This is a genomic window from Microbacterium sp. UNCCL10 (assembly GCF_000746195.1).
In the GTDB taxonomy this organism is placed as follows: Bacteria; Actinomycetota; Actinomycetes; order Actinomycetales; family Microbacteriaceae; genus Microbacterium; species Microbacterium saccharophilum.
In genome coordinates this window covers 1-115343 of record NZ_JQKT01000008.1, presented here as the reverse complement: position 1 = coordinate 115343, position 115343 = coordinate 1, and the positions used below count along the sequence as shown (strand labels likewise).

Below are 115343 nucleotides of genomic sequence, written 5' to 3'. Positions count from 1 at the left end.
CCTCGTGCCGCGGGCCGACGCCCCGGCCGCGATCGCCGCGCTGCGGGCGCTCGCGCCACGCATCGCACCCCTCCTGCAGGTGTGCGAGGTCCGCACGATCGCGGCCGATCGACTGTGGCTGAGCCCCGCGTACGAGGCGGACTCCCTCGCGCTGCACTTCACGTGGCTGCTCGACGAGCCGGGGGTGACCGCCCTCCTGCCCGAGCTCGAAGCCGCCCTGCCGCGCACGGCGCGACCGCACTGGGGCAAGGTGTTCACGATGCCCGGCGCCGAGATCGCCGCCCGCTACCCGCGCTGGGGTGACTTCTCCGGACTCCGGGACCGGCTCGACCCGCAGCGGCGCTTCGGGAACGCGTTCCTCGACGATCTGGGACTCGGTTAGAGAAACAACTTATCTTTCTGGACCGCGGGTACATGCCCTGCGGAGTATGGACGATGGAGCGCCACTGGGGGGTGCTCCACAGAGGCCATTCCAGCTCGGCGAAAGCCGATGGCCGAACCACCGACACGCCGGGGGGAGTGTCGCTCCGGGGTCGAGATCACCGTGTCTCGGTCCCGGAGACCCCGCCGTCAGGCGTCGCCCGGCGCCGCGTCGGCTGCGACCATGAACTCGTTGACGAGTGCGCGCATCCCGAGCGCGAACAGCGTCCAACGTCCCGTCGGCGCCTCGTCCTCAGGAGTGAAGTCGAACGTCGGATGATCGATGCCCTCGATCGCGCGCACCGCGAAGCCTTCGCCCATCGCGCCCATGGCCTCCGCGAAATCGCGGACGGACAGGCCGGTCTTCATCCGCATCCCGTAGGCCTCCATGAGCGAGCCGACGAAATCGGCGAACGCCGCCATCGACTCGCGATGCCGTTCCCGCCCGGCCTCCTTGAGCTGAGGCCACGTGTCCGCCGTCGTGCGCAGAGCGAGCGCGATCAGGAACGACTGCGCTTCCCGCGCCTCGGCCTCATCGTGCGTGTCGAACGTCGTGCTCCGCACGTGTGACAGGGCTGCCGCCCGGATGATGTCATCGCCCGGCGCGCCTTCCCGGACGAGATCCTCCACCGCCGCGCGCACGAAATCGGTCGGCCCGGCGACCCGCATCCGCACCATCGCCACCGCGAGGTCGCGCTGGTAGTCGGTCTGATCGCCCCACAGGCGGTAGGCGGCACCGGTCGTGAGGCCCGCGCGACGCAGCACGTCCTGCAGGCGGATGTGCTGGACGCCGGCGCTCACGCCCCGCTCCAGCAGCATCTGCATCCCGACGCGCAGCAGCAGAGACTTCGTCTCTTCTCCCGTGCGGCGGCTCACGAGAATAAATCTACTCACATCGATCCGGGCCGCCGGGAGGCGCGTCTGGCACAATGGATGCCGGCGTGCCCGAGTCGTCGGCTTCCCACAGCTCCGCCGGGCCTCTGGACAGCGTCCGCCGCCCCTTCCGACGAGGAGCGAGATGTCCACGCAGAACCCCGCCGCCGCAACCACGGCCGCCCCCGCCCGCATCCAACAGCGCCGCCGGTATCTCATGTGCCGTCCCGAGCACTTCACGGTGAGCTACCGCATCAACCCGTGGATGGAGCCGGCGAAGCCCACCGACACCGCCAAGGCCGTCGCGCAGTGGCAGACGCTCCACGACGCCTACGTCGCGCTCGGGCACGACGTCGAGCTCATCGACCCCGTGCCGGGACTTCCCGACATGGTCTACACCGCCAACGGCGGGTTCATCATCGACGGCCGCGCCCTGGGCGTGAAGTTCCGCGTCGATGAGCGCCGCGGGGAGGAGCAGCCCTTCATGGACTGGTTCGCCGCGAACGGCTTCGAGGTCATCCAGCCCGTCGAGGTGCAGGAGGGCGAGGGCGACTTCCTGCTCGTCGGCGACGTGATCCTCGCCGGCACCGGATTCCGCTCGGTCGGCGACAGCCACCGGGAGATCGGCGCCGTGTTCGGCAAGGAGGTCGTCTCGCTGCGGCTCATCGACCCGCGTTTCTACCACCTCGACACCGCGATCGCCGTGCTGGACCCCGTCGAGGGCTCCGGCGGCGCGGAGCGCGCGAACATCGCCTACCTCCCGTCCGCGTTCGACGAGGAGTCCCAGCGGATCCTCGCCCAGCGCTACCCCGACGCCATCCGCGTCTCGGACGAGGACGGCGCCGTCTTCGGCCTGAACTCCGCCAGCGACGGCCTGAACGTCTTCATCTCGCCGCGCGCGAAGGGCTTCGAAGCCCAGCTGCGCGAGCGAGGGTACAACCCGGTCCTCATCGACCTGTCCGAGCTCCTGCTCGGCGGCGGCGGGATCAAGTGCTGCACGCTCGAACTGCGAGGTAACCGATGACCGCTCCGCTCCTGGATGCCGCCAGCGCCGGCATCATCGCCGCCGAAGAGACGCACGTCGCCCACAACTACCACCCCCTCCCCGTCGTCATCGCACGCGGCGAGGGCTCGTGGGTCACCGATGTCGAGGGCAGGCGGTACCTCGACCTGCTCTCGGCGTACTCCGCCCTCAACTTCGGCCACCGGCATCCCGCCCTCGTCGCCGCCGCGACCGCGCAGCTCGGACGCCTCACACTCACGAGCCGCGCCTTCCACAACGACCAGCTCGGCGCCTTCGCCGCCGCGCTCGCCGACCTGTGCGGCAAAGACCTCGTGCTGCCGATGAACACCGGGGCCGAAGCCGTCGAGACCGGCATCAAGGTCGCCCGCGCGTGGGCCTACCGCGTCAAGGGCGTGAGGCCGGATGCCGCCACGATCGTCGTCGCGAACGGCAACTTCCACGGCCGCACCACGACGATCGTCGGCTTCAGCGACGACCCGAGCGCCCGCGACGACTTCGGCCCCTACGCCGCCGGCTTCGTATCGGTCGCTTTCGGCGACGCCGCCGCGGTCGAGGCCGCGATCGACGAGAACACCGCCGCTGTCCTCGTCGAGCCCATTCAGGGCGAGGCGGGCGTCGTGATCCCGCCGGAGGGGTACCTGCGGGCCGTCCGGGAGATCTGCGACCGCCACAACGTCCTGTTCGTCGCGGATGAGATCCAGTCCGGCCTCGCCCGCGTCGGCACGACCTTCGCGTGCGACCGGGAGGGAGTCGTCCCCGACGTCTACCTGCTCGGCAAGGCGCTCGGCGGTGGCATCCTGCCCCTGTCGGCGGTCGTGGCGAACGAGGACGTCCTCGGCGTCATCCGCCCCGGCGAGCACGGCTCGACCTTCGGCGGCAACCCGCTCGCCGCGGCCGTCGGCCTGCAGGTCGTGGAGATGCTGGCCTCCGGCGAGTTCCAGACCCGCGCGCAGGCGCTCGGCGACCACCTCGCCGTCAAGCTCCGCGAGCTCATCGGCCACGGCGTGACCGAGGTCCGCGCCGCGGGCCTCTGGGCGGGGGTCGACATCGACCCTGCCATGGGCACCGGCCGGGAGATCGCGGAACGGCTGCTGGCCCGCGGCGTGCTCGTCAAGGACACGCACGGGCACACCATCCGCATCGCGCCGCCACTCGTCATCCGCGGCACGGAGCTGGACTGGGCGGTCGAGCAGCTGCGGGTCGTCCTCGAGGGCTGAACCGCGCCCCGCGGCCCCGCCCGAGCCGGAGTGCACCGAAACACTCCGGCAACACGCTCCCGGCTAGGCTCGACGGCATGGGCGACCTGTTCGACGGATACGGCTCCACACTGGCGCCGCGCAAGACCTCATCCGGCGTGCCGGCGTTCGACGAGATGTTCGGGGCACCCGCCTATCCGGGTGCCGCGGCCGAGTCGCGCGACGCGTACCGCGAGCTCTACCAGGCGCTCGCGCAGATGACGCAGGAGGAGCTCCGCGGCCGCACCGAGTCGCTCGCGAGCTCCTATCTCGCGCAGGGCGTGACGTTCGACTTCGCCGGCGAAGAGCGCCCCTTCCCGCTGGATGCCGTGCCCCGCGTCATCGAGTACGACGAGTGGTCGCGGGTGGAGAAGGGCGTGCAGCAGCGCGTCCGGGCGCTCGAGGCGTTCCTCGACGACGCGTACGGGCACCAGCACTGCGTGCGCGACGGGGTGCTGCCGGCCAAGCTCATCGCGTCGTCGCAGTACTTCTACCGGCAGGCCGCCGGCATCCGCTCCGCCAACGGCGTGCGCATCCAGGTCGCCGGGATCGACCTCATCCGCGACGAGCACGGCGAGATGCGTGTGCTCGAGGACAACGTGCGGGTGCCCTCCGGCGTCAGCTACGTCATCTCGAACCGCCGGGTCATGGCCCAGACCCTGCCGGAGCTGTTCGTCTCCATGCGGGTGCGCCCCGTCGGCGACTACCCCAACAAGCTGCTGCAGGCGCTGCGCGCGTCGGCTCCTCCCGGCGTCGACGACCCCAACGTCGTCGTGCTGACGCCGGGTGTCTACAACTCGGCGTACTTCGAGCACACGCTGCTCGCCCGGCTCATGGGCGTGGAGCTCGTCGAGGGCCGTGATCTGCAGTGCGTGGGTGGGAAGGTCTTCATGCGCACGACCCGCGGGCCGCAGCGCGTCGACGTCATCTACCGCCGGGTGGACGACGACTTCCTCGACCCGCTGCAGTTCCGTGCCGAATCGATGCTCGGCGCGCCGGGACTCATGCTCGCGGCGCGCCTCGGCAACGTCACGATCGCCAACGCCGTGGGCAACGGCGTCGCCGACGACAAGCTCCTGTACACCTACGTCCCCGACCTCATCCGGTACTACCTGGCCGAAGAGCCCATCCTCAAGAACGTCGACACGTGGCGGCTCGAGGACCCGGGTGCGCTCGAGGAGGTGCTCGACCGGCTCGACGAGCTCGTCGTGAAGCCGGTCGACGGGTCCGGTGGCAAGGGCCTCGTCGTCGGTCCGGACGCCTCACGGGCCGAGCTCGACCAGCTCCGCACCCGGCTGCGCGCCGACCCGCGCGGCTGGATCGCGCAGCCCGTCGTCATGCTCTCCACGATCCCCACCCTCGTCGAGGACGGGATGCGCCCCCGGCACGCCGACCTCCGCCCGTTCGCCGTCAACAACGGCGACGAGGTCTGGGTGCTCCCCGGTGGCCTGACCCGGGTCGCGCTGCCCGAAGGCCAGCTCGTGGTCAACTCCAGCCAGGGCGGCGGCTCCAAGGACACGTGGATCGTGGGCGGCGCGGCGCCCCGGCATGTCGAGTACGGCCAGGGCGACGGACTTCCCGGCCTCGTCGCCGATCAGGCATCCGTCACGGGCACCATCTCTGTCGTCTACGACCCGCAGCACGAGCCCGACCATTCGCCGCAGGATCACCCGCGCCCGCACACCGAGCAGCAGGAGCAGCAGCAGCAGACCCGGGACGAGGCGGCATCATGCTGAGCCGCATCGCCGAATCGCTGTTCTGGATCGGGCGCTACATCGAGCGCGCCGACGGCACCGCCCGCATCCTCGACGTGCACCTGCAGCTGCTGCTGGAGGACCCGTGGATCGATGAGGACACCGCCTGCCGCTCCCTCATGGGCGTCATGGGGTCCTTCCCCTCCGACGACGAGCTCGCCCGCGTCACCCGCGGTGACGTGCTCAAGCGCCTCGCCGTGGACCGGACGAATCCGTCGAGCATCGCGTACGCCCTGCAGTCGGCGCGGGAGAACGCCCGCCGTGCCCGGGAGATCGTCTCCACCGAGCTGTGGGAGACGTTGAACACCACCTACTCCCGGATGCCGCGCCGGCTCAACGACGAGAAGGTCCACGAGTTCTTCCAGTGGGTGCGGGAGCGCTCCGCCCTCGCGATCGGCATCACCGACTCGACGACCAGCCGCGACGAGTCGTGGCAGTTCTTCACGCTGGGCCGCTCCATCGAGCGCACCGACATGACGGCGCGCCTGCTCGCCACCCGGTCGCTGACCGAGGCGTCCGGTCCGTCCTGGACCACCATCCTGCGCTCCTGCGGCGCGTACGAGGCGTACCTGCGCACCTACCGGGGGATGCCGAGCGCCCGCAACGCCGCCGAGTTCCTGCTCCTGGACCGCCTGTTCCCGCGCTCGATCATCCACTCCATCCAGCGCGCGGAGGAGTGCATGAGCGCGATCGACCCCGTGGCCGACCGCGTCGGCCACTCCAACGCCGTGCTGCGGGCCCTCGGCCGCATCCGCAACGACCTGGAGTACCGCCCGATCACCGAGATCATCTCCGAGCTGCCCGAGCACATGGAGCAGGTCCAGAAGGTCACTCGCGAGGCGTCGGAGGCGATCCGCGGCCGGTTCTTCCCCACGCACGCCGAGCCGAGCTGGATCGGAGAGACCTCATGAAGCGCCTGCGGATCGAGCACGCCACCGGGTTCGCCTACCAGGGCGACGTGGGCGCGTCGTACAACGAAGCGCGGATGCTGCCGAGTTCGACGGACAGTCAGTTCGTGCTCAGCTCGCAGCTCGACATCGAGCCGTCCACGAGCGTCAACCAGTACCTCGACTACTTCGGCACGCGCGTCGCCGCGTTCGACGTCATGGCCGGACACTCCGCGCTGAACATCACGGCGCGGTCGCTCGTCGAGGTGCGCCCGCGTCCGCTCGCCCACGGGGACATGAGCTGGGACGGTCTCGCGCGGGAAGCCGAGCGCTCGATCTCGACCGTGGAGATGATGACCCAGACGCCGCGCACGGGGGTGCACCCCGAGGTCGCGGAGCTCGCCCGGTCGATCGCTGCCGAGCATGACACCCCGAGCCGCGCCGCCCTCGCGATCGCGTCCGCGATCGGCGAGGCCGTCGAGTACATGCACGGGATCACCGGCGTGCATTCCACGGCCAGCGAGGCGTGGGAGGAGCGCAAGGGCGTCTGCCAGGACATGGCGCACATCACCCTGTCGGCGCTCCGGTCCGTCGGCATCCCGGCCCGCTACGTCTCCGGGTACCTGCACCCGCAGGCCGACGCCGAGGTCGGCGTCCCGGTGTCCGGGGAGTCGCACGCCTGGGTCGAATGGTTCGCGGGCGACTGGCAGGGCTTCGACCCGACGAACGGCACCGAGATCGGCGATCGGCACGTCATGGTCGGCCGGGGCCGCGACTACAACGACGTCCCGCCGCTGCGCGGCGTGTACGCCGGCCCGTTCAAGAGCAACCTGCACGTGAAGGTGACGATCACCCGCGAGGCGTGAGAGCGGCGCGGCTGCGGCTGCGGCGTCGTCCCGCGGCGCTGCCTCGCGGCGCTGAGAAACCACATCCAGCGTGAGAAACCACGCCACGAGGTGTTTCTCATGCTCGATGTGGTTTCTCACCGCGTCGGCAGCCCCGCGGCGAGCTCGGCGAACACCTCGGCGGCGTCATCGGACCGCGTCAGCGCGGCGGCCTGCCCCGCCCAGAGCGACTGCAGGTCGCCGTCCCCGCGGCGGTTCGCCTCCGCCCGCAGCGCGCCGACGACCCAGCTCTGGGCGGGGAACGGGGCGATCGCGCCGGCCGACTCGACCTGCTCGATGAGGCGATTGCGGATGCCGCGGGCCAGGCGCCCCGTCACGGCACGGGTCAGCACGGTGTCGTCGGCGGCGAGACGGGCGAGCGCAGCGCGGTGAGCCGCGCTGGCGGCGGATTGCCGGGTGCGCAGGAACGCCGTCCCCACCTGGATGCCGGATGCCCCGAGCGCGAAGGCTGCCGTGACGCCCCGCCGATCGGCGATGCCGCCGGCAGCAATGACCGGGATGTCGACGGCGTCGACGATCTGCGGGACGAGGGCGAACGTGCCGACGAGCGACCGCTCCGCCGGCTTCAGGAAGCTGACGCGGTGCCCGCCGGCCTCGAAACCGCTGGCGACGACGGCGTCGGCGCCGGCCTCCGCGACGGCCACCGCTTCGGCCGGCGTCGTCGCCGCCCCGACGACGCGGATGCCGCGCGCCTGGGCCTCCGCGACGACACTGGCGGGAGGCATCCCGAACACGCAGCTGAGCACGGCGGGCCGGGCCGCGAGGACGGCATCCAGCTGTTCCTCGATGGTGGGCAGGAAGCGGCCGGGCGTCCCGGTGGGCGCCTCGATGCCGAGCTCCTCGTACAGCGGCGCGACGGCGCGCAGTGCGGGGCTCAGGTCCACATCGCCGGGTTCCGCCTCATCGCCCGTCGGCATCCAGAGGTTCAGCGCGAACGGTCGGTCGCTCACGGCCCGCAGCTGCCGGGCCGTGTCGGCGATCCGCTCGGCGGAGTAGCCGTAGAGTCCGTAGGAGCCGAGCCCTCCGGCGTCGCTCACGGCGGCCGTGAGCTCGATCGAGCTCATCCCGCCGAAGGGGCCCAGGACGATCGGGACGTCGAGTCCGAGAAGTGCCATGCCACCAGCATCCCGCGTCGGCCACGGTCCGTGCGGACACGCGCCGCCACTTTCGCGCCAGCTCGCGCTCCGGCGGTGTCAGACCGAAGCGCGCGGCGCCGCCGTCGAGCGACGCACTTCCAGCCGCGGCTGGAAGACGACGTCGTGGTCGGGGGTGCGCCCCTCGATGAGCGCGTGCATCCGGGCCCACGCGAGCGTCCCGAGTGCCGCGTGCGGCACGGACGCGGTCGTCAGCGACGGGGACATGAACTTCGCGAACGGGATGTCGTCGAACCCCGTGACGGAGATGTCGTCGGGCACGCGGACGCCGCGCTCGACGAGCCCGTGCACCATGCCGATCGCGACGAGGTCGTTGAAAGCGAGCGCGGCGGTCGCCCCGGAGTCGATGACCGCGGGGACCGCCGCGAGCCCCTCCTCGCTGCCCCGGCCGCCCGGGATCGAGACGAGCTCCACGTCGGGCGCGTCGGCGAGGAAGTCGGCGAGTCCTCGGCGGCGGTTCTCGTTCGCGACGCCCTCCGGGCCTTCGACGTACGCGAGCCGCCGGTGCCCGAGCGCGTACAGGTGCTGCGCGAGCGAGGCGATGCCCGAGCGGGAGTCCACGGCGAGGGTGGGCGCCGTGACGCGTGTGCTCTGCCGGTTCATCAGGACGACGGGGCCGAGGGATGCCGTGGCCTGCGCCAGGTCGTCCTCGCTCATGCGCGGTGCGCAGAGGACGAGGGCGTCGCACCGACGCCGGACCTCGGCCGCGAGGATCGGCTCGTCCGCCGCGGATTCCGCGGAGTCCGCGACGAGCACACGATACCCGGACGCCGCGGCGGCGGCGCTCAGCCCCGTCAGGACAGCCTGGAAGGCCGGGTTGGCGAGGTCGGGGACGAGGAACGCGATCGCATTGGTCTGACCGAGCGCGAAGCTGCGGGCCAGGTGGTTGGGGGAGTAGGACAGCTCGAGTGCGGAGGCGCGCACCCGCTCGGCGATGCCGGGCTCGCCGAGGAAGCGGCCGTTCATGACGCGCGACACCGTCGCGGGGGACACTCCGGCGTGCGCCGCCACTTCGGCGATCGTCGTCGCGCGGGATCGTGCCACGGGGCTCCTTCCGAGCCATCGCACCCCCAGGGGGCGGGGGAGGCGAGGACCATCCTAAGTGAAACCGCTTTCAGGAGCGGGGTGGGGTGAATCCCGGTCGGGTGAGAGTGCCGGGACCGTCGCCGGTGATCTCGACCCGGTCGTTGGGAGACAGGGCGAGGTCGACGGCGGTGCCTTCCCCGCGCAGCGTGCCCGCGACCGCACCCGCGGCGAGACAGGTCACCGCGGCGACCTGTCCGTCGGCGGAGACCTCCACGCGCCAGCCGCGCGGGAAGCGCACCCGCTCGGCGCCGTCGCGGTGCACGACGACCGTCTCGTCGTCGCCGGCCAGCTCCCAGTGCACGCCGTGCACGGTACGCGAGGCCGCCGTCGCGGTCGGCGCCCGACCGTGATCGAGACGGGTGGGGATCAGGCCGCTCAGCCACACGCGCCCGTCCGGGAGCGGAAGGATCCCGGCGTCGCGTTCGAGCGTGTCGAGCAGCCAGAGGATCGACGGCGAGTACGCCTCCGTGTAGCCGGCGTCGGCCGACCACGGGTCGTAGCACTGCGCGAAACGGCCATGGCCGGCCATCGCGGTGAGCAGGCCGGCATGCGACAGGGCGAGCTCCGCGACGCGGCCGTGCCGCTCGAACGCGTGCGCAGCGCGGATCAAGGTCAGCGCGTTGACGGGACCGGCCCACGAGTTGCGGGTGTGATCGCCGTCGAAGCGGGGATCGTCCATCGCGACGGAGGTGAACCCCGCCGCGGACAGGAACCGCCGGGTGTGCATGAGATGGTCCTCGAGGGATGCCGTGAACAGCGCGTCATCCGCGATCTCGCACGCGAGCACCCGCAGCAGCACGTCCGACGCGACCCGGACGTGCGTGCCGTCCGCGGCGCGGTCGTAGAACATGCCGTCCCGCTCGTCGTGGCACTGTGCGAACAACGCCGCCCGCGAGGCGTCGGCCTTCTCCCGCCACGGCTCCGGCGCCTCGCCGAGCTCGGCGGCGATCAGGGCGAGGTACGCCCGCTGGCACGCGACGTTCGCCGTCAGATCGGGAGCGACGAAGGGGAGGAGCGGCACGCCGGGGTCGTAGCGGGCGGCGTCCCCGTGGTGGCACCGATCCGGCACCTGCCAGAACCGGGGCGACAGGTCGTGCCCCGTGTCGAACGTGCAGAACGCCTCCACCCCACCGGTGCCGCGCGTGTCGCGGTGCGCCGCGACCCATGCGTCGTTGCGCGCCATCGCGGTGTACATCGTGGTGAGGTACGCGCGGTCGCGGCCGGTCCGCAGGTAGTGGGTCCACACGCCGCGGGCGAGCGGGGAGACGGTCTGGATCTGGGTGAACGCCGGACCGTCGCCGGTGATCTTGTACGGCAGCAGCCCGTCGTCCCGCTGCGCCGCGGCGAACGCGAGATGCGTCGCGCGGGTGACGTCCGGGGCGAAGCGGTCGAGGATCTCGGCGTTGATCGTCGCGGTGCTCTCCAGCCACGCACCCCGGTACACCCCGCCCTCATGGAGGAGCTGCGCCCCGCCGGTCGGCGCGATGCAGGTGTCGAGCTCGGCGACGGCGCGATGCCAGCGGTCCTCGAGCGCGCCGCCGTGTTCGCCGCCGACGGCCGCGAAACCCAGCCGCGCGGCACGGATCCCCGCGCCGAGTGGGCCGTCCGCGGCGATGCCGGCGCGGGCGACGGCATCCGCTGCGCGCAGTCTGGTCAGCGCTTCGTCGATGGCTGTCATCAGGTCTCCTGGGAAACGGAGCGCCCGCCGCAGGCGACTCCCGGAGGAGTCTCCCACGGCGGGCGCTCGGGGATCAGTCGCCGGCGACGGATGCCGACAGCTCGTCGACCCACTGCTGTGCGCCGTCTGCCACCGAGGTGTTCCCGAACAGGATGTCGGATTCGATGCGCTGCGACAGCTCGTTGAGGATGGCGCCGCCCGCGGGCTGCGGCGGTGCGACGACGCCGACCTCGAGGACCGTGCCGAGGTACTCGGCCGCCTGCGCGTCGGCGGGGGCCAGGAGCGGTTCGACCACGGCGAGGGTGTCGGGGTTGAACGGCAGACCGCGGTTGGCGAGGATGATCTCCGCCGCCGCGGGCTGGTTCAGGAGCCAGTCCACGAGCAGCGCCGCGGCCTCCGGGTGCTTCGTGCCGGACGCGATGGCCCAGTACTGCGACGGCAGCACCGCGACGCCGGAGACGCCCGTGCTCGAGGGCGGGGTGAGGATCTCCACCTCGGAACCCGCGCCGGCCTGGTAGGTGGCGATCTGGTTGCTGTAGGCGAAGGTCATCCCCGCCTTGCCGGTGCCGAAGAGGGTCAGGTCGGGCGTGACGTTCCAGTGCTCGACGATGACGGACGGGTCGGGCAGGGCGCCGGACTCCACCATCTGCTGCTCCATGGCATACCAGTCCTCCACGACGTCGGCGCCGACGGCCACCTCGCCGTCCCAGTCGTAGATGCCGGTGTCGGTGTACTGCGCGACGTACGTGCCCATGGCATCCTGCACGCGCAGGTCGAGGCCGACGATGCCGTCGCCCGCGTTGGCGGAGATCTGCTCCGCGACGTCGGCGAAGTCCTCCCACGTCCACGACGCGTCCGGCAGCTCGACGCCGGCCTTCTCGAAGATGGCCGGGTTCACGAGCACGCCGATGGCGTTGCCGCCGGTGGGCAGGCCGTACAGCGTCTCGTCGACGATCGCGTTCGTGAGGGTGAAGTCCTCGTACTTATCGGTGGGGAGCTGTTCGCTCACGGTCGCGAGATCGAGCAGGGCGCCGGCGGCGCCGTACTCCTGCGGCTTCGCGCCGCCGAGGGCGAAGACGTCGGGCGCCGTGCCGGAGGCGAAGTCCGTCGCGAGGCGGTTGAAGAGGTCGTCGGGGGCGCCGACGGGCTCCTCCACCACCGTGATGCTGGGGTACTCCTCCTCGAAGAGGTCGATCGCCTCGGCCATGATGGCCGCGCGCTCGTCGTTGCCCCACCAGGCGATGTGGAGCTCGACCTCCTCCTCGGGGTCGAAGCCGCTCGGCGAGGCGGCCGGTTGGGCGGCGCCGGAGCAGCCCGCGAGGGCCAGCGCGGCGATGAGGATCGTCCCGGCACCTGCGCGTGCCGTGCGGGACCGTGATGTACGCGTCATTGCGCCTCTTTCGTCATGTACCGATGTCGCCCACCCGGCGACGCGGACCCGGCGGCAGGACGTCGCCGGTCGGGAGCGGCTCAGAAACCGCTTTCACGGAAAGTAGCAGGGCGGGGGGAGGGTGTCAATTGTTGTTGCCCCCTCGTTATCGACAGGGTTGACGGTCGTCCGTCCGAGGGATGCGGGAAATCAACGAGAAGGACGTGTTTGACGCCCGGGCGCGTGTCGGTCATACTGAACCGGCATCCGTGAAAGCGGTTTCTCCCCGATGGAGTCACGGCATGCGAGAACGAAGACGAGGAGGTCTCCGTGAGCAGCATCGGAGAGTTGCGCCAGATGGCGCTCCGGCCCCGCGGCGACGCGAAGGCCGCCGGGCGCACCCGCTATCCCGACAACAGGGCCGGCTACCTATTCCTGGCCCCGTGGCTGATCGGCCTGCTCGTCTTCACGATCGGGCCCATGCTGGCATCCCTGTTCCTGTCCTTCACCGACTACAACCTGCTGCAGCCGCCGTCCTGGTCGGGGTTCGACAACATCGTCGAGATGGCCGGCGACGCGCGGCTGTGGAACTCGCTGCGGGTCACCCTCATCTACGTGTTCGTGTCGGTGCCGCTGCAGCTGGCGCTCGCTCTCGCCGTCGCGATGCTGCTCGATCGCGGCATGCGCGGCCTCGCCTTCTACCGCTCGGTGTTCTACCTGCCGAGCCTGCTCGGCGGATCCGTCGCGATCGCCATCCTGTGGCGGCAGGTATTCGGCAAGGAGGGGATCGTCAACTCGTTCCTCGCCTGGTTCGGCATCGAGGGGCCGGGCTGGATCTCGCACCCCGACTACGCGCTCGCGACGATCATCATCCTGCACGTATGGACTTTCGGGTCCCCGATGGTCATCTTCCTCGCCGGTCTCCGGCAGATCCCGGAGATGTACTACGAGGCCGCGCAGATGGACGGCGCCGGGCGGTTCCGCCGCTTCTTCTCCATCACGTTCCCGCTGCTGACGCCCATCATCTTCTTCAACCTGGTGCTGCAGATCATCTTCGCGTTCCAGTCCTTCACGCAGGCCTACATCGTGTCCGGGGGGACCGGCGGGCCGTCGGACTCGACCATGTTCTTCACGCTCTACCTCTACAAGGAGGCCTTCACCGAGCTGAACATGGGCTACGCCTCGGCCATGGCGTGGCTGCTGCTGCTCATCATCGCCGCGTTCACCGCCGTCAACTTCTGGCTGTCGAAGTTCTGGGTCTTCTATGACGACTGATCTGACACCCCGCACCCCGCGCCGACGCCGCCCCGAGGAGACCGACATGACCAGCACCGCAGACGACACGTTCGCCGTCGTCCTGCCCGGAAGGGACGACGAGACACGCAGGCGTCTCCGTCGGCGCAGCACCACCCGCTCGGTGTTCAAGCACATCGGGCTGATCATCCTGTCGGTGATCATGATCTACCCGCTGATCTGGCTCGTGGTCTCGTCGCTGAAACCCAACGACGCGATCTTCTCCGACCTCGGGATCTTCACGACCGACCTGACCTTCGACAACTACATCTACGGGTGGACGTCGCAGCAGCTGCCGTTCAGCCACTTCCTCGCGAACTCGACGATCCTCGTGGTCGGTGCGATCCTCGGGAATCTCGTGTCGTGCTCCCTCGCCGCGTACGCGTTCGCGCGGCTGCGTTTTCGCGGCCGGAACCTGTACTTCGCGATCATGCTCGGCACGATCATGCTGCCGTTCCACGTCGTGCTCGTGCCGCAGTTCATCATCTTCCGCCAGCTCGGCTGGCTGGAGACATTCCTGCCGCTCATCGTCCCGAAGTTCCTCGCGATGGACGCCTTCTTCATCTTCCTCATGGTGCAGTTCATCCGCGGACTGCCGAAGGAGATCTTCGAGGCGGCGCGCATCGACGGCGCGGGGCACGGCCGGATCTTCGCGCAGGTGACGCTGCCGCTCATGGTCCCCGCCCTCGCGACGACGACCATCTTCACCTTCATCTGGACGTGGGGCGATTTCTTCGGACCCCTCATCTACCTCCGGACCCGGGAGAACTTCCCCGTCTCGGTTGCGCTGAAGGGCTTCATCGATGCGCAGTCGTCGTCGAACTACGGGGCGATGTTCGCGATGTCGGTCGTCTCGCTCATCCCCCTGTTCCTCGCCTTCCTGCTGGGCCAGCGCTACCTGGTCAAGGGCATCGCGACGACGGGGATCAAGTGAGGTCCGCCACCGTGGCATCCCCGCTTCGCTATGCGCTCGTCGGCGCCGGTTCCCGCGCCCAGATGTACGTCGACGCGATCACCGGCCCGCACGCCGACGTCGCCGAGCTCGTCGCCTGGGCCGATCCGAACCCGGGCCGGCTGGACTGGCATGAGGCGCGGGTGCGGGCGTCCGGTGCCCAGGCGCCGGCGCGGTTCGACCCCGCGGACCTCGCCGCCGCGGTCGCGGCGCACGGCATCGACCGGGTCATCGTGACCTCGCCCGACGCGACGCACGCCGAGCTCGTCGCGGTCGCGCTGGAGGCCGGCGCGGACGCGATCGTGGAGAAGCCGCTGACGACGAGCGAGGCCGGCGTCCGCCGGATCGCGGATGCGGTGGCGGCGACCGGGCGGTCGGTCACTGTGACGTTCAACTACCGCTACTCGCCGCGCAACACCGCTCTGCGCGAGGTCATCGCCTCGGGGCGGGTCGGCGAGGTGACCTCGGTGCACTTCGAATGGGTGCTCGACACGGCGCACGGCGCCGACTACTTCCGTCGCTGGCACCGCGACAAGCAGACCTCCGGCGGCCTCCTCATCCACAAGTCCTCGCACCACTTCGACCTCGTGAACTGGTGGCTGGATGACGCGCCGACGCGCGTGTTCGCGAGCGGCGGCCTGCGGTTCTACGGCGCCGAGAACGCCGCACGGCGGGGCCTCGGCGACCGGCCGGCGCGCGGCAGCGTGGACTCCCCGCTCCGGGACGCGTTCAGCCTCGACCTGCGGGCCGATCCGGACCTGCGCGGGCTCTACTTCGATCAGGAGCGGTACGACGGCTACCTCCGCGACCGCGACGTGTTCGACCCGGGCATCACGATCGAGGACAACCTGTCACTCGTCGTCGACTACGCCCGCGGCGCGACGATGTCGTACTCGCTGAATGCGCACTCCCCGTGGGAGGGCTACACGGTGGCCGTCAACGGCACGCGCGGTCGCGCTGAGCTCTCGGTCGTGGAGCGCGGCGCCGTGCTGCTGGGCGCAGACGGCGTCGTGGATCCGAGTGCCCGACCGGATGCCGTGGCCGGCGACGACCGCCGTCCGGTGTCGGAGACGCTGGTCGTGCAGGAGCACTTCGCGGTCGCCGACGTCGTGCCCATCCCGGAGGCGGTGGGCGGTCACGGCGGCGGAGATGCGCAGCTGCTGCGTGAGGTGTTCGCGGGAGCGGGGGACGACCCGCTCGCTCGCGCGGCGTCGTGGCGGGACGGTGTGCGCTCCGTCGCCGTCGGCCTTGCCGGCAACCGCTCCCTCCAGACTGGTCAGGCCGTGCGCGTCGCGGAACTCGGTCTCGGGGCGGCCGCGGACGCGTTCGGCCGCTGACGGCTCAGGCGCTGACGTTCAGGCGGGCGGCGCGTCGGGGTGGAGCGTCGCGATCATGTCCTCCTCGACGTCGTTGTCGGCCTCGAGCTCGTCCTCGGTGCCTTCATCGCCGCCGAGCGGCTTGTCCGAGGCGGCGAGGGCTTCGCTCTGCGAATCGTCGTCGCCGGTCAGCGGGCCGGAGGAGTCGTGCGTCTGATCGCTCATGGCCCCACGCTACGCGCGGCGGCGCCGGCGCGACAGCATCAGGCCTGCGGCTCGTAGCGGCGGGGGGCATGCGTGCGTGCGACCAGGTCACGCAGCGCCTCGAGCGACCCGTTGACGAGACCGGCCGCGCGCGCCTGGACGAGGATGTTGCCGAGCGCCGTCGCCTCGACCGGTCCGGCGAGCACGGGCATCCCAGCGCGGTCCGCGGTGCGCTGGCAGAGGAGTTCGTTGAGCGCCCCGCCCCCGACGATGTGGATGGTGCGCACGTCCACGCCGCCGATCCGGCCCGCGTCGCGCGCGGAGACCGCGAACGCCTCCGCGAGCGACTCGACGATGGAGCGCGTGTACTCGGCGCGCGTGCGCGGCGCGGCGACGCCGTGCTCGGCGCACCAGGCGTCGATCCGGCCCGGCACGTCGCCCGGAGCGAGGAAGCGCGGGTCGTCGACGTCGAACACCGGCACCGTGTGGGGCGGCACCTCGGCCGCCGCGTCGAGCAGCGTCGGAAGGTCGATCCGGTGCCCCTGGCGCTCCCAGCCGCGCACGGCTTCGCTGAGGACCCACAGGCCCATCACGTTGTGCAGCAGGCGCACCCGGCGGTCGACGCCCCCCTCGTTCGTGAAGTTGGCGCGCAGCGCGGCGGGGGTCAGCACGAGGCGCTCGACCTCCACGCCGACGAGGCCCCACGTGCCGCAGGAGATGTAGGCGGCGGCATCCGCCTGCATCGGCACGGCCACGACGGCGGATGCCGTGTCGTGCGAGCCGACCGCCGTGACGCCGGCGGCCGCCCCCGCACCGAGGGACGCCGCGACATCGGGGGTGAGCGTGCCGAGGCGCTCGCCGGGGGCGATGAGGGCGGGCAGGAGGTCGCGGGGGAGGCCCAGGGCGGCGATGAGCTCATCGTCCCACGTCCCGTCGAGCACACGTAGGAGGCCCGTGGTCGACGCGTTGGTCAGCTCGGCGCGGGCGGATCCGGTCAGCCAGAACCCGAGGAGGTCGGGGATGAGGAGGGCGGAGTCGGCCAGCGCGAGCACGGCGGGGTCCTCGGCGGCGAACTGGTAGAGCGTGTTGAACGGGAGGAACTGCAGCCCGTTGCGCTCGAACAGCTCGGCGTGCGGCATCCGTGCGTGCACCGACTCGACACCGCGCCCCGTCCGCTCGTCGCGGTAGTGGAAGGGGTTGCCGAGCAGCCGCTCGCCGCGGAGCAGCCCGTAGTCGACGGCCCACGAGTCGATGCCGATGCTCGTGATGCCCGGCTCCTGCCGGAACGCTTCGCGGAGACCCCCGAGCGCGGCGCCGTACAGCCCCAGGATGTCCCAGTGCAGGCCGTCGCCGGCGTGCACCGGGTCGTTGGGGAACCGTGCGACGGCGGTCGCCTCGAGCGTGTCGGGGCCGACGTGGCCGACGATCACCCGTCCGCTCGTCGCGCCGAGGTCGACGGCGGCGACGGAGCCCGTCATCGCAGGAAGGCGGCCGCGACGCCGGAGTCGACCGGGATGTGCAGGCCGGTCGTGCGGCTCAGCTCGGGGCCGGTGAGGACGTACACGGCGTCGGCGACGTTCTCCGGGACGACCTCCCGCTTGAGGATCGTGCGGTTCGCGTAGAACTGGCCGAGGTCCTCCTCCTTGACTCCGTACGTCGCGGCGCGGTTGGCGCCCCACCCGGAGGCGAAGATGCCGGAGCCCCGGACCACCCCGTCGGGGTTGATGCCGTTGACGCGGACGCCGTGCTCGCCGAGTTCGACGGCGAGGAGGCGCACCTGGTGGGCCTGGTCGGCCTTCGTCGCCGAGTACGCGATGTTGTTGGGGCCGGCGAAGACGGAGTTCTTCGAGGAGATGTAGATGATGTCGCCGCCCATGCGCTGCGCGATGAGGGCGTGCGCCGCGGCCTTGCTGACGAGGAACGAGCCCTTCGCCATGACGTCGTGCTGCAGATCCCAGTCCTTCTCGGTGGTCTCCAGCAGCGGCTTGGACAGCGACAGCCCGGCATTGTTGACGACGAGGTCGATGCCGCCGAAGGCGAGGAGCGTCGCGTCGATGGCGGCCTGCACGCCGGCGGCGTCGGCGACGTTCGCCGCGACGCCGATCGCGACGTCGGTGCCGCCGAGCTCGGCGGCGGCGGCCTGCGCCTTCTCGAGGTCGAGGTCGGCGACGACGACGCACGCGCCCTCCGCGGCCAGTCGCGCCGCGATGGCCTTGCCGATGCCGCTCGCGGCGCCGGTCACGAACGCGATGCGTCCCTGGTGCGACTTCGGCTTCGGCATCCGCTGCAGCTTCGCCTCTTCGAGCGCCCAGTACTCGATGCGGAACTTCTCGGCATCCGAGATGGGGGAGTAGGTCGAGAGCGCCTCGGCGCCGCGCATGACGTTGATCGCGTTGACGTAGAACTCGCCGGCGACGCGCGCCGTCTGCTTGTTCGCACCGTAGCTGAACATGCCGACGCCCGGTACGAGGACGATGAGCGGATCGGCGCCGCGGATCGCGGGGCTCTCCTCGGTGGCGTGCGCGTCGTAGTAGGCCTGGTAGTCGGCGCGGTACTCCTGGTGCAGCTCCTGCAGGCGGGCGATCGCGTCGTCGACGGAGGCGCCGGCCGGCAGGTCGAGGATGAGCGGCTTGACCTTGGTGCGCAGGAAGTGGTCGGGGCAGCTCGTGCCGAGGGCGGCGAGGTCAGGGGCCTTCTCGGATGCCAGGAAGTCGAGCACGACGTCGCTGTCGGTGAAGTGCCCCACCATCGGCTTGTCGGTGGACGCGAGGCCGCGGATGGTCGGAGCCAGCGCCGCGGCGCGGGCGCGCCGCTCCGCCTCGGGGAGCGCCTCGAACCCGGCGCGGACGGCGCCGAACGGGTCGGCCTTGCCGTGCTCGGCGATGTGCGCGGCGGCGGTGTCGATGATCCACAGGCTGTTGCGCTCGGACTCCTCCGACGTGTCGCCCCACGCCGTGATCCCGTGCCCGCCGAGGATGCAGCCGACGGCCTGCGGGTTCGCCGCCTTGATCGCTGCGATGTCGAGGCCGAGCTGGAAGCCGGGGCGACGCCACGGCACCCAGACGACCTTCTCGCCGAAGATCCGCGTCGTGAGCTCTTCCCCGTCGGCGGCGGTCGCGATCGCGATGCCGGCGTCGGGGTGGAGGTGGTCGACGTGCGCGGCATCCACGAGCCCGTGCATCGCCGTGTCGATCGACGGCGCCGCGCCGCCCTTGCCGTGCAGGCAGTAGTCGAACGCGGCGACCATCTCGTCCTCGCGCTCGACGCCCGGGTAGACGTCGACGAGCGCGCGCATGCGGTCCAGGCGGAGCACCGCGAGACCCTCGGGCTTCAGCGTGCCGAGGTCACCGCCGGATCCCTTGACCCAGAGCAGCTCGACCGGCTCTCCCGTGACGGGGTCGGTCTCGGTGCCCTTGGCCGACGTGTTGCCGCCGGCGTAGTTGGTGTTCTTCGGGTCGGCACCCAGGCGGTTGCTGCGGGCGATGAGCGCCTGGGCGGTCTCGTTGGTCATTGTGGGTCGGTTCGCTTTCGTCGGTGTCCGGACACTCGGGAAGGGAGTCGGGGGAGGGTGGTCAGGCGCCCCAGCCCGCCTGGGTGCCGCCGACGCGGTCGGCGGCGATGCGCTGCTGGTACCCGGAGGCGGCGTACGCGGCCATCGGGTCGGCGGGCAGGCCCCGCGACTCGCGCCACTGCGCCAGCTGGGGGCGGACGTCGGTGTAGAACGCATCCATCAGCACGGCGTTCGCGGCCAGGACGTCGTTCGCGTTCTGGGCCGCGTCCAGCGCGTCGCGGTCGACCAGCAGGGCGCGGGCGGTCATCTCCTGCACGTTGAGCACCGAGCGGATCTGACCGGGGATCTTGTCCTCGATGTTGTGGCACTGGTCGAGCATGAACGCGACGTCGGGGTTGTTGAGGCCCCCGCCGCGGATCACCTCGAGGATGATGCGGAACAGCTGGAACGGGTCGGCCGCCCCGACGATGAGGTCGTCGTCGGCGTAGAAGCGCGAGTTGAAGTCGAACGAGCCGAGCTTCCCGAGGCGCAGCAGCTGCATGACGATGAACTCGATGTTGGTGCCGGGCGCGTGGTGCCCGGTGTCCAGGCACACGAGGGCACGGTCGCCGAGGGCCGCCACCTGCGCGTAGGAGGTCCCCCAGTCCGGGACGTCGGTGTGGTAGAACGACGGCTCGAAGAACTTGTACTCCAGCACGAGGCGCTGCTCGCCGGACAGGCGGGCGTAGATCTGCTGCAGGGAGTCCTGCAGGCGGTCCTGGCGCGCGCGCATGTCGTTCTGGCCGGGGTAGTTCGACCCCTCGGCGAGCCAGATCTTCAGGTCGCGGGAGCCGGTGGCATCCATGATGTCGATGCACTCGAGGTGGTGGTCGATCGCCTTCCGGCGGATGCGCTCCTCATGGTGCGTGAGGGCGCCGAACTTGTAGTCCTCGTCCTGGAAGGTGTTCGAGTTGATCGTGCCGAGGGCGACGCCGAGGTCTTCCGCGTGGCGGCGGAGCGCCGCGTAGTCGTCGACCGTGTCCCACGGGATGTGCAGGGCGACCGACGGGGCGAGCGCCGTGTGCCGGTTGACCTCGGCGGCGTCGGCGATCTTCTCGAACGGGTCGCGGGGTGTGCCGGCGGTCGGGAAGACGCGGAACCGGGTGCCGGAGTTGCCGAACGCCCAGCTGGGCAGCTCGATGCCCTGCTGCGCGAGGGTGGCGAGGTGGTCGGAGGTGAGGGTGCTCACGATGCGTCGCTTTCGTGGTCGGTGACGGATGCCGTCAGCTGGTCGTGCAGGTGGAAGATCTCGGTCAGGGTGGTCGCGGCCTGGTCGGGACGCCCGTCGAGGTCGACGAAGAAGGGGGCCATCTCGGCTTCCCACCGCGTCGCGACCTCGGATGCGGCGAGGTAGGCCTGTGCCGCGGCGTCGTCGTCGGTCTCGTAGTAGCCGATGAGGCGCCCGCCCTCGCCGAGGAAGAGGGAGTAGTTGCGGCGACCGGATGCCGCGATCTCCGCGAGCATCTCGGCGCGCACCGGGGTGTGCCGGGCGAGGTACTCGCCGAGCATCTCGGGCTTCACCCGCAGCTCGAAACAGACCCGCTGCGGGGCGGTGGGGCTCGTCATCGAGGACTCCTGGAGGGGTATGAATCGTTTCAGTGAGCCTACGACAGATCGGGTCCGGACGCAAAGGGGCGCGATGACGCGGGCGCGCGCGTGGACGACCGCCGGCGGGCGGCATGGCTAGGATCGGGCGAGCGAGCTGATCGAGAGGAGACCCCGTGGCCGCCAGCATCCGTGACGTCGCCGCCGCGGCCTCCGTCTCCGTCGGCACGGTCTCCAACGTCCTGAACCGGCCGGCCAAGGTGGCCCCGGAGACGGTCGCGCGCGTCCTCGCCGCGATCGCCGACCTGGGGTTCGTCCGCAACGATGCCGCCCGCCAGCTGCGCGTGGGCCGCAGCCGCAGCATCGGTCTCGTCGTCCTCGATGCCGGGAACCCGTTCTTCGCCGACGTCGCGCGCGGTGCGGAGAACCGTGCCGACGAGGCCGATATGGCCGTCCTCCTGGGCAACGCCGACGAAGACCCGTCCCGCGAGGCCCGCTACCTCGACCTGTTCCTCGAGCAGCGCGTCAACGGCGTGCTCATCACCCCCACGACCGACGACGTCCCGCGGCTGAAGCGGGTGCAGGATGCCGGGTCACCGGTGATCCTCGTCGACCGGGAGATCGAGGGCTCGGGCTTCTGCTCCGTCGCCGTCGACGACGTGGAGGGAGGTCATCTCGCGGCATCCCATCTGCTGGCCGCCGGCCGCCGACGGCTGATGTTCCTCGGCGGGCCGCAATCGATCCGCCAGGTCGCCGACCGCCTCGAGGGGGCGCGCCGGGCCGTGGACGCCGTCGCGGGCGCGACGCTGGAGACCGTCGAGATGCCCGCGCTCAGCGTCCTCCACGGCCGTGCGGCCGCGCTCGCGATGCTGGAGAAGCCCGCCGGTCGTCGCCCCGACGCGATCTTCGCCGCCAACGACCTGCTCGCCGTCGGGGCCATCCAGGCTCTCGCGATCATGTCGGGCGTCCGGATCCCCGACGACATCGCACTCATCGGCTACGACGACATCGACTTCGCGGCGGCCACCGTCGTGCCCCTTTCCTCGATCCGGCAGCCGGCATCCCTCATCGGGTACACGGCCGTCGACCTGCTGCTGAAGGAGCTCGCCGAGCCCGGCGGAGCGCACGAGCGGAATGTGCGCTTCCGGCCGGAGCTGGTCGTGCGCGAGTCGACGACGGGCTGAGCCCGGACGCGCCTCAGCCCCGGCGAGCGTCCGCGGGGAGCTTGATCGGAGTCGTCCCGGCGACCTCGTCACTGAACTCCGCAGGCGCCACGACGGGGAGCGGGCGCGTCTCGTCGAGCTGCAGCGCGAACCGGCGTGATTCGTGGCGATGCAGTCGACCGGAGATCAGCAGCCAGGCGAGGCCGATGGCGAAGGCGACGAACGCCGCGCTCGCGCCGACGAGGATCGCGGCGCGGGGACCCCACTCGGCGGCGACCCACCCGACGATGGGCGCGCCGATGGGCGTGCCACCCATGAGGATTGCCATGTACAGGGCGAGCACGCGCCCGCGGAGCGCCGGATCCGTCGTCGTCTGGACATAGCCGTTCGCGGTCGTCAGCGTGGTGACGACGGCGAAGCCCGTGAGCATGAGCGTTGCGGCATATGTCCAGTACGTCGGCATCGCGGCAGACAGGAACGCGGCGGCGGCGAACATCCCGGCGCCCACGATGACGAGGCGGATGCGGGCGCGGTCGCGGCGGGCGGCCAGCAGCGCACCGGCGAGGGACCCCACGGCGAGGATCGAGCTCAGCAGTCCGTACCCGTCGGCCTGCTGGCCGAACTCGAGCGCCATCGTCGAGGCGAAGATCGGGAAGTTCATGCCGAACGCGCCGAGCAGGAACACCATGACGAACGTGACGACGAGGTCGGGGCGGCCCTTCACGTAGCGGAACCCGTCGGCCAGCCGGGAGGCGCCGGCGTGCCGGACGCGCGGGATGAGGTCATCCGTGCGGATGAGCATCAGGGCGACGAGCATCGCGAGGAACGTGACGCCGTTGATGAAGAAGACCCAGCCCGTGCCCACCGCGACGATCACGATGCCCGCGACGGCGGGACCGATCATGCGGGCGCCGTTGAACGACGCGGCGTTCAGCGCGACGGCATTGGAGGCGTTCTCGCGCGACACGAGGTCGGAGACGAAGGCCTGGCGGCTCGGGTTGTCGAAGGCCGACACGACACCGAGCGCGAGGGCGAAGGTGTACATGAGCGGCAGGGTCATGACACCGGCGAGCAGGAGCGCCCCGATCGCGAGCCCGAGCAGGAGCAGCAGGCTCTGCGTGACGAACAGGAGCTTGCGCCGGTCGAAGCGGTCGGCCACCCATCCGGTCACGCTCACCAGGAGCAGCGGGGGAGCGAACTGCAGCGCCATCGTGACGCCCATGGCGCCGGCGTCGTTGTTGGTCAGCTCGGTCAGGACGACCCAGCTGAGGGCCGTGGCCTGCATCCACGCGCCGACGTTGGAGACGAGGGCGCCGATGAACCAGACGCGGTAGTTGAAGACGGAGAAGGAGCGGAACATGGCGCTCATCGCCTCGCCACCTCCCGCATGATCTCGGCGGCACGCGCCAGCGTCGCGCGCTGCTCGTTGTCGAGGGTGCTGAACGCGGACTCGAGCCACAGATCGCGTCGGCGCACCGTCTCCTCGACGACGGCGCGGCCGGCGTCGGTGAGATCGATGTTCACCTTGCGGCGGTCGCTCTCGTCGGGCGTGCGCGTGATGTACCCGGACTCCTCCAGGCAGTTCACGGTGCGGTTCATCGACGGCGACGAGACGCGCTCGCGGTCCGCGAGTTCGCCGAGGGTGTGGCCGCCGTGCATGGACAGGGCGGCGAGCACGGCGAACTGACCGTCGCTCATCGAGTCGACGGCGCGGTGCGCGCGCAGGCGACGGGCGAGCCGGAACGTCGCCATGCGGAAGTCAGCGGCTTCGTGGGCGAGGTCGCCGGAGGTTTCTGAGGAGAGAGCTGGAGAGGTCATGTAATGCTTAGCATAACTCATTAGTCGTGCTAAGTAAAGTGCGAGCCGGATCGGCGGACCCCATTGACACGATTCAGCGGACACGCTTAGGCTCGGCGGTGGCGACTGGGGAAAGCGCATTCCGATTCCGCGATTCAAAGGTGAAGCGAATGAGAACCCCCGTCCGAACGACCCTCGCCGCGGCTGTCGCAGCCGTGGCCCTCGTCCTCCCGGCGCAGGCCGCTGTGGGCGCACCCCCTGCCGTGACCGCGGGCGGGGACCGCCCGCCCGCCGCCACCACCGGCATCCAGCTGGAGTCCCTCGATCGCGGGCTCGTCGCCCTGTCGACGACCGGCGGCATCCACCTCTCCTGGCGCCTGCTCAAGAGCGAGGCGTACGGCGCGGCCGCCACCGGGCTCACCGGCGCCGACTTCGCCGTCTATCGGGACGGCGCCAGGATCGCGCTCGTTACCGACAGCACGACCTTCGTGGATGCCGCCGGCACGGGCCGGTCGTCTTATCGGGTGGCGCCCGTCCTCGCCGGACGCGAGGGCGAGCCGAGCCCGGCGGTCACCCCCTCCGCGCAACCCGCCATCGACATCCCGCTGACCGTGCCCGCCGGGGGGACGACCCCGGCCGGAGAGGCGTACACCTACTCGGCGAACGACGTCTCGGTGGGCGACGTCGACGGCGACGGCGCCTACGAGTACGTCGTGAAGTGGGACCCGTCCAACTCCAAGGACGTCTCCCAGGTCGGGTACACCGGCCCCGTCTTCATCGATACCTACGAGCTCGACGGGACGCTCCTGAACCGCATCGAGCTGGGCGTCAACATCCGCGCCGGCGCCCATTACACGCAGTTCCTCGTCTACGACTTCGACGGCGACGGGAAGAGCGAGACCATCCTCAAGACCGCGCCCGGCACGAAGTCGGTGCAGTACCGTGCCGACGGCACCGTCGCACGGGAGAAGTTCATCACGATGCCGCGCGAGGACCGCCGTGCCGGGTTCTCCCACGACGATGACTATCGGATGAGCGCGCCCGACTACCGCGACCACCTCATCGAGGTGTTCCGGGGCTGGTCCGAGCGCGCGGAGGTCGTCTCGGGGCAGTGGCCCGCGACCCTCGAGGAGGCGTTCGGGGCCCCGGTCACGCACGACTACCCGCTCTCGCCGGAGAGCGCCGCGGAGCTCGTGGACTACTTCATCGACGTGTACGCGCCGTCGCGGTCGGCACGCAACGTGCTGCGCGCCTTCGAGGGCTTCATCGTCGACGGGCCCGAGTACCTGACGGTGTTCGATGGCGCCACGGGAGCCGAGCTCGAAACCGTGCGCTACGAACCGGGGCGGGGCGACGACGGCCTGCTGTGGGGCGACTACGCGATGGCGCGCATCGAACCGGGCAACCGTGTCGACCGCTTCCTCTCCGGCGTCGCGTACCTCGACGGGACGCACCCTTCCGCGATCTTCGCCCGCGGCTATTACACGCGGTCCACGGTCGCGACGTACGACTGGGACGGCCGCCACCTCACCCAGCGCTGGCTCGTCGACAGCGGCCACGTGCCGATGACGAACCCGTTCAACGACGGCCCGCACGGACGCGACGGGACCGACCCGGAGTACGGCACGCTCACGACCCAGGGCTTCCACAGCCTGAGCGCCGCCGACGTCGACGGAGACGGGCGGCAGGAGATCGTCTACGGATCCGCGACGCTCGACGACGACGGCGGACTGCTCTACTCGTCCTTCGACCAGCTGCCCGCCGGGAGCACCGCGCCGGGCGCACAGGCGCGGCTGGGTCACGGGGACGCGATGCACGTCGCCGACATCGACCCCGCCCGTCCGGGCCTGGAGATCTTCACGGTGCACGAGGGCGCCATGAGCGCGCCCTACGGCACCGCACTGCGCGACGCCGCGACCGGGGAGGTGCTGTTCGGCGCCTACTCGGGACGCGACACCGGTCGCGGCATGATCGGCGACGTGCGGACCGACGTGCCCGGCATGGAGGTCTGGTCCAGCATGCCCGCCGGCACGGAGGCCTCCGGGTTGCTCTCCGCGACCGGGGACGTGCTGTCACCGGCGAACCCCGGCACGAACATGTCCATCCGCTGGGCCGGCGATCTCACGACGCAGATCGTGAACGGCGCTCAAGCCGTCACGCCGACGATCGACGACTGGACGCGCGGCACACTGCTGACGGCATCCGGCACCCTCACGAACAACGGCACGAAGGGCAACCCCGCTCTCGTCGCCGACGTGCTGGGAGACTGGCGCGAGGAGCTGCTCGTCCGGACGGCGGACTCGACGGCGCTGCGGATGTACCTGTCGAGCGAGCCGACGACGCACAAGCTGTACACGCTCATGCACGACCCGCAGTACCGGGTCGAGACGGCGCGGCAGCAGACGACGTACAACCAGCCGGCGTACACGAGCTTCCACCTCGCGTCCGGGATGGACTTCTCGCGCGTGCCGCTGCACGCCGCTCCGTTGCCGGTCGCGGCGCCCGGCATCCGCTCGGACCGCACGGGCGTCACGGTGACGTGGCAGCCGCCCGCCGAGCCGGGGACCGAGGAGCTCACCGGGTACGTCGTCACCCTCACGCCGGAACGCGGCAAGAGCGCCGGCAAGGGGAACGGCCACGGACCGAAGCCGCTCGTGACGACCGCCGCCGCGGACGCACGCTCGGTGACCTTCACGTCGGTTCCGGCGGGACGGTGGTCGGCGACCGTCGTCGCGGTGAGCGGCGCCGGCTCGTCGGCCGCGTCGGATCCGTCGGCCACCGTGGTCGTCACGAAGTCCCGCGGATGACGTGAGCGGGGGCGGGGAGAGCAGATGCCGCCTCCCCGCCCCTATGCTCTGTCCATGCCCGAGTTCATCGATGCGCACGGTGTCGCCATCGTCTACGACGTCCATCCCGCCGAGACGACGCCGCGGGCGGTCGTCCAGCTTCTGCACGGCGTCGGCGAGCACGCGGGACGCTACGCGGCCCTGATCACGGCGCTCACCGCGGCCGGGTACACGGTCTACGCGGACGATCACCGCGGCCACGGCCGCACCGGGATGACGCAGCACGGCGGCGACGCGGCGCGGCTCGGCCGGCTCGGCGTCGGAGGGCTGCGTGCGGCGATCGCGGCGTGCCGGCAGTTCACCCACCTCATCCGCGACGAGAACCCCGGACTGCCGCTCATCCTCCTGGGACACTCGTGGGGGTCGCTTCTCGCGCAGAAGATGTTCAACGACGAGCCCGACGCGTACGACGCTGTCGTCCTTTCCGGATCGGCGCTGCGCCGGTTCGGGTCGATGAGCAGCGGTCCGTACAACCGGAAGTGGCACGCCAAGGGCGCTCTCGGCACCGAATGGCTCTCCAGCGATCCTGCGGTCGGGCAAGCCTTCCTGGATGACCCTCTGACGACGACGGTGCCGCTCATCAAGCTCTTCGGGATCATCGACTCCCTGCGGCTGCTGGGACTCCCGCGCCGCGATCTCGGCGTCGACGTCCCGGTGCTGCTCATGGTGGGTCGCGACGACCCGGTCGGCGGACCGCGAAGCGTGCACCGGCTCGCCGACGCGTACCGCACGCGGTCGGGTCTCTCGGATGTCACGACGCTCGTCTATCCCGACGCCCGCCACGAGATCTTCAACGAGGTGAGTCAGGCCGAGGTGCGCGCTGACCTGCTGGCCTGGCTCGACCGCCGCGTCCCGGCTCGCACCTGACGGCGCCGCGGGCGGTGGCCCCGCCGTAGGCTGGGAGGATGCACGGCGAGTACAAGGTCCCAGGCGGCAAGCTCGTCGTGGTCGACCTCGAGGTCAGGGACGGCCGGATCGCGGACTTCCACCTGGCCGGGGACTTCTTCCTCGAGCCCGACGACGCGCTCGCCGACATCGACGCGGCGGTGACGGGCCTTCCCGTCGAAGCGGATGTCGCGACGATCGCGGCCGCCGTGCGCGGCGCGCTGCCGGAGGGCGCGCAGCTTCTCGGCTTCACCCCCGAGGCGGTGGGCACCGCGGTACGCCGCGCGCTCGTCACGGCCCCCGGCTGGCGCGACTTCGAGTGGGAGATCGTCCACGAGAAGGCCGTGTCGCCGCGGATGAACCTCGCGCTCGACGAGGTCCTCACGGCGCGGGTGGGCGATGACCGCCGCCGCCCGACCCTCCGCATCTGGGAGTGGGACGAGTCCGCCGTCGTCATCGGCTCGTTCCAGTCGTACCGCAACGAGGTCGATCCCGACGGAGCCGCTGCGCACGGGTTCGACGTCGTCCGGCGGATCTCCGGCGGAGGGGCCATGCTCATGGCCGCCGGCGCCATCGTCACGTATTCGCTGTACGTCCCGGCATCCCTGGTCGCTGGCATGACCTTCGCGGACTCGTACGCCTTCCTCGACGACTGGGTGCTGCAGGCCCTGCGCTCGCTCGGGATCGAGGCGACCTACCAGCCGCTCAACGACATCGCGTCGCCGCAGGGCAAGATCGGCGGTGCGGCGCAGAAGCGGCTCGCCAACGGCGGCGTGCTGCATCACGCGACCCTCAGCTACGACATGGACGGCCAGGTGCTCACCGATGTCCTGCGCATCGGGCGGGAGAAGCTCAGCGACAAGGGCACCGTGTCGGCGGCCAAGCGCGTCGATCCGCTCCGCAGCCAGACCGGACTGCCGCGCGAGGCGATCATCGAGCGGCTCATCGAGACCTTCACGACGCTCTACGGGGCGCAGCCCGGGCATATCACCGACGAGGAATACGCCGAGGCGGAGGCGCTCGTAACGTCGAAGTTCGCGACCGACGCGTGGCTGCACCGGGTCCCGTGACGGCGCCCCGCGCCGATGCGACTCCGGGGGCCGTCGAGATCCGCCAGGGCGACAACCTGGAGATCGCGCGCTCTCTGGAGAGCGGCTCGTTCGCGCTGGTTTACCTCGACCCGCCGTTCAACACGGGCCGCTCGCAAGGGCGCACCGTCGAACAGGCGGTCGTGAGCGGGGCCGACGACCCGGTCGGGACGACGCTGTCCCCGGTCAAGCGGGGATTCCGCGGCACCAGCTATGCGCGCCTGCGCGGCGACCTGCGTGCCTACGACGACCGGTTCGACGACTACTGGGACTTCCTCGAGCCCCGCCTCGCGGAGGCGTGGCGTCTCCTCAGCCCCGAGGGCACGCTCTACCTGCACCTGGACTACCGGGAGGCGCACTACGCGAAGGTGCTGCTCGACGCGCTGTTCGGTCGCGCCTGTTTCCTCAACGAGCTCATCTGGGCCTACGACTACGGCGCGAAGTCGCGGCGGCGCTGGCCCACCAAGCACGACACGATCCTCGTCTACGTGAAGGACCCGGAGCGCTACCACTTCGACTCGGAGTCCGTCGACCGGGAGCCGTACATGGCGCCGGGCCTCGTCACACCGGAGAAGGCGGCCCGCGGGAAGCTGCCGACCGACGTCTGGTGGCACACGATCGTGCCGACGTCCGGCCGTGAGAAGACGGGCTACCCGACGCAGAAGCCCGAGGGCATCCTTCGCCGGATCGTCCAGGCGTCCAGCCGCCCCGGCGATCGCGTGCTCGACCTGTTCGCCGGGAGCGGCACGACCGGCGCCGTCGCATCCGCCCTCGGCCGCGACGCCGTGCTCGTCGACGACAACCCGGCGGCCATCGCCGTCATGCAGGCGCGCATGCCGCACGCCGTCCTCGCCGCCGCGGACTGACGCCCGGCTGCGAGGCGATGCCCGAGGCGATCTGCAGGATCGGCCGTGACGGATGTGCCCTGTGGGGCTCAGCCGTCACTCTGGTCACACCCGGTCCTGCAGTTTGCGCCGCAACGGCGGCGGTTGCGGCGGCAGCGGCGGCGGCGGCCGACCGGCGTCAGGATGCCAGGAAGGCCAGCAGCGCCTCGTTGACCTCGTCCCCGTGGGTCCAGAGCATCCCGTGCGGGGCGCCGTCGATCTCGACGTAGGTCGCCTGCGGCAGCAGGTCCTTGAAGAGCCGGCCGGTGCTGTCGATCGGCAGGATGTTGTCGGCCGTGCCGTGCACGATGAGCGCCGGCACCGTCACCGAGGGGATGTCGGCGCGGAAGTCGGTCGGCCAGGTCAGCGGCGCCGCGGCGATCGCGGTGTTGCCGGCCTGGTTCGCGACGGCGATGCTCGCACCGAGCGCCTCCTGCGAGATCCGGCTCCCGAGGTTCTCGTCGAGGTTGTAGAAGTCGCGGAAGAACCCGGCGATGAAGGCGTACCGGTCGGCGCGGACCGCGGCGGCCATGCCGTCGAAGAACGCCGGGTCGCCGGCGCCGCCCGGGTTGTCGTCGGTGATGAGGAGGAAGGGCTCGAGCGATCCGAGGAACGCCGCCTTCGCCACGCGGCCGCTGCCGTAGCGGGCGAGGTAACGGGCGACCTCACCGGTGCCCATCGAGAATCCCACGAGCACGGCCTCGTCGAGGTCGAGGTCCTCCATGAGGGCGTGCAGGTCGGCTGCGAAGGTGTCGTAGTCGTACCCGCTCCCCGTTTTCGACGAGGCGCCGAATCCGCGGCGGTCGTAGGCGATCACGCGGTAGCCGGCATCCAGCAGCGCGGCCTGCTGCTTGCCCCACGATTCGCCGTTCAGGGGGAAGCCGTGGATCAGCACGACAGGCTGACCGGATCCCTGATCGGTGTAGTAGATGTCGACGTCGGCCGAGTTCTCGGTCGCCACGGTGATGTACGCCACGATGTCTCCTCCCGGGCCGCGACGGCCGTCGCGGCCCGGGCGCCATGCTATTGCGGCGCCGCGGCCGGAGGCCAGGGGGTCACCGAGTCGTCATCGGCCGGTCATCCGACGGTCGCGACGATCGGATGCCGATCAGTCGGCGGCGCGCAGGCGACGCAGCACGGCGTCGAGGGCGCCGGCTGCCGCGGCGAGAGCGTCGACGTCCGCCGCGTCGAGGTCGGCCATGGCCGCGTGCACGGGCGTCGCCCACGCGGTGGAGATCTCCTGGTGCTCGGCGACGCCCGCATCCGTCACGAAGATCGACGCGATCCGCCGGTCGGAGGGCGACTGGTGCCGCTCGACGAGCCCACGCCCGAGCAGGGCCCGCAGCGCGGCGCTGACGTTGGGCTGACGGAGTCCGAGTCCCTGAGCGAGTTCGCCGACGGTGGCGCCCGGGTGGTCGATGATCTGCTTGAGCAGCGCGATCTCGGTGGTGGGGATCGGCCCGACGCCGGCGCGGTCCGGCGCCTTCCGGTGGATCGTCCAGGCGAGCTCGCGGAGGGTGACCGCCAGGTCCTGGCGCACCGCGTCCCGCTCGTCGTCAGCCATCGGATCGCAGTCTATCCGCGGGCGGACGTGCGCCTGCCGGCCACGCGAGGATGCGCTGCCGGCCCCGCGAGGAGGAGGCGCCGCGCGGCGCCACTCCTCGCGGGACTCGGCGCTCAGCCGTCGCGGCGTGCGCCGTCCGAGGGATGCACCGTGAAGATGTGCGGCGCCGCGAACCCGGCATCCGCGAATGCCGTCTCGACGGCGGCGGTGACGGATGCCACGTGACCGTGGTCGACGAGCGCGATCGCCGCGCCGCCGAATCCGCCGCCGGTCATCCGCGCGCCGATCGCTCCCGCCGCGCGTGCGGTGTCCACGGCGAGGTCGAGCTCGGGCACCGAGATCTCGAAGTCGTCCCGCATCGAGACGTGCGAGGCATCCAGGAGCGCGCCGATCGCGCGCGGCCCCTCCGCGCGCAGCGTCTGCACGGCGTCGAGCACGCGCTGGTCCTCGGTCACGACGTGCCGGACGCGCCGGAAGGTCACGTCGTCCATGAGCTCCTCCGCGCGTGGGAGGTCGGCGACGGCGAGGTCGCGGAGGGCCGGGACGCCCATGATCTCGGCGCCCCGCTCGCAGGCGGCGCGGCGCTCGCCGTACCCGCCGGTGGAGTGCGCGTGCTTCACGCCGGTGTCCATGACCAGGAGCTCGAGACCCGCTGCGGCGAAGCCGAGGTCGACGACGTCCGCCTCGAGCGAGCGGCAGTCCAGGAAGATGCCCGCATCCGCCCGTCCCAGCATGGATGCCATCTGGTCCATGATGCCGGTGGGGGCGCCGACGGCCTCGTTCTCCGCCGTCCGCCCCGCCTGCGCGAGTGCGACGTGGTCGAGGCCGAGACCCCACACGTCGTCGAGGGTGGCGGCGGTCGCGCCCTCGATCGCCGCGGAGGACGACAGGCCCGCGCCGACCGGCACGTCCGAGGCGATCGCGAGGTCGACGCCGGTTACGCCGGTGGCGCCCGTTGCGCGCAGCAACGCCCAGGCGACGCCCAGCGGGTACCGCGCCCATTCCGCGATCTCGTCGCGCCGTTCGGGGAACACGTCGTCGAGCTCGTCGATGCCGATCTCGACGGCATCCGGGTCGAAGGTGGAGGTCACGCGGATGCGACCGTCGCTGCGTCGGCCGAGGGCGACGTACGTTCGGTGGTCGATCGCGAACGGGAAGACGAAGCCGTCGTTGTAGTCGGTGTGCTCCCCGATGAGGTTGACGCGGCCGGGGGCGGACCAGAGGCCGGTCGGCTCGACGCCGGTGAGCTGCATGAAGAGGCCGTGGGCCTCGCCCGCGGCGGTCACAGGGACACCCCCTCGATCGCGGCGCGCAGCCGGTCTGCGGCGGCCTCCGGCGGGACGTCGCCGATCCACGCGCCCATCGCGGCCTCGGAGCCGGCGAGGAACTTGAGCTTGTCGGCGGCGCGGCGGGGGCTTGTCAGCTGCAGGTTGAGTCGCACGGTGTCGCGGCCGACGTTGACGGGCGCCTGATGCCACGCTGCGATGTAAGGCGTCGGGCTGTCGTAGAGCGCGTCGACGCCGCGGAGGAGTCGCAGATAGAGGGGGGCGAGCTCGTCGCGCTCCTCCGCCGACAGGGCGGCGAAGTCGGGCACGTGGCGGTGCGGCAGCAGGTGGATCTCGAGGGGCCAGCGCGCGGCGAACGGCACGAACGCGGTCCAGTGCTCGCCGCGCAGCAGCACGCGCGGGCCGGCCTGTTCGAACTCCAGGATGCGCTGGAACAGGTCGGGTGCCGTCCGGTCGATCGAGTCGAGGAGGCGGGTCGTCCGCGGCGTGACGTACGGGTAGGCGTAGATCTGACCGTGCGGGTGGTGCAGCGTGACACCGATGGCCTCGCCGCGGTTCTCGAACGGGAAGACCTGCTCGATGCCCGGGAGGGCGGAGAGGGCGGCCGTGCGGTCGGCCCACGCCTCGATGACCGTGCGGGCGCGGGTGACGGTCTGGGTGCCGAACGAGCCGGTGCGTTCGGGGGAGAAGCAGACGACCTCGCAACGGCCGACGCTCGTGCGGGTGCGGCCGAGACCGAGGTGCTCGAGGTCGGCGATTCCGCGGGGCGGGTCGGCGGCCTCCGGGGCGTCGCCGACGGCGGCGGCGAGGGCCGGGCCGAACGAGGGCGACTTGTTCTCGAAGACGGCCACGTCGTAGAGCGAGGGGATCTCGGACGGGTTCGTCGCCGACTGCGGCGCGAGCGGGTCGAGCTCGGCCGGGGGCAGGAAGGCCCGGTTCTGCCGGGCGGCGGCGACGGAGACCCAGTCGCCGGTGAGGATGTCCTGGCGCATCGTCGCGGTGGCGGGACGCGGGTCGAGGTCGCGCGCGTCGACGGCGCGGTCGGGGCCGAGGGTCGTGGCGGGGTCGTCGTAGTAGATGAGCTCGCGGCCGTCGGCGAGACGCGTGGGTCGCTTCAGGACGCCGGCGCCCAACTCCGTTGCGGCGGGAGTGTCAGTCGGGATGTTCACGTCAACACGGTACTCCACTGCTATGTTATCGTCAACATCGGCCGATCCGGATGGCCGGGCGGGCAAGGAGGAGTCGTGGAGCGACGCGTGTCGATGGCGGATGTCGCCGCGATCGCCGGCGTCTCCGGACAGACCGTCTCGCGCGTCGTGAACGGCAGCCCGCGCGTCGACCCCGCGACGAGGCGGCGCGTGGAACGTGCCATGGTCGAGCTCGACTACCGCCCGCACCGCGCGGCGCGCGCGCTGCGCACGGGCCGCACCGACACGATCGGGCTCGTCGTCTCGACCCTCGCCACGGTCGGCAACTCGCGGATGCTGCAGGCCATCGCCGCTGCCGCCGCCGAACGCGGCTTCGCGCTCACCGTCGTGACGGCATCGGGTCGGGATGCCGTCGCCCAGGGCTTCGCCCGTCTCCACGAGCAGGGCGTCGACGGGGCGATCGTGCTCAATGAGGCGACAGCGCTGGCCCGCGGCGTCGAGGTGCCGCGCTCCCTGGCCCTCGTCGTCGTCGATTCCCCGCCGGACGACCGATACGTCGTCGTGCAGACCGACCACGCCGCCGGCGCGCGCGCCGCGACCGCGCACCTGCTGGCACTCGGGCACGCCGCGGTGCACCACCTCGCCGGCCCCGCCGGCTCGTTCGCCGCCGCCGAGCGCGAGCGCGGCTGGCGCGACGCGCTGGCCGCGGCCGGGATCGCGGCCCCGGAGCCGCTGCGCGGCGACTGGTCGTCGGCATCCGGTCACGCCGTCACCGCCGCGCTGCCCGCCGACGCGACGGCGCTCTTCGCGGCCAACGATCAGATGGCACTCGGGGCGCTGCGCGCGCTCGCCGACACCGGCCGGGACGTACCCGGCGACGTCAGCGTCGTCGGCTTCGACGACGTCGCCGACGCGGCCCAGTATCTGCCGCCCCTGACGACGGTGCGCCAGGACTTCGACGCCCTCGGCGCCGCCGCCGTCGCCGCGCTCGTCGCCGCGATCGGCGGGGGCCACGGCGAGCCTCTCGCGCTCACGCCGGTACTCGTCGAGCGCGCGAGCACGGCGCCGCCGCCGGTCTGAGCCGAGCGCCGCGTCGATCCGGGTGCCCGGCGGCGGATCCTGTGCGCCGATCGGACTCAACGGCGGATTCCGTGCATCGTCCGGATACCCAACGGCGGATTCCGTGCCGGGACGGCTCACCCTTGCAGGCGCTCGGTGCACCGAGGCGACGATCTCCGCCGTTGGGTCGCGTAGCTGGCCCGACCCCGTCACCGGGGGGGCCGCGCGCGAGCACGGCGCCGCCGCGCGCCTGGCCTCAGCCGGCGTTGCGCCGCGCGTCCCAGCCCGAGCGGACCATCTCGTCGACGGTGTACCGGTTCTGCCAGTCCAGGTCGCGGGCGGCCAGCTCGCCCGTTGCGACGATGCGGTCCGGGTCGCCGGGGCGACGGGCCGCGATCACCGGAGTGAAGTCGATCCCGGTGACGCGGGCCATGGCATCCATGATCTCCCGCACGGACAGGCCGTTGCGGGAGCCGAGGTTGTACGCGGCCTCGACGGGTTCGCCCGCCATCAGGCGCTGCGCCGCGACGACGTGAGCCGCGGCGATGTCGGCGACGTGGACGTAGTCGCGGACGTTCGTGCCGTCCGGGGTGTCGTAGTCGGCGCCGTTGATCTGCGGGGTCTCACCGGCCAGCAGCTTCTCGAACACGATGGGGAAGAGGTTGTGCGGGCTCGTGTCGTAGACGCTCGGGTCGCCCGAGCCGACGACGTTGAAGTACCGCAGCGATGTGTGCCGCAGGGGGCGGTCGTCCGCGGCCGTGGCGACGGCCTGGTCGCGCAGGAGCCATTCCCCGATGAGCTTGGATTCGCCGTAGGGAGATGCGGGGCGCTTGGGCAGGTCCTCGGTCACGAGCGGCACGTCCGGCGTGCCGTAGACGGCGGCGCTGGAGGAGAAGACGATGTTCGACACGCCGGCATCCGCCATCGCGGCGAGCACGGCGCGCGTGCCCTCGACGTTCTGCGCGTACGTGTGCAGCGGGCGCGTGACGGAGACGCCCGCGTACTTGAAGCCGGCGACGTGGATGACGCCCTCGACGGCGTGCTCGCGGAGCGTCCGGGTGACGAAGGCCTCGTCGAGGATCGTCCCCTGCGCGAAGGGCACACCCTCGGGCACGAAGGCGGCGTGGCCGCTGGAGAGATCGTCGATGACGACGGGCTCGATGCCCGCCGCGGCGAGGGCACGGACGACGTGCGCCCCGATGTATCCGGCACCACCGGTGACCAGCCAGCTCATTGCGCTCCCGTCGAACGATGTGTTTACGTCAACATGCTAGCGCACCGGGCCACACCGGGCCACGCCCCCGCTCGGGTGCGGGCGGCGGCTACGCGCCGGCGAGTCGCCGCGCGAAGCGCGCGAGGGTGACGGATGCCGCCGGCTCGTGCGGCCGGTTCAGGTGGCCGTGCTGCGTCCCGGTCTCCGTGACGACCTCGATGTCGCAGCCCGCGGCGCGGAGCGCCGCGGCGTACACCTCGCCGGAGACGCGGAGTTCGTCGACCTCCCCGTTGACCATGAGCGTCGGCGGATGACCGGCGAGCTGCTCCGGGCGCGCCGTCCCGGGCACCGCCGGCACCGGAGCACCGTCGACGGGGCCGCCGAGGAACCGCTCGTACATGCCGCGGACGGCGTCCGGTCCGAAGCGATCGGCGTCCGGGGCGGCGTCGAGCGCGGCGCGCAGTTCCCGCCCGGGGGGCGGCTGCACCGCGAGCAGCGTCGGATACGCGAGCAGCACGAGGTCGGGGAGTTCCCCGGCGCCGTCCGCCAGCATCCGCAGCACCGCGCCCGCGGCGAGGTTGCCGCCGGCGCTCGCCCCGCCGATCGCCGTCCGCGTGATCCCCAGGTCGGACCGCCGCGCGAGCATCCAGTCCCACGCGGCGAGGACGTCGTCGGACGGCGCCGGGTACCGGCATCCCTCGCCCACCAGCCGGTAGTCGACGCTCACGACCGTCGTGCCGCCGGCGGCGAGGGTCCGTGCGACATGATCGGCCTCCGGCATGTCGAGGTCGCCGGCCGCGAAGCCGCCGCCGTGCATCCAGAGCAGTCCGCTGCCGTCGCCTGGGGATGCCGGGTACACCCGCACGAGCCCGTCGGCCGCGGTGTACGGCGCGCTCACGCGGGCACCTCGGTCCAGTCGCCGCGCGAGCGCACCGTGACGGCGTCCACCGACACGAGCGGAGCGCTCGCGGTCGAGAGGCGGGCGGCGGCGCCGGCGGGGAGCGCGATCGTCGTCTCCGGGGCCAGGGGCAGCACGTGCAGCGTGAGCTCCGCATCCGGTTCGATGCCGGCGTCGCTCAGCGCAACGCTCCACCGCGTGCCGTCCCAGAACCGGTCGTCGACGGGGATGCCGTCGCACCGCAGCTGACCGACGTCGCCCGCCCAGTCGATGTCCAGGACCGCGTCGCCGTCGAACGCCTCGGGCGGCACGGTCAGCGCGAACACGGCGGCGTGCGCGTCGAACGTCTCGGCGTCGGGGGCGCTGTGCCGCCGCTCCGCGAACCCGTAGTCGGCCGGTCCCGGCACCGCATCCTGCACCGGCTCGACCGTCACGGTCCGTCCGAGGATGCCGCCCGCACCGGCGTCGATCCGCCGCCATGCGCGTGACGGCGGGTCGTACTCTCGCACGCCGGCGCCGCCCGGCCGCGCGTGCACCGTCCCGTCGCCGCCCCACGCGAGTTCCGCCTCGCTGAGGAGCAGGCGCCGCCGGCCGGACGGCAGGTCCGGCACCCACGGGTGCTCGCCGGCAGGCAGGACGAGAAGATCGAATCCGCCCACCCGCACCGGTTCGACCCCGGGGATGACGTCCATCACGGCCCCGTCCACCGCCACCTCGACGGGGATGCCGGCGTCCGCGACGAGGACGAGGGTCGGCACGCCGCCGGGCAGCAGCGTCACGGCGGAGGCCGTCGCCCAGTCCAGGCGCGAGCCGCCGAGCGTGAGGCCCACGGGCCATCGCGCCAGGGTGCCGGCCGGGATGTCGACGGGACGCGAGGGCAGCACCGTCGTCCCGGCATCCGTCACGATCCGCAGCTGCACGCCGAGCGCGTCCGCGACGGGCTCGTGCGGCTGATGGTGCGAGATGACGACGAACCCGGCGTCGCCGTCGCAGCGCAGCGCCCACCGCAGGGTCGTCCGGTCATCGAGGCCCGTCGGCGGATCGTCGGGCAGGGACGAGGTCATCCCGCCGAGCAGATGTCCGAACGCGGCGAGGAACGAGTGCTGGTCCCGCAGCAGCGGGTACGCGTCGGCCGGGTCTCCGGACTGCCCGATCGGCGCGTGGAAGTCATAGCCGAGCTCGGGCATGTCGTTGGGGTAGCCGGTGGCCTGCGTCTCCTGCATCCCCGGGCCCGGGTTGCGGCCACCGGCGTACATGAAGTACCCCTGCCACGCGGAGCCGTTGCCGATCTTCACATGCGCGAGCGCCGCGATGTCGCGCCCGGTCAGCACGGGGCGGCGGTGGTAGGCGGTGGCCATGCCGCTGCCGAGCTCGCAGGTCGCCGGCGGGAAGCCGTGCAGATCGGCGGTCGCGCTCGCCGCCGCGAACCCCTGCGCGTCGCGGACATCGGCTCCCACGCCCGGGTCGTCCCAGTCGTGGGACGGGAAGAAGTGGGCGCGGAACGTCGGATGCCACGGCTCGCCGGGGTCGACCCAGAACCCGTCGGCGTACCCGCCGAACAGCGGCAGCACCTCGCCGGCCGGCAGCTGCGCGCCGCCCCACGCGGTCGCCGTCCACAGCGGCGCGGCGATCCCGGCCTCGCGGGCGAGGCGCTTGAGCGTGCGGAGGTGCTCCGGCCGGTCGTACAGCTCGTTCTCCAGCTGCACCGCGATGACGGGCCCGCCCGGCTGCGCGCGGCCGCCCAGCGCGTCGGCGAGCTGCCCGAACCACTCGCGGACGAGGTCGAGGTACCGCGGATCGTCGGAGCGATGACGCACATCGAGGTTCTGGACCCAGTCCGGGAAGCCCCCGTTGCGCGCCTCGCCGTGCACCCACGGTCCGATCCGCAGGGCGACCTCGAGGCCGGCATCCGCACACTCGTCCAGGAAAGCGCCGACGTCGAGGTTCCCGTCGAACCGTGCGACGCCCGGGGCGGGGGAATGGTGCAGCCAGAAGACGTAGGTCGAGGCGACGGTCACGCCGCCGGCGCGCAGCTGACGCAACCGCTCGCGCCATCGGGCGCGGGGAAGCCGGCTGTAATGGATCTCGCCGGAGACGGGCACCCACGGCACCCCGTCGCGGAGGACGGCGCGATCGGTGACCGCGAGTCCCCGCGCCGCCTCGGCCGGTGCGGGTAGCGGTGTCGGAGCGGGCGGCCCAGCCCATCCGCGGTGGTGCACGGTCCGCATCACAGCGCTCCGATGATCGCGTTGTCGATGGCGTCCGCGTCGACGGAGGCGTGGTCGGCCCGGTTGGTCAGCAGCACCCAGGCCACCCCTGCGGTGGGGTGCACCCAGAACTGCGTGCCCGCCCACCCGCCGTGGCCGTACACGTCGCGGTCGATGAGTCCGGGGGCACGGGAGCGCAGGTTCCAGGTGAACCCCCAGTCCTGGCCGCGTTCGGCCGGGTACGGCTCCAGGCGCGGGATGGCGCCGGTGAGAGGACGCAGCATCATCGCGAGGGTGGCGGGCGAGAGGATGCCGCCGCGCTCGCCGCCGCCGATCCGCAGCAGCGCCGAGCCGAGCCGGAGCAGGTCGTCGGCCCGCCCGGCGAGGCCGGCGCCGGGGTTGCGCAGCGCCGCGAACCGCGCCATGTCGAGTCCGGCCGCTGCCGCGTCGGCGATGAGGTGCGCGTCGCTGAGGTCGAGACTCAGGCCGTCTGCGCCGATCTCGGCGGCCCAGGCGGACACCTCGGCATCCCATGCCCGCCCCGTGGCGTGCTCGACGAGCGCCGCGATGCCCTCGAATGCGAGCGTCGAGTAGCGCGAGGCGGTGCCCGCGACGAAGTCGCGCCCGCGGCTGAGCAGCTCCGTCCGCAGCGGAACCGCCGTGTCGAGGGGCGGTTCCGCGATGCCCGAGGTGTGGCTCGCGAGGTGCCGGAGCCGCACGACGTCGTCGCGTCGCGCGCCGAACTCCGGCAGCGCGGTGGTGAGCGGGGTCTCCGGCGTCAGCTGGCCACGGGCGATCGCGCGGGCGGCGGCGATGCCGAGGAGCGGCTTGGTGATGGAGAAGAGCGGATACCGGTCCTCGGCGGACGCCGGGCCGAAGGCCTCCAGCGCGACCGTGCCGTCGGCGCTGGCGACGCCGAGGACGGCGGTCGGCAGCCGGTCGTCCGCGACGTGCCGGCGGACGAGGTCGAAGGCGGTGGAGAAGGTCATCGGATCAGGATGCCAGTGCTCAGGATGCCGCAGGTCCGGGCGGCAGGGTCAGCACGCCGTTCCGCCGGTGCGGCAGGCGCGCGAGCGCCCCGTCGCCGAGCACATCGGGCAGCAGGCGCTCCGGGGCGTCCTGGTAGGCGACGGGCCGCAGGAATCGCCGGATCGCGGTCGCCCCGACCGACGTGTGCAGCGACGTCGTGGCCGGCCACGGGCCGCCGTGCTGCTGCGACCAGGTCACCGCGACGCCGGTCGGCCAGCCCGCGAACAGCACGCGGCCGGCGCGGGCCTGCAGCAGTTCGAGCGTCTCGGTGACCTCGTCGCCGTCCTCGGCGTGCAGCGTCGCGGTGAGGCTGCCGGGCACGGCGCGGAGCGCGTCGTGCAGCTCGTCGTCGGTGTCGTACCGGACGAGGAGCGTCACGGGGCCGAACACCTCCTCCAGCAGGAGCTCGGCGCGCGCGACGACGGCGGTCGTATCGGTCGCGAGCACGAGGGGGCGAGCTCCGTCGGCGGTCTCCGCGCCGCGGGCGACGATCTCCACGGCGGGGTCGGCGGCGAGGCGGTCGACCCCCTCGGGGAAGGCGGCCGTGATGCGGTCGGTGAGCAGCCGACCGCCCGTGGTCCCCGCCGTCGCCACCGCGACGGCGTCCTCGAAGCCCGCGCCGCGCGGCACGAACACGACACCGGGCTTCGTGCAGAACTGCCCGACGCCGAGCGTGAACGACCCGGCGAGCCCCGTGGCGAGCGCGGCGCCGCGCGCCGCGACGGCGGCGCGGGTCAGCACGACCGGGTTGACGCTGCCCAGCTCGCCGTAGAACGGGATGGGATCGGCGCGCCCCGACGCGAGGTCGAACAGCGCCCGCCCGCCGCTGAGCGACCCGGTGAACCCGGCCGCCTGGATCACCGGATGCTGAACGAGGGCGTTGCCGGCCTCGCGGCCCTCGATGAGCGCGAGGGAACCGGCCGGGGCGCCCGCGGCCTCGAGGGCTCCGGCTGCGATCTGCGCGGTGCGGCGGGACAGCTCGGGATGCCCGGAGTGGGACTTCACGATGACGGGATTGCCGGCCGCGAGCGCGGACGCGGTGTCACCGCCGCACACCGAGAAGGCGAACGGGAAGTTCGAGGCCGAGAAGACGGCGACCGGACCGACCCCGACGAGGAGGCGCCGCAGTTCGGGCCGCGGCGGTGTGGCCGCGGAGTCGGCGTCGTCGACCGTGAGCTCGAGGTATGAGCCCTCCTCGACGACGGTCGCGAAAAGGCGCAGCTGTCCCGTCGTGCGGCCGACCTCGCCGCGGAGGCGCGCCTCGCCGAGCCGGGTCTCCCGGTCGGCGAGGGGGACGAGTTCGTCGGCGTGGGCGTCGAGGGCGTCGGCGAGGGCGCGCAGCCAGCCGGCCCGAACGGCCTGGGTGGACGTCCGCCACACGGGCGCGGCGGCCCTCGCGGCGGCGACGATCTGCTCGAGGTGTGCGGTGCTGGTGCTCATCGCGGGTCCTTTCCGGGGGATCTCGTGTCAGGCGAAGCGGAGGCCGAGCCCGACGTGCGTCGTCTCGGTGAGACGGCCGGCGGCGATGCGGACCGGTGACGGGCCGTCGAGCGCTCCGAGGTCGCCGAAGCCGGCATCCTCCACGTCCTCGACGAGCACCTCCTGCGGGAGGGTCAGTGCGAGCTGGCCGGACAGTTCCGGCAGCAGGTGCGGGTGCACGGCGGCGCCGGCGTCGGCGGCGATCGCCGCGATGCGCAGGAACGGGGTGATGCCGCCGACCCGCACGATGTTGGGCTGGACGATGTGCGCGGCTCCGGCGCGGAGGAACTCCGCGAACCGGTACTCCGTGTGCAGGTTCTCGCCGAGGGCGATCGGGATGCCGGTGCGCCCGGCGAGCTCGGCGTGCCCGGCGAGGTCGTCGGCGCGCAGCGGCTCCTCGATCCATGCGGGGGCGAACCGGGACAGCTCCTCGAGGCTCGCGGTCGCGCGCGCGAGGTCCCACCGCTGGTTGGCGTCGATCATGAGGTCGCGGTCGGGGCCGAGCACCTCGCGCACGGCCGCGAGCCGGTCGACGTCCTCGGCGAGATCGGGCTTGCCGACCTTGACCTTGACGGCGTCGAAACCGGCCTCCACCCACCGGCGCACCTGGGCGACGAGCTCCTCGAGCGGGTAATGCAGGTTGACGCCGCTGCCGTACGCACGCACGCTGTCGCGGCGGCGTCCGAGCAGGTGTGAGACCGGCAGGTCCGCGGCGCGGGCCGCGGCATCCCACAGCGCCAGGTCGAGCCCGGCCTGCGCGATCGTCGTGATCCCCCCGCCGCCGGCTTCGTGCAGGTGCTCCCACGCCGCGCGCCACACGGCCGACGGATCGGCCGACTGCCCGGCCGCGAACGAGGCGATGTCGCGCTGCAGCAGCGCGAGGACAGCCTCCGCGCCGATCTGCGGCGTCCAGGAGAACCCCCAGCCCTCCGCTCCGTCGGTGCGCACGACGTGCGTCGCGATCACCCCGACGCTCTGCACGTCGGCGCCCCACGCCCGCCGGAGCGGCACGCGGATCAGGCGCGCGTCGAGGGAGGCGATCTCGCTCACACGAGGGCCCGTCCGGCGTCCAGGATCTCGGCGAGGCGACGCTCCTGGTCGGGCGTCGGGTCCACGAGCGGGGCGCGGACGCCGCCGACCGGCAGCCCGCCGAGGCGCAGACCGGTCTTGATGAGGGAGACGCCGAAGCCCGGCGTCTCGTCGCGGAGGGCGACGAGCGGGGCGTAGAACCCGTCGAGGAGGGCGAGGCGTCGGTCCTCGTCGCCGGCGGTGTAGGCGCGGTAGTAGGCGTTCGCCACCTCGGGGATCATCGCGAAGGCGGCTGACGAGTACAGCGGGATGCCGATGCCGCGGTAGGCCGCCTGGGTCAGCTCCGCGGTCAGCAGGCCGTTGAAGAAGAGGAAGTCGTCGCGCCCGGCATCCGCCACCGCCCGCACGATGAGCTGCGCGGCGCCCACGTCGCCGACCCCGTCCTTGAAGCCGATGACCTTCGGGTTCTCCGCGAGCCGGCGCATCGAGGCGGGCGTGAACTGCGCGTTGCCGCGGTGGTAGACGACGACGGGCAGGTCGGATGCCGCGGCAACGGCCTCCACGTACGCGACGAGGCCCGCCTGCGGGCCGCCCACGAGGTACGGCGGCAGCACGAGCAGCGCGTCCGCGCCGGCATCCGCTGCCGCTCGCGCGACGTCGATCGCGTGGCCGAGCGGCCCGCCGGTGCCCGCCACGACGGGCACGGCGCCCGCGACGGTCTCCGCGGCCGTGCGCACCACGAGGGCCGCCTCGGCGGTGGAGAGGGCGTGGAACTCGCCCGTGCCGCACGCCGGGAAGATGCCACCGGGCGCGTGGGAGAGTCCCGTCGCGACATGCGTGCGCAGCAGGTCGACGTCGACGCGACCGTCGGCGTCGAAGGGCGTCACCGGGAAGAAGAGGATGCCGTCGAAGTCCATGTCGGCGCGTCCTTTCGGTCGAGGTCGGTCGCGGGCAGCTCGCCGCGCCAGGAACGGGTCGGGGTCCAGCCGAGCAGGCGCCGCGCCTTCGCGTTGGAGAACGCCGACGTCGTGCCGGTCAGCACGGCGGCGACCTCGTCGGTGCCGGGGAAGAAGCGCGGCACGAGGTCGGCGAGGGGCTCGCGGGCCAGGGCATCGTCGGCGGCGACGAAGAACGTCTCGGCATTGGGGATGCCGGGGAGGGCCTCGAGCAGGCGGTCGCAGAAGGTCGCGACGTCGCGCGCATCGACGTAGTTGAACACGGCGGGCGCGGACAGCGCCGGGTCGTCGAGGCGCTCGCGCACCGTGTGGCCCTGCTGCGTCGGGGCGCCGGCCCACTCCTCGGGCGCGATGACGTAGCAGGGGCGGAACGCGGCGAACCGGATCGTGTCGCCGGTCTGCCGCGCGTACATGCGAAGCGTCTGCTCGATGAGGTGCTTCGACAGGGCGTACGCGTTCCACGGCGCGGGGGCGGTGTCCTCGTCGAGCGGGAATCGGCCCGGCACCCACCCCGTGGGGGCGCCGTAGCCGAGCACCGTGGGGCTCGACGCGGCGACGATCTTCGGGATGCCGGCGGCGACGGCGCCGCCGAGCACCGAGATCGCGAGCGTCGCGTTGGTCCGCATGATGACGTGCTCGGGGGCACTGAAGGGCACCGCGATCGCGGCGAGGTGGATGAGCGCGTCGGCGTGCGCCTCCTGCAGAGCGTGTGCCGTGGCATCCGCGTCGGCGAGGTCGATCGCGACCTGCGCGACGCCGGCGAGGGCGGGGTCGTCGGACCGCGTACGGTCGAACGAGACCACCTCGTGCCCGGCGGTCGCGAGGCCGGAGACGAGGCTGCGGCCGAGCCGCCCCGCACCCCCGGTCACGACGATGCGGCTCACGCGTGCTCCCGGGACAGCAGGCCGATGCCGAGGTCGGCGACATCGACCGGGAGGCCGGTCGCGAGCGACCTGTTGCCGGCGATGCCGACCGAGATCGAGCGGACGCCGTCGGTCCAGTCGGCCGGCCGGGCCAGCGGGTCATCGCCCGGGCCGACGAAGACGTCGCGGAGCAGCAGAGCGTCGCCGCCGCCGTGACCGCCCTCGCCGCCGTCGAGCGGGACCTCGACGGCCTCCTCCCAGTGCCGCTGGACCAGCAGGCGCTCCGTCACCGGGCGCAGTGAGGTGCCCGCGCCGGCGCCCGTCGCGCTGGGGTCGAGCACGGGGTGCAGACCCTCGTCGGCGAGGACTGCGCCCCGCTCGACGACATCCAGTTCGGCGCGGCCGAGCGTGCCGTTGACGGCGACCCGGTAGCCCTCCCACGGGGCGTGCGCGTTGAGCGAGTACGACAGGGTCGCGCCGGAGGTGTAGTCGACGACGAGCGCGAGGTTGTCCTCGATCGTGATGCCCGCGCCGAACACGTCGCGGTCGCGGAGGTAGCCGTCGTGCTGCTCCGCGTCGAGGTAGAGGGCCTTCAGGCGGGGGTCGTCGCGCAGGTCGAGCTCGAACGGGTCGTGGTCGCCCTCGTGCGTGCCGCGCTCCGGGCGCGCGCCGGTGCCGCGCACGGCGGCGTTCTCGGCGCCGTAGAAGCGCAGCCCGCCCGAGGCGTAGACGCGGCGCGGCGCGGAGTGGATCCACCAGTTGACGAGGTCGAAGTGGTGGCTCGACTTGTGCACGAGGAGGCCGCCGGAGTGGGCCTTCTCCCGGTGCCAGCGGCGGAAGTAGTCGGCGCCGTGCTTCGTGTCCAGCATCCAGGAGAAGTCGATCGAGGTGACCTCGCCGATCGTGCCGTCCTGGATGACCTGACGCAAGGCGCTGTTGCGCGGCGCGTAGCGGTAGTTGAAGGTCAGGACGACGCGGCGGCCGGTGCGCGCGACCGCCTCCTCGATCGCGGCGGCGCTCGGCGCATCGATCGTGAGGGGCTTCTCGACGACGACATCCGCGCCGGCGTCGAGGGAGCGGACGATGATCGGCGCATGCTGGTCGTCGCGCGCGCAGACGATGACCCGGTCGACGCGCTCGGCCGCGATCATCGCCTCGAGATCGTCCGGATGCCACGTGCTCGGCGCCGCGTGCCCGGCGGCGGTGACGCGGTCGACGTACAGCCCGGCGCGCACCGGGTTCGGCTCGCAGATCGCGACGAGCTCCGCGCGGTCGGCGTACTCGCCGGTGATCGCATCGACGTACATCTGGGCGCGGTGGCCGGCGCCGATGAGGGCGTACCGGGTGCGGGTCATGGCTGCTCCGAGTCTCAGGAAACGTTTTCTCAGGCTAGCACGCGCCGGGTGGTGGGGGGTTGGGGGAGCGGGCCGAGCCGACGGTGGTTCGACGATCGATGCCGCGGGCGGCCAGGCCCCGCGCGATTCGGTGGCGCCGAATGGTGGGTTGGGCAGCCTCACACCCGCACTTCGGCGCGGATGAGCGGCGGCCCGGATGTTCACCCGCGCCGAACGGCGGGTCGCCTCGCCTCGCACCCACAGTTCGGCGCGGATGAAACCTGGCGGCCGTGAGGACGGCGGCGCGGGCGAGCGCGAGCTCTCACCCGCGCCGAATGGCGGGTCGTCCGGCCTCGCACCCGCAGTTCGGCGCGGCTGAAACCTGGCGACCGCGAACCGCGCGAGCGCCCCGGGTCGGCAGCTGAGACTCAGGATGCCGGAGGCGCGGCGGTGCTCGCCCGCACGACGACCTCGGGGGTCAGCACCGACGACGCGGGCGCCGGGTCGCCCGCCAGCAGTGCGCTCATGGCATCCCACGCCCGGCGCCCGAGCTCGGCGGCCGGGACGGCGGCCGTCGTGAGCGGCGGGGTCGTGTACCGCGCGAACGGGATGTCGTCGAAGCCGACGACCGACAGGTCCTCGGGCACGCGGACCCCGCGTGCGGCGACGGCGGAGAGAAGCCCCATCGCGACGAGGTCGTTGAACGCGAGCACTGCGGTCGCGCCGGTCGCGCGCACGGCGTCGGCCGCCGCGGCGCCGCTGTCGAAGTCGACCCCGGAGGGGAGTTCGAGGATCTCCAGATCGGGATGCGCCGTGCGCGCCTCGGCGAGCGCTGCCCGCCGGGCCGCGCCGGACGCGCTGCCGACCACGCCGGAGAGGAACACGAGGCGGCGGTGCCCGAGCCCGTGCAGGTGGGCGACCAGCTCGGCCATCGCGGTGCGGTAGTCCGCAGCAACCGTGGGCGCGCTCTCCTGTGGCGGCCGGTTCACGACCACGACCGGCGCGAGCGTCGGCAGCAGTTCGGCGAGCTCACCGGCGGGGAGGCGCGGGGCGCACAGGATGACGCCGTCGGTGCGCCGCCGGGTCGCCTCGGCGAGCGCGCGCTCGGTCTCGACCTGCTCGGCCGAATCGGCGATGAGCACGTGGTAGCCGTCGTCGCCCGCCGCGCGGCTGAGCCCCCGGAGGATCGCCTGGAATGTGGGGTTGGCAAGATCCGGGATCACGACGGCGATCGTCTGCGTCCGGCCGAGCACGAGGCTGCGGGCCAGCGGGTTCGCGCTGTAGCCGAGCTCGGCGGCGACGAGGCGCACGCGTTCGGCCATCGCGGCATCGACGGACGCGTTGCCGTTCATGACGCGCGACACCGTCGACAGCGAGACGCCGGCGGCACGCGCGACGTCGGTGATCGTGGCGCGCGAGGACTTCGTCATCGATGCCTTCCCGTCGTCGTCTCCGGCCATACTAACGAGAAAGCGTTTTACGACAGGAGTCCGGATGCCGCCGTCCGCCGCCGACCGTCTGGTCAAGCAGTCGCGCCTCGCGGCGATCCGCGCGTCGATCCGTGCCCATGCGCTCCTGCTCACCTCGCACGAGGCGATCGGCTGGTACCTCGACGGCATCCGCACGCACGTCTCCCTCGCCGGTCCTCCCGCTATCGCGGTGATTGCGGCAGATGACGGAGACACCCTCTTCGTCGCGGCCAACGAGGCCGACCGGCTCGCCGCGGAGGAGCTCCTCCCCGCCGACGCCGACCGGATGATTCGCGTGCCATGGCAGACGCCGCCCGCCGTCGCCGCCGCGGCCGCCCGCGCGTCCGTCCCCGAGTCCGAGGCCGCGGCGGCGCTGCGCGCGGCCCGGGCGAGCCTGCTCCCCGACGAGGCCGCCCGCTACCGCGCTCTCGGCCGCGAGACCGCCGAAGCGCTGACCGACGCCGCCCCGCTCCTCAGGCCCGACACCACCGAGCGGGGCGCCGCGGCCACGCTCGCCGACCTCCTCGTCCGGCGCGGGATCGATCCGCTCGTCCTGCTGGTCGCCGGCGCGCCGCGGCTGGCGCACCGGCATCCGCTCCCTACCGACGGACCGTTGGGGGAGCGCGCCATGCTCGTCGTCTGCGGACGCCGGCACGGGCTCATCGCCAACGCCACTCGCTGGGTGGGCGCGGCGGGTGCCGATGACGACCGGATCCTCGAGGTCGAAGCCGGCTTCCTCGCCGCCACACGGCCGGGGACGCGGTTGAATGCCGCCTTCGCCGCCGGATGCCGCGCGTACGCCGCCGCAGGATTCGAACCCGACGAATGGCAGCGCCACCATCAGGGCGGACCGACCGGCTACGCGGGCCGCGACCCCCGCGCGACAGCCGACACCGCCGACCTCATCGTCGAGCAGCAGGCGTTCGCGTGGAACCCCAGCGCCCCCGGCGCGAAAGTCGAGGACACCGTCCTCATCGGCACCGGCGGAGCGGAAGTGCTCACGGTCGATCCGTGCTGGCCGACGGTGACGCACGCGGGACTCGACCGCCCGACGGCGCGACCGTTCGACTGACCGCGCCGAGGCCGGCCCGACCCCGCCTCAGCTGACGAGCAGCGTTCCCTTCGCGGGCTGGTCGCCGTCGCGGCGTTCGATCGCGCGCAGCTTACGCGCCACGAATGCGGCGATCGCGCGGGCGCCCTCGACGCGGAAGTGCGTGTCGTCGGCGAGTCCGTCCGGCCATGCCGCGGTCGCGCCGGGCGCGTAGTGCGAGAGCAGGCGTGCGGATGCGGCATCCCCGAGGTGCTCGTAGAGCCACGTCGTGAAGACGGTGAGGTCGATGAGCGGCGCGTCGATCTCGGCGGCGAGGTCGCGCACGGCGTTCGGGTAGTCGCCGTGGGTGGGGGTGATCCGGCCGGCGTCGTCGAACCAGCGACGCTCGCACGACGTGCACAGCACGGCCCGCGCACCCTGGGCGCGGACCTCCTCGACCATCGCGCGGAGGCGGTCGGTGTAGCCGCCGCGCGAGGCGAGCATCTCCGGTTCCTTCTGGTCGTTGTGCCCGAACTGGATCAGCACAGTGTCGCCGGTCGCCACCTCGGCCATCAGCGTCGCCCACGATCCGGATGCCCGGAAGCTCTCGGTCGTGGCGCCGCCGAACGCGAGGTTCCGCACCGGAGCGCCCAGCGACTCCGCGAGGAAGTGGCCCCAGCCCGACATCGGCTCCTCGCCGGCCTTCATCGGCGCGACGGTCGAATCGCCGGCGAGGTGGTAGGTCATTCGTTCTCCCGAGCTCTGGCGCCGCGACGGTGGCGGCGCATACCATGGCAGTGTGCCACGGATAGCGCTTTCCCATAGTGTCGATCTCATCGACGGCGCGCACCCCGCGCGCACCGTCCTGCGCCTGCTCGCGCGCCGCCCCGGCCGCATGACGCTCGCGATCCTCGCCTTCGCGATGAAGGAGATCCCGCTCTGGTTCCTCCCGGTCATCACGGCGTCGATCATCGACATCGTCGCGACCGACGGGCCGGTGTCCTCCGTGCTGTGGTGGTTCGCGCTCGCGGCCGTCCTGCTGCTGCAGAACTACCCGAACCACCTCCTCTACACGCGGAGCTTCATGACGGTCGTGCGCGACACCGGCGCGGACCTCCGCAACGCCCTCGCGGCGCGGCTGCAGAGCCTGTCCATCGGCTATCACACGCGGGTCAGCTCCTCCATCGTGCAGACCAAGGTCGTCCGCGACGTCGAGAACGTCGAGCTCATGCTCCAGCAGGTCACGCATCCGCTGCTGTCCGCCGTCATGGTCATGGCCGGTGCCGTCTCGATGACGGCGCTCGCGGTGCCCCAGTTCCTGCCCGTGTACGCGCTCGCGGTGCCGATCGCCATCGGCATCCGCTACGGCATGCGCAACCGGTCGAAGGTCCGCAACGAGGTCTTCCGCCGCGAGGTCGAGACCCTGTCGGCGCGCGTCGGCGAGATGGCCTCCCTCATCCCCGTCACCCGCGCGCACGGTCTGGAGGGCACCGCCGTCACGCGCGTCACGCACGGGGCGGAGGGCGTCCGCCGCGCGGGGCTGCACCTCGACATGCTCAACGGTCACGTCGCGTCGATCTCGTGGGTCGCGATGCAGCTGCTCGGCGTGGGGTGCCTCGTGCTCGCCGCCGTGTTCGCGCTCACCGGCATCCTGCCCATCACCCCCGGTGAAGTGGTGCTGCTGTCGACGTACTTCACCCTTCTCACCGGTGGCCTCACGCAGCTGCTGATGCTCATCCCGGTCGGCGCGCGCGGCCTCGAGTCGGTGCGGTCGATCGCCGAGGTCATCCAGGAGCCCGACCTCGAGCAGAACGAGGGCAAGCGCACGGTGGATGCCGTCGACGGCGCGATCCGCCTCGAGCGCGCGACGCACCGCTATCCCGGTGCCGAGGACGACGCCCTGCACGAGATCGACCTCGACGTCCCGGCTGGGACGACGGTCGCGTTCGTGGGCTCGTCGGGATCGGGCAAGTCGACCCTGCTGAACCTCGTGCTGGGGTTCGTCCGTCCCGCGAGCGGGCGGATCCTGCTCGACGGCCGGGACATGCAGGAGCTGGACCTCCGCACGGTGCGCCGGTTCGTCTCCGTCGTGCCGCAGGAGTCCGTCCTGTTCGAGGGGTCGATCCGCGACAACATCGCGTATGGGATGCCGGAGGTCGCGGACGAGCGGATCGCCCAGGCCCTCCGCGACGCGAACGCGTGGGACTTCGTGCAGGCCCAGCCCCAGGGCTGGGACACCGTCGTCGGGGAGCGCGGCGCGCGCCTCTCCGGCGGGCAGCGGCAGCGCCTCGCGATCGCCCGCGCGCTCGTCCGCGACCCCCGCATCCTGCTCCTCGACGAGGCGACGAGCGCCCTCGATCCGGAGTCGGAGGAGCTCGTCAAGGAGGCGCTGGACCGCCTCATGACCGGGCGGACGACGCTCGTCGTGGCGCACCGCCTCTCCACCGTGCGGCGCGCCGACCGCATCGTCGTGCTCGAGCACGGCCGCATCGTCGAGCAGGGCCCGCACGACGAACTCGTCGCGGCCGGGGGCCGGTACGCGCGGCTGCACCTCACGCAGGCCGGGCTGGTCTAGCGCGCGGACCCGCACGCCCGTCCTCGCCGCGCCCGCATCCTGTGTCGGATTCGTACGCGCGGTCGAAAGCGGCACGCGCGGTCGAACTTTCCGCAGCGCGTGCTGCTTTCGGCCGCGCGAACGGCTGGATGACGGTGTGCGCGCGGCCTGGATAGCGCTTTCCCGCGAGATCTCCTAGGGTGGATGCCACGCCCCACGACCCCGGAGGTCCCATGCACTTCGACGCCGAAGAGTCCGGCAGGCTGCGCCTGCGCGACGGTGCCGGGGTGCTCGCCGAGTACGTGTACGAGCCCGACGACGCGCCGATCGAGTCACCGCGACCCTACGCGCTGCTGCGCACGCGGGCGGGCGTCGATGTGACGGCCTACCGCCCCGACGACCACGTGTGGCACAAGGGCCTCTCCCTCGCGCTCCCGGTCGTCGGGCCGCACAACTTCTGGGGCGGCCCGACCTACGTGCACGGCGAGGGCTACGTGCAGCTGCCGAACAACGGCGCGCAGGTGCACCGCGGATTCGTCGTCTCCGACACCCCCGTCGCGGATGCCGTCGCCGGCCTCGCCCGCGTCGACGAAGACCTCGACTGGATCGCCGAGGACGGCGCCCCCGTGCTGGTCGAACGCCGCACCCTCACCGCCCGGCTGATCGACGCCGACACGTGGGCGTTCACGTGGCGGAGCGCTGTGCGCAACGTCACCGACGTGCCGCTCGGCTTCGGCTCGCCGACGTCGAAGGGCCGCGAGAACGCCGGTTACGCCGGCATCTTCTGGCGCGGTCCCGTTGCCTTCACCGGCGGCGACATCGTCGCCCCCTCTGGGCTCGCAGGCGATGACACGCGTGGTCAGCCCGGGCCGTGGCTCGCATTCATCGCGCCGGACCGCTCCGCGGGCGTCCTCGTGCTGGATGCCGGCGAGGGCGAGAGCCCCTGGTTCGCGCGCAGCGCCGAGTATGCCGGCCTCAACCCGGCACCCTTCTTCTTCCACGAGACCGTTCTGCCTCCCGCCGAGACCCTCGTCCTCGCCTCCGCGCTTCTCATCGGCACCGCCGAGGTCGCGGCGCTGGCATCCACCGTCGGTGCGACGCTCGTCGACGAGCTGCGCGCCGCTCACACCCCCGACCCCACGGAGGACCCCGCATGACCGTCCGCACCCTGCGCTGCGCCATCGTCGGCACGGGCGCCGTCGCCCACCTCCACGCGCGCGCCGTCGGCGCCCACCCGCACGCCGAGCTCGTCGCCGTCACGAACCTGACCCGCAGCAAGGCCGACGAGTTCGCGCGGGCGTGGGGCGCCCCCGCGGTCTACGACACCCTGGACGAGCTGCTGGATGCCGAGCATCCCGACGTCGTCCTCATCTGCACGCCGCCCGGCGTGCACCGGGAGCAGACCATCGCGGCCTTCGCGGCCGGCGCTCACGTCGTCGTGGAGAAGCCGCCGGCACCCTCTCTCGACGAGCTCGACGAGATGCGCGCCGCGGCGGCTGCCGCCGACCGGCAGCTCGCGGTCGTCTTCCAGCAGCGCACCGGCACGGCGGCGGCGCACGTGCGCACGCTGTTGCAGAGCGGAGCCGTGGGGCGGCCGCTCATCGCCGTCTGCCAGACGCTCTGGTACCGCGACGCGGAGTACTTCGCCGTGCCGTGGCGGGGTCAGTGGGAGACCGAGGGCGGCGGGACGACCCTCGGTCACGGCATCCATCAGCTCGACCTGCTCGCCTTCCTCCTCGGCGACTGGGCGAGCGTGCAGGGCCGGCTCTGGCGGCTGGACCGCGAGACGCAGACCGAGGACGCCTCGACCGCGACCGTCACCTTCGCCAACGGCGTCGTGGCCCAGGTGGTGACGAGCGCGGTCTCCCCTCGGCAGATCAGCTCGATCCGACTCGACACGCAGAAGGCGACGATCTCGGTCGAGCACCTCTACGGACACGGCCACGAGAACTGGAAGATCACGCCCGCGCCGGGATTCGAGGCCGAGGCCGACGCGTGGGATCTGCCTCCGTTGGAGGAGCGCAGCGACCACGGTCCGCTGCTGCGCGACGTGTTCGACGCGCTGCTCGCCGGCGAGCAGCTCCCGCCGACGGCAGACGAGCCGGCCCGCTCTTTCGAGCTCGTCGCCGCCATCTATGCGTCAGCAGCGGCCGACGGCGCCGTCGTCACGCCGGCCGATCTCGCGGTACACCCCACGCACCGCGCCGGCTTCGCAAGTCCAGTGGCTGACATGCGCGACGTCGACTCGTGAGCCTCGGCATCCGGGCGGAAGCGGACGAGTTGGACGAGCTGTACCGCGACCCGGTGTACGACGGGGCGACCGATCCGACGGTCGTCATCGCCGACGGCGAGTGGTGGATGTTCTACACGCAGCGTCGCGCGACCCATCCGGACCCCGGACCGGGCGTCGCCTGGGTGCACGGCAGTCGCATCGGCGTGGCCCGCTCCGACGACGGCGTGAGCTGGCGCTACACCGGCACCCTCGAGCCGGATGCCGGCGGTCTCACGCTCGAGCCTGGCCCGCCGCCGCTGCACGTCGACGTCACCCACTGGGCGCCCGAGGTCATTCATGACGGCCGTCGGTGGCGGATGTTCCTCACCGAGATCGACGGGGTCCCGGACCGCTGGCCGGGCTTCGCCCGCACCATCGTCGGCTACGACTCCGAGGATCTCCGGTCGTGGAGGCGACTCGGCCCTCTGTCGCTCTCGAGCGACCGGGTCATCGACGCGGCCGTCGCCCGAACGGGGGAGGGGCTCTGGCGCCTCTGGTACAAGGACGAGGTGGCCGACTCGGTCACGATGACGGCATCCTCGACCGATCTGGCCGAGTGGATGCTCGAGGGGGTCGCGATCGGCGGGCGGCCGCACGAGGGGCCGTCGGTCTTCGAGCTCGACGGTTGGTGGTGGATGGTCGTCGACGAGTGGCGGGGGATGGGCGTCTACCGTTCCGTCGCCGGTGTCGGCTGGCACCGTCAGGGCGGGGCGGATGCGGTCATCCTGGGCCCCGGCGACCTGCCGGGCGGCGACATCGGCAATCATGGCGCGGCCGTCCGCGACGGCGACGACGTCTGGTTCTACTTCTTCGCACGTCCGGCGGGCGTCGCAGGCGGGAGCGGCCCCGCTGAGGACGAGCGACGCAGCGCTGTCTACCGGGTGAAGCTGCGTGTCGACGAGGGCATCCTTTCGACGCGCTCCCACCCGACCGCCTGGCAGACTGTGACCGGTAACACTTCGGAGATGTAACGAACGGAAAGCGTTTGCCCGCATTGGTTGCGTAACGTTTCAACGCGTAGTACCGTAACCGGCAAGCGCTTTCCCGTCGGGATGGCTCGCACCCGCACACACGGACACGGACGTCCCCGCAGCACCAGAACACGGGCGTTCGACAGAGAGGACAAAGATGTTCAGCAAGAAGCGGTCACTCGCCGCTGTCGCCCTCGCGACCGGCGCCGCACTGGCCCTCGCCGGCTGCGCCGGCGGCGGAGCGGACCCCGAAGCCACCTACGACCCGGACGAGAAGGTCACACTCGACCTGGCGTTCTGGGGCAACGACGTCCGCGCCGGCCTGTACAACGAGGCCATCGCCGCGTTCAACGAGGAGTACCCGAACATCAAGGTCAACGCGACCTTCCTCGGTTTCCCCGAGTTCTGGGAGAAGCGCCAGACCGAGGCCGCCGGCGGGGGCCTGCCCGACGTCATGCAGTTCGACTACTCGTACCTGCGTCAGTACTCGGAGAACAACCTCCTGCTCGACCTCGACCCGTACCTGGGCGGCATCATCGACACCGAGCCGCTGAGCGACCAGATCCTCCAGATCGGCGTCGTCGGTGACACCACCTACGGCATCGCGACCTCCACGAACGCGTGGGGCCTGTTCACGAACCCGGTGCTGCTCGAGACTGCCGGTGTGGACGAGTTCGCGGGCGGCACGTGGGATGAGTACGCCGACTGGATGACCGAGGTCACGGAAGCCTCCGGCGGCAAGTTCTGGGGCGGCGGCGACTTCACCGGTCGCATCCAGAACTTCGAGCTGCAGCTGCGCTCGGAGGGCTCGTACCTCTTCAGTGAGGACGGTGAGCCCGGCTTCGACGAGGAGCGCCTCACCGAGTTCTGGGAGTCCGGCGCCGAGCTGCGCGACGGCGTCGTCGTCCCGCAGCAGCGCGTCGAGGAAGTCCTCCCCAAGGGCGCCTTCGACTCCGCCCTCGCGGCCAGCGAGCTCACGTGGGACAACTTCGGTGCCGGCTACCTCGCCGGTCTCGGCGAGGGCTACACGGAGCTCGGCCTCCTCGCCCCGCCGATCACCAAGGAAGGCGCGAAGGACCTGTACCTCAAGCCGTCCATGCTGCACGCGATCTCGGCCAAGACCGAGCACCCCGAGGCCGCGGCCACGCTGGTGAACTTCCTCGTCAACTCGCCCGAGTCCGGCGCGATCTTCGGCACGAACCGCGGCCTCCCGGCCTCGGAGACCGCCCTCGAAGGCGCCGAGCTCGACCCGCTGAGCGAGCAGGTCCGCGCCCACGAGGCCGCGATCGCCGACCGTCTCGGCGACGCCCCGCCCGTCCCGATCGTCGGCTACGGCACGCTGGAGGAGAAGTTCCGCGTGCTCGGCACCGAGCTGAACTTCGGCACCAAGACGGTCGACGAGGCCGTCTCCGAGTTCTTCAACGAGATGGACATCGTCCTCAACGGATGACATCCCTGCGGGGCCCGGATGCACGTCCGGGCCCCGCAGCCTCCACCCCCTTCCCCACCACCTCAGGAGCACCGTGAGCACGACAGCGACCAGGGTCATCGTCACGAAGCAGCCCTCCACCCAGCGACGACTGGTCCGCAAGCCCCGCCCGGAGCACCTCACCCGGCCCGGCCAGCGGTCGCGGGCGCGTCGCGAGACCGTCGCCGGCTACGCGTTCCTCATCCCGTGGCTCATCGGGTTCTTCGGGCTCACGCTCGTGCCGATGGTCTACTCCCTCTACCTCTCGTTCACGCGCTACGACATCTTCTCCGCGCCCAAGTGGATCGGGCTGGACAACTACATCCGCCTCTTCACGAACGACCCGAACTTCATCCAGTCGGCGCAGATCACGCTCGTCTACGTCCTCGTCGGCACTCCCATCACCCTCGTCGCCGCCCTCCTCGTGGCGATGCTGCTGAACTACCGCGACCGCGGCGCCGCGTTCTTCCGCTCCGCGTTCTACGCCCCGTCGCTCATCGGCGCGTCGGTATCGGTCGCGATCGTCTGGCGGGCGATGTTCTCCTCGAACGGCCCCGTCGACAACGGTCTGAGCCTCTTCGGCATCGAGCTCGGCGGCTGGATCGGCGAGCCGTCGCTCATCCTCCCGATGATGATCCTCCTGGCGGTGTGGCAGTTCGGCGGCACCATGGTCATCTTCCTGGCGGGCCTCAAGCAGATCCCGAAGGAGCTGTACGAGGCGGCCGAGATGGACGGCGCCGGCCCGTGGGCGCGCTTCCGCGCCGTCACGATCCCGATGCTCTCGCCCGTCATCTTCTTCAACCTGCTGCTCGGCCTCATCGGAGCGTTCCAGGTCTTCGGGTCGGCGTACATCATCTCCAACGGCACCGGCGGCCCCGCCGGCATGACGAACTTCATCACCGTCTACCTCTACAAGACCGGCTTCAGCGACGGCCGGATGGGGTATGCCGCCGCCATCGCGTGGGTCCTGCTGATCGCCGTCGCGATCATCGCCGCCATCCTCTTCCGCACCCAGCGCAACTGGGTCCACTACTCAGGAGACAACCGATGACCACTTCATCCTTCTCCGAGAACGCGCTCATCCAGGTCGAGAACCAGGTCGACCCCGACGCGAAGACCCGGCCGGCCCGGCGACGCGTCAAGCGCAAGACATGGCAGACGATCATCTGGTTCATCGCCCTGCTGGCGGTCACCGTCGTCGTGCTGTACCCGCTCGTGTGGCTGTTCGTCTCGACGTTCAAGCCGAACTCCGAGTTCGGCCAGAACATGGGTCTGCTGCCGAACAACCCGACGATCGAGAACTATGTCAAGGTGGCCGAGGGCATCGCCGGTGTGCCGATGTCGACGTTCTTCCTGAACTCGTTCATCATCGCGGCGGCCTCCGTCATCGGCACCGTGATCTCCAGTGCGCTGGCCGCCTACGCGTTCGCCCGCCTGCAGTTCAAGGGTCTCGGCATCCTGTTCGCCGCCATGATCGGCACGTTGCTTCTGCCGTTCCACGTCGTGATCATCCCGCAGTACATCCTGTTCAACAATCTGGGACTGGTCGACACGTTCGTGCCCCTGATCCTGCCGAAGTTCCTGGCCACGGAGGCGTTCTTCGTCTTCCTCATGGTCCAGTTCATCCGGCAGATGCCGCGCGACATGGACGAGGCCGCGAAGATCGACGGTGCCGGACACCTGCGCATCTTCTGGGCGATCATCCTGCCGCTGATCAAGCCGGCCCTCATCACCTGCGCGATCTTCTCGTTCATCTGGGCGTGGAACGACTTCCTCGGTCCGCTGCTGTACCTCACGAGCCCGGAGAACTACCCGCTGCCCATCGCGTTGCGTCTCTACAACGACCAGACGTCGGTGAGCGACTACGGCGCCACGGTCACGGCATCCTTCATCGCGCTCGTCCCGATCCTGCTCTTCTTCATCGTCTTCCAGCGCTTCCTGGTCGACGGCGTCGCGACGCAGGGCTTGAAGGGCTGACGGGGGATGCCGACCATGACGAGCACGCGCCGCGAGCAGACCGCCGCTCTCCGCGCCGACCGCTCCGGCAGCGGGCCGACCGTCGCGGAACGGCCTCCGGCACGGTTCCCCGGCGCCTCGGCCGCCTTCGCCCTGTTCGGCGAGGTGCTGCTGATCGGCGTGCTCGTGACCCTGGTGAGCCTTCCCGTCGTGACCTTGCCGGCCGCGCTGGCCGCCGGCATCCGGCACCTCCGGCGCTTCGTCGCCGCCGAAGCCTCCCCGGTCAGCGCGTTCTGGGCCGACGTGCGCCGGGCCGCCCTGCCCGGGGCGCTCGTCGGGCTGGTGGCCACGGTGCTCGCGCTCGTGCTCCTGCTCGACATCGATCTCGCGCGCTCGGGGCTCCTCCCCGGGGGCGCCGTCATCGAGGTCGTGGGCTGGATCGGCCTGGCCGCCGTCTCGGTCGTCGTCCTCTCGGCGGCAGGGGCCTGGTCGCCCGAGCGCGGATGGCGCCCCGCCCTGCGGGCCGTGCCCGCCCTCGTCCGCGCCGACATCGCCGGCGCCGCCTACCTCGTCGCCGCGGCCGGCTTCGTCGTCGTCCTCGCCTGGATGATGCCGCCGCTCGTCATCGCCGGGCTCGGCTGCGCCGCGCTCGCGGTCGTCGCCGTCCCCACCCGCCGCCGTCGTCGCTGACGGCGCTCGATCACCCGAAGAAGGAAACTGATGCCTGCTCTGCGCCCCTGGGCCGCGCTCTCCGCCGCTGCCGTCACCCTTTTTGTCCTTTCCGGCTGCGCGGGGGCGACCTCCGACGCCGCCCCGTTCGAACCGGACGAAGAAGTCAAGATCGATTTCGCGTTCTGGGGCAACGACGACCGGGCGACGCGCTACGACGCGCTCATCGACGCCTTCAACGAGGAGTACCCGAACATCACGGTCAACGTGAGCTTCAGCGACTTCCCGAGCTTCTGGGAGAAGCGGCAGACTGAGGTCGCCGGCGGCGGTCTGCCGGATGTCTTCCAGTTCTCGGACAGCTACCTGCGCCAGTACGCCCAGCCCGGCCACATCCTCGACCTCGCCGAGGTGTCCGACTACATCGACACGACGACCTTCGAGGACTCGCTCCTCGGAACCGGCGCCCTCGAGGGGACCCAGTACTCGCTGCCGACCGGATACAGCCTCTGGGCGAACTTCCTCAACGACGACCTCGTGAAGACCTCCGGCGTAGAGGCGCCCCAGGGCGGGACGACGTTCGCCGAGTTCGATGAGTGGATGGACGAGGTGACCGCGGCCGGCGGCGGCGACGTGTACGGCGGCACCGACTACACCCAGCGCATCCAGGTCTTCGAGCTCGCCCTCCGCGCCGAGGGCGGCAACCTCTTCACCGACGACGGCGGGCTCGGCTTCACCGAGGACGACCTGCGCGAGTTCTGGGAGTCCGGGCAGAGGCTGCGCGACGGCGCGGCCGTGCCGCAGAAGCGCCTCGAGGAGCTGTCCCCGAAGTCCGGGTTCGGCGCGGCGCTGACGGCCAGCGAGATGAGCTGGAGCAACTTCCTCGGCGGTTACCTCGCCGACTCCGGCGCCTCGTCGATCTCCATCATCGCGCCGCCGACCGCCACCGCGGGGTCCAAGGACCTCTACCGGCAGGCCGGGCTCCAGGTCGCGATCTCGGCGAAGACGGAGCACCCGGAAGCCGCCGCACTGTTCCTCGACTTCGTCGTGAACAGCGAGGCTGCCGGCGAGATCTTCGGGACCACGCTCGGCTTCCCGGCCTCCTCGTCCAAGCTCGCCGGCGCGACCCTCGAGGGTGCGGACAAGCAGGTCGCCGACTACATCGAAGCCGCCGCGGAGCGCATCGGCGACGCGCCGCCGGTCCCGGTCGTCGGATATGGCACGCTCGAGCAGAAGTTCTGGGACCTCGGCAAGTCCCTCGGCCTCGGGGTCATCTCCGTCGACGACGCCGTGAGCCAGTTCTTCTCCGAAGCCGACGTCGTCCTCGGCTGAACAGCACCCTTCCGAAAGGACCCCGCGTGACCTCCGTCCACGGCTTCGTCGACCCGCGCTTCGAGATCTCCCGCATCGACCGGCGCCTCTTCGGCGGGTTCGTCGAGCACCTCGGACGCCACATCTACGACGGCATCCACGAACCCGGCCACCCCACCGCCGACGCGGACGGCTTCCGCGCCGACGTCGTCGAGCTCGTGAAGGAGCTCGGCGTCTCGACCATCCGCTACCCGGGCGGCAACTTCGTCTCCGGCTACCGCTGGGAGGACGGCATCGGGCCCCGCGAGGACCGCCCGCGGCGGCTGGACCTCGCGTGGCACTCCACCGAGACCAACGAGGTGGGGCTGCACGAGTTCCAGGCCTGGCTCGACCTCGTCGGCAGCGACCTCATGCTGGCCGTGAACCTCGGCACGCGGGGCACCCAGGAGGCCCTCGACCTGCTGGAGTACGCCAACGCCTCCGTCGAGACGGCGTGGACGCGCCGGCGCGCGGAGAACGGCCGGGACGAGCCTTTCGGCGTGACGATGTGGTGCCTCGGCAACGAGATGGACGGTCCCTGGCAGCTGGGCCACCGCAACGCGGAGGACTACGGCAAGCTCGCCTCCCGCACCGCGAAGGGGATGCGGATGCTCGACCCCGGCGTCGAGCTCGTCGTCTGCGGGTCGTCGGGCAGCGGCATGCCGACCTTCGGCTCGTGGGAGCGGACGGTGCTCGAGCACACGTTCGACGACGTCGACTTCATCTCCTGCCACTCGTACTACCAGGAGCACGGCGGCGACGCGCAGGAGTTCCTTGCCTCGGGCGTGGACATGGCGCGGTTCATCGAATCGGTCGTCGCGATCGCGGATGCCGTGGCGGCGACGCGCAAGAGCGACAAGCGCATCATGATCTCGTTCGACGAGTGGAACGTCTGGTACCTGCACCGCGAGGACGGCAGCGAGAGTGGCGACGAGCTGACCGGCGACGACTGGCCGGTCGCCCCGCGGCTGCTGGAGGACCGCTACCACGCCCTGGACGGTGTGGTCTTCGGCGACCTGCTGATCACGCTGCTGCAGCACTCCGACCGGGTGCGCTCGGCATCCCTCGCCCAGCTCGTCAACGTCATCGCCCCGATCATGACCGAACCGGGCGGGCCGGCGTGGCGGCAGACGACGTTCTTCCCGTTCTCGATCACATCGCGCCTGGCGGGGGAGCGGGCGGTGCGGGTCCCGGTGGATGCCGGGACGATCACGAGCGCGCGGTTCGGCGAGGTCGCGCGCGTCAACGCCGTCGCGACGGTGGATGACGGGGGCGCCACCCTGTTCCTGGTGAACCGCTCGACGACGGATGCCGTCGACCTGCGGCTGGACGTCACCGCGCTCGCGGGCGGCGACATCGCCGTCATCGAATCGCACCTGCTCCACGAGGACGACCTGTACGCGGCGAACACGCTGCAGGAGCCGGAACGGGTGGGGGTGCGACCGCTGGAGGGCGCGCACGTGACCGACGGCATCCTGTCGCTGCAGTTGCCCGCCGTCTCGTGGGCGGCCGTCCGGCTCGGCTGACGCGATGGCTCCGGGAGCGCTTGCGGAAAGCGCATTCCGATGTCAGGATGAACATACGGAAAGCGCTTACCGGATGAGCCGGCAGGCGATGAGAGAAGGAACGACAGTGTCAGAGACGACCACCCTCGCCCCCGCGGCGACGTCCGCCCGGCCCCAGGTGCGCGAGATCGGCATCATCATGAACGGCGTCTCCGGCCGTATGGGCTACCGCCAGCACCTCGTCCGCTCGATCCTCGCGATCCGCGAGCAGGGCGGCATCGAGCTGCCGGACGGGTCGAAGATCACCGTCAAGCCGCTCCTCGTCGGTCGCAGCGAGGCGAAGCTCGCCGAACTCGCCGCGAAGCACGGCATCGAGGACTACACGACCGACCTGGATGCCGCCCTCGCGGACCCCCGCTGGGAGATCTACGCCGACTTCCTCGTGACGAAGGCGCGTGCCACGGCGCTGCGGAAGGCGATCGCCGCCGGCAAGACGATCTACACCGAGAAGCCGACGGCCGAGTCGGTCGACGAGGCGCTGGAGCTCGCGAAGCTCGCCGCCGCCGCCGGGGTGAAAACCGGGGTCGTGCACGACAAGCTCTACCTGCCGGGCCTGCAGAAGCTCAAGCGCCTCATCGACTCCGGGTTCTTCGGCCGCATCCTCTCGGTGCGCGGCGAGTTCGGCTACTGGGTGTTCGAAGGCGACTGGCAGCCCGCGCAGCGCCCCAGCTGGAACTACCGGACCGAGGACGGCGGCGGGATCATCGTCGACATGTTCCCGCACTGGAACTACGTCCTGGAGAACCTCTTCGGCGACGTGAAGTCCGTCTACGCCCAGGCCGCGGTGCACATCGCCGACCGCTGGGACGAGAACGGGGAGCACTACACCGCGACCGCCGAAGACGCCGCCTACGGCGTCTTCGAGCTCGAGGGCGACATCGTCGCGCAGATCAACTCCTCGTGGACCGTCCGCGTCAACCGCGACGAGCTCGTCGAGTTCCACGTCGACGGCACGCACGGCTCGGCCGTCGTGGGCCTGTTCGGCGCGAAGATCCAGCACCGCAACGCCACCCCCAAGCCGGTGTGGAACCCCGACCTCGCCGACGACCACGACTACGCCGCCGACTGGGCGCAGGTGCCGACCAACGAGATCTTCCTCAACGGCTTCCGCCAGCAGTGGGAGGAGTTCCTCACCTCCTACGTGCTCGGCACCGACTACCCGTTCGACCTGCTCGCCGGCGCCCGCGGGGTCCTCCTCGCCGAGGCCGGCCTGCAGTCCAGCCGCGAGGGCCGCAAGGTCGCGCTGCGCGCCCTGACCCTGGACTGATCCGCATGACCGACCTCACCCTCCTCGGCGCCGACGGCGTCGTGCACCGCACGCCGCTCGTCGAGTCGTCGGGCTACACGAAGCCCACCGAGCCGCTGCGCAGCCGTGTCGCCTACGCCGCCGCGCACGTGGTCCCCGTCACGTGGGGCGAGAACACGCCGGGGCAGCCGGCGCAGATCGACTGGGACGCGACGCTCGACTTCCGCCGCGCCGTGTACTCGTGGGGCCTCGGCGTCGCCGACGCCATGGACACGGCGCAGCGCAACATGGGGCTCGACGCCGCCGCGACCCGCGAGCTCATCGCGAGGTCGGCGGAGGTCGCGCGCGAGGAGGGCGGGTCGGTCGTCGTCGGAGTCAACACCGACCACATCGACGACGAGCACATCACGCTCGACGAGGTCAGCGACGCCTACAAGGAGCAGCTGCACTTCACCGAGGAGCAGGGCGCCGGCCCCGTCGTCATGGCGAGCCGCCACCTCGCCCGCGTCGCAGCATCCGCCGAGGACTACCGGCGCGTCTACCGCGAGGTGCTCGCCGCCGCGACGACGCCTGTCGTCCTGCACTGGCTCGGCACCGCGTTCGACCCGCAGCTGGAGGGCTATTTCGGCGCGACCCACTGGCGCGACGCCTCGCGCGTCCTGCTCGAGGTCATCGAGGAGAGCGCGGACAAGGTCGCGGGCGTGAAGATGAGCCTCCTCGACGCCGAGTCCGAGGTGTCGGTGCGCGAGCGCCTGCCCGAGGGTGTCCGGATGTTCACGGGCGACGACTTCAACTACGTCGGGCTCATCGGCGGCGCCGACGTGCCCGCCGCCGCCCAGCCGGCCCGGAACCCGGCCGCGACGCGTCAGCACTCCGACGCCCTGCTGGGCGCGTTCGCGGCGCTCACGCCGGTCGCCTCGGCGGCCATTCAGGCGCTGGATGCCGGCGACCCCGACCGCTACCTCGAGATCCTGGCGCCCACTGAGGAGCTCAGCCGCCAGGTCTTCGCCGCGCCGACGTTCTACTACAAGACCGGGGTCGCGTTCCTGTCTTGGCTGAACGGACACCAGGCCGCGTTCCAGATGGTCGGCGGCCTGCACTCCGCACGGAGCCTCCCGCACCTGTCACGCATCGTCGAGCTCGCGAACGCGGCCAAGGCGTTCGAGCAGCCCGAGCTCGCGGCCGAACGCTGGCACGCGCTCCTCAGCCTGAACGGAGTCTCCGCGTGAGCACCCCCGACCCGCGCCTGTCGATCAACCAGGGCACGCTGAAGTACGCCGACCTCGCCACCGCGCTGCGCGCGACCGCGGAGGCCGGCGTGCAGGCGATCGGGCTCTGGCGGGAGCCGGTCCAGGAGGTCGGACTCGCCACCGCCGCCCGGATGCTGACCGACTCCGGGCTGCGCTTCTCCACGCACTGCCGATCCGGCTTCTTCACGATGCCCGAGGGTCCCGCGCGCCGCGCCTCGATCGAGGACAACCGCGTCGCGATCGAGGAGGCCGCGACGCTCGCCGCCGCGGGCGCTGCGGGCTCCACGGCCGTGCTCGTCATCGTCGCCGGCGGGCTCCCGCAGGGGTCTCGCGACCTCATCGGCGCCCGCGAGCGGGTGCGCGACGCGATCGGGGAGCTTGCCCCGGATGCCGCCGCCGCCGGCGTCACGCTGTCGATCGAGCCGCTGCATCCCATGTACGCCTCGGATCGCTGCGTCGTCTCGACGCTCGGGCAGGCGCTGGACATCGCCGCGGACTTCGATCCGGCCGTCGTCGGCGTGACCGTCGACACGTTCCACATCTGGTGGGACCCCGACGTCCTGGCATCCATCGAGCGCGCCGGCCGGGAAGGCCGCATCGCGACCTACCAGGTGTGCGACTGGAAGACGCCGCTGCCGGCGGACGTCCTGCTCGGCCGCCACTACCCGGGCGACGGCGTCATCGACTTCGGTCCCATGACCCGCGCGGTGATGGCATCCGGCTATGACCGCGACATCGAGGTCGAGCTGTTCAACGAGGACATCTGGGCGACCGCGCCGCTGGAGGCCGTGCGCCGCACCGCCGCCGGGTTCGAGGTCGCGGTCTCGCCCTACCTGACCGAATAGGATCACGATCGTGACCGACGCCCCCGCTCGCCTGCGCGCGACCTCCACGACGCTCGAGGACGTCGCGCGGGAGGCGGGCGTGTCGCTGGCCACCGCGTCCCGCGTGCTGAACGGGTCGACCCGCAAGGTCGCCGACTCGTACCGTGCGCGTGTCGAGGACGCGGCCGAGCGGCTCGGCTACAGCGCGAACCTGTCCGCGCAGGCCACTGCGCGGGGCACGTCGGCGACGATCGCGCTCCTCGTGGCGGACATCGCCGACCCGTACTTCGGCGAGCTCGCGTCCGGCGTCGCCCGCGGCGCGGAGGAGGCGGGCCTCGTCGTCACGATCTCGATCACAGAGCGCGACCCCGAGCGGGAGGTGCGGCTCGTCCGCGCCCTGCGCGGCCAGCGTCCTCGCGGGGTCATCCTCGCCGCATCCCGCACGTCGCGGGAGATGGCGCCGGAGCTCGCGCGCGAACTCGACCTCGTCACGGCGGCCGGGGGCCGCGTCGTCGCCCTCGGCGCCGGCATCCCCGACGTCCGCAACGTCGTCATCGACAACCGGGGCGGCGCCGAGGCGCTCGGCGCGGCGCTGGCCGGCCGCGGCTACCGGAACGCCGTCGTGCTCGCCGCCGCCGACGGCGTCGTGACGAGCGACGTGCGCCTCGACGGCTTCACCGCCGGGTTCACGGCCGGCGGCGGCGCCGCGCCGCGCGTCTACCGCGGCGCGTTCACCCGCGAGTCCGGCGTCGAGCTCATGGACCAGGCGCTCGCCGACGGCATCGAGCCGGGCACCGTCGTCTTCGGCATCAGCGACGTCGTCGCGATCGGCGCCCTGTCGGCGGTGCGCGCGGCGGGCCGCGAGGTCGGCGCCGACATCGCCCTGTGCGGCTTCGACGACATCCCCACCGGGCGCGATGTGACGCCCGCCCTCACGACCGTGCGCGTGCCCCTCGAGGAGGTCGGCTACGCCGCGTTCCGGGCGGCCGTCGACGACGAGTGGGCACAGGATGCGGATGCGCTCCGCCTCGAGGTGCTGCTGCGCGACAGCACGCCGTCGCGCGCGTGAGCCGGGCGTGGGTTCTGTGACGCACGTCGTCGTCGCACTCGACAGCTTCAAGGGATCGATCACCGCGGCCGATGCCGCGGCAGCGGTCGCCGCCGGCTTCGAGGCGGCGGTCGGGGCGGATGCTGCGGTGGACGTCGTGCTGCGGCCCATGGCCGACGGCGGCGAGGGCACGGTGGCGGCGTTCGCGGCGGCCGTGGACGGCGCCGAGCGCGTTCCGGTGACGGTGCGCGGACCGGCGGGGCGGCCCGTGGAGTCATCGTGGCTGCGCCTGCCGGACGGCACGGGTGTCGTCGAGCTGGCCTCCACGAGCGGGATCGAGCTGCTCGGCGAGGAGCGTCGGCCCTGGGATGCCGACACCTTCGGCTTCGGTCAGGCTGTCGTCGCCGCGCTGGATGCCGGGGTGTCACGGCTCGTCCTCGGGATCGGGTCCAGCGCGTCCACCGACGGCGGGGCCGGGCTCCTGTCGGCGCTCGGCGCGCGACTGCGTGACGCGTCGGGTGCAGCGATCGCGCCGGGTGCGCGGGGGCTCGCCGACGTCGCGTCAGTCGACCTGTCGGGGCTCCGTCCCCTGCCTGAGGGTGGCGTGGTCGTGCTGAGCGACGTGACGAACCCGCTGCTCGGCCCGGCCGGTGCGGCCGCCGTCTTCGGCCCGCAGAAGGGCCTGGATGCCGTCGGCGTCGCCCGCGCCGAATCCGGCCTCGCCCGACTCGCGGCGCTGGTCGACGCCGACGCGGCGACACCGGGGGCCGGCGCGGCGGGCGGCACCGGCTTCGCGCTGCGTGCGTGGGGCGCACAGCTCCGGCCCGGCGCGGCCGAGGTCGCCGACCTTATCGGCCTCGCGGACGCCGTGCGCGGCGCCGACCTCGTCGTCACGGGGGAGGGCGCCTACGACGGGCAGTCCGCCGCGGGCAAGGTCCCGTCCTTCGTCGCCGGCCTCGCCGCCGAGGCGGGGTTGCCGGTCGCACTCGTCGCGGGGCGCATCGCGCCGGATGCCGACGTCGCCGCCTTCGCGGCATCCCTCTCGCTCACCGACCTGGCGGGCAGTCCCGCCGCAGCGATGACCGACCCGGCCCAATGGCTCCGCGCCGCCGGCGCCGCCCTGGCCGCGCGGCTCTGACCTCCGGTCGTCGGGTTCGGGGTCACTTCGTGCCGCCTGCGGCGCCTCGAGGCGACCACACTCGACCCCAATCTGGTCGGCGCGGTCCGGGCCGCCCGGTTCGGGGTCACTTCGTGCCGCCTCGAACCCCGCGAGGCGACCGCACCCGACCCCAATCTGGTCGGCGCGGTCCGGGGCGCCGGGTTCGGGGTCACTTCGTGCCGCCTCGGACCCCGCGAGGCGACGCCAAGCGCCACCGATTCGATCCCATCCACTCTGAGCGGGGCCGCGATCAGCCGCCGAGGGCGGCCGAGACGACGGCGCGGGCCTCTTCCTGCACGGCGGCGAGGTGCTCGGGGCCCTTGAGGCTCTCGGCGTACAGCTTGTACACGTCCTCGGTGCCCGACGGGCGCGCCGCGAACCAGGCGTGCTCGGTCTGCACCTTGAGCCCGCCGATCGCGGCGCCGTTGCCCGGCGCGTGCGAGAGCTTCGCAGTGATCGGCTCACCGGCGAGCTCCGTCGCGGTCACAGCCTCCGGCGCGAGCTTGCCGAGCGTCGCCTTCTGCGCGGGCGTCGCCGGGGCATCCACCCGCTGGTACGCCGACGCGCCGAACTCCGCCTCGAGCTCCGCGTACCGCTGCGACGGCGTCTTGCCCGTCACGGCCAGGATCTCCGCCGCGAGCAGGCACAGCAGGATGCCGTCCTTGTCGGTCGTCCAGACGGTGCCGTCCTTGCGCAGGAACGAGGCGCCCGCCGACTCCTCGCCGCCGAAGGCGACCGACCCGTCGAGCAGGCCGGGCACGAACCACTTGAACCCGACCGGCACCTCCAGCAGCGTCCGTCCGAGCGATTCGGCGACGCGGTCGATGATCATCGAGGAGACGAGGGTCTTGCCGATCGCGGCATCCGACGGCCACCCGCCGCGGTGGCGGTACAGGTAGTCGATCGCGACCGCGAGGTAGTGGTTGGGGTTCATGAGACCCGCGTCGGGGGTGACGATGCCGTGCCGGTCGGCATCCGCGTCGTTGCCGGTGAGGATGTCGTACTCGTCGCGGCGCGAGACGAGGGATGCCATCGCCGACGGCGACGACGGATCCATGCGGATCTTCTCGTCCCAGTCGAGGGTCATGAAGCGCCACGTCGGGTCGACTTCGGGGTTCACGACGGTGAGGTCGAGGCCGTAGACCTCGGCGATGAGGGCCCAGTACTCCACGGAGGCGCCGCCGAGCGGGTCGGCGCCGATGCGGACGCCCGCGCGGGCGATGGCATCCACGTCGATGATGCTGCCGAGGTCGCGCACGTAGCCGTCGCGGAAGTCGTACGTGCCGACGGTCGCGAGGTCGATGTCGGCGAAGCGCGTGCGGGTGACGCCCTCCAGGCCGGCGGCGACGAGCGCGTTCGCGCGGTCGGCGATCCAGCCGGTCGCGTCGGTGTCGGCGGGGCCGCCGTGCGGCGGGTTGTACTTGAAGCCGCCGTCACGCGGCGGGTTGTGCGACGGGGTGACGACGATGCCGTCGGCGCGGCTCGCGTCATCGCCCGCCTTGCCGCGGTTGTAGGTGAGGATGGCGTGGCTGAGCGCCGGCGTCGGCACCCACGAGTCGCGGGAGTCCACCCGCACGTCCACGCCGTTGCCGACGAGGACCTCGACGGCCGTCCGTTCAGCGGGCCGGGACAGCCCGTGCGTGTCACGGCCGAGGAAGAGGGGACCGGTGATCCCATGCGCGGCGCGGTAGTCGACGATCGCCTGCGTCGTGGCGAGGATGTGGTCCTCGTTGAAGCTCGTCGACAGCGACGAGCCGCGGTGACCGCTCGTGCCGAACGCGACGCGCTGCTCCGGCACGGAGGCGTCGGGTTTGCGGTCGTAGTAGGCGTTGATCAGTTCGTCGATGTCGATGAGATCGGATGCTTCGGCTGGCTGTCCTGCGCGGCTCATTGCCCCAGTCTGACACCGCGGAGGAGGGGAAGGCACCCCGCACTAGGCTTGTGGACCGTGAGCATCGATCCCGAAGCGCCTGTCCGTCGCACGTACAGCTACTTGGGTCCCGCGGGAACGTTCACGGAGTCCGCCCTCGCGCAGGTGCCCGAGGCGCGCGAGCAGATCTGGCGGCCGGTGCGCAACGTCGGCGAGGCGCTCGCCGACGTCGTCGAGGGACGCTCGGATGCCGCGATGATCGCGATCGAGAACTCCGTCGACGGCGGGGTCTCCACGGCGCAGGACGCCCTGGCCACGATGCCGGGCCTGCGGATCGTGGGGGAGTACCTCGTTCCGGTGAACTTCGTCCTCGTCGCACGGCCCGGCGTGCGGCTGGAGGACGTCACGCTCATCGCGGCGCACCCCGTCGCCTACGCCCAGTGCCTGCAATGGCTCAGTGAGAAGCTCCCCGAGCACGCGCACATCCCGGCGGCCAGCAATGTGGCATCCGCCGTGGGCATCATCGACGGCGTGAGCGACGCGCAGGCGGCGATCGCGCCTCCCGGCATCCTGGAGCACTACGACCTGGAGCTGCTGGCCGAGGGCATCGGCGACAACGTCAATGCCGTGACGCGGTTCGTGCTCGTGAGCCGCACGGTCGCGGCGCCCGCGCCGACCGGCGCCGACAAGACGTCGCTCATCGTCGAGCTGCCCGAGGAGTACCCCGGCGCGCTGCTCGAGCTGCTCGAGCAGTTCGCGACCCGTGGGATCAACCTCTCGCTCCTGGCTTCGCGGCCGATCGGCGACGAGCTGGGCCGGTATCGCTTCGTGATCGACGCCGACGGGCACATCGAGGACGAGCGGATGGCCGACGCCCTCCTGGGCCTGCGCCGCTTCTCGCCGAAGGTGATCTTCCTCGGGTCGTACCCGCGCGCCGACCGCGCGATCGTGCACTACCCGGAGCGCTATTCCGACGACGTGTTCGTCGAGGCGCGAGACTGGCTGCGTGGGCTCATCTCCGGCGAGCCCGACGCGTAGCCGCGGGGTCGCGTCTCGTTCACCCGCGCCAAAGTGCGGGTCGCGGCGCACTGCACCCGCCTTTCGGCGCGGATGAATTGCGCCGCGGGGCCTCGGTCGCGCCAAAGTGTGGGTCATGGCCCGAGGCACCCGCAGCTCGGCGCGGACGAACTGCCGCGCGGCCCCGGCATCCGTCACGACGCGTGGGGGCGTGGCTTCCGCCTCCGCCTCGGCGCCCGCGTCCCGCCCGCGCCCGGGCTCCGGAGGAGATGTCGCTTCAGGAGGACGCATTCCCGGGATTCCACCTCCCGAGGCGTCATCTCCTCCCGGGGCGTCACATCCTGGGGGCGATGTCCCGCGGATGCGGAGGAGATGTCCCGCCAGGAGGATGAAAACCTTGGGATGCCACCTCCCGGGGCGTTATGTCCTCCCCAGGCGTCACATCCCCGCGGGGCGTTACGTGCCCCGGGCGTCACATCTCCCCGGAGCGTCACGTCCCCCGGGGTCACCGACTCCCCGGGTCGTCACGCCCGCGCAGGGCGCACCCGCGTCAGCCGGCGACGGCCTCGAGGGTCTGGATGCGGCCCGCGGCCGACTCCATCGGCTCCGCGTCGTACGCGCCGGCGACCGGCGAGATCATGACCTCGTCGACGCCCCAGCGGGCGGCGAACTCCGCCAGCGCCGTGCGCACGTCCGGCCCGGTCCCGACGAACCACCGGCGGCGGAGCGCTTCGAGCACCGGCGCGGCGAGCCCGTCCGCGGCCTCCGCGGCGGCGGCCTGCTCGACGGTCTCGAGCGCGACGAGCGGCCGGTTCCCGCGGAGCCGGGCCATCATGCGCGCCTGCGGCAGCATCCGCTCCTCCGCCTCCGCGGCCGTCGCCGCAGCGACGACGTTCGCGGTGAGGAACGTGCGCGGGGCGTCCAGGGTCGCCGACGGCTGGAACTGCGAGCGGTACAGATCGAGCGCGCGCTCGAGGCCCTCGCCGGAGAAGTGGTTGGCGAAGACGTACGGGAGGCCTTGCGCCGCGGCGAGCTGCGCCGAATAGTCGCTCGAGCCGAGCAGCCACACCTCGGGCGTCGTCGTGGCGGCGGGGGTGGCGTGCACGTCGTACGTGCCGCCGGAGGTGAAGCGCAGCGTCGCGCCGTCGCCGGAGACCAGCCCGACGATGTCGCGGACGTGTTCGGGGAACCGCTCGACGTCGCTCGTGGTGCCGCTCATCCGCAGCAGCTGCGTGATGACCGGGTCGCTGCCCGGGGCGCGCCCGATGCCGAGGTCGATGCGTCCCGGCGCGATGGCCTCGAGCGCCGCGAACTGCTCGGACACCACGAGCGGCGAGTGGTTCGGCAGCATGACGCCGCCCGATCCCACCCGGATCGTGGAGGTCCGCGCCGCCGCGGCGGCGATCAGCACCGGCGGCGTCGTCGAGGCGACGGCGGGCATGTTGTGGTGCTCGGCGAACCAGTAGCGGCGGTAGCCGAGCTCCTCGGCGCGCTGCACGAGCGAGAGGGATGCCGTCACCGCCTGCGCGCTGGTCTGGCCGGTGCGGACGGGGACGAGGTCAAGGACGGAGAGCGCAGGAGTCATCCCCCATGACAACTCCGGGAGTCCCGCCCCGTATTCCAGGCCACCCCTGGCGTTGCCTCAGCCTCCGCGGCGGACCGCCTCATAAGCGGCCAGCGCCGCACCCCGCGACTCCTTGAGGTCGACCACGGGCTCCGGCCGGAGAGCGCTGCCCGCGCCGTACTCCGGCGCCCACCGCGCGACGTACCGCCCGTCGGCGTCGAACTTGGTCGCCTGCAGCTCGGGGTTGAACACCCGGAAGTACGGCGCGGCGTCGGCGCCGGACCCTGCGACCCACTGCCAGTTGAACGGGTTGCTCGCAGCATCCGCGTCGACCAGGGTGTCCCAGAACCACTGCTCCCCGAGCCGCCAGTCGATCAGCAGGTTCTTCACCAGGAAGGATGCCGTGACCATGCGCACCCGGTTGTGCATGTGCCCCGTCGCCCAGAGTTCCCGCATCCCGGCGTCGACGAGACGGTAGCCGGTGCCGCCGCGCTCCCACGCCTCGAGCAGGTCCGGTCGCAGCGGCGGCCACGGGAACGCATCGAACTCCCGCCGGAGGTTCGTCGTCGCCAGGTCGGGGGCGTGGAACAGGGTGTGCCAGGCGAACTCCCGCCAGCCCAGCTCGGTGAGGAAGCGCCCGCCGCCGCCGGCCTCGGCCGCCGCATGCCACACCGTGTGCGGACCGAGCTCGCCCCACCGCAGCCGTGGCGACAGCAGCGAGGTCGCCCCTGCGGCGGGTTCGTCGCGCGCCCGGTCATAGTCGCCCACGTCCTCGGCGAGGAACTCCCGCAGCCGGCGGCGGGCGGCCGGCTCACCCGGCTCCCACGCCTCGCGCAGGCCCCCGGCCCAGTCCGGCGCGGTCGGCAGCAGGGCCCAGTCCGACAGATCGTCCGACGGCACGTCTCCCTCGAACCGGGCGATCGTCCGCGGTTCCGGCAGCGGCCCCCGCGGCCCCGGCTGCTGCTGGCATGCGCGCCAGAACGGGGTGAAGACGGAGAAGTGGGTGCCGGCGCCGGTCGTCACGGTCCACGGCTCGAACAGGAGACCGGCCGCGAACGAGGCGACCTCGACGCCGTCGGCGCGCAGCGACGACTTCAGGTCGGCGTCGATCTCCCGCTCGGGGAGCCCGTAGCGCCGGTTCCAGAACACGGCGCCGGCGGCGGCATCCTGCACCACGTCGCGCACGGTGCGTGCCGCGGGTCCCCGTCGCAGCACGAGGCGCCCGCCCTTCTCCCGCAGTCGCTCGGCGAGCGAGGCCAGCGAGTGGTGCAGCCACCAGCGGGCGGCGCCACCGAGTGGGCGGATGCCGGGGGACTCCTCATCCAGCACGAACAGGGCGATGATCGGCGCGCCCCGGTCGACGGCCGCGCGCAGCGCCGGGTTGTCGGCGAGCCGCAGGTCGTCGCGGAACCAGACGATCGAGGGCGACGTCATCCGTCCATCCTGCCCTCATCGAGGCCGAGGAGGCGGCGTGACGGCGCATCCGGCCGCCCGAGTCCGGCGTCGCGTCGAAAGCCTGGCGTCCCGGAGATCAGACCGCCGTGACCGAATGCCCGCGCGGCACGGTGACCAGCAGCCCGCCGGTCTCCACGCGGCAGTGCAGATGCGTGCCCTCGCCGAACTCGTCACCGTCCAGCTGCACGGGCTGTGCCGACGGTGTCGCGATGTCGATGCCGACGCCGCGGGTGTAGCGGACGGCGTTGTCCTCCGTGGTCAGGGCGAGGAACTTGCGGCCCGCCCGGAAGCGTCGCAGCACGCTGTTGTCCCAGGCGACGCGGCGCCAGACGAGCAGCCAGCCGAACGGGCCCTTCGGCTGCACGACGACGACATCGAGCTGACCGTCCGTGACGGATGCCTCGGGGATGAGCTCGAGCCCGGCCGGCAGGGAACCGCAGTTGGCGATCAGTACGCTCTGCACGTTCGCGCGGTGCATGCGGTGCCCAGGCAGCTGGTACATCACGGGGAACGGCTTCGCCCCGACGAGCGAGCGGGCGGCGCCGTCGACGTAGGCGACCCAGCCGACCTTCTTCTTCAGGTCGCCGTTGGTGTTGGCGATCATGGCGGCGTCCAGCCCGATACCGCCCATGACGACGAACGCGCGTTCCTCCGTGCCGGCGTTCGTGCGGGTGATCTTCGCGAAGCCCACGTCGATCGGCAGCGTCTCGCCGTCGAAGGTCGCCCGGATCATCGTCTCCGCGTCGTCCAGCGGCAGCCGGAGGTTCCGGGCCAGCAGGTTGCCGGTCCCGCTCGGCACGATCGTGAGCGGGACCCCCGACCCGGTCATCGCCTCCGAGACGGCGCGCACGGTGCCGTCGCCGCCGGCCACGAGGACGGCATCCACCTCTTCGGCGAGCGCCTGTCGGGTCACGTCGTCGCCCAGGTCGTCCACGGTGGTCTCGTAGAAGAGGGGCTCGACCCACCCGGCCTCGGCGGCCAGCCGCGTGACGGAGGCGCGCAGCTCGTCCGCGTCGACCTTGATCGGGTTGTACACGAGCGCGGCCTTCGGGTTCGGCCGCCGCCCGCCCTCGGAGATCGGTGCCGTGTGGCCCGCGGCATCCACGCGGCGGGCCTCGCCGCCCTCACCGTCGGTGGTGTCGGGTGCGACGTCCTCCGGTTCGCGGATGGTGTCGTCGGGCGCGGCGGCCTCGACGGGGTCGGGAGCGTCGGCACCGCGGTCGTCGTCAGAGAGAGGCCCCATGGGAACAGACTAGGACCCGCAGGCTGGGGAGGAGCCGCCACCCGCTGGCTAGACTTGGCGGATGATCGATCTCGCCCTCCTCCGCGACGACCCGGAGCTCGTGAAGCGCTCGCAGGAAGCACGCGGGGAGTCGGCCGACACGGTGGATGCCGCCCTCGTCGCCGACCGGGAGCGCCGCGCGGCGCTGACGGCGTTCGAAGAGCTCCGCGCCGCGCAGAACGCGCACGGGAAGACCGTCGCGAAGGCCGCCAAGGAGGACAAGCCCGCGCTCGTCGCCGAGGCGAAGGAGCTCAGCGACCGGGTCAAGCAGGCTCAGCAGGCGGTCACCGCGGCGGAGCTGGCCGCCGACGAGGCTCTCGCGAAGATCGAGAACATCGTCCTGGACGGCGTCCCCGCCGGCGGGGAGGACGACTTCGTCACCCTCCGCACGCATGGGCATCCCGCGACGTTCGACTTCGAGCCGCGCGATCACCTGGCCCTGGGCGAGCTGCTCGGCGCGATCGACATGGAGCGCGGCGCGAAGGTCTCCGGCGCCCGGTTCACCTTCCTCACCGGCATCGGTGCGCGTCTCGAACTGGCCATCATGAACATGGGGCTCGACCGGGCGCTCGCCGCCGGGTTCATCCCGGTCATCCCGCCGACGCTCGTGCGCGCCGAGGTCATGCGCGGCACCGGGTTCCTCGGGCAGCACGCCGACGAGGTCTACCGGCTCGACGACGACGACCTCTACCTCGTGGGTACGAGTGAGGTGCCCCTCGCCGGGTTCCACATGGACGAGATCCTCGACCTCAGCGACGGCGCGAAGCGCTACGCCGGGTGGTCCACGTGCTACCGGCGGGAGGCCGGCTCAGGCGGCAAGGACACCCGCGGCATCATCCGCCTGCACCAGTTCAACAAGCTGGAGATGTTCGTCTACACGACCCCGGAGGATGCTGAAGCCGAGCACCTGCGTCTCGTGGAGATGCAGGAGCGGATGCTGCAGGACCTGGGCCTCAGCTACCGCGTCATCGACGTCGCCGCCGGTGACCTCGGATCCTCCGCCGCCCGCAAGTACGACGTGGAGGCGTGGGTGCCCACGCAGGGTGCCTACCGCGAGCTCACCAGCACCTCGAACTGCACGACCTTCCAGGCCCGCCGGCTCGACATCCGGCACCGCCCGCCCGTCGAAGGCGGCGGCGTCGGAAAGACGGCGCACGTCGCGACGCTGAACGGGACGCTCGCGACGACTCGCTGGATCGTCGCGCTGCTGGAGACCCACCAGCGCGCCGACGGGTCGGTGTGGATCCCGGAGGCGCTGCGACCCTACCTCGGCGGCTTGGAAGTCGCGGAGCCGGTCGCGTGAGCGAAGCGCACCTCCCGCCGACCGGGTCGGTCAGGGTCGTCCGGCCGACGAAGGCTGCGGAGCTCGTCGAGGAGATCGCCGAGGACACCGAGAACCCGGATGTCCCCACCGAGCGCCTCCTCATCGCCCTCGACGTCGACGGGACGGTCCTCCTGGAGGATGAGACCCTGAGCCCGGGGGTGGTCGCGGCCGTCGCGCACGCCCACCGCGCCGGCCACGAGGTCATGCTCGCGACGGGCCGTTCGTGGGAGGGGACCCGCGGCATCCTGCGCATTCTGGAGATGCAGCCGGAGTACGTCGTCTGCTCCAACGGCGCCGTGATCATGAAGCGCATCGCCGGCGACTTCGCCGACGAGGTGCGCTACGAGCGGTTCCACGTCGAGACGTTCGACCCCGCCGAGGTCCTCCACCTCCTGCGCGAGCACCTGCCGGAGGCCCGGTACATGGTCGAGCTGCCCGACGGGCGGCGCCTGTACACCGAGCAGCTCGACGATTGGAACCTGCAGAACGCCCGCCGCGTGCCGTTCGAGGAGCTCTCCGCGTCCCCCGTGTGCCGTGTCGTCGTCGTCTCCCCGGAGGACACCGACGAGGACTTCGTCGACCTCGTCGCCCGCATCGGGCTCAACAAGGTCTCGTATGCGGTCGGCTGGTCGGCGTGGCTCGACATCGCCCCGCAGGGCGTGGACAAGTCCACGGCGCTGGAGAAGGTGCGGGTGTGGCTGGAGGTCGATCCGCCGCACGTGCTCGTCATGGGTGACGGCCGCAACGACGTCGGGATGTTCCGCTGGGCGCGTGAGCACGGGGGTCGGGCCATCGCGATGGCGCAGGGGCCGGAGGACGTCCGCCGCGAGGCATCCGAGACGACCCGGTCGGTGCAGCACGGCGGCGTCGCCGACGTGCTCCGCAAGCTCTGATCCCGCTACTCAGCCCGTCCACAGCCGTTCCGGCGAAAATGGGGAGCGAACCCGTCCACTAGACTCGACGCCTGTTCGTCGGATGCCGTTGGCGTCCGCCGGGAGGGTTGTCCGAGAGGCCGAAGGATCCGGTCTTGAAAACCGGTGGGCAGCAATGTCCCGTGGGTTCGAATCCCACACCCTCCGCAGTTTCGAAAGGACGTCCGTGAGCGAGCCCACCTCCGCCGCCAAGGCGTCCCGCCACCGCCGGCACCCCGTCGCCCGGCACGGCATCCTGTCCTCCCCCCACCCGTTCGGGCAGGTCCTGCAGATCCTCGGCGCCGTCGTCGCGGTGCTGGCGATCAGCATCGGCACGGTGGGCGCCTTCGCGGTGTGGGACGCAGCGCGCGCCCTCGAGGACAGCGGTGTCTCGATCGGCGACGACGAGACCGAACTGCCGCCGAGCATCGGCGAGATCGAGGGCGGAGTCAACCTGCTCGTCGTCGGCACCGACTCGTGCGAGGGTCAGGACCTCGCGCTCTTCCCGCGGTGCGCGGACGACGACGGCGGTGAGCGCAACGACGTGACCATGCTGCTGAACATCAGCGACTCGCCGCGGCGCGTGACCGTGGTCTCGTTCCCCCGCGACATGGTCATCCCGATCCCCTCGTGCCCGAACGAGGACGGTGGCAGCTACCCCGCCATGAGCGCGCAGATGCTCAACTCGTCGTACATGTACGGCGGCCTGCAGTGCAGCGTGCTCACGATCGAGGAGCTGACCGGCGTCGACATCCAGTTCGCGGCATCCATCCGCTGGACCGGCGTGATCAACATGTCCGACGCGATCGGCGGCGTCGACGTCTGCCTCTCCGACGACATCAAGGACATCCATACCGGGCTCGACCTGGCCAAGGGCGAGCACACGCTCGTCGGCGCCGATGCCCTGCAGTTCCTCCGCATCCGGCACGGCATCGGCGACGGCTCCGACCTCGGCCGCATCTCGAACCAGCAGCAGTTCATGGGCTCCCTCGTGCGGAAGCTGAAGTCGGACGCGGTCCTCGCGAACCCGCAGGCCCTCTTCGGCCTGGCGACCACGGCGCTGCAGCAGGTCAACAACGGCCAGCTCGTGCTGAGCTCGTCGCTGGCGAACGCGACCCGCATGGTGCAGATCGCGATGGCCGTCAAAGACGTCGCGTACGAGGACATCGTCTTCGTGCAGTACCCCACCGAGTACGCCACCGGCGGCGCGCGCGTGCAGCCGGTGACCTGGGCCGCGGACGTGCTGTTCCAGGCCATCGCGGAGAACAGGCCGCTGAAGCTGACCGGCGAGGTGAGCGGGGGCAACGGAGTCGAGGTCGTGGGCGAGGCCGACGGCGACGGCACCATCGAATCCCCGACCGCGACTCCCGATCCGGCCGTGACGCCGGATCCGAGCGCGACGCCGGATGGCACGCAGACGCCGAGCACGGATGCCCCGGTCGAGCTGCCCAGCTCCGTCACGGGACAGACCGCGAAGCAGGTCACCTGCACCCGCGCGGAGCAGTAGCGCGACGCGCACGCGGCCGGGGCTCAGCCCTGGCGCCAGGCGTCGGATTCGAGGTGCGAGCCGGCCTGCGGCCCCATGGTCAGCATCCCGCCGTCGACCGGCCAGCTGGCGCCGGTGACGTACCCCGCCGCCGGGGACGCGAGGAACGCGACGACCGCCCCGATCTCCTCGGGCGTGCCGGGGCGCGGGATCGGGATGCCGGGGCGGTGGGTCCGCGCGGCATCCTCCGACTCCATGTCGTTCAGCGGCGTCGCGATCTCGCCGGGGGCGACGGCGTTGACGGTGATCCCGTGCGCGCCGAGCTCCTGCGCCATCGTCTTCACGAGACCGCCGAGCCCGTGCTTCGCGGCGACGTAGTGCGCCGACCCGACGCGCGGCTGGTGCTCGTGCACGCTCGTGATCGCGATGATCCGTCCCCCGTGGCCGGCCGCGACCATCCGCCGGGCGGCCGCCTGCATGCCGGCGAAGGCGCCGTCGAGGTTGAGGGCGACCGTCTGCCGCCAGTCGTCGAGCGACAGGTCGAGGAACGGGATGCCGCCCCCGCCGCCGGCGTTGTTGACGAACACGTCGACCCCGCCGAGTTCGTCGGCGAGTGCGTCGATCGTCGCGGGCACCGCGCGCAGGTAGGTCGCGTCGAAATGCGCGACGACGGCGCGGGAGCCCGCCGCGCGCACCGCGTCCGCCGTGCGCTGCGCCCCCTCCTCATCGCTGTGCCACGTGATGCCGACCTCGATCCCGGCATGGGCGAGCGCGATGGCGGTGGCGGCGCCGATCCCCGAGTCGGATGCCGTGACGATCGCGTGGCGGGGGAGGAAGGTGTCGATCATGGCGTCACCGTACGTGCGTCGCGGGGCGCAGCGGAGAGGGTTTACATCGGGATGCCGGTGGGGTAGCCGGGCGGCGGATGCGGTGCGATGCGGTGCGATGCGGTGGCCCGGACCGGTTATGATTGCCGGGTGCATCTGCGCCGTTTTCGGCCGGATGCCTGGAGACGTCGCATAGTCAGGCCTAGTGCACCACCCTGCTAAGGTGGAGTTCCCTTACGGGAACCGAGGGTTCAAATCCCTCCGTCTCCGCCACAAAAGCCCCGGTTATCCGGAGCTTTTCACTTTGTCGCTAAAGGGGCGTTTGCGCTATGTGGCGCTCAGTCATCGTGCCAGGTGTCCCCCAGGTGTCCCCCGACTGCTCTCGGGCCTCCGCGTGGGCGAGTCTGGCCGCATGTGCACGGCGCTGTCCTTCGCCCAGGATGTGCGCGTAGACCGCGAGCACAGTGCGCGGGTCGTCGCCCAGGTACTCCGCCACCTCGTTGACGGGCGTTCCCAGGCGCAGCCACGTGGAGGCAGCGAAATGCCGGAGCGCGTGCCGCTCGAAGCCGAGCGGAAACTTCCGCACAACGCCGACTGAGAGTTGTCGGCCGTGCTGGTTTGTGAACACGTAGTCCTCGGGCTGCTTGGATGCCGCGTGCAACGTGAAGATCTCAAGTGCCCGCGGCGAGAGGGGTAGCGCTCGGCTTCCTCGCCAAGATTTGGGATCCTTCTCGGCGTAGCGGTCGGAGTGCGACCGCTCGACGACGAGTTGCGGCAGCGGAACCTCGACGAGGGACGCGCTGCGGAGCGCACGCGCCTCACCCCAGCGAATGCCGGTCAGTGACATGAACTCGAGGACGTCAGCGATGTCCGGGCGCTTCTCTCGCACGGACGCGAGAGCGGCCATAAGGCGAGCGGGGGAGGGTACGTCCTTCGGACTGATCGCCCGTTGAGCGATCGCGCCCAGTTCGGGAAGCTTCTTCATCGTCTGCACGGGGTGCGGCTGATGGAGGAGGCCCTGCTCGGCGGCATACGTGAAGAGTGCGCTGAGTGTGGTCTTCTCTCGCGCGACGGTCGAGGGGCGTTTGTGGTGGAGCTGTCTACGCAGGTGTTCGCGAATATCGTCCGCCTGGATCGAGGCGAGAGGCCGATTCAGCAGAGGCTTCGGGAGCGCTGAGATGTTGTGGCGGTCGGTATCGACGGTGTGCGGATTGCCGGATGCGCGGGCATCGAGGAACATCTGGACGAGTTCCCCGAGAGTGAACGAGCGTTTAGGGGGCAGCGGACGTCCAGTTTGGAGGCGATGCCTCTGATCCCGCTCCCATGCCTCGGCCTCTCGCTTTGTGCTGAAGGACTTCGAAGCGACGAGTTGCCGCCCGGACTTCACTCGAGCGAGGTAGTAGGTCTTTCCCGTGCTCGTCTTTCGGCTTTCGATGCTCATGGGTTAAGGCCGGCGAGACGGTGGATGTCGATGCGGCGGTAGATGCGCCGGTGCTCGGGCAGGATCGGTCCGAGCCGTGCAGGTCTGGGTCGGCGCGCAGTTCTATCTCCTCTACGCGTATCTCGTGTATGCGTTCGCCCTGCACCTGGGGCGGCTGTTCCTGGTCTACGTGGCCGTCCTCGGTCTGATCGCCTTCAGCCTGATCGCCTCGCTCCCGGCCGCGCTTCGCGTGCCGGCGACGGGGCGCGTCCGCGCCCGAAGGTTCGGCGGCGCGGTCCTGATCGGCACGGGTGCCCTCTTCGCGTTGCTCTGGCTCGCATGCTTCCTGATCGCGTGTCCCCCTGAGGGGTGGCCGGGCGTGGGGGCTCCTTCCGCCGCGGCGCTCGCGCTGCTGACGCTCGCCGTTGCCGGCGCGCTGGCGGGGCGACGTGTGCTGGGCGGTGATGCGAGGACCACGCGGACTGCGCCCGACCTGCGAGGCTGAGATGGGCGCCCCCCGTCCGCGGCCCGCGAACACCTAGCCCCCGCGGGCTACCGCGCGCTGGGGAGAGCTCATCTTGAGGCACTGAAGCGCGCTGACGCTGCGTCGCGCATCTGTCGGACGCACCACCGGGCATAGAGACGCCCCCCGAGGATCCCCAACCATTTGTTGCGCCGGGGCAGCGCATAGTCGATCCAGACCGTGAGCAGAGACTCCGCAGCGGCTGAGGTCGTGACGAATCCCATGGAGTAGTCGCCGATCACCACGAGGCGAGCATCGACGGTTCGCCAACTCTTCGCGTGCGGCGGATCCCTTTGCGTCACGACCTCGTCGACATCGATCCGAAACCCGAACGCGGACCCCGACATCCGAATGTGCGAGCCCACCTCCCGACCCCCGCCTGCGTCGAGGTCCAGGGTCATGCTGCCCCCGCCCATCATCGGCGAGCTACCCGCACCCATGTGGGCGGCAAGAGAGTGATGATCGTCGAGAAACGCGAACACGTCCTCCGATCTGGCCTTGAGGCGCGCGGACACCTCTTCGTGGCGTGTGAACTCGGACTGCCCCATCGCGGTCATCCTCCGTTGATCGTTCGTCACAACTCGCCGACCGGCCGCGCAGTAGCGGAACCCGGTCCGGGCGGGCGAGTCCTGGCGCGCTCACTCCCGCGTGGGATGCGTGTGCCTCATCGGAGCGGGAAAGACGAGTGACGGACCCTCGACACCGAGAGAAGGATACCCACGGGCGGGGTCATCGCACACACTGCGCGGAGCGCGCCCTCGTTCCCGCGTCAGAGGTAGACGCCGCGAGCACGGAGAAACGGCGCGGGGTCGATGCGGGTGCCGTTGCGGTAGATCTCGAAATGGACGTGACATCCCGTAGACGCTCCCGTGTTGCCGGCATAGGCTATCGTCTGGCCAGCTTGCACCCGCTCGCCGTAGCGGACGTTGTAGCCACCGGGCTTGATGTGGGCATAGCCGCTCATGATGCCGTCGCCGTGGTCGACCTTGATGAAGTTTCCCCACGCGCCGCTGAAGCCAGCGAACACCACGCGCCCCGCGGCAGCGGCGAAAATCGGCGCGCCGCAACCCGCATACATATCGGTGCCGCGGTGTCCACTGGATATGCAGTATCCGTTGGCGCAGATCGTGCTGCGTGCGCCGAAGGCGCTGCTGACAGCCCCGTAGGTGGGGCGCACCCACCCGGATGGCTGCACATCGCCGACGGGAGTGTTCCCGCCGCCCCCCGCTCCCGGTGCACCCTCTTCCGCGGCCTTACGGCGGCGCTCCTCTTCCTCCCTCGCCCTGCGCGCGGCCTCTTCGCGTTCCCGCTTGAGGCGCGCTTCCCGTTCCTGCCGCCGCGCCTCGACGCCCGCGCGATAATCCAGGACCGTCCTCGAGGTCGTGTCTCTCAGCGCGGCGAGCTGCCCCTGTAATACATCGAGGTTCTCGTTCTGCGCATCGAGCGCAATCTCTGCAGCCTGCGCAGCATCGCGCGCTTTCCACATCATCGCTTCGGCTTCTCGCTGCAGGCGATCGCGTTCGGCCCGCGCGACCTCCGCCTGGTTAGAGAGGTTTTGGGCGTTGTCGCGCGCGCTGATTGCCGCGGCGTAGACATCGCGGTTCGCGTCGAGGAGCCTATCCATGGTGCCCAGACGAGCAAGGAGGTCGTCGGCGCCGGCTGCCGAGGTGGAGAAGAACAGTTCCAGCGATGTGTCGTCGCCGCCGGCGCGGTACTGCTGGGCGGCCAAGCGCCCCAACTTATCCGCCGATTTCGCGGCACTCGCCGACTCCGCATCGGCTTGTTGCTGAAGCGTGACCGCGCGGTCGACGGCCTCCTCCAGCGCCTCCTGCGCGACGACGTACTCCACCGCGAGCCGTTCCGCTTCAGCCTGCTTGTCTGCAACGTCGGCCATCAGGGCCGAAATCAGTCCCTCGATGCGGGATACCTCGGAGGCCTTGGACTCCTCGTTTCTCTTTGCTCGTTCCACGTCCTCCCACGACGGGTAAGCCGCCGCGGACGCCGGCGCCGCAACCAGAAGGCCCGCGCTCACCAGACCCACCAACCCCAGACCGATTGCACCCCGGCGGGTCAGCTCCCGACCGCGCTGCAACGCGTGCAGGTCAAGCGGTGTCGGTGCGCAGGCGCAGTCATCGGGCGGAAAAGCGTTCACATTCACTCCTTTTATCGTTGTGCCGCGCGTCTTCGTCGGTCCTCCGACGGGTGGCCTCCGGCTTGAAGACGCGCGCCTCGAACACGTCCTTCGCGGCCACGCACACTCCTCCGGTGCCATAAGCGCGCCGTCAGTGCCGTTGCGGCGCACACGACCCTCCTCAGGCCGGTCGGCCGGAGCTAGTCAGGCCAAGCCGCGCCGTTGTGACCGTCGCGTCGCCGCAGAACGGACAACACCGAACTGGTTCGGCAAGCGTCGACGGCTCCGCGTTGAGCGCCGCTCAGGTCCGGGAAACGCCGAGTAGGGTGCGCGAGAGGGCACGGGGCGGTATCGAGATGCGCGGCGCGATGCCGGGTGCCGGCCGGGGGTGCCGCGCCATAAGGGTCGCAGGGCGAGAACCCCGAAGAAGGTTCGGACCGACCAGGAGTCCGGCAAGGACACAGAGTAGGCCGATGGCGCACACAGCGGCAGCAAGCTCTCCGCTGGTGGGAGTCACGAACGTGGCGGCGTTTTCAGCGGTCGCCGCGGCTGCGTGGATATCGGACGTGGCGGCGTGTGCGCCGACGCGCGCCTCGCCGAGGCCGTCAGATTTGTGGTGGCCAAGACCGGCGACCCCGAAGAGCAGGAGCACGACAAGAGTCAGCCCTGTAAGCGCTCTCGTAGGCAATCGCTGCTCGCTGATGACCGCGATGCGACGTGTAGCCACCACGGGTCTCATGACACCGACACTAGCGCGGCCGGCCCAAACGCCGTGGGCGACACCGCCGAAACTGCCCCTGGGGCGCGAGTCGGAGCTTCGGGCGGCGTCTCGCCTGGTAGCCCCCCGACGTCGTGATGTCCACCATGTCGACATCTGCGGCTACTCTCCGTCGCGCGGCCGTCGCGGGTCGTGCCGGCCGGGGAGCGAAAGCACCGCGACCGCCCCGACCACAATCGCCATCCCGATCCAACCGAGCACGCTCTGTGTCTCCTGTAGGAAGGCGATCGAGAGGAGGATGCCGAAGACCGGTACGAGGATCGTCCAGGAGGTCAGCATGTCCAGCCGCGACCGCTGAGCCTCCGTGAACCACGCTACGGTGGTCGCTGCGGTACCGGCTAGAGACATCCACGCTAACGCGAAAACGAATTTCGGCGTCCAGTCGATGATCGGAGGTCCCTCGACGACCGCGGCCGCTACCAGGAGGATCCCGCCCCCGAGGAGCAACTGCGCGGCGGCAGCGACGAACGGATCGGCGCGCACGGCGCGACTGATCAACGTACCCGTAGTCACGGCGGCGGCGGAGGTGAGGGACAGCCACGCCCCGGTGCCGACCCCGGCCGGCAGCACCACGAGTAGCAGCCCAGCGAGCCCGGCGAGCATCGCGGCCGCCGCCCGGGCGGTAGGGCGTTCGCGATAGATCCACCACGCCGGCAGCAGGATGAGAAGGGGTTGAATGTTGGCCAGCACCGAGGCGACGCCGGTGGTCAGGCCGATGGTGCCACCAAACATCGCGGCATAGGCGACCGCGACATTCACGACACCGAGCACGACGAGCAGCGTCCAGCTGTGCGCGTCGCGTGGGATCGGCGTGCGGCGGATGATGGCCGGCACCAGGAGCGCGCCGCCTGCGACGAGGGCGCGCAACGCTGCAAGCCACAGCAGAGGCGCGTCCTGCAGTCCGATGCTGATAGCGGTAAAACAGGAGCCCCAAGCGAAGGTCACCCACAGCATGCGCCAGGGGTTTGGCGCACGCTGCTGGACGCCCGCCGCGAGGTGTTCGCTCATGCGAGGTCCTCGGGGGACTTCTGCGGGTCGTCGGGCCAGGACGACTGGCCGTTCTCCTCGCTGTGATGTCGGGGTGCGCCGCCCTGGCGGTGCGCACTGTGGCCGCGGTGGCCGAACAGGTGCATGGCGGCGATCGCGATGATGCCGACGTAGGGAGCGACGGCGGCCAAGTGGGTCCAGTGGTCCACGACGACGTAGATGACGATTCCGGCGACCGCGAGAGCGACGATGGTCCACATCTGGAGCCCGATCGCTCGGCTCCATCGACCGCGCGGGGCGGGCGCGCGAGTCATGACGGGTCCGCGGCGAGGAAGTCCTGCCTCATGCCAAGCGCCGTGTCGGTGAGACGAATGGAGGCCGCGGGATCGGTCACCGACCCGGTGAGAGCGCGTATCGCATCGATGGTTTCAGGGACGACGATAGCCTCGTTGTACACCTGGTAGGCGAGGTAGGCCTCGCTGCCGTTCACGGTCACGAGATCTTCCCAGATCGCGACCTCCCACATGTCACCACGGGGGCGGCCGATGTCGCGCATCAGCTCGACCGTGGAGTTGAGTGCGACAAGGCCGTCCGACATGCGGATGAACGCGATCCGCGGAACGGCGCGCAGTGCAGCCAGGATCTCGTCTCGGGTTGCCTCCCGGGTGAGCTGCAGCGTCCAGTAATGAGTATGCGTCTGCGTATGTGCGGCTTTGGCGGCGATGGTAAGTACATCCAGCTCGGGCCGCACGCTTTGCGCGTCGGGGCCTTGATGGGACGGTATGACGGACTCCGGCACCATCGTGTTCATGATTCCGCCGGCGTGCGACTCCCAGGGATCCGTCGCACGCCGAATGAGCACGCCGCGTGCGCGCAACAGAAGCTGGGCGTCGCTGAGCGCGCCGAGCACGCGAACGATGCTCGTGGTGTTGCAGGAGACGACCCGAGTGATTTCCCGGCCCACGGCGCTGGCGTAATTCGCCTGGGCGACGAAAGAGTGGCCTGCGGTCTGGTGCGCTTCCCCGCCCTGAAGGACCACCTTGACACCAGCCGCGCGGTAGATCGGGAGGTTAGCGGCGGCGATGGACTTTGGGGTGCTATCGACGATCACGTCCACCTGCTCGAGGAGGTCGTCCAGCCTGCCCGCCGGCTCGACCCCCGATGCGCGCATGGCGGTATACGCACCCGATGTGGCGGCGAACACGGGCAGCCGGGTCACAGCGGATCTGACCCGCCAGTCGGTGACGATGTCGGCTACACCGGTCAGAAGCATGTCGGGCTGCGCGAGGACGGCGTCGGCGACCCGTTTGCCGATGACACCGTAGCCGTTGACGCCGACTCTGATCTTTTCCATCTCGGTGATCCTTCCCATGGAGTGCTCGTGAAGTGGGACGCACGGCTCAGCGGAGATGGCCCCGCCGTAGCGTCAATAGAAGGTAGCCACCGAGCGCGGCGATGCTTCCGGTTCCGGCGCCGATCATGAGCCCCTCCCGCTGGCGCCAGTGCGGGTTCCCGCCGACGAGGGCGCCGACGCCGCCGATCAGCGCGGCAGTGATCAACCCTGCGACGAGACGATTTCCCACGCGCTCCGCCCTGGTGACAAGTGGTTCGAGCTCCGCAGCGCGCAGATGCACTTCGAAGCCGCCGTCCTCGGCGACATGCCGGAGGCGTCGCAAAATCGCGGGCAACTCGGCGAGCAACGAGCCGGTCTCTGCTCCCGCGCGCGCCAACTTCCTGGCGATGACCGGGAGGGAGACCTGAATGCGGGTGAGGTGTTCGGCATAGGGCTGGAGGGCGTCGAGCATCTGGAAGTCCGGGTCTACACGCACGGCGGTTCCCTCGGCCACCATCAACGCCCTGAACAGAAGTGCCGTCTCGCGAGGGAGATGCAGATGGTGGTGCTGCAGGATCGCGAGCAGCTGCTGGAGCAATCTCGCGAGGCTCATCTCTGCCAGCGGACGGCCTCGGTAACGGTCCACGAATACGCTGACAGCCTGGCGTAGCCCGGCGCGATCGACGGTGCCCGTTGCCTGAGCGAGTTCCACCAGCGCAGTCGTGACACCATCGGGATCGTCGCGGGTGAACGCGAGCATCAGCTCCGCGAGGCTGTCGGTCGTCGGCTCGCTCAACACCCCGACCATTCCGAAGTCGATCAGCGCGAGGGTGCCACCCGGCTGCACGAACATGTTCCCGGGGTGCGGATCGGCGTGGAAGAACCGGTGGTCGAAAACCATCGTGAGGATCACGTCAGCGCCCAGACGAGCCAACGCGACTCGATCGATGCCCGCGCTGTCCAACGCCTCCACGTCGTCGATCCGGGAGCCGCGCATCCTGTCGAGGGTGAGCACGCGCGAGGTGGTGGTGTCCCAGTGCACGCGCGGAATACGCACCTGCGTCGATCCCGCGAAAGCATCCGCGAACCGCTCGGCATGATGCGCTTCCTGAAGGTAATCCAGCTCGGCGGTCATGGTGCGGGAGAACTCCTCCACCAATCCGGGCAGGTTGTATTGCGTGGCACTCTCCCACCGTCGGTCTAGACGCTCGGCGAAGTTACGCATGATGTCAAGATCATCGTGCACCTGAGCGACTACCCCCGGCCGACGCACCTTCACCACGACGTCGGTACCGTCATGCAGGGTCGCCGCATATGCCTGTCCGATGGATGCCGCCGCGAGCGGCATCGGGTCGAAGCGTGCGAACACGTCGTCTACGTCCGCTCCCAGCTCCTCCCGGAGAATGTTGCGGATGGCCTCCCAGGGTGCCGGGGCGGCATCGTCTTGCAGCTTGGCGAACTCGGAGACCCAGGACTCGGGCAGCAAGTCGCGCCGCGAAGAGAGCAGCTGCCCCAGCTTGACGAATGTTGGACCTAGCTCCTCCAACGCCACGCGAACGTGTTCGGGATTCGTGTACGGTGCCTCCTTCGGTGCGTGGCCGAGAGCGCCGCGGTGAAAAGGGACCCAGCCGCCCAGCCCGAGCACGCCGGCAACGACGCCGAGCCCGTGCTTGCGCAGGACCGCGCCGATCTGACGGTATCGTCCCCGATCCTCGATCATCAGATTCCCCTCGCTGTTCGCCCGCCGGACAGTGCCCGTTCGAGAATGAAGTCGACTCGCTCCTCGGGGGCGAGGGTCGGCACGTTGACCATCGGGAACGGCAGCTCTCGGTACACCTGCCCGATCAGGTCATGAATGCGACGTTGCGCAGCGACATCCTCGGTGCGCGCGTAGTCCGAAGCCAGCGGGAGCAGGTCCATCACGAACACCCCCGCGTACCGGGCGTAGCCGATCGCTTCGATGAGGGCGGGTTCGGGCTCCAGACCGAGGAAGCGGTAGTACGCGAGTGAATCCGGGAGGGCGCGGTCGAGAAAGACCGTCTGCTCCGGGTCGAGCGCCCGCTCCTGCGCGATCTGCATTGCTACCACCCCGCTCTGGAAGTCCCGTTGGCGGGTCCGCACCTCTGACGCATCACGCCCGTGAAGCCGCTGCAAGTCGATGTAGTGGCGAGCGTGCTCGATTGTCGTAGCGAACCCGCGTTCGCGTAGCAGGTTGACCGCCGTGGTCTTTCCCGAACTCGGACCGCCCGTTACGACGTACCACTGGGTCGCCTGCTCCAAACCGTCGTGTCGGGTCATGCCTCCAGAGTAGCGCAAATACCCTCTGGGGGTATAGGTCCGTGTCGCTCGAGGATTCACATGATCGGTGTGGGGCCCGTGTATTGAGAGGTACAACGGGCCCAGCGGCACCCATGCGGGGACGCGTCGCTCCATCGCAATAGTCGGGCGGGCCGGGGCCAGTCACGTCGCGCTAGGGAGGGGCCTGCTGTCCATGAATGGCGGACGGGTGTCCGACTGTGACGATGGCGTTTCGCGCTGACAGAGGATACCCCAGGCGGGTATGCTACGCTGAACAAAGGAGGTGCGACCCATGGAACATGGCTACGTGGATGACAAGCGAGCGCTGCTTGCACGGCTCCGTCGCGCGGAGGGGCAGGTCCGTGGAATTGCGCGGATGGTCGATGAGGACACCTACTGCATTGACATCCTCACGCAGGTCTCTGCGGCAACCAAAGCCTTGGAGTCGGTCGCGTTGACTCTGTTGGAAGACCACCTCGGGCACTGCGTCGCGCAGGCCACTGCTGAGGGCGGCCCCGTCGCGCAGGAAAAGCTCCGCGAGGCTAACGCCGCCATCGCGCGACTGGTCCGCTCCTAGACACGGCCAAGACACACCTACACACCGATTGCTCGCGAAGGGAGCACGTCATGAACGAACAAAATTCCCAGGACCTCGGACTGCAGGCGACCAACGGAGGCGGCTGCGCCTGCTGCGCTCCCACCTCTCGCGACACCACAGCCAACACGGCTGCCGCGCCTGTGGACACCGTGACCACTCAGTTCCTGGTGGAGGGTATGACCTGCTCGCACTGCGTGCGGAGCGTAACCGAGGAGGTCTCCGGCATCGACGGCGTCTCCGGCGTCGACATCGACCTCCGCGCAGGCGGCGTGTCCACAGTGACCGTATCCAGCGCGACACCGGTGGACGTAGACCGGGTGCGAGAGGCCGTCACGGAGGCTGGCTACAGCCTCGCCGCCGCGTCATGAGCACGGCCGTGGATGTCGACCTCAACATCACCGGGATGACCTGCGCGTCTTGCGCGACGCGTGTAGAGCGGAAGCTGAACAAGCTTCCGGGTGTCGCGGCGACGGTCAACTTCGCTACGGAAAAGGCCCGCATCCACGCCGAGTCGCCCGTGGAGGTGGCGGAGCTCATTGCGGCGGTGGAACAGGCCGGGTACGGCGCATCAGCCCCTGCCCCGTCTGCCAACGTCGACACGCTCACCGAGCAGCACCAGGTGCCACAGGACGCTGAGGTGGTATCGCTCCGGCAGCGTCTGATCGGCTCGGCCGTGCTCGCTGTGCCCGTCGCCGCGCTGTCGATGATCCCCGCCCTGCAGTTCACGCACTGGCAGTGGCTTGTCCTCACACTCGCCGCGCCTGTGGTGGTGTGGGGGGCATGGCCGTTCCACCGCGCGGCCGCTGTCAACGCGCGCCACGGCGCCGCGACGATGGACACGCTCATCAGTGTTGGCGTGCTGGCCGCGTTCGGCTGGTCCCTTTACGCGCTCTTCTTCGGCGGTGCCGGGATGCCCGGCATGCGGATGAGCGTTACTTTCGTCGGCACTCCCCAGGCGGGCGGGCATGAGGTTTATCTCGAGGTCGCTGCGCTGGTGACGGTGTTCATCCTCCTCGGCCGCTACCTCGAGACCCGCGCGAAGAGGAAATCTGGCGAGGCGCTACGGGCACTGCTCGAACTCGGCGCGAAGGATGCGGTCATCCTCCGGAGCGGGGCCGAGCAGCGAATCTCCGCCGCTCAACTCGTGCCCGGCGACATCGTCGTGGTGCGGCCCGGGGAGAAGATCCCGGCCGATGGGCTGGTCACGGAGGGCGTCTCCGCGGTGGATGAGTCGATGCTCACCGGCGAGTCCGTCCCGGTCGAAGTTGCCCCCGGGTCGCGGGTGGTCGGCGCCACTGTGAACACCGGCGGGCGGTTGCTAGTGCAGACCACTCGGGTCGGCGCCGACACAGAGTTGGCGCGGATGGCACGGCTCGTGGAGGAGGCACAGACCGGGAAAGCGGAGGTGCAGCGCCTCGCCGACCGCGTCTCCGCCATCTTCGTTCCCGTCGTGATCGTCCTTGCGGTCGCAGCGTTCGCCGGCTGGCTGATCGCTGGCGCCGGACCGGCGGTCGCGTTCACAGCGGCCGTGACGACCCTGATCATCGCGTGCCCCTGTGCCCTCGGACTGGCGACGCCTACGGCGCTCCTGGTGGGCACCGGCCGCGGTGCGCAGCTCGGCATCCTGATCCGCGGACCACAGGTGCTGGAACAGACCCGCCGCATCGACACCGTCGTGCTGGATAAGACCGGAACCGTCACCGCCGGTACGATGACCGTGATCGGCATCCACCCCGTACCGGGCACCGCCGACGCAGAACTGATGCAAGTCGCCGCCGCCCTCGAGCACGGCTCTGAACACCCCATTGGCCGCGCTATCGCCGCCGCCGCCGAAGGTCCCATCCTTCCCGTCGAATCGTTCGCGGCCGAGCCCGGCCAAGGCGTTCAGGGCCTCGTTGAGGGTCGCATGGTCGTCGCTGGCCGCGCCGCCTGGATCGCGACGCAATGGAGCCTTCGGATTCCCGACGAGCTATCAGCGACGATCGCGGGCGATGAGGCGGCCGGGGCGACGGTGACCGTGGTGGCATGGGACGGTCAGGTACGCGGGACGATCAGCGTGGCCGACACCATCAAACCCAGCAGTCGTGACGCGATTGCGCGACTGCGGGAACTCGGGCTGACCCCGATCCTGCTCACCGGGGATAACCCAGGCGCCGCCCGCACCATCGCGGACCAAGCGGGCATCGAGGACGTCCGCGCCGGGGTCACCCCGCAGGGGAAGCTCGACACCATTCGAAACCTGCAGGCCGCGGGACGGGTAGTGGCGATGGTCGGCGACGGCGTCAACGACGCCGCAGCCCTCGCCGCCGCCGACCTCGGGATCGCGATGGGTACCGGCACCGATGCGGCGATGACCGCCGCGGATCTGACCATCGTCTCCGGCGACCTGGTCCTCGTGCCCGACGCAATCCGGCTCGCCCGCCGCACTCTCGGCACGATCAAGGGAAACCTGTTCTGGGCGTTCGCGTACAACGTCGCCGCGATCCCGGTCGCGATGCTCGCCCTACTCAACCCCATCCTTGCCGGGGCTGCGATGGCATTTAGCAGCGTGTTCGTCGTCACTAACAGCCTCCGACTGCGCCGCTTCCGCCCCGTCTCCGCCCCGGCGCCAGACGCCGCCCCGGCCACCAGGGAGGCCACCCCAGCTCGCGTCTGACCCACCGTACGAGAAGGAGCACCATGTCCCACGACCACGACCACGACCACGCCCACGACCACGACCACGACCACGACCACGACCACGACCAGTCCGCGCACGACAACGCAGATGACCACGGCGACGGGGGCGATCACGGGGCACACGACCACGGCACGCATGCCCATCACCATCACGCGCCGCCGCCCGGTGCAACGACCCTCGTTGCCTGCCCGGTGATGCCGGGCAACCAGGTCGATCCGGCCTGGGCGGAACAGCGTGGCCTGTTCCGCGACTATCGAGGAACCCGGTATTGGCTCTGCTGCGCCGAGTGCGGGCGGCTGTTCGACGCCGCCCCCGCCCGGTACGCAAAAGCCGACTGAGCCCGCGATCAGTTATCGGACTGGGGTTGCGGGATGGATACGGCGGTCGGGCTCGTGCAGGCCTACTTGCGGGTCAATGGTTACTTCACTGTCGCCGAGTACCCGGTGCTGGAAGCCACCGGACCAGGCGGCCCACGCACCGTCACCGACTTGGACATCCTCGCCGTGCGGCTGCACCGGGCGCGGGGAGCGTCCGGGGTCGCTGACGCACCCCTGGACCCGGCACTGGGCGCCGGGGAGGGAGCGGACATGATCGTCGGCGAGGTCAAGGAGGGCCGCCCGCACCCCAACCCGGCCATGCGCGACCCGGCAGTGCTGGCGGCGGCATTGACGCGGTTCGGTTGCTGCGCCCAGGCCGACGCTGCCCGGCTGGTCGCCGAACTGTTGGAGACGGGGCGCGCGGTGGCACCCGAAGGGCACACCATTCGCACGGTCGTTTTCGGCAACCCCACCTCCCCGATTGCCTCGGAAACGCCGTGGCACACCGTTCCGTTCGCTCGGGTCCTCCGCTACCTCGAAGACCACCTGACCGCGCACTGGGGAATGCTCGGCCGCACACAGATCAAGGACGACACCCTCGCGTTGCTGGCGCTGCGGGAAAAGGCCCACCGTGCAGCGACCGGCGCCCGCGCCGGGGTGCGGACCGGTAAGGGCGTTCGTGGCGGGGTAGGGCGCCTACACCCAGAATGAGCGAGTGCTCGCGCGGGCGTGATGTGCGAGCGGCATGCGATGGTGCTGCCTGGCACTGCGGGAGCTACCGGGGTGGTGCGACGGCGCTGGTCGACGTGTGGTCCGGCGCCCGACGTCCGGGGGGCCTCCGGCGGCCTCGCAGAGGCGCAGACGGAATGCCGCGAGCTGTCCGGGACGTCGTCGACCGCCTCCGCCGACCGCCTCTGGCTGATACCTGCCAGACAATCCGCGCCGGGCCGCCACGTGGTCGCCGCCCCGTGCGTGAGCATCCCGACCAGCGAGCCTGAGCCGATCGCGGCGGGGACCGCCGCCCTTTCTCCCGTTGGCCGAGTAGCCCCGGCCGGGTCACGATCATCCCCGGTCACTTATCGCCCGGTGTGCGCGGTCGCCACCGGACGATCGCGCCGGTGAGGGCCAGCCCGCCCAGCCCGCCCCAGAGGGTGACCGCGGACACGTCCTGCGCGATCCGGACGGCGGGGGTAATCCCGGTGCGCAGGTCGGTGTCGGAGATCATCACCCCGGCTTGACCGGCGGGAAGGCCGGTAACGGTGCTGCCGTCGGGGCGTATTATCTGGCTGGGGCCGACGGTGGAGATGTTCACTACGGTGCGGCCGGTCTCTACCGCACGGATCCGGGCGACCGCGAGCTGCTGCAGGCTCTCGTCCGTGCCGCGGAAGTCGGCGTTGTTGGTCTGGAACACCAACAGTTGCGCGCCGGCGCTGATGCTCTCACCGATGACCTCGTCGTAGATCACGTCGAAGCAGATCGCCAGACCCACCGGCACGTCTGTGACGGTGACCAGGGGCAGGTCGGTGCCGTGCGCGTAGTCGCGTTGCAGTAGCCCGACCAGGTCGGACGCGAGCAGGCTAAAGAACGCCCGGTCAGGCACGTACTCGCCGAATGGCACCGGATGGCGTTTCGCGTGCGTCTGCGTCTCCTCCCGTCGCGGTGGCGCACCGGTGACCGCGTCCCACAGGAACGATGTGTTGTAGATGTTCTCGCCCGCGGTGGTGGCCGCGTTCGCCAGCAGCGGGGCTCCAGCCCGGGTGCTGATCTCGGAGAGATGCCGGGCCAGCCACGGGGTCTGGAACGGGTCGGCGTCCAACCCCTCAGGCCACACCACCAGGTCAACATCCTCCTCGAACACCGGGCCGGTCGCACTCCCCTGTGCCTCCGCGATCGCCCCTGGAGAGCGCTGATCGAAGTACCCGGAGGGTCCGTTCCCCTGCACTGCCCCGACCCGTAGCGTACCGACCTGCAGGGTGGGAAACGCCGGGGCGAGGACCAGTAGCACGGCGGTCGCGACCGGCACGGCGGCGGGAAGCGGCTGACGCCACGTATTGATCCTGACCGCCTCGATAGCGGCGGCAACGGTGAAGACTATGAGGAAGCTCAGCCCGCTGACCCCGACCCAGGACACCGTCTCGACGAGAGGGCTATCTGCCTGGGTGATCCCGAGCCGTGCCCACGGTAGTCCTCCGTAAGGCCAGGCGCCCAGCAGCACCTCCCGTCCTGTCCACAACGCGGCCAACATCGCCGGCAGCAACAGCATCCGCCCGACCATGCCGGGGACGGCGAGGGGCACCCACCGGTAGGCGAGAGCGAGGGGGATCATCCCGACAGCGGTCAGAGTCCCTTCCACCACGGTCAGCGCCGCCCACGGTACCGGTCCCAGATACCGGGTCGTCCAGGAGACCAGCAGCCCGAAGAAGACCAACCCGAACACCGTCCCGACTGCCACCGCGCCCCAAACGCTCCGGCCGATCAGGGTGAGCAGCAGCAGCCCGGTAGCGGCGAACGTGGCAGGCCAGAACCCCACCTCCGGGTAGGCGAGATCCATCAGCACGGCGGCGCCCGCCGCGACCGGCAGTGCCAGCGCCAGCGGCATCACAGCCGGGGAGCGACGAACAGGCCGGGGGACTTCGCTGGTGTGTCCGTTCGGTTCGTCGAGGGTCGTCGAGGTGGCGGTCATGGCCGGTCCGCGACCGTGTGGGTGCCTTCGCACTCCCGGGTGGGCCGGGTGGCCTCCGAGTATGCCGAGCCCGCCCCTGGGCGAACTGCGGCCGTGGCAACCCGGCCGCTCGCTGCTCCCCATGCAGTGGTCCTGTCGGCCCGGGTCGGGTCGGGGGTGTATGCGGGGTCAGGGTTGCCGTGAGGTCGCACGGTGTGTCCTTTCGGTATGCGGCGGGAGTCGGTCAGAGACGATGCCTCTGCGGGGCGGTGAAGCCGCTGGGTCCCCCCAGTGGCCATTGCGGGGGTCAGATCGGGAGTACGGTGGCTCCGATGAGGTTCTGGACGCTCGTGATGAGGAGCGTCCAGGCTCCGCTGATCATCGCGACACCGGTGGCGATCATGACGACACCGCCGGTGATGTTGATGGTGCGGATGTGTCGGCGCAGGAACCCGATGCTTCCGCTGGCCCAGTTGAGGCCTGCCGCGGCGGCGAGGAAGGGCAGCCCCAGGCCGAGGCAGTAGGTGACGGCGAGGAGTGCGCCGCGCGCGGGGTCGCCGGTGGTCAGGCTCAGGGCGGAGATCGCGGCGAGGGTTGGGCCCAGGCACGGGGTCCAGCCGAGGCCGAAAGCGATGCCGAGTAGGGGTGCCCCGGCAAGCCCGGTGGGGGCGTGGATGGCGGGCTTCACGGTGCGTTGGAAGAGCCGGAAGGCTCCGATGAACACGAGCCCCATCAGCAGGACGACGACGCCGAGGATGCGGGTGAGAAGGTCTTGCCAGCGGATGAGCCAGCTGCCCAGGGCTCCGAACGCGGCCCCGTAGCCGACAAAGACGACGGAGAAGCCGAGGGTGAACAATCCGGTACCGGTGAGCGTCCGCCACCGAGACGCGCCCTCGGCGGTGGTGGACCCGGTGAGGTAGCCGAGGTAGCCGGGTACGAGCGGGAGCACGCAGGGGGAGGCGAAGGAGACGAGCCCTGCGAGCAGCGCGAGGGGGAGTGCGGCCCAGATGCTGCCGGCAGCGATGATCTCGCCCATCAGGTGCCTGGCTCGCCGAGGACGTTGTCGATGAGGGACGCCAAAGTGGTGCGGGTGGGGAGTTGTCCGATTATGCGGGCGGCCATCCGGCCGGTGCGGTCCAGGACGATGGTGGTGGGTACTGCGCCGGGGGCTGCCTTGCCGGCGAACGCGGACTGCACGGCCCCGGTGGTGGCGTCCAGGATCGACGGGTACGTAACGCCGAATTGATTCTCAAAGGCCGCGGCGGTGTCGGCGGTATCGCGGACGTTGATGCCGATGAACACGACACCGTCGGGATGGTATGTCTGGGAGAGAGCTTCTAGGTCGCCGGCCTCGGCGCGGCAGGGCGGGCAGGCGGCGTACCAGAAATTCACCACGACGACTGAGCCGAGCCAGGCGGTGGAGTCCGCCTCCTCCCCGGTGTCAGTGGTGCCGGAGAAGGTGACGGGGTCTTCGCGCTGGTCGGCTGGAACCTCCCGCACAGTCTCGTCCGCGGACAGGTAGCCCGGCGAGGGAGTTGAGGACAGCAGCTCGGGGGACTGGGCCGTGCACCCGGACAGGAGCAGCGCGCCCATCACGGCGAAAGCTCCGGCGGTTACGGCGCGGCGGCGGGGCCGGCGTGCCAGGGTGGTGGGGGTGCGCATGAGGGTCTGCTCCTGTCGGGTCAGTTGTTCTTGGTCGTGGGGCGTCGGCGGCCAGCGAGGATGGCGCCGGCGATCAGCAGCAGTGCGCCTGTCGGGTACCCGGCGACGAGGTCGAGCCAGCCGGGGGGCTGACCCGGGCCGAACACTTCCAAGTGGGCGAGCCAGTGGCTGATCGCGACGACCGTGCCTGTCGCCATGAGGGCCTGGCCGACGCGGACGAGCAGGTGGTGTCGCCGCCAGGCGCGTTGCGGGTCGTTGGCGGGGGATGGGCGGGGAGTGGCGCGGGTCATGATCGAAACCTTTCGTAGGGGTCACAGGCCGGAGTAGGAGTGCAGCCCGGTGAAGAAGACATTGACGACACCGAAGTTGAAAAGCACGGCGGCGAATCCGACGACGCACAGCCAGGCGGAGCGCGTGCCGGCCCAGCCGCGGGTGGCGGTGGCGTGCAGGTATCCGGCGTAGAGCACCCAGATGATGAACGTCCACACCTCCTTCACGTCCCACCCCCAGAATCTGCCCCAGGCACGGCCGGCCCAGATCGCCCCCGCGATGAGGGTGAAGGTCCAGAGGATGAATCCGACGATCGTCAGCCGATATGCGAGCCGGTCCAGATCCTCGGGCCCGGGCAGGCTGTCTCGTAGCCGAGCGAGACGGGGCGGGCGATCCCGTCGGCGGCGGGTAGTGAGCAGGTAGGTGAGGGAGAGGAGGAACGCCAGCCCGAAAAATGCCGTCGCCAGCAGCGCGACGAGGACATGGATGACCAGCCACCAGGATTGCAGGGCGGGCATCAGGGGGATGACCGGGACGTAGAAGCTGACCGTCGCGACGCCGAGCAGAAGTACGGTCAGCCCGAGCACGGCGCTGCCGAGGAACGCCAGCCGCACCCGCAGCGACACGGCCAGGAAGGTGCCGATGATCAGTGCGGTGCCGGTGAGGGAGAACTCGAACATGTTCGCCCACGGCACCCGGTCCGCGGCGACCCCGCGCAGAACCACCCCCGCGAGATGGAACACCCAGCCGAGCACAGTCAACGCCAAACCGAGCCGCCCCGCCATCGCCGCCCGCCGGGCACCGGCCGGCCTGACGGCGGGGATGTTCGCAGGGTCCCGGACGGGAGTGCCGGAGGTCCCCGCCATGACCGACACGCGGGCCGCGGTCGGGACAGTGGGGGTCGTGGCGCGGCGGGCAAGGTCGAGAGTGTAGGCGATAAAGGCGGCGGCGTATATGGCGATCGCGGAGTACACCAGCAATAGGGACAGGGCGTCAAGGAACGGTGTCATCAGAGCCTCCTGATAGGGGAATAGCTGCGGGTTGGGTGGCGAGGCGCTTGGCGAGGGTGTCGATGGTGGTCTGCAGGCGGGGGTCGTCGCCGCGAGCCAGCCCAGCCACGTCGACTGCCGTGCCGCCGTCTCGGGCTGTCACGGCAACCCAGAGGCGGCGGCGGGGAACGAACAGGGACAGGCCGAGCCCCGTCATCGCCGCGACCGCGGCGAGAAGGGTGGGGACTTGGGTGGGGTCGGCGGCGATCTCCAGCGACGCGAACCGAGGGATCTGCCCGAGCTCTATCGTCCCTAACCCGTCGGGCAACGCTACGGGGTCGCCCGGTACCAGGTGGAGGGCGGGGGTGGGGGTTCCGCGCCCCGCGAGCTGGGTGAGGCGGCTGGTATCAAGCGCGTACACGGATACCGGAGTTCCGGTGTCCAGACCGAGATCACCGACGTACACGTTGAGGGTGACCACCGGGTCCAGCAGGTCCGGGTAGCTCGACGCGAACGCCCCCGTGGGGGTGGTGGCCCGGGTGGGGTACAGCATCCCCACCATTCCGACCTGGTCGGGCAGCCCGTCGGGGACTTTCACGATACCCAGACTGGTCAGGTTCGCGTCCTGCGGCAGGAACGGAACCGCGTCGGAGAAGACGACCTCACCGGCCGGGTTTCGGACGGTCAGGGTGGGGGCATACCCGTTGCCGAGCAGGTAGACGTCTGTGCCGGCCACGGGTAGCGGCTCATTGACCCGGATGCTCCCCGACTGTCGAGTGTCGCCGATGGCGGTGGTGACGTTCGCGTCGAAGCTCTTCGGCATGCCGACGGCGTTGGCGTTGTCCAGGACGTAGTCCACGCGGAACCGGTCCAGGGTGAGGGAGAACTGCGGGATCTGCGCATCGGTGACAAACCGGCCGGCGGTGAACGAGTCGTAAGCAATTCGGGTCGACGCGAACGTCTGCCCCTCCACCAGCACCCGCTGCCCGGTGAACCGGAACCCGCTACCGATGCCGACCGCGACCAGAACAGCCAGCAGCGCCAGGTGGAACAGGAGGTTCCCGGTCTCGCGCAGGTAGCCACGCTCGGCCGCGACAGACTCCCGCCCGCTGTCGTCGCGAACCCGCCGGGTACGGTACCGCTGCCGACGCAGCACCCGCTCGGCCGCGTCCAAGACCTCCCCGGCGGGTCTACCGGGGAGGTGCTGGTGGCTATGGGCGGGCAGGCGGGCCAGGTTGCGGGGTGTCGCCGGCGGCGGAGCGAGCAGCGACTTCAGGTGGTGTCGGATGCGGGGGATGACGCAGCCGACCAAGGAGGCGAACAGCAGCAGGTAGACCGCGGAGAACCACGCCGAGCTGAACACATCGTGCAGCTGCAGCACGTCGACCGCCCACGCCCAGCCCGGGTTGTTCTTGTCGAACTGGATCACCCCGTTCGGGTCTGATGAGCGTTGGGGGATCAACGACCCGGGAATCGCGGCCACCGCTAGCATCAGCAACAGCACCAGCGCGGTGCGCATCGAGGTCAGCTGCCGCCATGCCCATCGCCCCCATCCGGACACTCCCAGGCGAGGACTTCTTGGCTCCTCCGCCCGGTCGACGTGATCGGCGGGCAGCTCCTGGGCCTGCTCACTCCGGATCGACACGAGTATTCTCCCTCCCGGGCAGAGCCAGACGACGGTCGCGCCAGCTGGCGTACGCGAGCAGCCCCACGCCCATCACGGCGGCCACGAGGGCGGTGAGCACGTTCGCCTTGACGCCGCCGGCGAGAAGCTCGGTCGGATCGAGCCGGATCGATTCCAGGGCCGCCCGGCCCGCCCCGTACCACAGCAGGTACACGCCCAGGCTGCGGCCGGTGCCCAGAGAGGGCCGACCGTGCCGCCGACGGTAGTGCTCGAACATCACGATCACAGCAGCGCCCGCCAGGTTCCACAGCAATTCGTACAGAAACAGTGGATGAAACAGGGTTCCCGCCGGTGTCCCGGCCGGGATCGCGGGGCTTCCCGGATCGACCAGCAACCCCCACGGCAACGTGGTGGGAGGCCCGAACAGTTCCTGATTGAAGTAGTTCCCCAGCCGCCCTACGGCTTGGGCGACGAGCATCCCCGGTGCGAGAGCGTCCAGGAACAGCAGCACCGGGACCCCGGCTCGGCGGGTGCCGATCACGATCCCGAGGAGCCCGCCCAGCATCGCGCCGAAGATCGCGATCCCGCCCTCCCAGATGTAGAACACCCGCCACAGGTCCGCGCCGGGGAAGAAGTAGTCGCCGGGATGGGTGAGCACGTGGTAAATCCGCGCTCCGAGGATCCCCGACGGCACGGTCCACATCGCCACATCCACCACGACCTCGACCGGATGCGCGATCGCCCGGAGGCGCCGACTGGTGATCACCACCGCCAACACGATTCCGACGAGGATCGCCAGCGCGTAAAAGCGGATCTGGAACGGCCCCACCTGCACGAAACTGATGCCCGGACTTGGAATCAAGCTCGGAATCATGGCCGCGTTCATCTAGACCTCGCCGTCAGCGCGAGCCACACCGCGCCGGCGCCTCGCCACGTCGCTGTCGCGGCCGCATTGTCGGCGGGGGTCAGGGACTGGGCGCGGACCGGGGTGCGGGGCGCCTCGGCGTCGAATATCGGCTCGGAGACTAGCGGGATCAACGGACGGCGGGTAGATGTGCCGTCGTGTCGCGGACTCGTGGCGACGGGAGCCGCACACATGTGGCGATCGCGTCGCTTGCGCGCAGGCGTGGGGGCAAGGGAGACTCTCGCCGCGCCACGGGGGCCGACACCGATAGTCAGGACGATAGTCAGGAGGGAGGGGGCTGGTTCGGGCATAGTACTTCCAATGCGAAGAGGAGACGTCGGACGTTCGCAGGACCACAGCGGTCACGCGGACCGGCAGCGTTCTGCGTCGTGGGGAATGAGCCGGCGCGAGACTCGAGGCCGACCACGCTGATGCAACCCGGGGCGGGTAGCCGCGCCGGCAGGGCACATCTCGTGACAGCGACGAACGCGCAGACAGCACGCGGCCACCCAGGCTCAGGTGGTGGGCGCCGATGGGGTGCTGATCAGGTGCGACTGATCGACAGAGCGATCAAGGAGGGCCGGAGAAGAGGCCACCCGGATGTGAACAGGTCCGACCTGCCGCGCAGGAATCGCAGCCCCGCCAGCAGCGATATCCACCCATTTCGGGCAGGCAGGAACAGGATGATCAAGGTCATCAACGCGATGAGACACGTCACGGCGGTCGCGGCATGAGACGTCTCGCAGATCGTTTCGTCGCACGACGGGGCCGGTGGGCCGCTGACCGGGACGCTCGCGGCAGCATCGGGTCCCGCGACGACGGCAGAGGAGACGACCGTGCCGGCCGCATCCTCTTCGAGACTCAGCGAGTGCATCGCGAGCAGCCCCGCGATGATCGCGGTTACCGCGACAAGGTGGAACCAGAGGAAACGCCGAGATTGGCCTGCCCGCCATTCCGCCATCACCAGGTTCACGCCGCCGCCCTTCCTCAATGGCCCCCAGCATACCCCCGGCGGGTAGTGGCCCCGGGAGCGCCCGTCACCTTCACGCGGGATCCCAACCGAGACGCTGAGCCCTGTATACCCCCGCTGGGTATATGCTGACGTGTGATAGATCCTCCTGGGGCACAGCCTTCGGCCAGTGTCTTGGAGGGAGGGCGCCGCTACGCTGGACGTGAGGGAGGTCGGTCGTGAACGTGATTCGGTCGCTCGCGCGCCTAACCCCCGGGTCGCGCCGGCTCCTCCTCGCCGCTCCGATCGCCCTTGCGATCATCACCGGGCTGCTGTTCATGCACGTCCTGACCGGCTCCCACCAGCCCACCCTGGCATTCGAGGGCAGCACAATGGGCGCCCACAATCAGGTCGCCGCCGCACCTGCCGCGACCGACGGCGTGGTGATGTCCGCCACGGCCGAGGGGGATGACTGCCGGGACGGGTGCGGCACCCCCGCGGGAATGCCGGATCACTCAGTGCTGATGACCGTGTGCGTGCTGGCGCTGCTGGCCGCCGCGACCCTCCTGTTTACCCCGGCTCTCCGGGCACTATTCACCCGCGCCATCACACGCACGCGCTCGCACACCCTGCCGCTGGTGGCCGGGCTACCGCACCCCCGCCCACCCTCACTACTTTCCCTGTCCATCAGTCGCACCTGATTCCGTCCGCGCCCCGGCGACCTCGCTGGGGATGTTGTGCCCTGCCCACCCACGGGCACTGAAATCAGACCCTCACCGACTGAATAGACAAGGACACCCCTGATGCGTTTCCGCACTCTTACGCTGACCGCCGGCGCCCTGGCCACCGTGCTCGTGCTCGCCGGCTGCGCCCCCACCGACGGCAGCATGCCCGGCATGGACCACGGCCCCGGTGGCATGAACAGCACCGCCCCATCCCAGTCCGCCGCCGCATTCAACGCCGCGGACGTGATGTTCGTGACGATGATGATCCCGCACCACCAGCAGGCCCTAGAGATGGCCGATCAGATCCTCGCGAAAGACGGCGTTGACGAGCGTGTCGTCGCCCTCGCCCAACAGATCAAAGCTGCCCAGGACCCCGAGATCCAAACCATGAAGGGTTGGCTGACGGAATGGGGCGTCGCGTATGACGACTCCATGTCCGGAATGGAAGGGATGGAGGGCATGGACGACGGGATGATGACGGACGACGAGATGACCGCCCTTCACGCCGCAACCGGGATCGAAGCGAGCCGCATGTTCCTGGAAGGCATGATCGCCCACCACCGGGGCGCCGTGACAATGGCCGAGTCGGTGCTCACCGACGGAGAGAACGCGGACGTGGCCACCCTCGCCCAGGAGATCATCGCCGGGCAGACCGCCGAGATCACCACCATGCAGGACATACTCGCCACCCTCTGACCGGCACCACCTCGGGCGGGACCAACACACCCGACCGGTCCCGCCCGAAGCCCCACTACCTGCACCGCGGGAGCGTCCGTACCCGGCGCACCCGCATGAAAGGCCCACTCCATGACTTCTCCCACCACACGCGTGGCGGCCATCGCGGCGGCCGTCACCGCCGCGCTGCTGCTGGCCGGATGCGCCAGCACTCCCTCGGAACCCGACGCTGCCGCGCACGGGGCCACTTTCGGGCATGTACATGGCATCGTCGACTCCGGTGACGGCGTCGTCCTGCTGGGTACCCACACCGGCCTGTACACGCTCACCGAGGACGGCACCGTGACCGGCCCGGTCGGAGGCATCGACCTGGACGCGATGGGTCTGACCGCCAGCGGCGACACCCTCTACGCCTCGGGGCACCCCGGGCCCGCCACCCCGACAGAACTGGGCGCCCCTCACCTCGGTATCGTCCGAAGCACCGACGCGGGGCAAACGTGGGAGCCGGTCTCGTTCACCGGGGAAGAAGACTTCCACGTGCTCACCACCACGCCCGATGGGGTGCTGCACGGGATCGGATCCTCCAGCCGGGTGCTGCGCAGCAGCGGCGACCACGGGACTACCTGGTCGGAGGGCGCCGAGCTGCCCGCCGTCGACCTCGCCGCTGCCGCCGACGGCACCCTCTTTGCTGCCACGCAGGACGGGGTTCAGCTGAGCGCGGACGGCGGCGCCACGTTCACCCCCGCGCCGGGCGCACCGGTGCTATACCTGGCGGAGGCCGACCCGGCCGGCGGGGTGGTCGGGGCGGACACCGACGGGACATTGTGGCGCCTGGTCGGCGCCACATGGGAGGAGATCGGTTCCGCTACCGGCACCGTCCAGGCGCTCGGTGTCACCGCGGATGGCGCGATTGTCCTCGTCGATGACCGCGGCGTGGTCTGGATCCGCGACACCACCGCCACCGTTCTCGTCCCGGCAGCGACACAATGACCACCGCTTTTCGGAGACTGCGCGGCCCGGGCGGCCTCGGATCGGAAGGAGATCGACCATGACACACACACCGGCACCCGCATCGTGGGCGCAGCGCACCGCCGATGCCACCGCGGAGCAGTTGGCGGGGGTAGATGCGTGGTGGCGGGCGGCGAATTATCTGAGCATCGGACAGATCTATCTGCTCGACAACCCGCTCCTGCGCCATCCGCTCACCCCGAAGCACATCAAGCCGCGGCTGCTCGGGCACTGGGGCACCACCCCGGGCCTGAACTTCCTGTACGCCCACCTCAACCGGGTGATCACCGACCGGGACCTGAACACCCTGTACGTGACCGGACCGGGGCACGGAGGGCCGGGCATGGTCGCCAACGCCTACCTGGACGGCACCTACACGGAGCTGTACCCGCGGATCGACCGCACAGAGGAGGGGCTCAAGGCGCTGTTCCGGCAGTTCTCCTTCCCCGGCGGCATCCCCTCCCACGCCTCCCCGGACACGCCGGGGTCGATCAACGAGGGCGGCGAGCTCGGCTACTCCCTCGTCCACGCCTACGGCGCAGCGTTTGACAACCCCGACCTGCTGGTCGCCTGCGTGATCGGCGACGGCGAGGCCGAGACCGGGCCACTGGCGACCGCATGGCACGGAAACAAGTTCCTGAGCCCTGCCTGCGACGGGGTGGTGCTGCCGATCCTGCACTTGAACGGGTACAAGATCGCAAACCCTACCGTGCTGTCCCGCATCCCCGACCATGAGCTGGTTTCGCTCCTGCGCGGATACGGCCATGACGCCTACATGGTCACAGTCGGGTTCGACAACGAGGTCCCGCGAGAATCCCATGCGAAGTTCGCGGCAGTACTGGACGAGGTGCTGGACCGTATCGCGGACATCAAGGCCCACGCTGCGGCCGGAACGCTGGAGGGGCGGCCGGCGTGGCCAGCGATCGTGCTGCGCAGCCCCAAGGGGTGGACGTGCCCGACGATGATCGACGGGGTGCCGGTCGAGGGTACCTGGCGGGCCCACCAGGTGCCGCTCGCCGAAGCGCGCGACACCCCCGAGCACCTGCAGATCCTCCAGGATTGGCTGCGCTCCTACCGGCCGGATGAGCTCTTCGATTCCGCGGGCGCTCCGTTCCCCGCCACGGTCGCGGCCGCCCCTGCGGGGGTGCGGCGGATGAGCGCGAACCCGGCCGGCAACGGCGGGCAGCTGACCGTCCCGCTGCGCCTGCCCGACTTCGGGGAGCACGCACACCCGGTCGACCCCGCGGAGCGGGGCGCGTCGACGGGGGAGGCGACCCGGGCGCTGGGCGAGTGGTTGGCGGGGGTGATCCGGGACAACCCGGACAACTTCCGCATCTTCGGCCCCGACGAGACAGCCTCCAACCGGCTCGCTCCAGCGGTGTTCGAGGCCACGGGTAAGCAGTGGAACGCGGCCGTGGAACCGGGGGACGAGCATTTGGCGCCGACGGGCCGGGTGATGGAGGTGCTCAGCGAGCACCAGTGCCAGGGCTGGCTGGAAGGCTATGTCCTGACCGGGCGGCACGGCCTGTTCAACTGCTACGAGGCGTTCACCCACATCGTGGACTCGATGTTCAACCAGCATGCCAAGTGGCTGGAAGCCGCCCGTGAGGTGTCATGGCGGGATCCGATCCCGAGCTTCAACTATCTGCTCTCCAGTCACGTGTGGCGGCAGGATCACAACGGGTTCAGCCATCAGGATCCCGGGTTCATCGACCTCGCGCTGAACAAGAGCCCCGACATCGTGCGCGTCTATTTGCCCTTCGACACAAACACGCTGCTATCCACCTACGACCACTGCCTGCGCTCGACCGGGTACATCAATGTCGTCGTGGCCGGAAAGCAGCCTGCCCCGCAGTGGCTGACAATGGATGAGGCGATCGAGCACTGCGCTCGTGGGCTTGGCATCCTGCCGTGGGCGGGCACCGAGACTGAGGGCACGGAGCCGGATGTGGTGCTCGCCGCCGCCGGGGACGTTCCCACCCTGGAGACTCTGGCCGCTGCGGCGTTGCTGCGCGAGCGTCTGCCGGATTTGAAGGTGCGGGTGGTGAACGTCGTCGACCTGACCCGGCTGCAGTCCGAGGACCAGCATCCGCACGGGCTACCGGACCGGGAGTTCGACGCGATCTTCCCTCCCGACAAGCCAGTCGTCTTCGCCTACCACGGCTACCCGTGGCTGATCCACCGGCTCACCTACAAGCGTGCCGGGCATCAGAACCTGCACGTGCACGGGTTCCAGGAGCGGGGCACCACCACGACCCCGTTCGACATGGTGATGCTCAACGACCTCGACCGTTACCAGCTCGCCATCGACGTCCTGGACCACGTCCCTGGCCTGGCCGCCCGCCAAGCCGGGCTGCGTCAGGAGCTGCAGGACGCCCGCCTGCGCGCCCGCGCCCACACCCGTCAGCACGGCACCGACATCCCCGCCGTCGCCGACTGGGAATGGCCTCACCCCGACACTGATACACCCGCCACCGACCCCGTCATCGGGAAGGAACTGTGATGAACGACACCAAAACCGTGACCCTTCAAGTCAGCGGCATGCTCCGCGCGACCTCGAAGAACGTCACCGAAGCTCACCTCGCCCGCCAGCCCGGCGTGATCGCCGTCCAGGCGAACCCCGTGTCGCAGACCGCGACAGTCACCTACGATCCGCAAACGACGTCGGTCGCTCACCTACAGCAATGGGTGATTGAGTGCGGCTACCACTGCGCCGGCCAGTCCGTTCCCGACCACATCTGCGACCCCTCGCACGACCCGCACGATCACAGCGCCCGGAGCGGCCATGCGGCTCACAGCGCACACGAACCTCATTCGGGCCACCACGAGCACCAAGGTCACGCGAGCCACGAGGGTCACGAGGCTGATCCCGTCCACGACCCCGCCCCTGGCCAAGACGTGGCGCACCCCGTCGCGCCACAGGGCCACGCCCTCTCGGCGGCGGCGGATACCGGCGAGCACGCCGGTCACGACGTCCAGCACTCGAGTCACTCCACGGCCCCGGGCGGGCACGATCACGGGGCTGCGGAGCACAGCGCACAGGAGATGATGGGCCACGGCGGTCACCATGCCGGCATGTCGATGGACGCGATGATCCGTGACATGCGCAACCGGTTCCTGGTCGCGCTGATCCTGTCGATCCCGATCACGCTGTGGTCTCCGATCGGGCGGGAGGTGATCGGTTTCGATCTCCCCGCGCCGTTCGGGTTACGGGATGACCTGTTCATGCTGATCCTCTCGCTTCCGGTGATCTTCTACTCGGCCTGGATCTTCTTCGACGGGGCCTACCGGGCGCTTCGTGCCCGCACGCTGGACATGATGGTCCTCGTCGCGGTGGGTGTCGGCGCGGGGTGGCTGTACAGCCTGTTCGTCACCCTCACCGGCGGCGGCGAGGTGTTCTATGAGGCCGCGACCGTGCTCGCCACGTTCGTGTTGCTGGGGCATTGGGTGGAAATGCGGGCGCGCGGCGGCGCGAACGACGCCATCCGCACCCTCCTCGAGCTGGCTCCCTCGCAGGCGGTCGTGATCCGTGATGGGGAGGAGGTCGAGATCGCGACCTCCGACGTGGTGCCGGGGGACCTCATGCTGGTGCGGCCGGGCGCCAAAGTGCCCACCGACGGGGTGGTGGAATCGGGCGAGTCGGAGGTGGACGAGTCGATGGTCACCGGCGAGTCCATGCCGGTGGACAAAACGCCCGGGTCTGAGGTCATCGGCGCGACCGTGAACACCGTCGGCACCCTGCGGGTGACGGCGACCAAGGTCGGGTCGGACACGGCGCTGGCGCAGATCGTGAAACTGGTGCAGGAGGCGCAGAACTCCAAGGCCCCGGGGCAGCGGCTCGCCGACCGGGCCGCGTTCTGGCTCGTGCTCGTCGCCCTGATCGGCGGAACGACGACCTTCCTGGTGTGGATGCTGGCAGGGGCGGCGGTGCCGATGGCGATCCTGTTCGCCATCACCGTCGTGGTCATCACCTGCCCCGACGCCCTCGGGCTGGCGACCCCGACCGCGATCATGGTCGGTACCGGTCTCGGGGCCAAGCGCGGTGTCCTGTTCAAGAGCGCCGGTGCGATCGAGTCCGCGGCCCGCATCACCACCGTCGTCTTCGACAAGACCGGCACCCTGACCAAGGGCGAACCCGAGGTCACCGACTACCTCACCGTCGGAGGAGACGATCTCGAGCTGCTGAGCCTGGCGGCCGCGGCGGAGCGGGAGTCGGAGCATCCGCTCGCGCAGGCGATCGTCGCGTATGCGGATGCCCGCGGCATTCCGCGCCGGCAGGCCACTGCGTTCCGGAACATCACCGGGCAGGGCGCCGTGGCGACCGTGGATGGGAAGCGCATCGTCCTCGGAAACGCTCGGCTGATGACCGCGGAACGCGTCGACATAACCCCGATCCAGGCGTCCCAGGAGTCACTCGCGGCCTCGGGCCGCACCGCGATTATGTTCGCCGTTGACGGGCGGATCGCCGGGGTGATCGCCCTGGCCGACGCGCCCCGGGAGAGCGCGAAGGCCGCCGTCGACGCCCTGCACGAGCAGGGTGTCGCGGTCGTGATGCTCACCGGCGACAACCAGCCCACCGCGGAACGGATCGCTGCCCTGCTGGGTATCGACACAGTGATCGCCGAGGTGCTTCCCGAGGACAAGTCGCAGAAGGTCGCCGAGCTCCAGTCCGCCGGCAAGAAGGTGGCGATGGTCGGCGACGGCGTCAACGACGCCCCCGCCCTCGCGCAGGCCGACCTGGGCATCGCGATCGGCGCCGGCACCGATGTCGCCATCGAGACCGCCGATGTCGTGCTCATGCGCTCCGACCCGCTCGATGTCGCCATCGCGCTGAAGATCGGCAAGGGCACCCTGCGGAAGATGCGGCAGAACCTGGGCTGGGCGATCGGCTACAACGCCGCAGCCCTCCCGATCGCCGCCGGGGTGTTCTACCCGGCGTTCGGGATCATGCTCTCCCCGGAGATCGCCGCGCTGTCCATGTCCGGGTCCAGCGTCATCGTCGCCGTCAACGCCCTCCTGCTCAAGCGGCTGCGGCTGCCAGCCATGGCCCCCGCCGCAGCCGGCGCGGCGACGACGGAGAAGGAGTCCGCACGTGGCTGACCGTCTGCTCTCTGCGGAACCTTCCTCACCGATGCTGCTGACCCGACGGGGTGTGCTCGGGCTCGGGCTGGGTGCCGCCGCGGCAGTCGTCCTCGCCTCCTGCACCCCGGCACCTCAGTGGGTGAAGCCCACCGGTGCGGCGGTGTCCGGCACGGAGAAGGCCCGTGGTGGCACCGGCCGGGTAACCACGGTAGATCTGACAGCCGCGCCGACCACCCTGGATCTCGCCGGTACCGCCGCAGCCACCTTGGCATTCGGCGGGGTCCCCGCACCAGTGATTCGGCTCGCAGCTGGCGACACCCTGAGAGCGACCTTGCGCAATCAGCTCGAGGCGGACACCTCGGTGCACTGGCACGGCCTCGCCCTACGAAACGACATGGATGGCGTGCCTCCGGTCACCCAAGTCCCTGTCGGACCGGGCGGGCAGTTCGTGTACGAATTTGTCACACCTCACCCCGGCACCTATTGGTTCCACCCGCACGTCGGCCCCCAGCTGGACCACGGACTCTACGGCGCACTCATCGTCGACGACCCCCACGAGAAGGTGAGCTGGGACGACGAATGGGTGCTGATCCTCGACGACTGGCTCGACGGGGTCACCGCTACCCCCGACCAGGTCCTCACCGACCTCTCGGCGGGGATGGGAAACATGGGCGGGATGGGCGACATGTTCATGCGGATGGGAAACATGCTCATGGGCGCCACTTCCGACTTGCTCGGCGGTGACGCTGGCGACGTCTACTACCCCCACTATCTGATCAACGGGAAACCCCCCGCCGACCCTGCCCAGTTCACTGGCACCCCCGGCAACGTGGTACGCATCCGCCTCATCAATGCGGGCAGCGACACCGCGTTCCGGTTCGCGATGGGTGGTCACGCGCTGACGATTACGCACACTGATGGATTCCCTGTCGAGCCGGTGGAGGTCGACAGCATCCTGCTCGGGATGGGCGAACGTTACGACGTGCAGGTAACACTCGGCGACGGGGTCTTCCCGGTCGTGGCAGAAGCTGAAGGAAAACGAGACCGCGCGTTCGCGTTGGTCCGCACTGGTAGCGGCACCGCGCCGATGAGCGACGTCGAGGTTTCGGAACTGGATAGCCGTCAGGTGGGGACAGCGCAGAATCTGACCGCCGCCGCCGAGGTTGCCCTGAGCCGGACCACCCCAGACCGGCTGATCGACCTCACACTGACGGGCGGGATGGCGGCCTACGACTGGGGAATCGACGGGCGCCAATTCGACATGACCGACCCTTTGCGGGACGTGCACGCCATCAGCAAGGGGGAACGGGTTCAGCTACGGATCCGGAACGACACCAAGATGTGGCATCCGTTCCACCTGCACGGCCACACCTACCAGCACGAGGGCGGCGGGCCCCGCAAGGACACCTCGACCATCCTGCCCGGGCGCACACTCACCGTCGAGTTCGACGCCGACAACCCCGGCTTGTGGATCGCTCACTGCCATAACATTTACCACGCCGAGTCTGGCATGACCACTGTATTCGGGTACCGATCATGATCCCGGGCCGCCGAGTCCCCGAGGGTGCAGTGCTGCTCGAGGGCCGTTCACGCATGGGTCCTCCGCCGACCAGGAGCATCATGGGGGCGCGGGAGTGGCGGCACGCCACTGCGGCGATGCCTCCTTCACTTCCGATCGCGGCGACTTCGATCCCGGTCGTGTCGCGAAAGCGTACACAGTCATGAGCAGCCACTTGCCAGATCGCCGCCGCGCGCTCGTCGTCGACGATGAAGAGGCGCTCGCGGACGTGCTCGCCGGATACCTGGAGCGCGAGGGGTTCGAGGTCGCGTCGGCGGCCGATGGGCCTTCGGCGGTGCGCTTGGCGCGCGAGCGGGATCCTGCTGTCGTGGTGTTGGATCTGGGCTTGCCTGGCCTGGACGGGGTGGAGGTCTGCCGGAGCATACGCACCTTCTCGGACTGCTACATCCTCATGCTCACGGCCCGAGTCGACGAGGTCGACATGCTGATCGGGTTGACGGTGGGAGCGGACGACTACATGACCAAGCCGTTCAGCCCGCGCGAGCTCGTCGCCCGCATCGGGGTCATGATGCGGCGTCCGCGCGCCGCGGCTGCGGAAGGGACTGCCCCGCTCGTTTCGTTTGGCGCGTTGGCGATCGACGTTCGAGGGCGCGAAGTGTCCCTGGGGGGACGCCCGGTGCCGCTGACGCGCATCGAGTTCGACGTGCTGGCGGCGTTGGCGCTGAACCCGGGTCAGGTGTTCACTCGCCAGGCGCTCATCAACGCGGTGTGGGGTGGCGAGTGGGTCGGCGATGACCACCTCGTGGATGTGCATGTTCTGCACATCCGGCAGAAGCTCGGCGACACGGCCACCGAGCAGAAGTATGTCCGGACGGTCCGCGGGGTGGGATATCGGATGGGGCCGGGGCGATGATCATCCCCGCCGGTGCGCCTGTGGTGCGCGGGATCGCCGCGCGTCTTGTCATCGCGATGACCTTGGTCGTCATCGCGGGAGGGCTCACGGCGTTCCTCGTCGCGACTCTCGTCGGCCCGGCCCTGTTCCTCCAACACGTCACCGAGTCGGGAGGGGCCTCCCAAGACGCCATCGGCCACGCGGAGGAGGCCTTCCGATCCGCGAGCACGCTCGCGACGACCATCGCTCTGGGCTCCGCCACGGTGACATCCGTCGCCGCCAGTGTCTTCCTCGCGCGCCGCATCGGCGCGTCGTTGCGCACGATGGCCGAGGCGTCGACACGTCTCGCCGCCGGTCGCTTCGATACCCGTGTGACAGCGCCCGGGGTCGGTGCCGAGTTCGACCAGCTCGCGCGTGCTTTCAACGCTATGGCCGATCGTCTCGACCGAGACGAGCAGCTGCGCCGGCGGCTGACGGCGGACGTGGCCCATGAGCTGCGCACGCCGGTCGCCACCATAGCGGCCACCCTGGACGCGCTGGACGACGACGTGCAGCAGCTCACTCCCGCGACCACCGCGGTGTTGCGGGCACAGGCGTCCCGTCTCACCCGGCTCTCCGCGGACCTCTCCGACGTCAGCCGTGTCGACAGCGGTAACCTGCACCTGCACCGGCAACCCCTTGCACCCGGGGCGATCCTCTCCGCGGCGGCGGCAGCGGCCGCCGGCGCCTACGCCGCCGCCGGCGTGACCCTCGTCGTCGATGCGCCGCACCTGCCGGACCTGCCCGTGGACCTCGACCGGCTCGGGCAGGTGTTCGCGAATCTTCTCGACAACGCGTTGCGACATACCCCTACCGGCGGCACCGTCCGTCTCAGCGCCGCGCCCACCCCGAGCGGGGTGCGCTTCGTCGTTGCCGATAACGGGGAAGGCATCGACCAGGCACACCTGCCGCACCTGTTCGAGCGGTTCTATCGGGTGGACGCTGCCAGGGACCGCGCGCACGGCGGGTCGGGGATCGGCCTCAGCATCACCCGCGCCCTCGTGCACGCGCACGGCGGAACCGTCACCGCCCACAGCGCGGGTGCGGGCCACGGCGCAGAATTCCTCATCGAACTGCCCCTCGATGGGGAGGACGCCGCGCGGGGGGCGCACCTTCAGTGATTCTTCATCAGACCACTGCGCGTCCTTGATCTGCGCCGCCCAGTCTGGAAGGACATCACCGGCAACCCCGCCGGTGAACTGAGGAGGCGGTCGTGAGCGTGTGGTGCGGGCAGATGGATGTCGTCGGCTGGATCGCCATGGTCGCCGGGTGGGGGATCGTCATCGGAGTCGTCGTCTGGGCGGTGCAACGCATCTTCCCCGCCCCGCAGACACCGAGCGACGCGAAGTCCTTGCTGGACGCACGTCTAGCAAGCGGCGACATCGACCTTCCCACCTACCAGTCCATCCGGGCCGCTGTGAACGATTCGGCGCCCGTCAACAATGAAGGAACACGATGAAGAAGCACCTCATTCTCCTCGCCGGCGCCGCGACGATCATCCTCGTCGGCCTGGTCGCGTTCGGCGTCGATCTCGCCCAGGCGCTGCCGTTTGCCCTGCTGCTCGCCTGCCCGCTTAGCATGATCGCCATGATGTACTTCATGAACAGGCACGGCACGCACGGCCACGGAGAGCCGTCGACTTCGGCGCACGACCAGCATGCCCCGTCACGCGACAACCACGAGCGCCTTCCCTGATCCGGCTGAGGCACCCCGCCCAATCGGTGGGGCCCGTTTGACCCGCACCCTCACCTTCGCCGATGAACGGCGGGGGTGAGGGTGCCTTACTGTCCGCGGCGCTCTTCCCTCGCTGCCAGCCCGGGGGAGCAGACTGGGGGGACCCGGCAACGCCCTCTGCCCCGTCGCAGCGAGGTACCGGCGCTGCAGTGACGAGAATCCCGGCGGAGAATGGACTCATGGACATCGAGCTCCTGCACATCGACGACTGTCCGAGCTGGGTCGACACGCGCCGTCGACTCGAGGCGGCCCTCCGTGCGACGGGCTTCGGCGACACCCCCATCCGGCTCCGAGTCGTCACGACCGGAGAGGAAGCCGCCCGCCTGCGGTTCGCCGGATCGCCGACGATCCTTCTCGACGGCGCGGACCTCTTCCCCGGCGGGGAACCAGCCTCGGACGTCGCGTGCCGGGTCTACGCGACCCCGACGGGGCTCGCCGGGCTGCCGACCACCGAGCAGCTCATAGACGCGATCGCGTCTCGCGCACGGTGACTCGCGCACGGGGGCCTCCTCGCCAGAGCCCGGCCATCGCCTCGCGGGTCTCGGTGGGTGTCGCGGTCGCGCAGGGGTCTATCCCAGCGCTTCCTGCACTTCGTGGAGGAGCTCCTCGGGGTCCAGCCACATCGAGGGGTAGTCGCCGCGCCAGCGCTCGTTCCCCTCGGCGTCGATGAGCACGAACCCGTGACCGGGAAGGCCGGCATGCATGCCTTTGCCGAGGACGTCGTAGGCCTCCGACACGGTCCCGTCGTCGAGCAGGTACGGGGTTGTGACGCCGAACGCGTCCATGTCCGCCTGGATCTGCGCGGCCGGGTTCATCACGATGGGGAGGACGGTGATGTCCTTTTCGGCGAAGCCGGCGCTCTTCTCGATGGCGGCCATCTGTGCGGTGCAGGAACCGCATCCGGCGCCCTCGTTGAAGTAGAGCACCACCGTCTCTCCGCGGAGATCGCTCAGGCTGACGGTGCTCCCATCGGTTGCGGGCAGCGTGAAGTCTGCGGCGGCTTCGACATCGACCGGGGCCGCCTCGGGGATGGCGGAGTAGATCCCGTACCCGACCAGGACGGCGCCGACGGTAACGGCCGAGGCGGTCACCCAGATCCGTGCCCGTGAGCGGGGGCTCTGCCGGCGGGTGCGGGCGGGGGCGCTGACCGTTTCGCGGGTCTTGCGGTTCATGGGGTGCTCTCCGTGGGTCGGGGTGTGGGGTCAGCGACGGGGTCCGGCGCGTCGGCAGCGCGTCCCGTGGTGTCGGGCGAGTCGCCTCCGTCGGGTGGGTCGAGGGGAGTGTCGTGGCCACGATCGCGGAGCGTCGCGAGCACGAAGATGCCGACCAGCCCGATCAGGGCGGCGCCCAGAACGGGGTCCGGGATGGGTGCCGTCCACTGCAGGACGAACGCGAACAGATCGGTCAGCCACGCGGCGACCCCTGACTGCGACCCGCCGCCGGTCATATCGGTCGCACCGGCCTGCAGGATCACTGCGACGCCCATCGCAACGAATCCGGCCGCGACGAGCAGGTTCACGGTGTTCGTCGCGAGGATCCGACGCCCCACCCGCAGGCGCACCGGCTTGGCGCGCAGCCACGACTGTCCGCCCTTAGGGAGCTTGTCCCACAGCAGCGCCATGAGGAACAAAGGCAGCACCATCCCGAACACGTATGCAAGGCCGAGCACCGTGCCACCTGCCGGTGATCCGGACAGGGCGGACAGTGTCATCACCCCTGCGAGCACGGGCGCGCAGCAGCTCGACGCGATGCCGGAGAACACGCCGAGGCTGAAGAAGGTCGCCGTGTCGCTCCTCCCCGCGCTGGGGGCTCGCAGCATCCCGGGCATGGACCACATCCGGCCGGACAGGGCCAGGATCGCCAGCCCGATCATCAGAAGCCCGCCGGCCCAGTAGAGGACCGCGTGGTAGCGGGCGATGGCGCCGGCGATCAAGTTGGCGCCCACGGTGATCGGGACGAGAACAGCCGCGAGTCCGGCGGCGAAGACGAAAGTCAGCGGCAGCAGCTTCCAGCGTCGGTTCTTCACGGCGGCGGCGAGGTAGCTGGGGGCGAGGAAGACGATGCAGCAGGGCGCGAACAACGCGACGCCGCCGGCGAGAAAGGCGGCGAGGATCGACCCGGTGGCGAGGAGTTCACTGCCCATCAGATACGAGCTCGCGCTACGCCGAGAACCCGTGAAAGGAGTCCACGCGGCAGCCGTCCAGCGCTGAAGAACTCCCCCTCGAGCAGGATCAGAGGGAACATCGCCGGCCGGTGCCGAGCGACGAGCGTGCTTCCTCTGGCCGATTCGGCATCGACGACCTCGAGGTCGACGAGACCCTCGGCGCGGGCCTTCTCGAGCACGAGTTCCGCGTCAGCACAGTGTCCGCACGCGGCGGAGGACACCAGCAGGATCTGTGGACGGCTGGTGGGGATCACGGGGGGTCGATCGTTCACTCCCTCAGCCTCACCGGCGCATGTGGGGGTTCCATTGGGATTGGATCAAGATTCGATCAAGGAGGCTGATCGCTACGGACAGCCGCACCAGAGCGGAGCCCCAGCGCTATGGGTGGGACAGATGTGGGAAGAGTGTGAACGGAGCTGAGCCGCGACCGCGACGACGCTGTACGCAGACGATACTGAACCGCGAAATGACGCGGCAAGCAACCGCTGTCGCTTGCTACCGAACAGGTGACGTCCCGCTGAGTGGTGGAGTTTCTCAACACCGTGCGGGATCAGCTTCTGTGATTATGCCGCAGTGAGTTCGGGGATGGCGACCTCCTCTTCTGTGACGTGCAGGAGCTTCATGGAGTGCTCGCTGAAGTAGCGTCGGTCGGCGCCGTCCCACTCGTCGTGCTGTTCGATGAGGACGTGGCCGGCCAGGCGCAGCAACGCTGCCGGGTTGGGGAACGTGCCAACCACGTCGGTGCGGCGTTTGATCTCCTTGTTGACCCGCTCCAGAGGGTTCGTGGACCAGATCTGCCGCCAGTGCTGGGGCGGGAAGCCGCAGAACGCGAGGATGTCGTTC

At 70.7% G+C, this 115343-nt stretch carries 104 protein-coding genes and 2 tRNA genes (1 of these 106 running past the window's edge); 54 read left to right on the top strand and 52 right to left on the bottom strand.

Annotated features, from left to right (window positions below; genetic code table 11):
- Positions 1 to 382, top strand: partial view of an FAD-binding protein gene (locus BR85_RS09060; RefSeq protein WP_028496416.1) — the final stretch only. Its footprint begins 863 nt before the window's first position; 382 of the gene's 1245 nt are visible here — the last part of the coding sequence; the start codon falls outside the window, past its left edge; its stop codon occupies positions 380 to 382.
- Positions 383 to 570: 188 nt separating this feature from the next.
- Here the strand turns inward: BR85_RS09060 and BR85_RS09055 are convergent, their stop codons facing one another.
- Positions 571 to 1296 carry a hypothetical protein gene (locus BR85_RS09055; RefSeq protein WP_028496417.1) on the bottom strand — a complete coding sequence of 242 codons (726 nt, stop codon included), beginning with the start codon at positions 1294 to 1296 and terminating at the stop codon, positions 571 to 573.
- Positions 1297 to 1438: 142 nt separating this feature from the next.
- Between BR85_RS09055 and ddaH the strand changes: the two genes are divergently transcribed.
- From ddaH to BR85_RS09030, 5 genes are all read left to right on the top strand, one after another.
- Positions 1439 to 2317, top strand: a complete 879-nt coding sequence (gene ddaH / locus BR85_RS09050; protein WP_028496418.1) for a dimethylargininase — start codon at positions 1439 to 1441, stop codon at positions 2315 to 2317.
- The gene (gene rocD, locus BR85_RS09045; RefSeq protein WP_028496419.1) at positions 2314 to 3534 is read left to right on the top strand and encodes an ornithine--oxo-acid transaminase; all 1221 of its coding nucleotides are present in this window, start codon (positions 2314 to 2316) and stop codon (positions 3532 to 3534) included. The genes ddaH and rocD overlap by 4 nt, the downstream gene beginning before the upstream one ends.
- Positions 3535 to 3611: 77 nt before the next feature.
- Entirely contained in the window at positions 3612 to 5288 is a 1677-nt protein-coding gene (locus BR85_RS09040) for a circularly permuted type 2 ATP-grasp protein (RefSeq protein WP_028496420.1), read from the top strand.
- The gene (locus BR85_RS09035) at positions 5282 to 6217 is read left to right on the top strand and encodes an alpha-E domain-containing protein (protein WP_028496421.1); all 936 of its coding nucleotides are present in this window, start codon (positions 5282 to 5284) and stop codon (positions 6215 to 6217) included. Before BR85_RS09040 ends, BR85_RS09035 begins: the two co-directional genes overlap by 7 nt.
- Positions 6214 to 7059 (top strand): transglutaminase family protein, encoded by an 846-nt coding sequence (locus BR85_RS09030; protein WP_028496422.1) that lies wholly within the window; start codon positions 6214 to 6216, stop codon positions 7057 to 7059. The genes BR85_RS09035 and BR85_RS09030 overlap by 4 nt, the downstream gene beginning before the upstream one ends.
- Before the next feature lie 116 nt (positions 7060 to 7175).
- Here BR85_RS09030 and BR85_RS09025 read toward each other — a convergent pair whose 3' ends face one another.
- From BR85_RS09025 to BR85_RS09010, 4 genes are all read right to left on the bottom strand, one after another.
- A complete protein-coding gene (locus BR85_RS09025; protein ID WP_028496423.1) occupies positions 7176 to 8213 on the bottom strand; it encodes an NAD(P)H-dependent flavin oxidoreductase in 1038 nt (345 codons plus the stop codon).
- Positions 8214 to 8291: 78 nt separating this feature from the next.
- A complete protein-coding gene (locus BR85_RS09020; RefSeq protein WP_028496424.1) occupies positions 8292 to 9296 on the bottom strand; it encodes a LacI family DNA-binding transcriptional regulator in 1005 nt (334 codons plus the stop codon).
- A 70-nt stretch (positions 9297 to 9366) separates the two neighbouring features.
- A complete protein-coding gene (locus BR85_RS09015; RefSeq protein ID WP_051526277.1) occupies positions 9367 to 11016 on the bottom strand; it encodes an MGH1-like glycoside hydrolase domain-containing protein in 1650 nt (549 codons plus the stop codon).
- 73 nt (positions 11017 to 11089) lie between these two features.
- On the bottom strand, positions 11090 to 12406 hold the full coding sequence (locus BR85_RS09010) for an ABC transporter substrate-binding protein (protein WP_028496425.1): 1317 nt from the start codon (positions 12404 to 12406) through the stop codon (positions 11090 to 11092).
- A gap of 309 nt (positions 12407 to 12715) precedes the next feature.
- Here BR85_RS09010 and BR85_RS09005 point away from each other — a divergent pair, with 309 nt between their 5' ends.
- The 3 genes from BR85_RS09005 to BR85_RS08995 are packed head-to-tail and all read left to right on the top strand — an operon-like array spanning position 12716 to position 15967.
- Positions 12716 to 13660 carry a carbohydrate ABC transporter permease gene (locus BR85_RS09005; protein WP_028496426.1) on the top strand — a complete coding sequence of 315 codons (945 nt, stop codon included), beginning with the start codon at positions 12716 to 12718 and terminating at the stop codon, positions 13658 to 13660.
- A 46-nt stretch (positions 13661 to 13706) separates the two neighbouring features.
- Positions 13707 to 14612 carry a carbohydrate ABC transporter permease gene (locus BR85_RS09000; protein ID WP_051526278.1) on the top strand — a complete coding sequence of 302 codons (906 nt, stop codon included), beginning with the start codon at positions 13707 to 13709 and terminating at the stop codon, positions 14610 to 14612.
- On the top strand, positions 14609 to 15967 hold the full coding sequence (locus tag BR85_RS08995) for a Gfo/Idh/MocA family protein (RefSeq protein WP_028496428.1): 1359 nt from the start codon (positions 14609 to 14611) through the stop codon (positions 15965 to 15967). The genes BR85_RS09000 and BR85_RS08995 overlap by 4 nt, the downstream gene beginning before the upstream one ends.
- Positions 15968 to 15985: 18 nt before the next feature.
- On the opposite strand, the gene BR85_RS08990 is transcribed toward BR85_RS08995, so the two are convergent.
- From BR85_RS08990 to BR85_RS08970, 5 genes are all read right to left on the bottom strand, one after another.
- On the bottom strand, positions 15986 to 16171 hold the full coding sequence (locus tag BR85_RS08990) for a hypothetical protein (RefSeq protein ID WP_036272685.1): 186 nt from the start codon (positions 16169 to 16171) through the stop codon (positions 15986 to 15988).
- A 38-nt stretch (positions 16172 to 16209) separates the two neighbouring features.
- Positions 16210 to 17628, bottom strand: a complete 1419-nt coding sequence (locus BR85_RS08985; protein ID WP_028496429.1) for a rhamnulokinase — start codon at positions 17626 to 17628, stop codon at positions 16210 to 16212.
- The gene (locus BR85_RS08980; protein ID WP_028496430.1) at positions 17625 to 19661 is read right to left on the bottom strand and encodes a bifunctional rhamnulose-1-phosphate aldolase/short-chain dehydrogenase; all 2037 of its coding nucleotides are present in this window, start codon (positions 19659 to 19661) and stop codon (positions 17625 to 17627) included. Before BR85_RS08980 ends, BR85_RS08985 begins: the two co-directional genes overlap by 4 nt.
- A gap of 61 nt (positions 19662 to 19722) precedes the next feature.
- Positions 19723 to 20889 carry an L-rhamnose isomerase gene (gene rhaI, locus BR85_RS08975; RefSeq protein WP_028496431.1) on the bottom strand — a complete coding sequence of 389 codons (1167 nt, stop codon included), beginning with the start codon at positions 20887 to 20889 and terminating at the stop codon, positions 19723 to 19725.
- Positions 20886 to 21266 (bottom strand): L-rhamnose mutarotase, encoded by a 381-nt coding sequence (locus tag BR85_RS08970; RefSeq protein ID WP_028496432.1) that lies wholly within the window; start codon positions 21264 to 21266, stop codon positions 20886 to 20888. Before BR85_RS08970 ends, rhaI begins: the two co-directional genes overlap by 4 nt.
- Before the next feature lie 155 nt (positions 21267 to 21421).
- Between BR85_RS08970 and BR85_RS08965 the strand changes: the two genes are divergently transcribed.
- Positions 21422 to 22429: a LacI family DNA-binding transcriptional regulator gene (locus BR85_RS08965; RefSeq protein WP_028496433.1), complete on the top strand. Its 1008-nt coding sequence runs from the start codon at positions 21422 to 21424 to the stop codon at positions 22427 to 22429.
- Positions 22430 to 22442: 13 nt separating this feature from the next.
- On the opposite strand, the gene BR85_RS08960 is transcribed toward BR85_RS08965, so the two are convergent.
- Both BR85_RS08960 and BR85_RS08955 read right to left on the bottom strand, forming a co-directional pair.
- Positions 22443 to 23768 (bottom strand): MFS transporter, encoded by a 1326-nt coding sequence (locus tag BR85_RS08960; protein ID WP_028496434.1) that lies wholly within the window; start codon positions 23766 to 23768, stop codon positions 22443 to 22445.
- A 5-nt stretch (positions 23769 to 23773) separates the two neighbouring features.
- Entirely contained in the window at positions 23774 to 24226 is a 453-nt protein-coding gene (locus tag BR85_RS08955) for a MarR family winged helix-turn-helix transcriptional regulator (RefSeq protein WP_028496435.1), read from the bottom strand.
- 149 nt (positions 24227 to 24375) lie between these two features.
- Between BR85_RS08955 and BR85_RS08950 the strand changes: the two genes are divergently transcribed.
- The 4 genes from BR85_RS08950 to BR85_RS08935 are packed head-to-tail and all read left to right on the top strand — an operon-like array spanning position 24376 to position 29890.
- Positions 24376 to 27012 (top strand): rhamnogalacturonan lyase family protein, encoded by a 2637-nt coding sequence (locus tag BR85_RS08950; protein ID WP_166657802.1) that lies wholly within the window; start codon positions 24376 to 24378, stop codon positions 27010 to 27012.
- A gap of 54 nt (positions 27013 to 27066) precedes the next feature.
- Entirely contained in the window at positions 27067 to 27918 is an 852-nt protein-coding gene (locus BR85_RS08945; RefSeq protein WP_028496436.1) for an alpha/beta fold hydrolase, read from the top strand.
- A gap of 38 nt (positions 27919 to 27956) precedes the next feature.
- Positions 27957 to 29006: a lipoate-protein ligase LplAB gene (locus BR85_RS08940; RefSeq protein ID WP_028496437.1), complete on the top strand. Its 1050-nt coding sequence runs from the start codon at positions 27957 to 27959 to the stop codon at positions 29004 to 29006.
- Positions 28985 to 29890: a DNA-methyltransferase gene (locus BR85_RS08935; protein WP_424960591.1), complete on the top strand. Its 906-nt coding sequence runs from the start codon at positions 28985 to 28987 to the stop codon at positions 29888 to 29890. The genes BR85_RS08940 and BR85_RS08935 overlap by 22 nt, the downstream gene beginning before the upstream one ends.
- Before the next feature lie 157 nt (positions 29891 to 30047).
- On the opposite strand, the gene BR85_RS08930 is transcribed toward BR85_RS08935, so the two are convergent.
- From BR85_RS08930 to galT, 4 genes are all read right to left on the bottom strand, one after another.
- A complete protein-coding gene (locus BR85_RS08930) occupies positions 30048 to 30884 on the bottom strand; it encodes an alpha/beta fold hydrolase (protein WP_028496438.1) in 837 nt (278 codons plus the stop codon).
- Positions 30885 to 31016: 132 nt separating this feature from the next.
- Positions 31017 to 31472, bottom strand: a complete 456-nt coding sequence (locus tag BR85_RS08925; RefSeq protein WP_028496439.1) for a MarR family winged helix-turn-helix transcriptional regulator — start codon at positions 31470 to 31472, stop codon at positions 31017 to 31019.
- A 113-nt stretch (positions 31473 to 31585) separates the two neighbouring features.
- On the bottom strand, positions 31586 to 32758 hold the full coding sequence (gene galK, locus BR85_RS08920; protein WP_028496440.1) for a galactokinase: 1173 nt from the start codon (positions 32756 to 32758) through the stop codon (positions 31586 to 31588).
- Positions 32755 to 33927: a galactose-1-phosphate uridylyltransferase gene (gene galT / locus BR85_RS08915; RefSeq protein WP_424960590.1), complete on the bottom strand. Its 1173-nt coding sequence runs from the start codon at positions 33925 to 33927 to the stop codon at positions 32755 to 32757. The genes galK and galT overlap by 4 nt, the downstream gene beginning before the upstream one ends.
- Positions 33928 to 34020: 93 nt before the next feature.
- On the opposite strand from galT, the gene BR85_RS08910 reads away from it, so the two are divergent.
- Positions 34021 to 34986, top strand: coding sequence for a LacI family DNA-binding transcriptional regulator (locus BR85_RS08910; protein ID WP_028496442.1), 966 nt, complete (start codon positions 34021 to 34023; stop codon positions 34984 to 34986).
- A 235-nt stretch (positions 34987 to 35221) separates the two neighbouring features.
- Here BR85_RS08910 and galE read toward each other — a convergent pair whose 3' ends face one another.
- The 10 genes from galE to BR85_RS08860 form a co-directional block, all read right to left on the bottom strand.
- Positions 35222 to 36199 carry a UDP-glucose 4-epimerase GalE gene (gene galE / locus BR85_RS08905; RefSeq protein ID WP_028496443.1) on the bottom strand — a complete coding sequence of 326 codons (978 nt, stop codon included), beginning with the start codon at positions 36197 to 36199 and terminating at the stop codon, positions 35222 to 35224.
- Between the two features lie 88 nt (positions 36200 to 36287).
- A complete protein-coding gene (locus tag BR85_RS08900; protein WP_028496444.1) occupies positions 36288 to 37076 on the bottom strand; it encodes an alpha/beta hydrolase in 789 nt (262 codons plus the stop codon).
- Positions 37073 to 39304 carry a beta-galactosidase gene (locus tag BR85_RS08895; RefSeq protein WP_028496445.1) on the bottom strand — a complete coding sequence of 744 codons (2232 nt, stop codon included), beginning with the start codon at positions 39302 to 39304 and terminating at the stop codon, positions 37073 to 37075. The genes BR85_RS08900 and BR85_RS08895 overlap by 4 nt, the downstream gene beginning before the upstream one ends.
- Positions 39304 to 40272, bottom strand: coding sequence for a serine hydrolase domain-containing protein (locus tag BR85_RS08890; RefSeq protein WP_028496446.1), 969 nt, complete (start codon positions 40270 to 40272; stop codon positions 39304 to 39306). Before BR85_RS08890 ends, BR85_RS08895 begins: the two co-directional genes overlap by 1 nt.
- A 19-nt stretch (positions 40273 to 40291) precedes the next feature.
- The gene (locus tag BR85_RS08885; protein WP_028496447.1) at positions 40292 to 41752 is read right to left on the bottom strand and encodes an aldehyde dehydrogenase (NADP(+)); all 1461 of its coding nucleotides are present in this window, start codon (positions 41750 to 41752) and stop codon (positions 40292 to 40294) included.
- A 27-nt stretch (positions 41753 to 41779) separates the two neighbouring features.
- The gene (locus BR85_RS08880) at positions 41780 to 42841 is read right to left on the bottom strand and encodes a mandelate racemase/muconate lactonizing enzyme family protein (protein WP_028496448.1); all 1062 of its coding nucleotides are present in this window, start codon (positions 42839 to 42841) and stop codon (positions 41780 to 41782) included.
- Complete coding sequence (locus tag BR85_RS08875) at positions 42838 to 43737, bottom strand: 5-dehydro-4-deoxyglucarate dehydratase (protein WP_028496449.1); 900 nt, start codon at positions 43735 to 43737, stop codon at positions 42838 to 42840. The genes BR85_RS08880 and BR85_RS08875 overlap by 4 nt, the downstream gene beginning before the upstream one ends.
- Positions 43704 to 44660: an NAD-dependent epimerase/dehydratase family protein gene (locus tag BR85_RS08870; protein ID WP_051526279.1), complete on the bottom strand. Its 957-nt coding sequence runs from the start codon at positions 44658 to 44660 to the stop codon at positions 43704 to 43706. Before BR85_RS08870 ends, BR85_RS08875 begins: the two co-directional genes overlap by 34 nt.
- Positions 44657 to 45994, bottom strand: coding sequence for a Gfo/Idh/MocA family protein (locus BR85_RS08865; RefSeq protein WP_028496450.1), 1338 nt, complete (start codon positions 45992 to 45994; stop codon positions 44657 to 44659). Before BR85_RS08865 ends, BR85_RS08870 begins: the two co-directional genes overlap by 4 nt.
- A gap of 407 nt (positions 45995 to 46401) precedes the next feature.
- Entirely contained in the window at positions 46402 to 47403 is a 1002-nt protein-coding gene (locus BR85_RS08860; protein WP_028496451.1) for a LacI family DNA-binding transcriptional regulator, read from the bottom strand.
- A gap of 64 nt (positions 47404 to 47467) precedes the next feature.
- Here BR85_RS08860 and BR85_RS08855 point away from each other — a divergent pair, with 64 nt between their 5' ends.
- A complete protein-coding gene (locus BR85_RS08855) occupies positions 47468 to 48514 on the top strand; it encodes a M24 family metallopeptidase (RefSeq protein WP_331280850.1) in 1047 nt (348 codons plus the stop codon).
- A gap of 27 nt (positions 48515 to 48541) precedes the next feature.
- Here the strand turns inward: BR85_RS08855 and BR85_RS08850 are convergent, their stop codons facing one another.
- A complete protein-coding gene (locus BR85_RS08850; RefSeq protein WP_036272692.1) occupies positions 48542 to 49219 on the bottom strand; it encodes a rhamnogalacturonan acetylesterase in 678 nt (225 codons plus the stop codon).
- A gap of 52 nt (positions 49220 to 49271) precedes the next feature.
- On the opposite strand from BR85_RS08850, the gene BR85_RS08845 reads away from it, so the two are divergent.
- The 15 genes from BR85_RS08845 (at position 49272) to BR85_RS08775 (ending at position 66780) form a co-directional block, all read left to right on the top strand.
- The gene (locus tag BR85_RS08845; RefSeq protein WP_028496453.1) at positions 49272 to 51047 is read left to right on the top strand and encodes an ABC transporter ATP-binding protein; all 1776 of its coding nucleotides are present in this window, start codon (positions 49272 to 49274) and stop codon (positions 51045 to 51047) included.
- Positions 51048 to 51259: 212 nt separating this feature from the next.
- Positions 51260 to 52183 (top strand): DUF6807 domain-containing protein, encoded by a 924-nt coding sequence (locus tag BR85_RS08840; RefSeq protein ID WP_051526280.1) that lies wholly within the window; start codon positions 51260 to 51262, stop codon positions 52181 to 52183.
- Positions 52180 to 53277: a Gfo/Idh/MocA family protein gene (locus BR85_RS08835; protein WP_036272694.1), complete on the top strand. Its 1098-nt coding sequence runs from the start codon at positions 52180 to 52182 to the stop codon at positions 53275 to 53277. Before BR85_RS08840 ends, BR85_RS08835 begins: the two co-directional genes overlap by 4 nt.
- Positions 53274 to 54269 (top strand): glycoside hydrolase family protein, encoded by a 996-nt coding sequence (locus BR85_RS08830; protein ID WP_231478650.1) that lies wholly within the window; start codon positions 53274 to 53276, stop codon positions 54267 to 54269. Before BR85_RS08835 ends, BR85_RS08830 begins: the two co-directional genes overlap by 4 nt.
- A gap of 157 nt (positions 54270 to 54426) precedes the next feature.
- Positions 54427 to 55719 carry an ABC transporter substrate-binding protein gene (locus BR85_RS08825; RefSeq protein ID WP_028496454.1) on the top strand — a complete coding sequence of 431 codons (1293 nt, stop codon included), beginning with the start codon at positions 54427 to 54429 and terminating at the stop codon, positions 55717 to 55719.
- A gap of 73 nt (positions 55720 to 55792) precedes the next feature.
- Positions 55793 to 56788, top strand: coding sequence for a carbohydrate ABC transporter permease (locus BR85_RS08820; RefSeq protein ID WP_028496455.1), 996 nt, complete (start codon positions 55793 to 55795; stop codon positions 56786 to 56788).
- Complete coding sequence (locus tag BR85_RS08815; protein ID WP_028496456.1) at positions 56785 to 57714, top strand: carbohydrate ABC transporter permease; 930 nt, start codon at positions 56785 to 56787, stop codon at positions 57712 to 57714. The genes BR85_RS08820 and BR85_RS08815 overlap by 4 nt, the downstream gene beginning before the upstream one ends.
- A 15-nt stretch (positions 57715 to 57729) precedes the next feature.
- Complete coding sequence (locus tag BR85_RS08810; RefSeq protein ID WP_036272774.1) at positions 57730 to 58383, top strand: hypothetical protein; 654 nt, start codon at positions 57730 to 57732, stop codon at positions 58381 to 58383.
- A gap of 30 nt (positions 58384 to 58413) precedes the next feature.
- Positions 58414 to 59691, top strand: a complete 1278-nt coding sequence (locus BR85_RS08805) for an ABC transporter substrate-binding protein (protein WP_028496458.1) — start codon at positions 58414 to 58416, stop codon at positions 59689 to 59691.
- A gap of 26 nt (positions 59692 to 59717) precedes the next feature.
- The gene (gene arfA / locus BR85_RS08800) at positions 59718 to 61235 is read left to right on the top strand and encodes an arabinosylfuranosidase ArfA (RefSeq protein ID WP_028496459.1); all 1518 of its coding nucleotides are present in this window, start codon (positions 59718 to 59720) and stop codon (positions 61233 to 61235) included.
- 178 nt (positions 61236 to 61413) lie between these two features.
- The gene (locus tag BR85_RS08795) at positions 61414 to 62541 is read left to right on the top strand and encodes a Gfo/Idh/MocA family protein (protein WP_036272776.1); all 1128 of its coding nucleotides are present in this window, start codon (positions 61414 to 61416) and stop codon (positions 62539 to 62541) included.
- A 5-nt stretch (positions 62542 to 62546) separates the two neighbouring features.
- Positions 62547 to 63749 carry a dihydrodipicolinate synthase family protein gene (locus BR85_RS08790; RefSeq protein WP_028496461.1) on the top strand — a complete coding sequence of 401 codons (1203 nt, stop codon included), beginning with the start codon at positions 62547 to 62549 and terminating at the stop codon, positions 63747 to 63749.
- Positions 63746 to 64615 (top strand): sugar phosphate isomerase/epimerase family protein, encoded by an 870-nt coding sequence (locus tag BR85_RS08785; RefSeq protein WP_028496462.1) that lies wholly within the window; start codon positions 63746 to 63748, stop codon positions 64613 to 64615. Before BR85_RS08790 ends, BR85_RS08785 begins: the two co-directional genes overlap by 4 nt.
- A 10-nt stretch (positions 64616 to 64625) precedes the next feature.
- The gene (locus BR85_RS08780; protein ID WP_028496463.1) at positions 64626 to 65663 is read left to right on the top strand and encodes a LacI family DNA-binding transcriptional regulator; all 1038 of its coding nucleotides are present in this window, start codon (positions 64626 to 64628) and stop codon (positions 65661 to 65663) included.
- 16 nt (positions 65664 to 65679) lie between these two features.
- Positions 65680 to 66780 (top strand): glycerate kinase, encoded by a 1101-nt coding sequence (locus BR85_RS08775; RefSeq protein ID WP_028496464.1) that lies wholly within the window; start codon positions 65680 to 65682, stop codon positions 66778 to 66780.
- A gap of 271 nt (positions 66781 to 67051) precedes the next feature.
- Here BR85_RS08775 and pgm read toward each other — a convergent pair whose 3' ends face one another.
- On the bottom strand, positions 67052 to 68692 hold the full coding sequence (gene pgm, locus BR85_RS08770) for a phosphoglucomutase (alpha-D-glucose-1,6-bisphosphate-dependent) (protein ID WP_028496465.1): 1641 nt from the start codon (positions 68690 to 68692) through the stop codon (positions 67052 to 67054).
- 57 nt (positions 68693 to 68749) lie between these two features.
- Here pgm and pheA point away from each other — a divergent pair, with 57 nt between their 5' ends.
- Positions 68750 to 69709, top strand: a complete 960-nt coding sequence (gene pheA, locus BR85_RS08765) for a prephenate dehydratase (protein WP_051526281.1) — start codon at positions 68750 to 68752, stop codon at positions 69707 to 69709.
- 529 nt (positions 69710 to 70238) lie between these two features.
- Here pheA and BR85_RS08760 read toward each other — a convergent pair.
- From BR85_RS08760 to BR85_RS08750, 3 genes are all read right to left on the bottom strand, one after another.
- A complete protein-coding gene (locus tag BR85_RS08760) occupies positions 70239 to 71273 on the bottom strand; it encodes an LLM class flavin-dependent oxidoreductase (RefSeq protein WP_028496467.1) in 1035 nt (344 codons plus the stop codon).
- 57 nt (positions 71274 to 71330) lie between these two features.
- Entirely contained in the window at positions 71331 to 72686 is a 1356-nt protein-coding gene (locus BR85_RS08755) for a cryptochrome/photolyase family protein (protein WP_028496468.1), read from the bottom strand.
- 97 nt (positions 72687 to 72783) lie between these two features.
- Complete coding sequence (locus tag BR85_RS08750) at positions 72784 to 73950, bottom strand: diacylglycerol/lipid kinase family protein (protein WP_028496469.1); 1167 nt, start codon at positions 73948 to 73950, stop codon at positions 72784 to 72786.
- A gap of 61 nt (positions 73951 to 74011) precedes the next feature.
- On the opposite strand from BR85_RS08750, the gene serS reads away from it, so the two are divergent.
- The 4 genes from serS to BR85_RS08730 all read left to right on the top strand — a co-directional run bounded on the left by serS (position 74012) and on the right by BR85_RS08730 (position 77731).
- A complete protein-coding gene (gene serS / locus BR85_RS08745; protein ID WP_028496470.1) occupies positions 74012 to 75292 on the top strand; it encodes a serine--tRNA ligase in 1281 nt (426 codons plus the stop codon).
- A complete protein-coding gene (locus tag BR85_RS08740; RefSeq protein WP_051526282.1) occupies positions 75289 to 76206 on the top strand; it encodes an HAD family hydrolase in 918 nt (305 codons plus the stop codon). Before serS ends, BR85_RS08740 begins: the two co-directional genes overlap by 4 nt.
- A 101-nt stretch (positions 76207 to 76307) precedes the next feature.
- Positions 76308 to 76392 (top strand) — tRNA-Ser (locus tag BR85_RS08735).
- A gap of 19 nt (positions 76393 to 76411) precedes the next feature.
- Positions 76412 to 77731, top strand: coding sequence for an LCP family protein (locus BR85_RS08730; protein WP_051526296.1), 1320 nt, complete (start codon positions 76412 to 76414; stop codon positions 77729 to 77731).
- Positions 77732 to 77754: 23 nt separating this feature from the next.
- Here BR85_RS08730 and BR85_RS08725 read toward each other — a convergent pair whose 3' ends face one another.
- Positions 77755 to 78558 carry an SDR family oxidoreductase gene (locus BR85_RS08725; protein ID WP_051526283.1) on the bottom strand — a complete coding sequence of 268 codons (804 nt, stop codon included), beginning with the start codon at positions 78556 to 78558 and terminating at the stop codon, positions 77755 to 77757.
- 160 nt (positions 78559 to 78718) lie between these two features.
- Here BR85_RS08725 and BR85_RS08720 point away from each other — a divergent pair.
- Positions 78719 to 78810, top strand: a tRNA-Ser gene (locus BR85_RS08720).
- 37 nt (positions 78811 to 78847) lie between these two features.
- Here the strand turns inward: BR85_RS08720 and BR85_RS08715 are convergent.
- Positions 78848 to 79978: a tyrosine-type recombinase/integrase gene (locus BR85_RS08715; RefSeq protein ID WP_081782749.1), complete on the bottom strand. Its 1131-nt coding sequence runs from the start codon at positions 79976 to 79978 to the stop codon at positions 78848 to 78850.
- A 76-nt stretch (positions 79979 to 80054) separates the two neighbouring features.
- On the opposite strand from BR85_RS08715, the gene BR85_RS08710 reads away from it, so the two are divergent.
- Positions 80055 to 80462: a hypothetical protein gene (locus BR85_RS08710; protein ID WP_028496474.1), complete on the top strand. Its 408-nt coding sequence runs from the start codon at positions 80055 to 80057 to the stop codon at positions 80460 to 80462.
- Positions 80463 to 80530: 68 nt separating this feature from the next.
- Here BR85_RS08710 and BR85_RS08705 read toward each other — a convergent pair whose 3' ends face one another.
- The 7 genes from BR85_RS08705 to BR85_RS08675 form a co-directional block, all read right to left on the bottom strand.
- On the bottom strand, positions 80531 to 81028 hold the full coding sequence (locus BR85_RS08705; RefSeq protein ID WP_036272696.1) for an SRPBCC family protein: 498 nt from the start codon (positions 81026 to 81028) through the stop codon (positions 80531 to 80533).
- Positions 81029 to 81249: 221 nt separating this feature from the next.
- Positions 81250 to 82638 (bottom strand): peptidoglycan DD-metalloendopeptidase family protein, encoded by a 1389-nt coding sequence (locus tag BR85_RS08700; protein WP_028496476.1) that lies wholly within the window; start codon positions 82636 to 82638, stop codon positions 81250 to 81252.
- An 853-nt stretch (positions 82639 to 83491) separates the two neighbouring features.
- Positions 83492 to 84397, bottom strand: coding sequence for a DMT family transporter (locus BR85_RS08695; RefSeq protein ID WP_051526284.1), 906 nt, complete (start codon positions 84395 to 84397; stop codon positions 83492 to 83494).
- A complete protein-coding gene (locus BR85_RS08690; protein WP_036272698.1) occupies positions 84394 to 84636 on the bottom strand; it encodes a DUF2933 domain-containing protein in 243 nt (80 codons plus the stop codon). Before BR85_RS08690 ends, BR85_RS08695 begins: the two co-directional genes overlap by 4 nt.
- A 50-nt stretch (positions 84637 to 84686) precedes the next feature.
- A complete protein-coding gene (locus tag BR85_RS08685; protein ID WP_028496477.1) occupies positions 84687 to 85730 on the bottom strand; it encodes a type II glyceraldehyde-3-phosphate dehydrogenase in 1044 nt (347 codons plus the stop codon).
- Positions 85731 to 85776: 46 nt separating this feature from the next.
- Complete coding sequence (locus BR85_RS08680; RefSeq protein WP_028496478.1) at positions 85777 to 87429, bottom strand: ABC1 kinase family protein; 1653 nt, start codon at positions 87427 to 87429, stop codon at positions 85777 to 85779.
- Positions 87429 to 88007, bottom strand: a complete 579-nt coding sequence (locus tag BR85_RS08675; protein WP_028496479.1) for an AAA family ATPase — start codon at positions 88005 to 88007, stop codon at positions 87429 to 87431. The genes BR85_RS08680 and BR85_RS08675 overlap by 1 nt, the downstream gene beginning before the upstream one ends.
- 292 nt (positions 88008 to 88299) lie before the next feature.
- Between BR85_RS08675 and BR85_RS08670 the strand changes: the two genes are divergently transcribed.
- The 5 genes from BR85_RS08670 (at position 88300) to BR85_RS08645 (ending at position 92313) form a co-directional block, all read left to right on the top strand.
- On the top strand, positions 88300 to 88584 hold the full coding sequence (locus BR85_RS08670) for a metal-sensitive transcriptional regulator (RefSeq protein ID WP_028496480.1): 285 nt from the start codon (positions 88300 to 88302) through the stop codon (positions 88582 to 88584).
- Positions 88585 to 88745: 161 nt separating this feature from the next.
- Entirely contained in the window at positions 88746 to 88973 is a 228-nt protein-coding gene (locus tag BR85_RS14910; RefSeq protein ID WP_331280847.1) for a heavy-metal-associated domain-containing protein, read from the top strand.
- The gene (locus BR85_RS08660) at positions 88970 to 91261 is read left to right on the top strand and encodes a heavy metal translocating P-type ATPase (protein WP_028496482.1); all 2292 of its coding nucleotides are present in this window, start codon (positions 88970 to 88972) and stop codon (positions 91259 to 91261) included. Before BR85_RS14910 ends, BR85_RS08660 begins: the two co-directional genes overlap by 4 nt.
- 23 nt (positions 91262 to 91284) lie before the next feature.
- Entirely contained in the window at positions 91285 to 91623 is a 339-nt protein-coding gene (locus BR85_RS15530; RefSeq protein WP_028496483.1) for a hypothetical protein, read from the top strand.
- Positions 91624 to 91656: 33 nt separating this feature from the next.
- On the top strand, positions 91657 to 92313 hold the full coding sequence (locus BR85_RS08645) for a hypothetical protein (RefSeq protein ID WP_028496484.1): 657 nt from the start codon (positions 91657 to 91659) through the stop codon (positions 92311 to 92313).
- 361 nt (positions 92314 to 92674) lie between these two features.
- On the opposite strand, the gene lnt is transcribed toward BR85_RS08645, so the two are convergent.
- The 8 genes from lnt to BR85_RS08605 form a co-directional block, all read right to left on the bottom strand.
- The gene (lnt, locus tag BR85_RS08640; RefSeq protein WP_081782752.1) at positions 92675 to 94285 is read right to left on the bottom strand and encodes an apolipoprotein N-acyltransferase; all 1611 of its coding nucleotides are present in this window, start codon (positions 94283 to 94285) and stop codon (positions 92675 to 92677) included.
- Positions 94286 to 94571: 286 nt separating this feature from the next.
- Positions 94572 to 95300 (bottom strand): cytochrome c biogenesis CcdA family protein, encoded by a 729-nt coding sequence (locus tag BR85_RS08635; RefSeq protein ID WP_028496486.1) that lies wholly within the window; start codon positions 95298 to 95300, stop codon positions 94572 to 94574.
- Complete coding sequence (locus BR85_RS08630; protein WP_028496487.1) at positions 95300 to 95926, bottom strand: TlpA family protein disulfide reductase; 627 nt, start codon at positions 95924 to 95926, stop codon at positions 95300 to 95302. The genes BR85_RS08635 and BR85_RS08630 overlap by 1 nt, the downstream gene beginning before the upstream one ends.
- A 20-nt stretch (positions 95927 to 95946) precedes the next feature.
- The gene (locus BR85_RS08625) at positions 95947 to 96216 is read right to left on the bottom strand and encodes a hypothetical protein (protein WP_028496488.1); all 270 of its coding nucleotides are present in this window, start codon (positions 96214 to 96216) and stop codon (positions 95947 to 95949) included.
- Between the two features lie 21 nt (positions 96217 to 96237).
- Positions 96238 to 97206 carry a c-type cytochrome biogenesis protein CcsB gene (ccsB, locus tag BR85_RS08620; RefSeq protein ID WP_028496489.1) on the bottom strand — a complete coding sequence of 323 codons (969 nt, stop codon included), beginning with the start codon at positions 97204 to 97206 and terminating at the stop codon, positions 96238 to 96240.
- Positions 97190 to 98704 (bottom strand): cytochrome c biogenesis protein ResB, encoded by a 1515-nt coding sequence (resB, locus tag BR85_RS08615; protein WP_231478651.1) that lies wholly within the window; start codon positions 98702 to 98704, stop codon positions 97190 to 97192. Before resB ends, ccsB begins: the two co-directional genes overlap by 17 nt.
- Before the next feature lie 109 nt (positions 98705 to 98813).
- The gene (gene lgt / locus BR85_RS08610) at positions 98814 to 99695 is read right to left on the bottom strand and encodes a prolipoprotein diacylglyceryl transferase (protein ID WP_028496491.1); all 882 of its coding nucleotides are present in this window, start codon (positions 99693 to 99695) and stop codon (positions 98814 to 98816) included.
- Between the two features lie 562 nt (positions 99696 to 100257).
- Entirely contained in the window at positions 100258 to 100686 is a 429-nt protein-coding gene (locus tag BR85_RS08605) for a hypothetical protein (protein ID WP_028496492.1), read from the bottom strand.
- Between the two features lie 215 nt (positions 100687 to 100901).
- Here BR85_RS08605 and BR85_RS08600 point away from each other — a divergent pair, with 215 nt between their 5' ends.
- The 11 genes from BR85_RS08600 to BR85_RS08550 all read left to right on the top strand — a co-directional run bounded on the left by BR85_RS08600 (position 100902) and on the right by BR85_RS08550 (position 112827).
- Positions 100902 to 101363 (top strand): DUF6153 family protein, encoded by a 462-nt coding sequence (locus BR85_RS08600; RefSeq protein ID WP_028496493.1) that lies wholly within the window; start codon positions 100902 to 100904, stop codon positions 101361 to 101363.
- Positions 101364 to 101465: 102 nt separating this feature from the next.
- Positions 101466 to 102083 carry a DUF305 domain-containing protein gene (locus BR85_RS08595; RefSeq protein ID WP_028496494.1) on the top strand — a complete coding sequence of 206 codons (618 nt, stop codon included), beginning with the start codon at positions 101466 to 101468 and terminating at the stop codon, positions 102081 to 102083.
- A gap of 111 nt (positions 102084 to 102194) precedes the next feature.
- A complete protein-coding gene (locus tag BR85_RS08590; RefSeq protein ID WP_028496495.1) occupies positions 102195 to 103052 on the top strand; it encodes a F510_1955 family glycosylhydrolase in 858 nt (285 codons plus the stop codon).
- A gap of 58 nt (positions 103053 to 103110) precedes the next feature.
- Positions 103111 to 105573: a phosphoketolase family protein gene (locus BR85_RS08585; protein ID WP_028496496.1), complete on the top strand. Its 2463-nt coding sequence runs from the start codon at positions 103111 to 103113 to the stop codon at positions 105571 to 105573.
- Positions 105573 to 108170, top strand: coding sequence for a heavy metal translocating P-type ATPase (locus BR85_RS08580; RefSeq protein ID WP_028496497.1), 2598 nt, complete (start codon positions 105573 to 105575; stop codon positions 108168 to 108170). Before BR85_RS08585 ends, BR85_RS08580 begins: the two co-directional genes overlap by 1 nt.
- On the top strand, positions 108163 to 109692 hold the full coding sequence (locus BR85_RS08575) for a multicopper oxidase family protein (RefSeq protein WP_092896949.1): 1530 nt from the start codon (positions 108163 to 108165) through the stop codon (positions 109690 to 109692). The genes BR85_RS08580 and BR85_RS08575 overlap by 8 nt, the downstream gene beginning before the upstream one ends.
- A gap of 94 nt (positions 109693 to 109786) precedes the next feature.
- Positions 109787 to 110584 carry a response regulator gene (locus BR85_RS08570; protein WP_442921762.1) on the top strand — a complete coding sequence of 266 codons (798 nt, stop codon included), beginning with the start codon at positions 109787 to 109789 and terminating at the stop codon, positions 110582 to 110584.
- Positions 110585 to 110826: 242 nt separating this feature from the next.
- The gene (locus BR85_RS08565) at positions 110827 to 111723 is read left to right on the top strand and encodes a sensor histidine kinase (protein ID WP_231478652.1); all 897 of its coding nucleotides are present in this window, start codon (positions 110827 to 110829) and stop codon (positions 111721 to 111723) included.
- A 92-nt stretch (positions 111724 to 111815) separates the two neighbouring features.
- Positions 111816 to 112061: a hypothetical protein gene (locus tag BR85_RS08560; protein ID WP_231478653.1), complete on the top strand. Its 246-nt coding sequence runs from the start codon at positions 111816 to 111818 to the stop codon at positions 112059 to 112061.
- A complete protein-coding gene (locus BR85_RS08555; protein ID WP_005049609.1) occupies positions 112058 to 112297 on the top strand; it encodes a DUF2933 domain-containing protein in 240 nt (79 codons plus the stop codon). The genes BR85_RS08560 and BR85_RS08555 overlap by 4 nt, the downstream gene beginning before the upstream one ends.
- A gap of 218 nt (positions 112298 to 112515) precedes the next feature.
- Positions 112516 to 112827, top strand: a complete 312-nt coding sequence (locus BR85_RS08550) for a hypothetical protein (protein ID WP_005049610.1) — start codon at positions 112516 to 112518, stop codon at positions 112825 to 112827.
- A 78-nt stretch (positions 112828 to 112905) separates the two neighbouring features.
- On the opposite strand, the gene BR85_RS08545 is transcribed toward BR85_RS08550, so the two are convergent.
- The 4 genes from BR85_RS08545 to BR85_RS08530 form a co-directional block, all read right to left on the bottom strand.
- Positions 112906 to 113508 (bottom strand): peroxiredoxin family protein, encoded by a 603-nt coding sequence (locus tag BR85_RS08545; protein WP_005049611.1) that lies wholly within the window; start codon positions 113506 to 113508, stop codon positions 112906 to 112908.
- A complete protein-coding gene (locus BR85_RS08540) occupies positions 113505 to 114479 on the bottom strand; it encodes a cytochrome c biogenesis CcdA family protein (RefSeq protein ID WP_028496502.1) in 975 nt (324 codons plus the stop codon). Before BR85_RS08540 ends, BR85_RS08545 begins: the two co-directional genes overlap by 4 nt.
- Positions 114479 to 114754 carry a hypothetical protein gene (locus tag BR85_RS08535; protein WP_051526285.1) on the bottom strand — a complete coding sequence of 92 codons (276 nt, stop codon included), beginning with the start codon at positions 114752 to 114754 and terminating at the stop codon, positions 114479 to 114481. The genes BR85_RS08540 and BR85_RS08535 overlap by 1 nt, the downstream gene beginning before the upstream one ends.
- Positions 114755 to 115063: 309 nt before the next feature.
- Positions 115064 to 115343: IS256 family transposase (locus BR85_RS08530; RefSeq protein ID WP_036275383.1), on the bottom strand; the 280-nt coding region annotated here is incomplete at its 5' end.

What these genes read in the sequence shown, in the direction of transcription:
- ddaH (WP_028496418.1), top strand. Translation starts at nt 1,439, where the DNA reads ATGTCCACGCAGAACCCCGCCGCCGCAACCACGGCCGCCCCCGCCCGC.
- rocD (WP_028496419.1), top strand. Translation starts at nt 2,314, where the DNA reads ATGACCGCTCCGCTCCTGGATGCCGCCAGCGCCGGCATCATCGCCGCC.
- BR85_RS09040 (WP_028496420.1), top strand. Translation starts at nt 3,612, where the DNA reads ATGGGCGACCTGTTCGACGGATACGGCTCCACACTGGCGCCGCGCAAG.
- BR85_RS09035 (WP_028496421.1), top strand. Translation starts at nt 5,282, where the DNA reads ATGCTGAGCCGCATCGCCGAATCGCTGTTCTGGATCGGGCGCTACATC.
- BR85_RS09030 (WP_028496422.1), top strand. Translation starts at nt 6,214, where the DNA reads ATGAAGCGCCTGCGGATCGAGCACGCCACCGGGTTCGCCTACCAGGGC.
- BR85_RS09025 (WP_028496423.1), bottom strand. Translation starts at nt 8,213, where the DNA reads ATGGCACTTCTCGGACTCGACGTCCCGATCGTCCTGGGCCCCTTCGGC.
- BR85_RS09015 (WP_051526277.1), bottom strand. Translation starts at nt 11,016, where the DNA reads ATGACAGCCATCGACGAAGCGCTGACCAGACTGCGCGCAGCGGATGCC.
- BR85_RS09010 (WP_028496425.1), bottom strand. Translation starts at nt 12,406, where the DNA reads ATGACGCGTACATCACGGTCCCGCACGGCACGCGCAGGTGCCGGGACG.
- BR85_RS09000 (WP_051526278.1), top strand. Translation starts at nt 13,707, where the DNA reads ATGACCAGCACCGCAGACGACACGTTCGCCGTCGTCCTGCCCGGAAGG.
- BR85_RS08990 (WP_036272685.1), bottom strand. Translation starts at nt 16,171, where the DNA reads ATGAGCGATCAGACGCACGACTCCTCCGGCCCGCTGACCGGCGACGAC.
- BR85_RS08985 (WP_028496429.1), bottom strand. Translation starts at nt 17,628, where the DNA reads ATGACGGGCTCCGTCGCCGCCGTCGACCTCGGCGCGACGAGCGGACGG.
- BR85_RS08980 (WP_028496430.1), bottom strand. Translation starts at nt 19,661, where the DNA reads ATGACCAACGAGACCGCCCAGGCGCTCATCGCCCGCAGCAACCGCCTG.
- BR85_RS08970 (WP_028496432.1), bottom strand. Translation starts at nt 21,266, where the DNA reads ATGACGAGCCCCACCGCCCCGCAGCGGGTCTGTTTCGAGCTGCGGGTG.
- BR85_RS08960 (WP_028496434.1), bottom strand. Translation starts at nt 23,768, where the DNA reads ATGTTCCGCTCCTTCTCCGTCTTCAACTACCGCGTCTGGTTCATCGGC.
- BR85_RS08955 (WP_028496435.1), bottom strand. Translation starts at nt 24,226, where the DNA reads ATGACCTCTCCAGCTCTCTCCTCAGAAACCTCCGGCGACCTCGCCCAC.
- BR85_RS08950 (WP_166657802.1), top strand. Translation starts at nt 24,376, where the DNA reads ATGAGAACCCCCGTCCGAACGACCCTCGCCGCGGCTGTCGCAGCCGTG.
- BR85_RS08945 (WP_028496436.1), top strand. Translation starts at nt 27,067, where the DNA reads ATGCCCGAGTTCATCGATGCGCACGGTGTCGCCATCGTCTACGACGTC.
- BR85_RS08940 (WP_028496437.1), top strand. Translation starts at nt 27,957, where the DNA reads ATGCACGGCGAGTACAAGGTCCCAGGCGGCAAGCTCGTCGTGGTCGAC.
- BR85_RS08925 (WP_028496439.1), bottom strand. Translation starts at nt 31,472, where the DNA reads ATGGCTGACGACGAGCGGGACGCGGTGCGCCAGGACCTGGCGGTCACC.
- BR85_RS08910 (WP_028496442.1), top strand. Translation starts at nt 34,021, where the DNA reads ATGGCGGATGTCGCCGCGATCGCCGGCGTCTCCGGACAGACCGTCTCG.
- galE (WP_028496443.1), bottom strand. Translation starts at nt 36,199, where the DNA reads ATGAGCTGGCTGGTCACCGGTGGTGCCGGATACATCGGGGCGCACGTC.
- BR85_RS08895 (WP_028496445.1), bottom strand. Translation starts at nt 39,304, where the DNA reads ATGCGGACCGTGCACCACCGCGGATGGGCTGGGCCGCCCGCTCCGACA.
- BR85_RS08890 (WP_028496446.1), bottom strand. Translation starts at nt 40,272, where the DNA reads ATGACCTTCTCCACCGCCTTCGACCTCGTCCGCCGGCACGTCGCGGAC.
- BR85_RS08885 (WP_028496447.1), bottom strand. Translation starts at nt 41,752, where the DNA reads ATGAGCACCAGCACCGCACACCTCGAGCAGATCGTCGCCGCCGCGAGG.
- BR85_RS08875 (WP_028496449.1), bottom strand. Translation starts at nt 43,737, where the DNA reads ATGGACTTCGACGGCATCCTCTTCTTCCCGGTGACGCCCTTCGACGCC.
- BR85_RS08865 (WP_028496450.1), bottom strand. Translation starts at nt 45,994, where the DNA reads ATGACCCGCACCCGGTACGCCCTCATCGGCGCCGGCCACCGCGCCCAG.
- BR85_RS08860 (WP_028496451.1), bottom strand. Translation starts at nt 47,403, where the DNA reads ATGACGAAGTCCTCGCGCGCCACGATCACCGACGTCGCGCGTGCCGCC.
- BR85_RS08855 (WP_331280850.1), top strand. Translation starts at nt 47,468, where the DNA reads ATGCCGCCGTCCGCCGCCGACCGTCTGGTCAAGCAGTCGCGCCTCGCG.
- BR85_RS08850 (WP_036272692.1), bottom strand. Translation starts at nt 49,219, where the DNA reads ATGACCTACCACCTCGCCGGCGATTCGACCGTCGCGCCGATGAAGGCC.
- BR85_RS08840 (WP_051526280.1), top strand. Translation starts at nt 51,260, where the DNA reads ATGCACTTCGACGCCGAAGAGTCCGGCAGGCTGCGCCTGCGCGACGGT.
- BR85_RS08835 (WP_036272694.1), top strand. Translation starts at nt 52,180, where the DNA reads ATGACCGTCCGCACCCTGCGCTGCGCCATCGTCGGCACGGGCGCCGTC.
- BR85_RS08825 (WP_028496454.1), top strand. Translation starts at nt 54,427, where the DNA reads ATGTTCAGCAAGAAGCGGTCACTCGCCGCTGTCGCCCTCGCGACCGGC.
- BR85_RS08815 (WP_028496456.1), top strand. Translation starts at nt 56,785, where the DNA reads ATGACCACTTCATCCTTCTCCGAGAACGCGCTCATCCAGGTCGAGAAC.
- BR85_RS08810 (WP_036272774.1), top strand. Translation starts at nt 57,730, where the DNA reads ATGACGAGCACGCGCCGCGAGCAGACCGCCGCTCTCCGCGCCGACCGC.
- BR85_RS08805 (WP_028496458.1), top strand. Translation starts at nt 58,414, where the DNA reads ATGCCTGCTCTGCGCCCCTGGGCCGCGCTCTCCGCCGCTGCCGTCACC.
- BR85_RS08795 (WP_036272776.1), top strand. Translation starts at nt 61,414, where the DNA reads ATGAACGGCGTCTCCGGCCGTATGGGCTACCGCCAGCACCTCGTCCGC.
- BR85_RS08790 (WP_028496461.1), top strand. Translation starts at nt 62,547, where the DNA reads ATGACCGACCTCACCCTCCTCGGCGCCGACGGCGTCGTGCACCGCACG.
- pgm (WP_028496465.1), bottom strand. Translation starts at nt 68,692, where the DNA reads ATGAGCCGCGCAGGACAGCCAGCCGAAGCATCCGATCTCATCGACATC.
- BR85_RS08760 (WP_028496467.1), bottom strand. Translation starts at nt 71,273, where the DNA reads ATGACTCCTGCGCTCTCCGTCCTTGACCTCGTCCCCGTCCGCACCGGC.
- BR85_RS08755 (WP_028496468.1), bottom strand. Translation starts at nt 72,686, where the DNA reads ATGACGTCGCCCTCGATCGTCTGGTTCCGCGACGACCTGCGGCTCGCC.
- BR85_RS08750 (WP_028496469.1), bottom strand. Translation starts at nt 73,950, where the DNA reads ATGGGGCCTCTCTCTGACGACGACCGCGGTGCCGACGCTCCCGACCCC.
- serS (WP_028496470.1), top strand. Translation starts at nt 74,012, where the DNA reads ATGATCGATCTCGCCCTCCTCCGCGACGACCCGGAGCTCGTGAAGCGC.
- BR85_RS08725 (WP_051526283.1), bottom strand. Translation starts at nt 78,558, where the DNA reads ATGATCGACACCTTCCTCCCCCGCCACGCGATCGTCACGGCATCCGAC.
- BR85_RS08715 (WP_081782749.1), bottom strand. Translation starts at nt 79,978, where the DNA reads ATGAGCATCGAAAGCCGAAAGACGAGCACGGGAAAGACCTACTACCTC.
- BR85_RS08705 (WP_036272696.1), bottom strand. Translation starts at nt 81,028, where the DNA reads ATGGGGCAGTCCGAGTTCACACGCCACGAAGAGGTGTCCGCGCGCCTC.
- BR85_RS08695 (WP_051526284.1), bottom strand. Translation starts at nt 84,397, where the DNA reads ATGAGCGAACACCTCGCGGCGGGCGTCCAGCAGCGTGCGCCAAACCCC.
- BR85_RS08690 (WP_036272698.1), bottom strand. Translation starts at nt 84,636, where the DNA reads ATGTGGACCATCGTCGCTCTCGCGGTCGCCGGAATCGTCATCTACGTC.
- BR85_RS08685 (WP_028496477.1), bottom strand. Translation starts at nt 85,730, where the DNA reads ATGGAAAAGATCAGAGTCGGCGTCAACGGCTACGGTGTCATCGGCAAA.
- BR85_RS08680 (WP_028496478.1), bottom strand. Translation starts at nt 87,429, where the DNA reads ATGATCGAGGATCGGGGACGATACCGTCAGATCGGCGCGGTCCTGCGC.
- BR85_RS08675 (WP_028496479.1), bottom strand. Translation starts at nt 88,007, where the DNA reads ATGACCCGACACGACGGTTTGGAGCAGGCGACCCAGTGGTACGTCGTA.
- BR85_RS08670 (WP_028496480.1), top strand. Translation starts at nt 88,300, where the DNA reads ATGGAACATGGCTACGTGGATGACAAGCGAGCGCTGCTTGCACGGCTC.
- BR85_RS08660 (WP_028496482.1), top strand. Translation starts at nt 88,970, where the DNA reads ATGAGCACGGCCGTGGATGTCGACCTCAACATCACCGGGATGACCTGC.
- BR85_RS15530 (WP_028496483.1), top strand. Translation starts at nt 91,285, where the DNA reads ATGTCCCACGACCACGACCACGACCACGCCCACGACCACGACCACGAC.
- BR85_RS08645 (WP_028496484.1), top strand. Translation starts at nt 91,657, where the DNA reads ATGGATACGGCGGTCGGGCTCGTGCAGGCCTACTTGCGGGTCAATGGT.
- lnt (WP_081782752.1), bottom strand. Translation starts at nt 94,285, where the DNA reads ATGACCGCCACCTCGACGACCCTCGACGAACCGAACGGACACACCAGC.
- BR85_RS08635 (WP_028496486.1), bottom strand. Translation starts at nt 95,300, where the DNA reads ATGGGCGAGATCATCGCTGCCGGCAGCATCTGGGCCGCACTCCCCCTC.
- BR85_RS08630 (WP_028496487.1), bottom strand. Translation starts at nt 95,926, where the DNA reads ATGCGCACCCCCACCACCCTGGCACGCCGGCCCCGCCGCCGCGCCGTA.
- BR85_RS08625 (WP_028496488.1), bottom strand. Translation starts at nt 96,216, where the DNA reads ATGACCCGCGCCACTCCCCGCCCATCCCCCGCCAACGACCCGCAACGC.
- ccsB (WP_028496489.1), bottom strand. Translation starts at nt 97,206, where the DNA reads ATGACACCGTTCCTTGACGCCCTGTCCCTATTGCTGGTGTACTCCGCG.
- resB (WP_231478651.1), bottom strand. Translation starts at nt 98,704, where the DNA reads ATGCGCACCGCGCTGGTGCTGTTGCTGATGCTAGCGGTGGCCGCGATT.
- lgt (WP_028496491.1), bottom strand. Translation starts at nt 99,695, where the DNA reads ATGAACGCGGCCATGATTCCGAGCTTGATTCCAAGTCCGGGCATCAGT.
- BR85_RS08595 (WP_028496494.1), top strand. Translation starts at nt 101,466, where the DNA reads ATGCGTTTCCGCACTCTTACGCTGACCGCCGGCGCCCTGGCCACCGTG.
- BR85_RS08590 (WP_028496495.1), top strand. Translation starts at nt 102,195, where the DNA reads ATGACTTCTCCCACCACACGCGTGGCGGCCATCGCGGCGGCCGTCACC.
- BR85_RS08585 (WP_028496496.1), top strand. Translation starts at nt 103,111, where the DNA reads ATGACACACACACCGGCACCCGCATCGTGGGCGCAGCGCACCGCCGAT.
- BR85_RS08580 (WP_028496497.1), top strand. Translation starts at nt 105,573, where the DNA reads ATGAACGACACCAAAACCGTGACCCTTCAAGTCAGCGGCATGCTCCGC.
- BR85_RS08555 (WP_005049609.1), top strand. Translation starts at nt 112,058, where the DNA reads ATGAAGAAGCACCTCATTCTCCTCGCCGGCGCCGCGACGATCATCCTC.
- BR85_RS08550 (WP_005049610.1), top strand. Translation starts at nt 112,516, where the DNA reads ATGGACATCGAGCTCCTGCACATCGACGACTGTCCGAGCTGGGTCGAC.
- BR85_RS08545 (WP_005049611.1), bottom strand. Translation starts at nt 113,508, where the DNA reads ATGAACCGCAAGACCCGCGAAACGGTCAGCGCCCCCGCCCGCACCCGC.
- BR85_RS08540 (WP_028496502.1), bottom strand. Translation starts at nt 114,479, where the DNA reads ATGGGCAGTGAACTCCTCGCCACCGGGTCGATCCTCGCCGCCTTTCTC.